Origin of the sequence: Mesorhizobium neociceri (genome assembly GCF_013520985.1) — a bacterium.
In the GTDB taxonomy this organism is placed as follows: domain Bacteria; phylum Pseudomonadota; class Alphaproteobacteria; order Rhizobiales; family Rhizobiaceae; genus Mesorhizobium; species Mesorhizobium neociceri.
The window spans coordinates 1-112,435 of record NZ_JACDTY010000003.1 but is presented as its reverse complement, the minus strand read 5'-3'; the positions used below and the strand labels follow the sequence as shown (position 1 = coordinate 112,435).

Below are 112,435 nucleotides of genomic sequence, written 5' to 3'. Positions count from 1 at the left end.
ACACGCAAAATTCCCGTCTACGTCGCCTATTTCACTGCCTGGCCGGACCTGTCCGGCAACGTCGAATATTTCAACGACATCTATGACCGCGATACGCGGCTGATGCAGGCTCTGGACGCGACCGAGGCTGTGCGTTCGCCGTCGAGCTGATCCCCACAATGGTTCCTCGCTCATCGAAACGAGGAACCCTTCCTATCTCTTTGGTTTCTTTATATTTTAGACGGTCGCGTGTTTCGTGCGATCAGCGTTGGATGAGAGGACGACGGAAGCCGGCGCCGCGGCCGGCGATCAGCCAATAGACCAGACCCGCGACCAGGCCGGCGGCGGCGATGATGCCGATATCGGCCCAGCGCTCGATATCCTCTTCGGCGCCCGGCCAGATCAGGAAGAAGCCAGCCGCCGCCGCGGCCGCGCCAAACAGCATATGGACAATGAAATTGCGCAGCGCGAAGAATTCGGCGATCAGCGCGAAGATCAGCGTCTGCAGACCGGTCAGTATGATCGTCAGGAAATAGACGAACATGCCGAGCGGCGGCCACAAAAGCACCACCAGCGGCGTCATGCCCATGGCGCCGAAATAATCCGGAGCGTTGGGCAGCGCGGCCAGCGCGCAGTAGATCACCACCACCGCGATCAACCCGACCAGAACTGAAACGAAGAAGCCGGCAAGCATCATCAGGATGCGCTTCAAAACGTGCTTTACCATCGCCAATGCACCCCCGTGCCCTGCAACTGTCGCGCGCACTCAGCCATCAAAGGCGTATTGGCGCAAGAGTGCACCCGGCACTGCCTTGCGGCGCTCTTCAGGCGCCGCCGCATAGATGTTGCGAATCAGGCAGCACCCATGTGCCCTTTATCGTGAGGTCGATGCCGTAATAGACACGGCCGCGCTCATCGCCTTCCGGACAGTCCCGCGGGATCGATATCAGGCACATCACGACGGGGTCGCCGACTTTCGAACTCGCGAGGCCGGGCTCACGTTCATAGGAGACCCCAGCACCATCATTGCTGAATCGCGCCAGACTGCCGGCTTCCGGACTTGCGGTTTCCAGCGGGTCGTCGCCGAGCCGCGTCGTCAGAGCCGTGATGTGGGTAAAGGCGCATTGACCGATCGACGAGGGCAGGGGCTGGTCAGCACCGTTGGGATGGCGCGTGGCGATGTCGAGCGCCTTCTTGCCGATCAGTGCGAGGTTGTAGTCCTGCACCCAGGACGGCGCATTGCCGTAGGTCTGCAGGGCGTTGTTCTGGGCGCTGACGATGCAGGCGGCATCCTGCCCGCAGGCGTTCCTGTCGGCGATCAGCGCGCGGGCGATCTTGCGCTTGTCGCCGCCAAAGGCCGGCTCGAAGACTACAAAAGCCTTGGCCACCAGTGCATCGATTGCCGACAGTTGCGGATCGGCGCAGATCGCCTTTTCCACCGGCAGGCTGGCTTTGCGGCAGTCGAAGGAAGGTCCGTCGGCACGCGCCGCGTTACCGCAGATCATCGCGCAAGCCAAGGCAATGGCGAGCACGAGCCCGTTGGAAACCCGGCTGGAAGAAAGCATGACCGCCCCCACTTTGGCGCACCAGTTTGCCCATCATTCTAGGCAAAAAGTCCGCCGCAAGGAATTGCCGAGGGGGCAGCAGCGTTATTTCGGTTCGGCAGTCACAGGATCGAAGGTGATTTCGACCTTCGCCTTGTCGGCCGTGTAGTAGGTGACGGTGTAGCCGTCCTTGTCCCAGTCGACCTCCTTCACATAGCGAAAGCCGTCGCGCTGCTCGACCTTGGCGATGATTGCCGACAGCTTCTGGGCATTCGTCGGCGGCAGCGGTCTGTCATCGGCGGCAAAGGCCGTTGAGCCGGCTAGAAGAACAGCAACGCCGGCCGCCAAAACAAGATTTCGCATGATTGCCCTCATTTCATGTTGGCATGGATCGCATTGGAAACTCGCTCGCAGGTCAGTTTGTTCCACCAGGGCTAGCGTCGGGCAGGTTCCGCAAAGCTTTAGATTGGAACGATCATGCCCGTGATATTGGTGCTAACCGCTGGCTAACCATGTGCGTTACCACGACCTGCGCCTGGCAGATCGATGGTGGTAGAGCTTTCGCCAAGACCCTGCTAGAGTTCTGGTTCTGGCGGGGTGGCATGGCGCGCCGAACCCGCCGGGATTTCTTCTCTCAGTGCGCGGCGGAATGTTTCAGGAACGGGTCGTCGCCTGTGCTGGACCAGAACCAGAAGGGACCGGGGCTCGAACATGGCTGTACGGAACTACACCCGTCAGCTGGCGACAATCATTTCTATCGATGCCGTCGGGTTTTCACGGCTGATGGGCATCGACGATGAGTCTGCTGTCGCGGCATTTGAGGAGCGGCGCGACATCATCGCCGACAGCTGTGGCACGTTTGGTGGCCGCACGTTCGGCGACGCCGGCGACAGCATCATGGCCGAATTCGGCAACCCGATCGAGGCCCTGCGCGCGGCCTTCGATTTCCAGGGCCGCATCGTCGCCCTCAACGCATCGGCTTCCGACGATATGCGCATGCCGTTTCGCGCCGGCATCAACACCGGCGACGTCATCGTGCGTGGCGGCCGCCTCTACGGCGACGACGTCAACATCGCCGCCCGCATCCAGGAGTTTGCGCCGGGCGACGGTCTCGCCGTTTCGGAGACGACCTGGCACCATGTGAAGGACAAGACAGCGGCCGAATTCACCGATCTCGGCGAATTCATGCTGAAGAACATTGCCCTGCCGGTGCGCGTCCTGATCGCCGGCCGCGGCGGTAACGGATCCTCGCCGGCGGCATCGTTCGCGGCCATCCCCCAGGCCAATGCCCAGCAGAAGCTTTCGTCCAAGGGGCCGCCGGCGATCGCCGTGCTGCCCTTCCATGGCGATGGCGGCGAGCACGACATCGGCTATATGGCTGATGGCATCGCCGAGGACATCATCTACGGTCTTTCCAACACCAAATGGCTCTCGGTCATCGCCAAGGGCTCCAGCTTCCAGTTTCGCGACGATACGCTGGGCACGCGGGTGATCGGCAACGCGCTCGGCGCGCGCTACATCGTCAGCGGCACGCTGATGCGCAATGGCAACCAGATCCGCCTCAACACCTCGCTGGCGGACGCGTCCAACGGACGACTGGTCTGGTCGCAGCGCTTTGATCGCGAACTGGTCGATATCTTCAACCTGCGTGACCAGATCGGCGCCGAGATCGTTTCGATCCTCGACAAGGAGGTCGATCGGGCAGAGCAGGCGCGCACCTTCCAGGTACCCTGGGAAAGCCTGGAGACCTGGCAGCTGGTGCGGCGCGGACGCTGGCACATGAACCGTCGCACCCGCGGCGACACTGAAACCGCGCTGGAATTCTTCCAGAAGGCATACCGCGAGGATCCCAATTCAAGCGCTGTGCTGAACGAAATGGCGTGGTGGTATTTCTGGCGCGCATGGCTGCGCTTCGGCGACAGCGACGATTTGAACAAGGTCGAGCAGTTTGCGCGCAAGGCCTTGCTGATGGACAGCCTGGATGCGCGCCCGCACGCCCATCTTGGCGCCGTCGACATCATGCGCGGCGAACCGCGATCGGCGGTCGACCATCTCGAGGAAGCGATCCACATCAATCCGAGCTTTGCCTTCGCGCGCTCGGCCATGGGCAGCGCCCAGCTGCTGCTCGGCAATGCCGCGTCAGCGATACCGTTCTTTCTCGACACCGAGCGATTGAGCCCGTTCGACCTCTACCGCTTCCACAATCTGGGGGAACTGACGGCCGCCTACAGTTTCGTCGAGGACTGGCCGGCAGCGATCGCCGCCGCCGACCGCTCGCTCAACCTGTCTCCCGGATATTTCTATGCCAGGTTCCTGAAAATCGGCGCGCTGATGCGAAGCGGCCGGCCGGAACAGGCGCGGCGCGAGATGGCGATTTTCGCCACAAGGCATCCCGATTTTTCCGAACAGCGTGTGCGCTGGATACCCTTCACCGACAAGGCCGCGAACGAATTCCTTGTCGCCAATTTCCAACTGGCCAAATGAGCATGGCGCCCAATGCTGGCCGAACACCTGACAACTGTGAAAAAATTCACATACGTGCAACCGATGCAAACCTAGGCGTTGACAGGCCGGCATCGCAATAACGTGGACAGCCGGGGGGCTTGAACGCGCATGACCGAACTGAAGTATTTTGACGCCATTCGCGCGGCCCAGAAAAACCAGCGCCCGCTGTCGGAAATGCCGCCCTTCGATCTCGGCCGGATCCGCAAGACAGGGCTGATTGCGCGCATCGTCGGGTCCCTGTTCGAAGATCCGCGCTGGGCGCTTTCCTTGTTGCGGCGGTTCCGCCCGACCGGAAAACTATTCGGCGTTCTCCTGGTCACCAAGAACGCCGATGTCCGCGACATATTGGAGCGCGGCGACGAATTCCAGACCCCTTACGGCCCGGAAATGACCGAAATGGCGCGGGGTTCCAACTTCATCCTCGGCATGCAAGACGGCGCCGACTACCGGCGCATGAAATCGTCGGTGCTCAGCGCCTTCCCGCCGGCCGAGGTCGAGGCCGCCGTCAGGCCGATCGCGGCGCGTCACTCGCAAGAGATAATGATGCACGCCAGCCCCGGCTTCGATGCGATCTCCAGATTGATGAAGATCGTCCCGGTGCACATCTGCCGTGACTATTTCGGCGTCGAGATCGACGATGAATCCGAATTCGCCGACTGGGCGATCGCGTTGAGTGCGCTGTTCTTTTCCGACCCGGGGGCGAGCCCCGTCATGCGTGAGCTCGCGGTGGTGGCGGGCGACCGTATCCTCAAAGTCATCGACCGCTCCATCCAGTCGGCCAGGGACCAGGGCTTGAAGACCGAGCAACCGCTGGCGAGGCTGGTTGCCCAGATGGATCAGGGCCGCCTGTCGCGGGACGACCTCAACTCGATCATGCTCGGCATGATCGCCGGCTTTGTCCCGACCAATGTGTTGGCCGGCGGCAATTGCCTCGATGTGATCCTGTCGCGGCCCGATGCACGGCAGGCTATCGATGCAGCACTTGCAGAAAACGACACCGGCAAGCTCGATCGGGCCGTCCTCGAAGCCATGCGCTTCAAGCCTATCTGGGTCGGCCCCTGGCGCTACACTGCCCGCGACGCGATCATCGGCAAGGGCACGCGGCGCGAGCGCCTGGTGAAGGCAGGCACCGTGGTCATGCCGGCCACCTTGTCGGCGATGTTCGACGCGGACGCCGTGCAGAACCCGGACCAGTTCGATACATCGCGCCCGCATCGCGATTACATGGTCTTCGGCCACGGTATCCATCAGTGCATCGGCGCCGAGATCGCCAGGATCCAGATCGGCGAAAGCCTGCGCGCTCTGTTCCAGAAACAGGGACTGCGCCGCCTGCCCGGCAAGGGCGGGCGGATGACGCGCATCGGCGCCTATCCGGAAACCCTCAAGGTCGATTTCGAACCGGCCGCACTCTGCCGCACCGTCACCCAGTCGATGGTGACCGTGGTCTGTCCGGTCACTCGATCCGGATCGCTGGACGCTGTCCGCGACAAGGTTGCCGGCCTTGGCAACCCGGCCGGCGAAGAGGTCCGCACCGCGCTCGACATCGTCGGCACTATCCATTTCGCCAGCCTCGCCGTTGTCGGCACTGGCGAGATCGACGCTGATTCCGGTCAGGAAAAAGGGGCTCTGGTTCTGGAGATTTCCGGCGACGGCAGCATCGATGATGTCATCAATGCCGTGACGCACGCCATCGGGCACCGGCTGCGGCCAATCTTCAAGGACGTCTGCGACCTGCGTGATGGCGGCGCCTTGAACGATTTCCTGCGCAAGCACAATGTCGACATATCGCCGTCCTTCGGCAGCAATGCCGGACTGGTGTTTTCCGGAACTCCGGGGCACTCGGTCCAACGTATCAAGGCCGAGCAGCAGCTTTTCGAAGCCGTGCGCGACATCGTGGAGCGGCCACGCAAGGGCACCGGCAACGCTCCCGCCGTGCTCGCTGAAGCTCGCCAGCATCTTCAGTCATTGGGGACGTTTGCCTGGGCGTTCGAGCCGGCCGAAAGCCTGCTGGAAAAGCCGCCGGGCCATTGGGGCCGTGCCCTGATGACGACCTTGCTGGTACCGCCGGTCTTCGTCACAGTGGCGATCATCTGGGCTGCTTGCTGGTACATGACCTACAGTGTGGTGTTCGGCAGATCTATCGACATCAGTTCCCAGGAAATCTCCTTCACCGCCCTAGCCGTAGCAATCACTTCACTTCTGTTGTCGGGACTTGGAGTGTTGGTGGCAGCGGCGCTGCTGGTGTTTTGGTGCTTGCTGGCGCTGCGACGCCGCGAGGACCGGGATCAACCGGAAAGCACATCGATCAGCATATCTGAATTGAACGCGATACTCGTTAAGGAGGACCACGCGGCGCAGAACCACCTGACCGCGATTTCGACGATGAAGGCTGGCATTTTGCGGCGGCTGGCGCTCAGGTTTTCCTTCTACCTGATCTCGATAGCGGCCCAGAAGGTGTTCAAGCCAGGCTTTCTCAACACCATCAACACCATCCATTTTGCCCGCTGGATACTGCTGCCCAGCTCCAACCGGTTGATGTTCTTCTCCAACTACGGTGGCAGCTGGGAAAGCTATCTTGAGGACTTTATCGCCAAGGCATCCGCTGGCCTGACCGGAGTGTGGAGCAACACCGTGGGCTATCCACGTACACGATGGCTGTTCCTTGACGGCGCGCGCGATGGCGATCGCTTCAAGCGCTGGGCGCGGCGCCAGCAGGTGCCGACACTGTTCTGGTACTCCGCCTATCCCCAAGTCAACACAACGCGCATCCGGATCAATTCCCGGGTCAGGCGCGGCATTGCTTCCGCCGTCGGTAACGAGGCGCGCGACTGGCTGAGCTTGTTCGGTTCGCTACGGCGCCCGGCGAGCGAAACAACCACCGTTCAAAAAACCACCTCGCTGCTGGCCAATATCAGCTCCGCCTTTCCGGCGCCTCTCGAGCAGCAGCTGGAAACCGGCGAGATCCAGTCCATCTTCTTCGGCCCGCTCGGCCCTCTCGGTTATTCGCATATGCTTGCGATCCGCGTGCCGGACAAGTTGCCGGCGCCCAAGCGCAGAGCCTGGCTCGATTTCGTTGTCGAGCAGACGAGTTTCGGCGAAGGCAGGCCCGCCGGGCGAGCCATGATAGTAGCCTTTGGTCCCGGTGGCCTGCGGCAGCTTGGGCTCGACGAGAGCGTGGGGGACGATCCACTGGAAACATTTCCGATCGCCTTTCGCCATGGCATGGGCAATCCCGAGCGTGGGCGCATACTGGACGACCGAGGCCGCGACGGCCCGGACGAATGGGAGTGGGGGTCGATGGAGAACCCCGTGGACCTGGTCATCGTCTGCTATGCTGAAGACCCGGGAAGGTTGAAGACCGAGATTGCCACCGTGAAACGAAAGACGACCGGTGCAGGCATGAAGGTCGTCGCCGAACTGCCGCTCGCCGTAAATCGGGGGCCGACCGACACGAATACGAAATCGCCTGACGGGGCAAAGCGTGACGATAGGTCGGAACGTGGGCCAGCCTACGAGCATTTCGGTTTCGCGGACGGGATTTCGCAGCCGATTGTCCGCGGCACGACCCGCGCCAGCAGGGGCGCTGCATCAATGCATCTGGTCGCGCCCGGCGAGTTCCTGTTCGGTTATCGTGACGAGCATGGGTTCTATCCAGCCTCGCCCTCGGTAAGCGCATCACACGATCGTACCGGGATCCTTTCGCAGGTGCGCCGTAGCCGGCTGATTCCGGGCCTGCCGCCACCGCCGCGCGATTTCGGCCGCAACGGCTCATTCCTCGTTATTCGCCAGTTCGAGCAGCATGTCGACGTCTTCAACGACTACTGCAAAAAGGCTGCAGCCTTGGTCGCGAACCAACTCGGCAACCAAGCCATCACGCAAGATTGGATTGCCGCCAAGATGCTCGGCCGCTGGCAGAACGGTAGCTCGCTGGTGCGCAACCCCGATCATCCGGGACGCGTCATCGACAACAGCTTCGCCACTGGCGCCGAGGATCCGCAAGGCCATCGCTGCCCGCTTGGTGCCCACATACGCCGTTCCAACCCGCGCGATTCGCTGGGCGAGGACCGCGATACGCAGATCAATATCGGCAAGCGCCATCGTATCCTGCGGATCGGCCGCACCTATGAGAAGCCGGACGGCAAGAATGGCAAGGCCGAAAAGGGACTGCTCTTCATGTGCCTTAACGCCGACATCGAGCGCCAGTACGAGTTCATCCAGCAGACCTGGGTTTCGTCGGCCACGTTCCAGGGCCTCGTCGCTGAAAAGGACCCGACGATTGGTTCGCGCGACGGCGATGGCAGGTTCACCATTCCGTCATGGGAAAAGGTCACGACGCTCCGTGACATGCCGCAATTCGTCACCACCAAGGGGGGCGGGTATTTCTTCATGCCCAGCCGCTCGGCGTTGCGCTATCTGATTTCGCGGCTCTGATTCGGCGTCAGTCGTCGTCTTGCGACTCGGCGATATGACGCAATGCGCCAGCGTCGGTGATGCGCAGACCGCCGCGCTTGATGGCGATGAACGAGCGGGCGCGCCAGTCGTTGAGCGTCTTGTTGACGGACTCGCGCGTGGCGCCGAGGAATTCTCCGAGCTCCGATTGCGAGATCGGGATCCAGCCGGCGGCGTCGGCCATCACCTCGGCCAGGAAGACCAGGCGCTTGGCGAGCCTCGCCTCGATGCCAAAGAAGGCCTGGTCACCGAGCTCGCCGCTCACCCAGCGCAGCCTGGCGCACAGAAGTTCGATCATCGCGCGCGCCAGTGGTGGATTTCTTTCAATGCGATCAAAGAGTTGTGTCCTGCTGACCGACACCAGCTCGCAAGCGGTGAGGCAGATGGCGGTGGCGGTGCGGGGCCGCCCGTCAAGCGCGCCGATCTCTCCGACCAGGCTGCGCGACAGCTCGATATTGGCCACCAGCTTCTGGCCGCCAGGCGAATAGATCGAGATTTCCACCGTGCCGGTCATCACCCCGTAAATGCGGTCGGCGGCATCTTCCTGGACGAACAGATGCTGGCCGGCAGTGCAACGCTCGACCTTGCAGCCGCTGAACAGAATATCGAACAGCTTTGGATCGATGCGCGCCAGGCGCGGCAGATCGTTTCTGTCGTTCGCGCCGCCAAAAGCCATGTTGAACTTCCCAATTGCCGCAACCAGCAAAGTTTACGGCAAGAGTGCACCGCATCAAAGCCCGGTGTTCATCCCTTTGCCATTACGCCTTCTAAAGGCGTGGAGCAGTGGTTGCGCCCAGTGCCGACTTGCGCCCGGCGGAAAGCTGTCTGCACGCGCGGCGGGAGGAGCCGGGCGTGCAGACCGCAACTGATAAAAATGGTTAGGTGATCAAAATTTTCGCAAACCGAGCGGATACGCAATGCTCATTTCCGCCCGCTGCAATAGGTCGGCGCAAACGGCATCACCGTCTGTGATCGAGATCACATACGGCGGCGCTAAAATAATGCGACCGTGACACATCGCGCGAGCGACTGCGGGCGAAGAGACATGCCAACGTCACGCCCTGGTCGTATTCGACGCGCGTTGATTTGTTTCCTTGCGTGCCAGCCAGAATTGCGCCAGTCTAAAATGGGGCAATACAGTTCTTTACTTTGACAGAACCTTTGGGGGAGGGCGACCATGCCGGTCAGCAGAGAACAGCGTATCCGTCAATATCTTGATCTCATCACTGGCGGCGAGGGGACTGAATCGGTCCTTGCAAACATGGAGACGATGGCCGGTGACGCCCTGGAATCCCTTGCGCCCACGGACGGCGGCAAGACGGAAGCGGCGTTTGAATCGGCGCGCGCCGGTGCGGAGAACCTCGCGCGAGGGGCCGAAGTCGCGCCCGAGCAGCTTTCCGATCTGGAAGCCATAATCATCCCGGAGTTGCGGCCGGTCTATGACATCAAGGATGGCACCTTTACGACGCTGACTTTCGACGGCGCTCCGACACCTGGCCATTCGCTGTGGACGAAGCTTACCAGCGAGGCTGCATTGAAGCAGCGCATCGAAGCCGCTTTGCCGGCGATCGGGCGCATCGAACTGTTGTGGAACACCAACATCCCTTACGGCGGCACCGGCTTCGTCGTCGGTCGCAACCTGTTGATGACCAACCGTCATGTGGCGCATATCTTTGCTGACGGCCTCGGTGACCGCAATCTGCAATTCATCAACGGCCGCGCCGCCGGCATCGACTTCAAGCGCGATGCGGCTGCTGGAAACGTCTTCAAGATCCGCAATGTCCGGATGATCCACCCCTATTGGGACATGGCGATCCTCGAAGTCGAAGGCCTGCCCGACAACATCACGCCGCTGTCTCTCGCTGTCGCCGACGCGCGCGATCTGCCGCGCCAAGAGGTCGTCGCCATCGGCTATCCGGCGTTCGACAACCGCAACGCGGTCGATGTCCAGAACGACCTGATGCGCAATCGCTTCCAGGTCAAGCGCCTGCAGCCGGGCATGTTGCAGGGACCCTTCGACACCGAAAGTTTTGGCAAGATCGTCAGCGCGGCGACACATGATTGTTCGACGACTGGCGGCAACTCCGGTACCGCCATGATCAACCTCGCCACCGGCGAGGTCGTGGCGCTGCATTTCGCCGGCCGCTATCTCGAGCGCAATTACGCCGTGCCCACTGGCGCGCTTGCGAAAGACCAACGCGTCGTCGACCTCGGCCTCAACTTCGCCGGCGCCGCCAGCGGCGGCCCCAACGATTGGGGTGCCTGGTGGAACAAGGCCGACAGCGCATCGCCGGCCGAAGGCGTGAACCTCGTCGAAGTCGGCGGCGTCAAGAAAATTCCGGGCGTCATCACCCAGGCACCGCCACCCACCGGCGGAGGCGTCGTCGTTTCACCCGGCGGCAGCGTCACCTTCGAAGTGCCGTTGCGTATCACCGTCTCACTGGGCTCCGCTCCTGGCCATGAAGCGGTCACGGAATCGGTCGAGCTCGAAGCGGCCAAACCGACGCCCCCCGGCGGCGCATTCGTTCCCAAATCGGTCGCCGACTATGCCGGCTATGAGGGCTATGACGAAAAATTCTTGTCTGGCGGCACCAAGCTCGCTCCGGTCGTGGTGCCGATGCCGGAGGCCACCGACCCGTCCGTGCTGGCGCCGCTCGAGGCCGGCGGCACGCAGCTCGACTACCAGAACTTCTCGGTCAAGATGCACGCCAAGCGGCGGCTGGCCCTGTTCACCGCCTCCAACGTCACCGAAGAGAGCAATCTGCGCGAACCGGAAAAGGGCCGCAACTACTCTCGTGGCGGCCTGTTCAGCGAACGTTGGTTCCCGGATCTGCGGCTCGACGACAAATACCAGATCCCCGACGTCTTCTACACCCAGGATCAGGGCGCTTTCGACAAGGGCCATATCGTCAGGCGCGATGACGTGGCCTGGGGCAGCACCTTCGAACTTCTGCTCCGGGGCAATGTCTGCTCCTTCCATGTCACCAACTGCTCACCCCAGGTCGAAGGCTATAATCGCTCCGACAGCGGCGAGAAGAACTGGGGCGATCTCGAGAACCATGTTCTCTCCGAGGCGGCGAGCGAACGTCTTTGCGTCTTCGCCGGCCCAATTCTCGCCGATGACGACCGCACATTCGCCGGCAAGGGTCCCAAGGGCAGCAGCCTTCGCGCACTCGTGCCGCGCCGCTTTTGGAAGGTGGTGGTGGCCCGTGTCAATGACGGCCTCGCCAGCTATGGTTTCGTGCTCGAACAGGACCTCACCGACACGGAACTGGAGTTCACGGTCTCCGAAGAGTTCATCGGCGCCATGTACCCGCTGACCGAAATCTCCGAAATGACCGGCGTCAGCTTCGACCAATCGCTGATCGACGCCGACCAATACGAGACGGTCCGCGGTGGCGAAATCGCGCTGCGCGCGGGATCACGGAGACGAAAGAAGAAGGGCTAGGAAGTGTCGATATGGTCGCTCTGGAGGGCGCGCAGGGCAGGGCGTTGGGCGTCAGCCAGCATGGGCACCCGGAAGAGTGCGCTGGTCAGGGCGCTGGCCGCCAGCCAGGTCAGTGAAACATTGGCCAACTATGAGTTGGTCGACGAACCGCTGACTAAGGCGGACGGTGCGTTCTGGAAACACGATTCATCTAACTTCTATTACGATGACCAGCAGTTCTGGCGTACCGGCACCGCGGGAACCTACGCCATCATCGAGGAGGCCATTTCCGAATGGGTGGCCCGTGTGCCCGGACTATTCTGGCAGAAGGCGTCTGCCGATCGACGCCAGATCGGACAGAGCGACGTCGAAAACAAGGTCGGCAACTTCATAACGCTGAACCCGCTGGCCAAGTCGCGAGTCGTTTCAGGCGGTATTGGGACGATCAGGCTGCCACCGTCCGAACAGGGTTATCGTCTGGTGACGCTGACTAGGTCGATGAATGCTTCGGCCGGTGTGCCGGCCCTGATCTCTACCGAGGTCTGGGAACATCACCACCTGGGAGAGGGCAAGGTTATCGAGGGGATTGCCGACTGGCGCGCAATGCCTCTGACGTGGTCGGCGCAGTTTCCTTCGGTGGCGGGCGTAGCCAAAGGTTGCCTGGTCATCACACATCCGGACAAGATCATCAGGAAGGACGTTCCCAACATCCCTGTCGAGGTGCATCCCTTCTCCGTCATGGAATATTCTGAGGACGGCGCGCAGCTGCACGCCTTTGTCTACGCAACCGCTCAGACCGGCGATCGCCGGTTTCGCAGCAATATCGAGACGTTCTTCAAGTCCTATTCCACCGACAAGAAGCGCTATGGGGTCTATCTGACAGGCGCCGACTTGGTGCAGCCGATGTGGGAGACGCTCTTTGTCAGCCCTGAGGAGATGCGCGGTCGCCAGGCTCCCATCTTGCGCACCATCGAAGCCCGGCTCGCTGAAGAAATGCAGGGCGACGACACCACGGATTCCTTGCTCCAGTCATTGTCGAGCAAGGACCGAACCGACCTTGCCAGGCTCTCCACCTCCATCGAATTGCCGGTCAACAGATGGTCGCAAGGCGGCACTGTCGGTGATGAATCGATCCGGCTGGTCGACGCTGCTCGGCGGGCCGGCAAAATACCGGCCCTGCTGTATGCCTTGCAATTGGAGGGAACCCCATGACTAAATGGGAGCAATCAGAACTGACGAACCTTAACCGGATTTTGTCCAATCTCTACCCGATGATCGGCGACGGTATGCGTGTTGCCAAAAGTGTCGGTCTGTCGGCACCGCAAATCACCTTTGACGGCAAGGCCATCAACAGCTGGTTCTCGATCATCGAGCGCGCAAGGCAGGAAACCAAGGTCGACGACCTCATCGCCTTTGCGCTCGCTGAGAATCCCGGCGACGAGGCCTTGCTGCAGGCAAAGCAGCATGCCCCGCCGCCACCGGTCGAAGGACCCGCCACTGCCAAATGGAGCGGCGCGCCAGGCCAGCTCGAAAAGATTCTCGGTGACAAAAGCACGCTGGTGCCGATCAGCTATCTTGAACTCGGCGTTATCAGGGCGAAATCGGTGGTGCGCATCAAGCGTGCCGATGGCAGTTCCGGCACCGGCTTCATGACCGCCGGCGGGATCCTGATCACCAACAACCACGTGCTGCCCGACGACCCTTCCCTGAAGGACGCGGTGGTCCAGTTCAATTATCAGCGGACTGTTGCCGGGCTCGACGCACAATTCGAAGAATTCGGCATCGACACCGCCGTGCCCCTTCGCACCTCCAAGGAAAATGACTGGTCGGCCGTGTGCATCAAGGGCGATGCCTCCAAATGGGGCGAGTTGGACATGAAGCCCATGGCCGTGAAGGTCGGCGACCATGTCAACATCATCCAGCACCCCGGCGGCGCGCAAAAGCAGATATCGTTCGTCGCCAATGTCGTGGCCTTCGTCGGCGGCGGCCGCGTCCAGTATCTGACCGACACGCTGCCGGGCTCGTCGGGCTCGCCCGTCTTCGACACCGACTGGAACCTGATTGCGCTGCATCACAGCGGCGGCTGGCTCACCGAGCCCAACGCGGTTACCAAGAGCACATACTATCGCAACGAGGGCATCGCGATCGACACCATTATTCAGGGCCTCGCGGCCAAGCCTGCGTAATGGTGACGTGAGCAGATGGATGGCGTGGCGGGATGCTCGACGATTTGAGACTATGCCATGTGAATTCTTTCGGATGTGACGGATTTAGAGCAACTCCGGGAAAAGTGTGAAGCGGTTTTCCGTCCGGAGTTGCGTCAAACAAAGAGATAGCCACACCGAACGCCAGGGGAGTTCAAAGATCAGCGCCTATTTCGACCTCAGGCTTCAACTGGCTGATCTCTACCCATTGCCTCCCGATTGGTTGCAGGTAACCAAGCAGGCTGGGATCGTCGCAGGCGCCATCAACCTGCAGGGCGCAGCGCTCACGGTCTGGTTCAACATCCTCGACTATGCGTTGAGCAAAAAGCTGTCGCAGCCGCTGATGAACACTGTCGTTCAGCAAAATCCGCAATGCGCCGCGATATGCAAAGCCTATCTGGATGAACTCGCCGCGGGCGAGAAACCGACGCCTGAGCTGCCTGGCCTGACCACCGACGATCGCGTCAACACCGCGCTTGCCGGCTTCAACGCCGTCAACCAGCAATCCAAGGACATTCAGGCTGCACTCGCCGCCGACAACGGCCTCACCAATGTCACCAGCCAGATCGATGTCCTCAAGACCTACAAGGACCTGCATGACCACCTGCAGAGCTTTCAATACGGCATCGGCAGCTTCCAGACCCTGCTGGTCGCCGCCCGCGACATGGGCGCCTCCCTGGAGCAGGTCCGCGTCCTGCGCAACTTCCTCAAAATATTGAAACTCTTCTGTATCTCGATCGGAGAGTCGGTCATGGAGCTGCCGGCGGGGCCGGCGCTTCACGACATCGAGCAGGCGTGGCTCGACGATTTGAAGGCGGCCGCGATCAAGCTGCAGGGCGCAATCGATGACAAGTCTCCTGACGCTTATGACGCGCTGTTCGATGTGCGCACCGTGCTGCGCGTCGTGCCCTCGCGGCTCAACCAGCAGATTTTCGTCACGGCCAAGAACCTGCCCTTCGGGCTTCTGGCCACGGGCCTCGATACGATAGCCGGCAAACTACCAGCCGACGAGCCGTCCGTGCCGTTGATCAAGGCCGCGCACGACGCGATCCTGGTGCTGTCCTCGACGATCTATGCGCGCGTCGTCGAGCACAAGCTGTGGCAGGACGTCGACAACAAGCTGGCGAGCCTCACCGATATGATCGAGCCGATAGAAGGGGGTGCGGCGGCGGACAAGTCGCTGCCGTTCCAGTTTTCGCCGTTGTGGCGAAATCTCGAAATGAAGGTCCAGGTTCTTGCCGACCTCGACCCCGCTGGAGCGTGGCGGGCGACGCTCGTCGACTACTCCACCGACGTCAATGACCAGCTCTCCCGGGAGACCGTCGACACCAACTTCATCCTTGCCTTCGAAGCCTATCGGGACGAGGCCCAGCAGCGCTTCGTCCAGGTCGATCTGGCGCTGAAAACGGAATGCGCCTCGATCGTCCGCGTCAGCACGCCTTTGCACAGGATCATTGAGGACCTAGGGCCATGAGCGATGAAACAGCGACAGGCGCTGAGACCGCAACATCGGCGGATTTTGTCTCGCTGAGCGACATCCGGATCGCACATCTCGAACTGATGCGGATCGCTAGCAGTAACCAAGCCGTCGATCCCCAGATGAGCCGAAGCGATCAGGTCGGCGTCGGGACGACGGACGCCAATGCCGACAACACGGTTCCCGATGCGCAAACGATCCGTGAATTTCTTGCCAAAGCGAAGCGCGCAGGCAGCACCATTGCGGGGGTATCAGACCGTCGGGCGGGGCAGCGCATCCTTGACTACTGGTCCGCCGAACTGGTCACGCGACCCGGCATCACCTCCGCCGATGTCAGTCCGGCGCGTCTCGCGCCCTTCGCAGGCGGCGGCAGCCTCGGAACCGCCGAGCCAATCGCCGTTGCGGTCGGGGAAGAGGCCGCATCGCGTGACATCACCGATTCGGGGGAGATCGCCATTGCCGTTCCTGAATCGGTGGCCGTCGCGACCAAAGACAGTGCAGTATCCGGCGACGGCTTCGCATCGGACGACGAACTGAGTTCGGACGAGCTGACCGAGCGCTTTCGCATCCGCGTGGCAGCCCAGGCCCGGCAATGGAAGAATACCGGCTACGCCGGCTATCTCTTGCGTGGCGAAGCGCTGAAGGAGGCGGCGGAGCTTCCGCAGGGTCCCGACATTGCCGAATTCGTCGAGGCGAGCGCCAAGGCGGAGACGGAGAGGAAATCGCACGAACGTCGCAAGACAGTGCTGACCTTGGTGTTCGCCGCGCTTGGGATAATACTCGCAGCAGTGACCTGTTTCGCCTATCTCCAGAGAAACGCAGCTGTCGATGCGCGCTCGATTGCCGACAAAGCGCTGGCTCAAGCAGAGGAATCAGCGAAGAGCCTCGAGGCGCTCAACATAGCCCTTGGCGACGCCCTTAAAGAGACAAAAAGTGCGCGCGAGCAGGCCGAGGCCGCGTTTGACGTCGCGCGGAAGAGTGTCGATGACGCCGCCAAAAGGCTCGCCGAGCAGCAAGCCATGCAGGGCACCTTGCGGTCCGCGACCGTGCTGGTGATCAAACAGCTCAAACTTGGCAAAATGGCCATCGACGAACTGCCTCCCAGCCTGCGGCAGGCCGTGCTTGTGGAATTGGCTGGTCAGGTCAAGAGCGGCGAGGTCGGTCTCGCCCAGTTGCCGGCACCGCTGCAGAGTGCACTCGAACCGCTGCTCGGCAAAGTTACCGACACCTTGCCCAGCGGCCTTACGGGATACAAGACCGATTTTATCCAGGCCACAATCGGTTTGCCCAGGCTAACCGGCGATTTGGCGAGCGACGTCTCGACGTCGCCGCTGGCCTACATCAACTATTCGCTGGTCATGGGCCGAAGTCACCGCATGGCCATCTATTCAGCGGTCAATCTGGACCGCTCGCAAAGAGTGAGCCTCCAGATCACCGGCGGCAGCGGATTGCGGTACGATGTCCGCCAACCGACTTCAGAGCAGCCGGATCTCAACTGGTATCTTGGCCAGGATCGAAGCTGGCGGCCGGCGCGATTGGCAAGCGCCAATGACATTGCATGGGGTCCCGAATTCGCAGGTGATCCGGTCGCGGCGGCGCTCAAACTGGCGCAATATACCCGTATCTTGCCGAACACGATGCCGCAGGCGCGCGCTTTGTACGGCAATCTGTGGGCGCCACTCGAAAACTGGGTGCGCTCGCAGCACAATCCGCTCGCCAACCGGGTGACCATCTTCAGCGGCCCGGTCTTCAGGCCGGCCGACCAGCCGATCGACGGCGTGCCGGTCCCCTATGCCTATTGGAAACTCGCCGTTTCTGCTTTGCCAGCTGCCGTGAAAGGAGAGGCGAGGGACCCGGAATTTGTCGTCGATGCATTCCTCGTTCCGCGAGATGCTGCCGGCGCATTCAACGTCGAGCAGTACCGGCTTCCGGTTGCCGAGCTCGAAAAACGCACTAGCCTCAATTTTGGCACGCTCATCGAATGGACGGATTCGCTGAAGAATGCAGGCCCGAACGGAACCGCGGCCGACGATCTGGCCAAACGTGTCAAGCTGCTCGACAGCGGCAATGATGCGCAGCAAGTAAGGGATGAACTCAGTGCCGTCCTCAACAATCCGGACCTGCCGGTGCCCGAACGGCGCAAGATCGTAGCGGCTCTTGTCGAGATGGCCGCTCTCGGGAACATGACCGGACTGACATCAGCCGGGCGCGACAACGTGCTTCAGGGTTTGCTCGGGGTTCCGACCGAATTGTGGAGCCGCCCCGACTGGTTGCCTGTGTTTGCCGGCGCGCGCCGGGCGGTCGCCGATCTCGTCATTTCGGCGACTGAGGGTCAGGTGATCATTGGCGCCCAGGATCGCGATGCGCTCAACACGTTGAAGGACCGGCTTGGTATCCAGGCCAGCAAGCAGACAGTTTACGTCCAGTTCGCCGGCATGACACGCGAGGACGCCCAGGTCCTATCTGCCAAGATGCGCACTTTGGGCTGGGGCATTCCAAAACCCGGCGAAGAACGGGTGAGTGCTGCCGCCGGCAAGAATGAGGTTCGCTACAATCCAGACGTCGACGCCGACCACCGCGCCGCCGAACTGCTGGCCGCCGACCTTACCGCTGCCGGCCAAGCGGTGACCATAAGGGCAGTCCCCGTTATCGGCGCCAACACGCTGGAGATCTGGATCAGCATATAGGCGTGGCTGAACCCCGGATTGCCGGAAGAAAGCCGGTTCGTCAAAAAGCCGCGATGCGCCGCTTAGAAATAGCGGCGATAATACAGACTGGTTTTCACTCTGGGGGTTTACCATGCGCACGCGTCACGCCGTCATGCTTGCACTTTTCGCGCTTTCCATTCCTGCCGTCTCCAGAAAGCCAGCGCACTGGAGCCTGAAAAATACACGGTCTACTGCGCCGATGACCGCATCGAGGTCTCATTCTGGGACCTCGAGCAAATGAAGGTGCGGAACGGCTCCAATGTCTGCCAGTTTCAGAGCTACACCAGCTACTCAAGCGCCCTGAATTTCGCCCAGAAGAATTTTGGTGGGGAAGAGGCGAGCTGCAGTTGTTGAGGCGGTTCTGCCAGTTGGCACTGCGATGTCGAGAACGGCGAACGTGCTTTTCGCGGCTGAGCGCGCCTGTGGCGCCTGCTTCCAAGAGCGGTGGTTAGCTAGCATCTAAAAAGGGTAGCGCCTCGACTTCGCTGACGGTCATCGGAGGCCCGTTCAGACTTTGGACATTCCAAATACCTACAGCCCCAAAGCTTGCGCGATTGGGATGATGGCGACCAAGCCACCTCGCCGACGCTTTACATTCATCGCATTGAGACACGGTGGCGAGTAGCGAAGACTCCAGGTCGGTCCGGCTTTGCCCAGCTTTTACTTCTATCACGGCAAAAGACAGCTTCGTGGTGATGTAGTCGCTGACCTCGGCCTCGATTACGCTAAGTGCGGCCTTCAGCTCAGGAGTGAAATGCTTCTGACGGCTCAGCCTTGGCGTTAGGTCGAGTTCCCACTGAGAAATCGCAGGGTCGTTTCGTGACGCGAGCAAGCACCTTCCAACGTGCTTCCTAAAAACGCTGCGATCCTTGTTAGGCGTGTACAAGTGTTCGTTGATACGCTTTCTAAGGTTGCCGTTTCCGGTGTGAGTGCCGACGCGCACAATCCTGTCGCCATCATGCGCTTTTTCACCCTCTTCAAATACGAAGTAGATGCCGTCCGTCGGCACGTCTTCTGGCTTATACGATCCAGTGAAACGTGGCAGTGAGCCTATCCTGTGATGCAGTATATCGCACGCTTTGGACATCAGGCGTTCCCAAGCCAAGCTAGTTGGCGGCCGAACGAAAGCCCTTCCAACGGCCTTGAGGTGATTTTTATGTATAGTTGCAGATACTTACTGTAAATCTCGCCTGCGAGGAACACAAAGCTATCCGAAGAGAGGTCGCAGCGTTGGCTCAGCTGACTGGCAACCAATGCCCCCCACTTCCGTCTTTCGCTCTGCCCCATCTTGTTCAGTGTCTTTTCATAAGGGTCGATCTCATCGTCCAATCCGACAAGTCCGTGCTTCGCCGACAGGATGTAGATGGCGTCAGGTTTGAGCTTTTCAGCGTAGGCGAGGGATTTCTTGAACAGGCTTCCCTGATACAGGTTTCTGGCCGAAACTCGGGAGTGGTGCTTTGTTTTCCCACAGGACACCAACACGATGGTTTTCATCTATCCCCCAACCGCAATCCCTAAATCGTCTCAATGCAAACTGCCTTGCCGTGGTCATGGAATATTTGGACTCCCAGGGCTTGGAGCTTCTGTGTGAGGCGGCGCAGATGCTGCTTCGGCCGCTTTCTTCCCTCGTTTTATGCGCTCCGTCAAAACGAACAGAAAAAATGCGAGCGCTTCAGCAAACTCGACCGATTGTGACGCCTCATCTGAAGACACATGCGGCTTCTCTTTGTCGGCATGCCGCGGGTTGTTGGCTTCGAGCCGAACGGCGTGTGCCCACTCTCCCATGCTCTCAGTAATCTTGTGATCCGCAACGGCGGTGTTTATTCGCGTATATACGCTGCCCTTTTCATAACCCAACGTCTTCAACATGGCATCAACAGCAGATCCCGCCATTAAAGCCGCAGCGTCCGGTGCATGTTGCGTGTCGATGGCTTGCTGCAGAAAGATTCGGACCGGTTCAGGTACGTCGTCGTGAACCAAACGTCCGGCCGGAATAAGTACTGCTATTTCTCCAGTCTCCTTCAAATCAGACCAGATTCCTCGGGCGAGTATGCCACCACCGCAAGACATGCGGAAATACGTACCCCATTTTGCAGTTTGTCCCGGGGTCGCTCTCTGAATCGGGGCGGAACTGAACCATGCTTGCTCATACCCCGGATTGGGAATCGAACAATGTGGACACCTGCCGCCAGGTTGCAGAAACCTTGCGAACAGCAACTTGGGACGACTTAACTCCTTTAGATATTCATCCATCATTGGAAATCCCGGAAGCTTCGCCATCGATTTCCTCCGCCGTCAGCCTCGATGCAGCACGGCACTTTAAATCTACATTCTCCCGACCCGTATCGAAGGTTGGTCAGTTTCGCCATAGCGCTTTTCGACCAACATTCGTACCACTTGGCTGTCATCTAGCTACACTTCGGTATCGGTCATAGCGCCCAGAACAGACTTAGCTCGGCTGTTCACGTCGCCTCTGGGCAGCCGACGTCCAGGTTGCGGCGGTGAAGAAACCTGGCAGCGTCGGGTTTTCCCGGCCAAGATTCCAATAGACCGAGGTCAAACGGTTAAGCGCCAGCGAGCTTTGTGAGGGGCGGAGTCGTCAAATCATCCAATAAAATCAGGTAGTTGGATGGTGGGCGATGCAGGGATTGAACCTGCGACCCCACCCGTGTGAAGGGTGTGCTCTCCCGCTGAGCTAATCGCCCGCTCGTTGCCCGAAGGCCAAGCGAGCCGCGATATAAGGGAGGCAGGCCGTTGAAGTCAAGGCGACGCGCATGCCTTCCATGCCTGAAATAGGCGAGGGCAGGCGCTCCTGCGCAACCGCCCGTTTCGTTCAGCCGGCCGCCGCCGCAATCAGCCGTTCCGCCAGATCCGGCGTCAGCGCGTCGAAATGCGAAATAACCGCCGATGGCTCGAATTCTCTGACATGGCGGTCGGTATAGCCGAAATCGACGGCGACCACCGGAATGCCGGCGGCCTTGGCGGTGTCGATGTCGGTCTGCGAATCGCCGACCATCAGCGCGCGGTGCGGGTCGCCGCCAGCCTGCTTGATGGTTTCGGTCAGATGCCGCGGATCGGGCTTGCGGAAAGCGAACGTGTCCTGGCCGGCGATCGCGGCGAAATGCCTTGTCAGGCCGAGCGCCTCGATCAGCGCCACCGAATTCGCCTCATATTTGTTGGTGCAGATGGCGAGCAGATAGCCCGCCTTCTCGAAGCGGGCGATCGCCTCGACCACGCCGGGGTAGGGGCGCGACTTGCCGGGGATGTTGAGTGTGTAGTGGTCAAGGAACAGCTTTAGCAGCCGGTCATGCTCCTCGACGCCAAGCGATTTCTGCTGCGCGGTATGCGCGCGTTCGATCATCACCCGCCCGCCCTGGCCGACAAACCGGCGGAAGCCGGCCTCGTCGACAGCGGTGAGTTCGCTGGCAGCGAGGCTGTGGTTGAGGCTGTCGAGCAGGTCCGGCGCGGTGTCGATCAGCGTCCCGTCGAGGTCGAACACGATGATCGGTCTGGTCATGATCTGTCCTGTGGCTGATGCATTGCAGGCAGGGCGATAGCGGCTGCGCTTCTTTCAGGCAAGCAGGTGCGCGGTCAAAGTCTTTGACCCGGCGGGCAAAAGTGCTAGGAGCGCGCAATCAGAAAAATCACAATCAGGCCAAAACCTCCGGGGCAAGCATGGATGCGAGGCAGTTGAAGGTCGAGGCCGCGCGGGCAGCACTTGCCCATGTCAGCGACGGCATGCGGCTCGGCATCGGCACCGGAACGACGGCGGAAGAATTCGTGCGGCTGCTGGCGGAGAAGATCGCCACCGGTCTCACCGTCATCGGCGTGCCGACCTCGGAACGCACCGCAGCCCTCTGCCGCGAACTCGGCGTGCCGCTGTCGACGCTGGAGGAAACGCCCGAGCTCGATCTCACCGTCGACGGCGCCGATGAGGTCGATCCGGCGCTGACGCTGATCAAAGGCGGTGGCGGCGCGCTGCTGCGCGAGAAGATCGTTGCAGCGGCCTCGGAGCGCATGATCGTCATCGCCGACCGGTCGAAGATGGTCGAGACGCTCGGCCGGTTTCCGTTGCCAATAGAAGTCAACCAATTTGGCCTGCGCGCGACCGAAATCGCGATTGCGGCAGCGGCCAAAAGTCTCGGCCTTTCCGGCCCGGTTACATTGAGGATGACGGGGAGCCAGCCTTTTGTTACAGACGGCGGCCATTTTATCCTCGATGCATCTTTTGGCCGCATTCCGGATACAAGAGCGCTTTCGAATGCTCTCCATGCCATTCCCGGCGTGGTCGAGCATGGTCTTTTCATCGGGCTGGCGTCAGCGGCCATCATCGCCGGCGGCGACGGCATCCAAACCGTCCATGCCGCCCGAAAACCAGGGAGTTCTACCGATCATGATGTTGCATAACCGGGTTCGCCAATTCTCCGCCATCGTGGCGGCTTCGGCAGTCTTGGCGTTTTCCGCGCCGGCGTTTGCGCAGGATGTCACCGATTCGCATCTGAAGGCGGCGCGCGCCGCAGTCGCCGCCATCCACGCGACCGACCCGTTCGACAACATCCTGCCGCAGGCGGCTGCCGCGCTCGAGCAGCAGCTTATCCAGAAGAATCCCGACATGCAGGAGCTGATCGGCAAGACCATCAGCGAGAAGGCTCTGGCGCTGGCCGCGCGCCGTGCCGACCTCGAGAAGGAAGCGGCACTCGCCTATGCCAAGGTGTTCTCGGAAAAGGACCTCAACGACATCGCCGCTTTCTACAATTCCGAGGCCGGCAAGAAGCTGCTCGACAGCGGCCCAACAGTGACGCGCGATTTGGTCAAGGCCGCCGACATCTGGCAGAACGGCCTGGCGCGCGATCTCGCCCAGCAAGTCGGCGAGACGCTGGCAGCCGCCGCGAAGGCCGCTGCTCCGGCCGCACCCACGCCCGCCGAAGGCACCGATGGTGCCGCCCCGGCTGATGGCGCTGCCCCGGCCGACGGCGCGGCACCCGCTGATGGCGACCAGCCGGAAGCACCGAAGAACTAACCGGCATCCTTGCCGCTGGACCAAGAAAGCCCGGTGCAAACCGGGCTTTTCTTTTGGCCTCATGCAGCCTACCTGTCTCAAACATTTCTTGAGGCAAGGAGCGTCAGCATGGCCGGTTACGACTACGATCTCTTCGTCATCGGCGGCGGCTCCGGTGGGGTGAGAGCGGCGCGCGTGGCGGCAGCGCTCGGCAAACGCGTCGGCATCGCCGAGGAATACCGCTATGGCGGCACCTGCGTTATCAGAGGCTGCGTGCCGAAGAAGCTCTACGTCTATGCCTCGCAATTTCCCGAGCATTTCGCCGATGCCGCCGGCTATGGCTGGACGGTGCCGGAGGCGAGCTTCGACTGGCCGACGCTGGTCGCCAACAAGGACCGCGAGATCGCCCGGCTGGAAGCGATTTACGAAAAGAACGTCAAAGGCGCCGGCGGCGAGACGTTCCACTCGCGCGCCATGCTGGTCGACCCGCATGTCGTGCATCTTTTGGGCGACGACCGCACCGTCACCGCCGACCAGATCCTGATCGCCACCGGCGGACGGCCGGCGCCGCATCCCGCGCTCCCCGGCCATGAGCATTGCATCTTTTCCAACGAGGTCTTCGACCTCAAGCGGCTGCCGAAGGCGATCATGATCGAGGGCGGCGGCTATATCGCCGTCGAATTCGCCAACATCTTCCATGGCTTGGGCGTCGACACCACGCTGGTCTACCGCGGCAAGGAGATACTGTCGCGCTTCGACATGGACCTGCGGCACATGCTGCACGAAACCATGGAAAAGAAGGGCATCAAGATCCTCTGTCACGCCGTGTCGGAATGGGTCCGCAAGCGACCGGACGGGCGTCTGGACGCGCTGGTCACCGGCGGCAAGGTGTTGACGGTCGACCAGGTCATGCTCGCCATCGGCCGCATCCCCAACACCGAGAATATGGGCCTGGAAGGCGTCGGTATCGAGCTCGGCAAGACCGGCGCCATCGTCGTCGACCAGTATTCCCGCACCAACATCGACAACATCTGGGCGATCGGCGACGTCACCAACCGCGTGCAGTTGACGCCGGTGGCGATCCACGAAGCGATGTGCTTCATCGAGACCGCCTTCAAGGGAAATCCGACCGCGCCCGACCACGACACCATCCCGACCGCCGTATTCTCCCAGCCGGAGATCGGCACCGTCGGCCTGTCCGAAGACGATGCCGTCAAGCGCTATTCCGATATCGAGATCTACCGCGCCACGTTCCGGCCGATGCGGCACACGCTGTCCGGCCGCGACGAAAAGATGCTGACCAAGCTGGTGGTCGATGGCGCCACGCGAAAAGTGCTCGGCGCGCACATTCTTGGACCGGACGCCGGCGAGATGGCGCAGCTTCTCGGCATTCCGCTGAAGGCAGGCGTTACCAAGGACGATTTCGACCGCACCATGGCCGTCCACCCGACGGCGGCGGAAGAACTGGTCACCATGTACAAGCCGACCTACCGCGTGAAGGACGGCGTGCGGGTCGATTGATGCATGCCGGAACAGCGCTCCACCACGGCAAGGTTTCTTGCCGCGGTGGGAACAGGGCTAGGCTGCTACAGCAGCGTGCCGCGCAGGATGACCAGCGCCACCGAGAAATAGATCACCAGGCCGGTGACATCGACCAGCGTGGCGACGAAGGGTGCTGAGGCACTCGCCGGATCGAAGCCGATCCGTTTCAGCGCGAAGGGCAGCATCGATCCCGACAGCGAACCGAAGGTGACGATGCCAAGGAGTGCCGCGCCCACCGTCGTAGCGATCAGCGGCCAATGCGGCCCATAGTCGTAGAAGCCCATATATTGCCAGAGCGCGATGCGGCAGATACCGACCACGCCGAGCATGGCGCCGAGCACGAGACCGGTAGGCAATTCGCGCAACGCCACCCGCCACCAGTCGCGAAGGCCGATCTCGCGCAGCGCCAGCGCGCGAATGACGAGCGAGGTCGCCTGCGAACCGGAATTGCCGCCCGAGCTCATGATCAGCGGGATGAACAGAGTGAGCACGATCGCCTTTTCCAGTTCACCCTCATAGCTTTGCATGGCATTGGCGGTCAGCATCTCTGAGATGAATAGTGCACACAGCCAGCCGCCGCGCTTCTTGATCATGGCGAGAAAACTCATCTTCATGTAGGGCTCGTCCAGCGCCTCCATGCCGCCGAAACGGTGCACGTCCTCGGTCGTCGCCTCGATCATGGTGTCGATGATGTCGTCGATGGTGACGATGCCGAGGATCTTGCCGTGGTCGACGACGGGAACCGCGAGCAGATCGTATTTGGAGATCGTCTGCGCCAGGCTTTCGCGCTCAGTCAACGGCGTCACCGTCACCGGCGCGCGGTCCGGCGCCACCGACAGGATCGGATCGTCCGGCTCGCCGGTAATCAGCCGGCGCAGACCGGTCGAGCGCACCAGCACATGCGTGTCGGGATCGACGATGTAGATGGCGTAGACGGTCTCGCGCGTCCGCTCGACCTTACGGATGTAGTCGAGCGTGCGGCCGACGGTCCAATCCGAAGGCACACTGACGAACTCGGTCGTCATGATCGAGGCGGCACTGCCTTCGGGGTAGCCGAGAATGGAAAGCAGCGTTGCCCGCAGTGGCGGCGCCAGCCCGCCGAGCAACTCGGAACGCGCCGGCTCGTCCAGCTCGCGCAAGATATCGGCGGCGCGGTCGACCGACATGGCGGTCAGCAGCTTGCACGCCTTGGTGCGCGGCAGCGCCTCGGCGAGTTCGGAGGCGCCGTCGAGTTCGGGCTGGTCGAAGATCTCGACCAGCCGCTCGAACGGCACTTCGCAAAGCAGTTCTATCGCGGTTTCGCGACGCTCCCGGTTCAGGGCCTCGACGACATCGGCGACGTGATCATTGGCAAGGATACGGGCGATTGCGACGGCATCGTCGCCCGCTACGACGGGGGAAACTTCGTTCATGGCTCACTCCTTGCCGTCCGGCAGGACGTGAGCCATCAGGTCACGTCTAGGCGGACGGCGGTTGCGTTCGACTACTGTCGCCAGGCATGGCGCGGTGACCTTTCTGCTCGCGGGTTAGCGCATGACCTCGAAAATCGGTTTCGATTTTCGGAAAGGATCATGCGCAATTCAAAATTCTACAGCGTCCTTTGCGCGTCGGAAGTGACGCGCGGCGCTGTAGGTTGGAATTCTGCGAGCGGGCGCAACATAGGAGCGCATTTTGGCGAGTCAATCGCAGAGTGCGCGGAAAATGCGCGCGGGAAGGTCGGATCGCGAGACTGTGATCGACCGCCGCCGTTGCCGCACTGTTGCGGCTCGGCAAGAGTTTGGTGTGATTGCTATTTTTGCTTCAGCCGGCGCGAAAAACGCATCCATTTGTCCTCGACCGGCCGCGGCTGCGTAAGGATCGTGGTGAGCTCGCGCGGCAGGTTCGGAACAAGCGGCTTCTTGGTGGCGACACCGTCGGCGATCGCAACCACGCTGTGGTAGAATTCATCTCCCGATGCCGATCGTGGCGCCACCGCCTCGTGCATGATGCTGATCACCGTGACGTCGGGACAATTGTCCTTGATCGCCTGGTGGAAAGCGATCTTGCCATCCGGATCGAGCGCGCCGGTCGCTTCGTCGAGGAACAGCAGCCCAGGCTGCTGCAGCACGATGCGGGCCACCACCAGCTTCTGCTTCTGGCCGCCGGAAAGCATCTGATCCCAGATCTTTCCCTCGCGGCTTTCGTCGGCCATGTGTTCGATGAAGTCGCCAAGGCCGGCCTTGTGCAGAGCAGACGCCACCTGCGCATCGCCATAGTCCTGCTCGGAGCCGGGCAGGCATACCAGCTGCTTCAGCGACACCTGCGGCAGCTTGACCTCCTGGGCGGCATAGAAACTCTTCACGCCGTCGGGGAAGACGATGGTGCCGCGGCCATAGGGCCACAGGCCGTTGATCGCCTTGATCAGTGAAGTCTTGCCGCAGCCGGATTCACCCCTCAGGAACGTCCACTCGCCGCGCCGGAAGCGCAGATTGGCCGCACTCAGGAACGGCGTGGCATCTTCGCCCTGATGCGCCAGTTCGAGCTTCTGGATGGTGAGGCCAAAGACCGGGTTCTGGCTCGCATAGTGGAAGTCGGAGCGGCCGCTCTGGCTGTAGAATTCCTGCGGCTGCTGGACGTTCTCGATGGCGTTCGCCAATTCGGTGACGCGCTGGCTGTTGGCTCTGAGCGTTGCGATATCGGGCATCACGTGGATGAGCCAGGAACACTGGCCGATCAGCTGATTGATCATCTCGGCGCCGGTCACATAGCCTTTGAGGTCAAGCTTGTTGTGAATAAAGGAGACCAGACCGGGTGCATAAGCGATGATGCGATAGCCTAGGAAATTGTGGACCGCTTCGAAGGCATTGTAACCGACGGTGACGACGATCAACCGCGCCCAGGTCCGGTCGATGTCGCCGTAGAGCCGGTTGTGCATGGTCTTTTGAACGTCTTCCGCACGGGAGGCTGCGACATGAAAACTGCGGCGCAGAAAGGTCGTCAACTCGCTGCGATAGCTGCCCTCGGCCTGCTGCAGCCGCACATTCAGTCGTTCCATGGCTTTTCCAAGCCTCACTGCGATCCAAGTGTTGATCGGCACGTAGGTGGCGACCGCCAGCAAGGCCAGAACTGAGCTGCCATAGCTGCCGAGGAACTCCAGCCCTTTGACCTCCACCGAGGTTTGAAGCAGGTTCTCGCCGACAAAATAGAGCGAGGTGGCGACGCCGAGCAGGCCCATGGCAAGGCCGATCGCTCCGCCCGTCATGCCTTTGATCGATTCCTGGATACGCTGGTCGATATTGTCCGGCGCGGCGGCTCCGCTGTCTGCCGAACCATGCTGGGCATGGAAATGGGTATGATTGCCGTCGAGCAGCGCTTCGTTGAACTGGCTGTTCAGCCAGCCACGCCACTTGCGGTGCAAGGTCGCCGATACAAGGCTTCTTGTACCTGCGATGACGGCATCCTTGAGCACAAAGAGGACGATGACGAGCACCCCGCTGGTCAGCGTCGTCCTGAGCGGCGAGGTGTTGGCGGCGTCGTGGTAGAAATTGATCGAGTAGGTCAGTTCCCCGATCATCAGGGCCAGCCAGACCCCGGCTTTGCTGAGCAGCGTCGTGAGAACAGCGATGACGATGGTGAGGGTCCAGGCCTCCCTCCACCGGTCCGAGAACCAGTAGGCCCGCATCAGTCCCCAGAAGGTCCGCATCGACGATACTGGCGTCAGGGGCGACGGGCCACCGGCGGCGTCGCGGTTCCGAAGTGCCGATATTGAACGTCGCGGTCTGTCGACCCGAATCACAATCCCGCCCAAACCTTTTTTAGTTTTGTTACGGATAGTAACACCAATTGATCATTTTCTATTAATTTTATCGCGGCGAATGTGAGGCAGCCCACCTGCCGTTGCCATGAGGCAACAGGTGGTGCGTGGAGACAGCCGTCTCCAGGCCGAATATCCCGTTTTGTTTCAATGTTTTGTGAGAACGCTGAGATTTGCGAAAAGCTTCCCTCGGGGAAGCCGGATTCACGGTTTCGTGAACCGATCGACCTTGCCGATCAGCCAGTTTTCCGACTGCGGGCTGACGAGGACACCGGAAATTTGCCGTCTGTGATCACTTCGGGTTTGCCTGAATCATCCTTTCCCGAAGCCTAGAAGCGCACGGAAATGGTCTCGGCGGCGGCGTCATAGCTGTCGATCACCACTTCGCCGCTGATGAAGCGGACATGCTCGACCAGCCGCGCTTTAGCTGCCGCCCACCAAGATTTGACAATTCATACGCCGCCGGTTGAACCTTGCACGACACTGCCGGCACCCATGCATATCCGGTCCTCCAACAAGGAAGCTCCCCAATGCTTGCACGCGCAGCCGCCCCTGCAATCCTGTCGCTCTTTGCCTTTCTGCCTCTGGCGCATGCCGGCAACCAGACCATTGCGGCGAGCGCCGAGGGCCAAATCGAGTTCAACACTCCCTCCGGCAATATCGGCTGCATCTACACACCCAAGGGTGGCACCAGCACCTACGAGCCGCAGGATGGCGGTCCGGAACTGAGCTGCTCGCGCGTCGAGCCCAGCTACGTCACTGTGATCCTCGGGCCGAACGGGCCGGCGACGTTGGTCAAGAATCCGGGCGAGCAGGGCTGCTGCAGCGATGTCGCCAAGCTGGCCTATGGCAACAGCTGGAGCAAAGGCCCGTTTACCTGCCAGTCGTCAACCAAGGACTGACCTGCACGGGCAGCAATGGCCATGGCTTCTTCGTCAGCAAGGCCAAGGTGACGGTCAAGTAATCAACCAGTCTTTTCCAGCTCGCCCTTGGCCTTGGCGGCGGCGACCTGGCGGATGGCGTCGGCCAGCGTGTCGGCGTCCTGCGCGCCCATGACGGCATATTTGCCTTCGAGCAGGAAGCACGGCACGCCGGTGATCCCCATCCGCGATGCCGTGGCGATTTCTGTGCGCACCGCCTCGACGTCGGCGTCGGTTGGCAGCAGCGTCTCGACCACGGCGGCGTCCATGCCGGCTTCGCGGGCGGCTTCGATCAGCACCGCGTGATCGCCGATATTGGCGCCTTCCTCGAAATACAATTGGAACAGCCGGCGCACCAAGCGGTTCTGCACGGCTTCGCCGGCTGCCCCGGCCCAGCGGATGAGGCGATGCGCGTCCAGCGTGTTGGCGGCGACCTTGATGGCGTCGAAGGCGAAATCGATGCCTTCGGCTTCGCCAAGCGGCTCGATGCGGGCATGCATCTGGCGGATACGCTCCTCACTGCCGAACTTGGCCATCATGTATTCACGCCGGTCTTTGCCCCCGGGCGGAATGGTCGGGTCAAGCTGGAACGGCCGCCAGCGCACATGCACCTCGACGTCGCCGGCAGCGGCAATCGCCTTGTCGAGCCGCTTCTGACCGATGAAGCACCAGGGGCAAACGGCGTCCGAGACCACGTCGACGGTAATGGAATTATCTTCGCTCATCTCGATCTCCTGCCGCGAACACTTGCTTGAGCATGATCTCTAGACAAAACGGTTTTCCGTTTGTCCGAGAAAACCGGCAACCACTTTTCGGGATCATGCTTAGTTCGCTTTGCGCCACCAGGTCGGCCATTGATAACCGAATATGGGCGTCTTTTTCGGATGGTCCAGATAATTCCAGTAAGCGAGCCATTGCTGCGCGTTGTACTGCATCGGCACCATGTAGTTGCCGGAGATGAGCAACCGGTCGAGGACGCGCACCGCGGCGACATAGTCTTCCTTGGTCCGCGCCCTCAGCATTGCATCGATCGCCGCGTCCACCGCCGGATCGGCAACGCCGGCCAGATTGAAGGAGCCTTCCCTCGTGGCTTCTGAAGAACCCCAGCGAAAGCTCTGCTCGATGCCGGGAGAGAGCGAGTTGCTGAAACCGCTCGACCCGATCAGCACCTCGAAATCGAAACGCTGCTTGCGTGACTGGATCTGGTCGGCTTCGAGGCTGCGGATGGTCACCGTGATGCCGATCTTCTCCAGCGTGCGCTGATAAATCGCGGCAAAACGCTCCTCCTCCTGCGAGGCCGTCAGGATTTCGAAACCGAAGGGGCTTCCCTTGGGGTCCTGCAGCACCCCATCCTTCACGGCATAGCCTTGGCTCTTCAGCAGGTCGAAAGCCACCTTCAGCACCTTGCGATCCTGGCCCGTGCCGTCATTCACGGGCGGTCGCCATGTGCCGTCCATGACATCGGCCGGCACGCGTCCGGGGTAGGGCGCCAGCAGCGCTTTCTCCCTGTCGTCGGCGGGATGGCCGAGCGCGGACAGTTCGGAATTCTGCCAATAACTCATCGTGCGTGTGTATTTGCCGCCGAACAGGTTCTTGTTGGCCCATTCGAAGTCGTAGAGCATGCCGAGCGCGCGCCGCACCACCGGATTGGAAAATTTCTCCAGCCTGGTGTTGAACAGGAACCCGGTCACCACAGGTGGGATTCCTGTGTCGAAGGTTTCTGCGATCACTTCGCCCCGGTGGTAAGCGGGAAAATCGATGTCGCGCTCGCGCTTGACCGGATCGCCCTCATCGTAAATAGCGCAGATGCCTTTCTTGAACGCTTCCGTCTTCGCATTGGCGTTGAGGAAATATTCGATGGTGATTTTGTCGTAATTGTCGAAGCCGCGCTTGGAAGGGATGTCCTTGCCCCAGTAATTCGGATTGCGCTTGAACACGATGCGCTGTCCCGGCTGTACTTTGTCGACGATGTAGGGACCGCTGCCGATCACCGGCTTCAGCGTCGTCTTGTCGAAGGTCTCCTTGTCGAAGGCATGCTTCGGGATGATCGGCGTCAGCGCGATGATCAGAGGCGTCTCGCGATTGGCCTTGTCGTTGAAGGTAAAACGCACGCTGTGATCGCCGGTCTTTTCGAGCTTGGCGATCAGGCTCATGCGATCCCTGTAGGGCGGGCGGCCCTTGTCGGTGAAGACATCGTAGGTAAACAGCACGTCCTCCGGCGTCACCGGCTCACCATCAGACCACTTTGCATTTGGGTTGAGATGGAATTCGATCGACTTGCGCTCGGGATCCATGTCGGCGCTGTCGGCAAGCAGGCCATAGAGGCTGAAGGCCTCATCATAGTTGCGCGTCATCAGCGGCTCGAAGACGAGGTTGCCGTAGTTGAGATCCATCATGCCGCGCGCTGTGGTGCGCAGGCTCTTCAGAATGAACGGGTTCAGATTGTCGAAACTGCCGACGACGCAATAAGTGATGTTGCCGCCCTTGGGCGCGTCGGGATTGGCGTAGTCGAAATGGGTGTAGTCGGCCGGCAGCGCCGGATCGCCCTGCATGGCGATGGCATGTTTCGGCTCCGACATCGCGGGCTGAAGTGAAAAGGCGAGAAACGAGATCGCGGCGATCAGCCAAACAAGAACGCGGCCCATGACCGTCTCCTTACTGGGCGGCTTGATGATTCGGAGTGCACCCTAGCATGGCGCTGCCGCGCTCCGGCCAGATACGTCGGCCCAAATCGCACGACCCAAATTGCACGGCCAAGAATCGCAGGCGCCGGGCTGGATTCGGCTGCGCATGCGGTGTAACACGCGCTCCGAAGTCATCCTGTTGCCTCATTTCGGCAACAGGTAGCTGGACCACACGGCGCGAAGAAGCCGGTCCCGGGATCAATTGAGAGGAAGTGCACGACATGACGAGCCTGAACAGCAACGCATACCGCCTTTCGGTCATGGCCGCGGGCGTGGTCGGCTTTCTGGGCGCCGGACTTCCCACCGCTTCGGCACAGCAGCAACAGATTCCGCAGGGCTGGTTCAAGGCCTGCACCAAGCAGGAAGATGTCGACATCTGCAATGTCCAGAACATCGTCACCGCCGGTAACGGCCAGCTCGTCACCGGCGTCAGCCTGATCGAGCTGAAGGGCAAGGTGAACCGCAAGGTTTTCCAGGTCACGGTCCCGACCGGACGTCTGGTGCCTCCCGGCATCGGCCTGCAGATTGACGCCGGCAAGGCGCAGAAGCTCGACTATGTCATCTGCTTCCCCGACCGTTGCGTGGCTGAAGTGCCGCTGACCGACGCGCTTGTTGCTTCCTTCAAGAAGGGCCAGGCGATCACGCTGACGTCGATCAATTTCCAGAACCAGGCAAACCCGATCAAGGTTGCCCTGACCGGCTTCAGCGGCGCCTATGACGGCCCGGCGCTGCAGCAGTCCGATATCGAAGACCGGCAGAAGAAGCTTCAGGACTTCGTTGCCAAGAACAACCAGGATTTTGCCAAGAAGCTCAAGGATGAGCAGGACAAGGCCAAAGCGGCCAACTGATCTCGAGCAAATTCCAAAATACAAAAAAGCGGGGCAAATGCCCCGCTTTTTTGTCGCCCCGCTCAGGACGCGGTCAATGTCTCGACTGGCGCTTTGGCTCGTAGCGCCCGTCCGGCCGCTTGTCGAACATCTCACCGATCTGCGGATGCCGAACCGGCTCGCCCGACTGGTCCTCAAGCAGGTTCTGCTCGGAGACATAGGCAATGTATTCGGTTTCCGAATTCTCGGCGAGCAGATGATAGAACGGCTGGTCCTTGCGCGGCCGTACATCGGCCGGGATCGCCTCGTACCATTCGTCGGTGTTGGCAAATTGCGGATCGACATCGAAAATGATGCCGCGAAATGGAAACAGCCGGTGGCGAACCACCTGTCCGATCGAGAATTTGGCTGTTTTCATCATACTCACCACTAAGCCCTGAAGCGTCCGGCGTCCCTTGGAATGCACGGCACGCGCTCTAAGGCTTTGAATTTACACACGCCGTCACCAAAAATCGAGCCCGACTTTAGGGCTGGTATCACGCCTTATCTGGCGCAGACGGTGTGTCAGTTCAATGCCGAAGCGCTTGACGTCCGAGGAAGCGACGGGCTAACCCGGCTTAGGGGTTTCGGGCTAGGGCAAAAATGTCTGACGTCGTCGGTCTTGTTCTTCCGTTCTTCGGGCTGATTTTCATCGGTTTTCTGGTCGCTCGCATCACCAGGCAGCCGCTGGAGGCGCTTGGCTGGATGAACACCTTCATCGTCTATGTCGCGCTTCCTGCCCTGTTCTGTGCTGACGGTGACCGGCCTGCTCTACATGATCCGGCACGGCATATTACCGCCGGACCTGTTTCCCTAGGCCAGTGAGCGCGGCAAAGCCGCTGCCCGGCTTCAAACCCTCACGCATAAAAAAGGCGCGCAAAGGCGCGAAACTGCCGAGCACGTTGAGCCCGGCGCTGCGCGCCATCTGCGCCGGCAGCATGTCGGACAGCAGCGACATGTTGAGCAGATTGACCGCGCCACTGCGCGCCAGAATGTCGGGACGGCGTCTGAAATCATAGGCGGCGAGGGCCTTTGCAGCACCGGGATCGCTGCGATTTTCGCTAGCGATTCCAATCAAATCGTCGATGTCCCTGATGCCGAGGTTGAGACCTTGGGCGCCGATCGGCGGGAACACATGCGCGGCCTCGCCGACCAGCGCCACCCGGTTCTGCGCGAAGCGCCCCGGTGATGCCGCCGACAGCGGGTAGATCTGGCGGCCGGGCTCGACCGACACCCGGCCCAGCATCGACTGCATCTGCTGTTCGACACGCTCGGAAAGTGTCACATCATCGAGCGCGGCAAGGTCTTCTGCCGTTTCCGGCTTCACCACCCAGACAAGGCTGGAGCGGTTGCCGGGCAGCGGCACCTGGGTGAACGGCCCGGTCTCGGTGTGGAATTCCGTTGAGGTGAAGCCGTGTTCGCTGCGATGGCCGAAATTCAGCACCAGCGCCGCCTGCGGATAGGATCGCACCGACGCGGCTATGCCCGCCGCCTCACGCGCCGGCGACAGGCGCCCATCGGCAGCGACCGCCAGCGAGGCGGAAACTTCGCGGCCATCCGCCAGAACGGCATTGGCCTGATCGGCGTCCAGGCGCCAACTCTCGACCATCGACTTCAGCCATTCGATATCGGGATTCGCAGCGACGGCCCTGGCTAGCGCCGGGTTGAGCGCGCTGTTGGGCAAATTGAACCCGAACTGCTCTTCGCCGATCTCCGTCGCGCGAAAAGTGACCACCGGGCTGCGGATCAGCCGGCTGGTGGCGTCGACGATGCGCATGACCTTCAGCGGTGCAGCCTTCGGCGCGAGTTCAGCCAGCACGCCCAGCCGATCGAGAATCCTGAGGGCAGGGTTCATCAGCGCCGTGGTCCTGCCATCGGGGCCGCCCGCCTCGGGTCCGACCAGCGTCACCGGAAATCCCGCCTCGGCAAAACCGAGCGCCGCGATCAGCCCTGCAGGGCCGCTGCCCGCAACCAGTATCCGTGCTGTCTCCCGATGATCCAAATTGGACTTCCAGTTTGCGATGCAGGTCCATCCTGTCTATCCATTGATATAGGTCAGACCATGCGGCTTGATCAACGCGGCGATTAGGCTCATTCGATTGCCATGACCGGCGAGCAGGACGATTTCAGCCATCTCGACCGCGCCGGCCGCGCCACGGCCAGCCTTGCTCGTAGCCCGCGCCTGACGGTCAACATCGCCATCGCAGGCAGCATTCTGCTCGCCTGGTTTATTCTCGGCGCCATGGCAATCCGCGGCGCTGAAAGCCGGCTTCCCGGCGCCGGCGCACCAGGCGATCTGATCCTGCGACACCTGCCGCAGCTGCCGCTGCCGGATGTCCTCGACCGCTTCTTCGGCCTTTGCCTGACGCCCGCACCGCTTGATGGTGGCGGCGCGCAATTTCTGGCGCTGATCGCGATGTGGTTCCTGATGGCGGTGGCGACGATGCTGCTATCGGCGGCACCGATGATCCGCACCTATTGCGAGATCGCCGACACCGCCCGCATCAAGGGCGAGCCGGTGGCCCACCCGCTCATCCTGGCGGCAGGATATCTCTGCACATGGCTTGTCGCTTCGGCCGGTTTCGCAACGCTTACGCTGGCCGTCCACTCATTTGCGTCGTCGGCGCGATTGCTCGATCCGGTGTCCGGCTTTGCCGCGGCAGCCGCTTTGCTGGTGGCCGGCCTCTACCAGTTCAACAACCTCAAGCAGGCCTGCCTGACAAAATGCAGGAATCCCTTCGCTACCCTGTTTTCCAACTGGAGCGCCGAGCCCGGCCGCATCTTCCGGCTCGGGCTGGAGCAAGGGCTGTGGTGCCTCGGCTGTTGCTGGGCGCTGATGCTGGTGATGTTCGCTGTCGGGGCGATGAACGTATTCTGGATGGCGCTGATCGGCCTGTTCACCCTGATCGAAAAACAGACCACCGGCAGGCTTCCTACCCGGGTGGCCGGTGCGATACTGCTTGTCTGGGCAGTCGCCCTGCTAGTAATCTCGGCATGACGGGGGAGAATTCAATGGCAGAGCAAGGCTGGGCAATGAAAGGAGAGCTCGTACTCTCCTGCAATTGCACGGTTTTTTGCCCTTGCGTACTGTCGCTTGGCAGCCATCCGCCAACCGAGGGCTATTGCCAGACCTGGGCAGGGTTCCGCATCGATGCCGGCCATTTCGGCGAGGTCGACCTTTCTGGTCTCAATCTCGGACTGGTCATGGAAATCCCAGGCTATATGAGCCGTGGCAACTGGACCGCAGGCCTGTTCATCGACAAGCGCGCGTCGGTCTACGCGGTGAAGGCGTTGACCAGGATCTTCACCGGCAAGGCCGATGGAACCACATCGTTGCTCTCCATCCTTGTCGGCAAGTTCCTCGGCGTCGAGCAGGTGCCGATCACCTACGAGACGCGTGACAAGACCCGCATTTTCCAGATACCGAAGATCATCGACGGGGCGGTGACACCGATTCCCGGCAAGGATCGCGAGAAGGATACCGTGATCAGCAATTCGGAATACTGGATCGCGCCGGAGATCATCGTGGCCAGGTCCGACAAGAGCAAGATGCGGGCTTTCGGCCGCAACTGGAATTTCGCCGGCCGCTCGGCCGAAATCTGTAAGCTGGATTGGCGGGGCCCGTGAGCAAGAACACAAGGGCCAGGCAAATCGCCGAGAAGATCACCGATCGGATTCCGCGCCCGAAGAAGAAGGTCACCTGGCCGCAGGCGCGGGCGTTCTCGGTGCATCTGTTGACCGCGTCGGGCTCGTTCCTGGCCTTCCTGTCGCTGGTGGCGGCAAGTGAGGAACGCTGGACGGCGATGTTCTGGTGGCTGGGTCTGGCGCTGTTCGTCGACGGTATCGACGGCCCGATCGCCCGAAAGCTCGAGGTCAAGGAGATCCTGCCGACATGGTCGGGCGAACTCCTCGACAACATCATCGACTATGTCACCTATGTGCTGATCCCAGCCTTCGCGCTCTACCAGCGCGGCTTCATGGGTGAGCGGCTGTCGTTCCTGTCGGCCGCCATCATCGTTGTCTCCAGCGCCATCTACTATGCCGACACCGGCATGAAGACGAAGGAGAACTTCTTCAAGGGCTTTCCGGTGGTCTGGAACATGGTGGTGTTCACCCTGTTCGTCATCGAGCCGGGGCAATGGGTGTCCTTCGGCGTCGTCGTGGCAGCGGGTATCCTCACCTTCGTACCGATCAACTTCATCCATCCGGTGCGGGTGGTGCGGCTGCGGCCGATCAACCTTGGCATGACGCTGCTATGGTGCGCTTTCGGCGCGCTGGCGCTGGCGCAGGCGGCGCTTGCCGCTTTCTACGACCAGATCGGCGTTCTCGGCGAACAGGTCAGCATCTTCACCAAGGTCGGCATCACCGTCACCGGGCTTTACCTCGCCTGCATCGGCGGTATCATGCAGTTCTTCCCAAAGCTCGGCGCCAAGCCGCCGACTGACAGCAAGAAAGCCTGACCGCAGGAAAGCCCAGAAATGTCCAAAGCGATCCGTATCCACGCCCATGGCGGTCCGGAAGTCCTGACCTACGAGGATGCCGATCCGGGGCAGCCCGGCGCGGGGCAGATCCTGGTCAGGCACACCGCGATCGGCCTCAATTTCATCGATGTCTATCATCGCACCGGCCTTTATCCGCCGCCCGGCGGTTTTCCGCTGATACCCGGCGGCGAAGCGGCCGGCGTGGTTCTTGAGGTCGGCACGGGCGTCGACTGGCTGAAGCCCGGCGACCGCATCGCCTATGCCGTCAATGTCGGCGCCTATGCCGAACAGCGCGTCGTCGCCGCCGACCGCGTCGTCAAGGTGCCGGACGGCATTAGCGACGAACAGGCCGCCGGCATGATGCTGAAAGGCATGACGGCGGAGTACCTGCTGCGCCGCACGTTCAAGGTGAAAGCGGGCGACACCATCCTGTTCCATGCCGCAGCCGGCGGCGTCGGGCTGATCCTGGGACAATGGGCGAAACATCTCGGCGCGACCGTCATCGGCACGGCCAGCTCAACCGACAAGATCGAACTCGCCAAGGCGCATGGCTTCGACCATGTCATCAATTACAAGGAGCAGGATTTCGTCGCCGGCGTCGCCGCCATCACCGGCGGCAAAAAATGCGACGTCGTCTACGATTCGGTCGGCAACGACACATTCCCGGCCTCGCTCGACTGCCTCAGGCCGCTCGGCATGTTCGTCTCCTTCGGTCAGTCCTCGGGGCCGATCCCGCCATTCCCGATGTCGCTCCTGGCACAGAAGGGCTCGCTGTTCGTCACCAGGCCGACGCTGTTCGTCTACAACGCAAAACGTGAGGATCTCGAAATCTCCGCCGCGGCACTCTTTGACGTGGTGCTGAGCGGCGCGGTCGAGATCAAGATCAACCAGCGCTATGCGCTGAAGGACGCCGGCAAGGCGCAAGCCGATCTCGAAGGGCGCAAGACCACGGGCACGACCATACTGGTTCCCTGACTTGCCTTGCTTTTCAGCGCTTTGCCGTGGCGGCACGCACAGTCTGCATGAAAAATCGGCCGGCTACTTTCTTGTGCGAAACAGGCTTATCTTTAGCCCTTGAGTTTCCGCTGAAATTCTTGAAGCTCTTTCAAGGTGGGTGCTGCTTTCGCACGAGAGCAGCCAGCGCATACCATGCTGGCGGGAACACAGAACATATCCGGAAACCGGATGGGAGGCACTGTGAGTGCAGATCATGATGGAGCGAACCTGCTTGAGGTTCGTGGCCTGACCAAGATATTCGGCACGCTGACCGCGTGCGATCATATCGACCTCAACATCGCCAAAGGCGAGATCCACGCGCTGCTCGGCGAAAACGGCGCCGGCAAGTCGACGCTGGTCAAGATGCTGTTCGGTTCGCTGGAGCCCAATTCCGGCGAGATATTCTGGAACGGCGAGGCGGTGCGGATCACCAGCCCGGGCATGGCGAAGAAGCTCGGCATCGGCATGGTGTTCCAGCACTTTTCGCTGTTCGAGGCGCTGACCGCGGCCGAGAACATCGCGCTGTCGCTGGATGACGGCTCGCCGATCAGCTCGATCGCCGCCAAGGCGAGGGCGCTCTCCTTCAGCTATGGCCTGCCGCTCGATCCGGACTCGCTGGTCGGCGATCTCTCGGTCGGCGAACGCCAGCGCATCGAGATCATCCGCTGCCTCTTGCAGACGCCGCAGCTCATCATCCTCGACGAGCCGACCTCGGTGCTGACGCCTCAGGAAGCCGACAAGCTGTTCGAGACGCTGGAGCGCCTGCGCTCGGAGGGGAAATCCATCCTCTACATTTCGCACCGGCTGGAAGAGGTCAAACGCATCTGCGACCGCGCCACCGTGCTGCGTCACGGCAAGGTCGTCGGTCATTGCAACCCGCGCGAGGAAACCGCTTCGTCGCTGGCCCGCATGATGGTCGGCAACGAGGTGAAAGCCGTGGTGCGCGCTCCGGCCGAGGGCATCGAGACCGCCGCGCCGCTGCTCGAGATCCGCGCGCTCAGCCGCAAGCCGGCAACGCCGTTCTCGATCCCGCTGAAGAACATCAATCTCAATGTGCGCGCCGGCGAGGTCATCGGCATTGCCGGTGTCGCCGGCAACGGCCAGGGTGAGTTCTTCGAATCCGTCTCCGGCGAGGTGCTGCAGCAGGACGCTGCGTCCGTGCGCATCCGCGGCAAGGATGCCGGCGCGCTCTCAATCACCGGCCGGCGGCTGATGGGTGCTGCCTTCGTGCCGGAAGAACGTCTCGGCCACGGTGCGGCGCCACGCATGAAGTTGTCGGAAAATCTGCTCCTGTCGCGCCACGCCACTGACGGCAAGGTTTTTGTCGGCACCGGCGGCGCGGTCAAAAGCGCTGCGGTCTATGCCGCCGCCCAACGCATCATCGTGGCGATGGATGTGCGCAAGAGCGCGCCCGATCCGGAAGCCGCAGCTCTTTCTGGTGGCAATCTGCAGAAATTCATCGTCGGTCGCGAACTCGACCGCAGTCCTGCCGTCATGGTCGTCAACCAGCCGACATGGGGTGTCGACGCCGGCGCCGCCGCCCATATCCGCCAAGCGCTGATCGAACTGGCGCGCAGCGGCTCGGCGGTGCTGGTGATCAGCCAGGACCTCGACGAACTGTTCGAAATCTCGGACGCGATCGCGGTCATGCACAATGGCGAATTGTCGAAACCACTGCCGATCGCCGACGCCACATTCGAAAAGATCGGCCTGTTGATGGGCGGCGCCGAGCCCGGCCACGCCGAACATGTTCTGGAGACCGCATGATGCGCCTCGAACTCGTCAAACGCCCACAGCGCTCGATGCTGTTTTCAGCGCTGTCGCCCTTCATCGCCTTCGCCCTGACGATCATCGCCGGCGCGATTCTCTTCGCGCTGCTTGGCGTCAACCCGTTGAATGCATTCGAAATCTACTTCATCGAACCGATCAGCCAGGTCTGGCAGCTGCATGAGCTGGCGATCAAGGCCGCACCGCTGATCCTGATCGCGGTCGGCCTGTCGGTCTGTTACAAGGCCAACATCTGGAACATCGGTGCCGAGGGCCAGTTCATTCTCGGCGGCATTTTCGGCTCGGCCATCCCGGTGCTCTTCCCTGGGTTCGAAGGCCCGCTTGTGCTGCCGCTGATGCTTTTGTTCGGCATGGTCGGCGGCGCCGCCTACGCGGCGATCCCGGCCTTGCTGAAGACGCGTTTCGGCACCAACGAGATCCTGACCAGCCTGATGCTGGTCTATGTCGCCCAGCTCTTCCTCGACTGGCTTGTGCGTGGTCCCTGGCGCGATCCGCAGGGCCATGGCTTTCCGCAGACCATCCAGTTCAATGACTCGGCCGTCCTGCCGGAACTGATGCCGGATGCCGGCCGCGCCAATTGGGGTTTTGTCTTCGCGCTGATCGCCGCTGTGCTGATCTGGGTGCTGATGAGCCGCTTGCTCAAGGGTTTTGAAGTCCGCGTGCTCGGCTCCAGCCCTCGGGCAGGGCGCTTTGCCGGCTTCGGCCTCAACCGCATGGTGTTCTTCGCCTTCCTGCTGTCGGGAGCGCTGGCAGGCCTTGCCGGCATTTCGGAAGTCTCAGGCGCCATCGGCCAGCTGCAACCGGTGATATCGCCCGGCTACGGCTTTACCGCCATCATCGTCGCCTTCCTCGGCCGGCTCAATCCGCTTGGCATCGTTGCCGCCGGCCTGGTGCTGGCGCTGACCTATCTCGGCGGCGAGGCGGTGCAGAGTGCGCTCGGCATCTCCGACAAGGTCGCGCGCGTGTTCCAGGGCATGCTGCTGTTCTTCGTGCTCGGCTGCGACACGCTCATCCACTACCGCATTCGCCTCGTCGGTGTTGCGCTGGCAAACGGCGCGGCGAAACTCAACGCTGCGCCAAAGCTGAAGGAAGCCCGCTGATGGACATCACCGTCAACATCCTTTTGACCATCGCGACGGCGGCGACGCCGCTACTGATCGCGGCCATCGGCGAACTGGTGGTCGAGCGCTCCGGCGTGCTGAACCTCGGCGTCGAAGGCATGATGATCATGGGCGCTGTCGGCGGTTTCGGCGCCGGCTATCTCACGGGATCGCCGTGGATCGGTCTATTGGCGGCAATCGCCATGGGCGCGGTGTTCTCACTGCTGTTTGCGGTCATGACGCTGTCGCTCGCCACCAACCAGGTGGCGACCGGCCTGTCACTGACGCTGCTTGGCCTCGGCCTGTCCGGCATGATGGGGACGAGCTTCGTTGGCCAGCCAGGCGAAAGGCTGCCAAACCTCTACATTCCGGTGCTGACCGACATTCCCGTGGTGGGCAGGCTGCTGTTCGGCCAGGATCCCATCTTCTACATCTCGATCGCGCTCACCGCCGCCGTCATGTGGTTCCTGTTCAAGACCCGCACCGGCCTCACGCTGCGCTCGATCGGCGACAGCCACACATCGGCGCACGCGCTCGGCATCAAGGTCATCCGCTACCGTTATCTCTCGGTCATTTTCGGCGGCGCCTGCGCCGGCCTAGCCGGTGGCCATCTTTCGCTGGTCTATACCCCGCAATGGGTGGAGAACATGAGCGCCGGGCGCGGCTGGATCGCGCTGGCGCTGGTGGTCTTTGCCTCCTGGCGGCCGTGGCGGGTGCTGGCCGGCGCCTACATCTTCGGCGCGGTCTGGATCGGCCAGCTTCATGCACAGGCTTTTGGCATTCCGGTGCCTTCGCAACTGCTTTCTTCTCTGCCCTATCTGGCAACCGTCGTGGTTCTCGTTCTAATCTCGCGCAACAAGCGTCTGACGATGATGAACACGCCGGCTTCCTTGGGGCAGCCATTCGTTCCGGATCGTTGACAACAAAAACAAACGGGAAGCTCCAAGGCTAAACTCAGAGAGGTAACACAATGAAAAGACTGCTTATTGCTCTTATGACCACAACCGCCGCCATGTCATTGGCGGCGTCGGCGCAGGCCGCCGACAAGCTGAAGGCGTGCTGGGTCTACACCGGCCCGATCGGCGATTTCGGCTATTCCTACCAGCACGACCAGGGCCGTCTCGAAGTGGAGAAGGCGCTCGGCGACAAGGTCGAGACCGCTTATCTCGAAAACGTCTCGGAAGGCCCCGATGCCGACCGCGCTTTCGAGCGTCTGGCGCGCGAGGGCTGCAAGATCATCTTCGGCACCTCCTTCGGCTTCATGGATCCGGAAGTGAAGGTCGCCAAGAAATTCCCAAAGGTCATGTTCGAGCACGCCACCGGCTACAAGACCGGTGACAATCTCGGCATCTACAATGCGCGCTTCTACGAGGGCCGCTACGTGCTCGGCCAGATCGCCGCCAAGGAATCGAAGGCCGGTGTCGCCGGCTATATCGTTTCCTTCCCGATCCCGGAAGTGGTGATGGGCATCAATTCCTTCATGCTCGGCGCGCAGTCGATCAACCCGAACTTCAAGGCCAAGATCGTTTGGGTGAACTCGTGGTTCGATCCCGGCAAGGAAGCCGATGCCGCCAAGGCGCTGTTCGACCAGGGCGCCGACATCGTCGTCCAGCACACCGATTCCACCGCAGCGCTGCAGGTGGCGGAAGAGCGCAAGCTGCACGGCTTCGGCCAGTCCTCGGACATGATCAAGTTCGCGCCGAACGCGCAGTTGACCTCGCTCACCGACGAATGGGGTCCATACTACATCAGCCGCGTCCAGGCGGCGCTGGACGGCACCTGGAAGCCGGACAATGTCTGGCTGGGCATCAAGGACGGCGCCGTCAAGCTCGCGCCCTTCACCAACATGCCCGACGATGTGAAGGCTATGGCCGAGGCGACCACCAAGAAGATTTCCGACGGCTGGAACCCATTCACCGGACCGGTCGCCAAGCAGGACGGCACGCCGTGGCTGAAGGACGGCGAAGTCGCCGACGACGGCACGCTGCTCGGCATGAATTTTTATGTGAAGGGCGTCGACGACAAGTTGCCGCAATAAGCAACGGAAAACGCGAAACAAAAAGGGCGCCTCATGGCGCCCTTTTCATTCTGCGACTTGCGCCCCGGAGGTACCACGAAACCGCGCGAGTGCGGCATCAATGGCGCGGCCGATCCATGCCTTGGCCCAGCGCTGGGTTGGCCGTTCGAAATACCGCCAGATCGCCCAGGAAATCAGAACCATAAGCGCGGCACAGCCCAGGGCTGCAGCCCATTTGCCGACCAAAGGTGCGACGGCATTGATGGCGATATAGCCGATTTTCTGGTGCAGGAGATAAAGCGGGTAGGTCAACCCGCCCAGCGCCAGCGTCAGTGCGGACGGCACGACATATCTGCGCAGCAGGACCGCACCGATCAGCAGGGAATGCATGACGAAATTGGCGATCACCAGATGCGGCTGCGAAACGGCAATGCCGTATTCATTCAACATCCACTGCTGGGTCACGGACAGCGTGCTGCAGGACAGAAGGAAAGCCGCACCAAGCAGCAGCAGGGCTGCCAGGGAGCGGCCATGCGCATGGATGTGGTGGACGAGCACGCCGGCGGCGAAGAACGGACCGAACTCAGTGATGAACAGCAGCCTCGCCGCGCGGCTTTCGATGAAGAACTCGTTCGACGCCGAGATCACCAGCCAGATGAAGATCAGCCCAAGCTTCCATTTCTGGAAAACGCCGCCGATGAGAGCCAGCGTCACCCATCCGTAGAAGACCAGTTCGAGCAGGATCGACCAATAGACGCCGTCCATGAACGGTTGGCCGAGCGCCGGCGCAAACATCGACAGATTGGCGGCGTACTGGCCGAGAGAAGCTGAAAACAGCGGTGCGCCGAAAGCCGCGATAATGACGAAGGTGATTGTCATGCACAGGAGGTAGCCGGGGTAGAGCCGCACGAAACGCGCAATGGCAAACTCTTGCCAGAAGCGGCCTTCCGCCGACCAGGCGATGACGAAACCGCTGATCAGGAAGAACAGATTGACGCCGAGATAGCCGTAGAGCGCAACCGGCGCCACGCTCGGATAGCCCTGGGCGAGAGCGCCCTCGGAAGCTGCGCCGCGAAAGAAGTAATGGAAGAACACCACAGCCAGCGCCGCCGCCAGCCTCAACAGGTCAAGCGTCGCGATGTAATCCTGCCGGGCAGGTTTGGCGTCCATGCGAAGTCTCAGCGTTTACAACCCGGAAACCATAGCGCGGACCGCGACCAAACGGGGCAAACGGGCAAAACTATCGAGAAATTTGGTAAATAGCATCGGGCCGGGCGCGCGGGAACTATGATATGGCTCCGTGACCGCCTTCACAGACGCCAATGGCTTTTACTTTCATGTTCAACTTGCGGCCAAGATGAATTCGGCCGGCGTTACAAACGTCAGCAGGAGAAAGTCTTATGCAATTGAACAAAAAACTCTTAGCGATTATCGGCAAGCGTATTCCAGCCATTTACGACGTCATCCCGCGCGGACCACAGGGGCGACTCGCGCAAGTCGCACTCAATCCTCAACCGCTCCCGCCTCACGAACTGGGCGCCGCGATCGCCGACGAATTCGTCCGCTCCGCGTGGTTCGCCGAGCGAGGCGGGCTCGACATGAAAGCGGTGCTGAGCGACCTCGACGATTGGTGCCCGACGCGGCCGAAGCTACCGAAGCTTCCCCCGTGGTGGCCGCCTATTCCGGAGCCCGAGCCGCATCCCGAATGGTTCGTGGACTATCATCTGGGATTTGCCGCACGGCTGTCCGTGGTGGAGGCTGGATCGGCGGGCACGCGGCTGGACAAGACCCTCAATCAGGCGATCGATCGGTCGCTCGCTGCGATGGAATCTGTGAAGCTCTGACGAAGTGCAGCACCGCCTGACGAGGGGTGCGCCAAAAATCGGAGGGCGCCGGGGAGGCGCCCTTTCGGCGGGTTTCTAGACGGCCGAGCCGTAGAGGTCGTAGGCGTCGGCGCGGTCGATCTTGACGGTGACGATGTCGCCTTGGCGCAGTGGGCGGCGCGACTGGATATGCACCGAACCGTCGATCTCGGGCGCATCGTATTTGGTGCGGCCCTTGGCCGAGGTGCCATGCGCCTCGTCGATCAGCACCGGCAGGCGCTTGCCGACCTTCTTGGCCAGCTGCGTCGCGGAAATCTTCTGTTGGCGCTGCATGAAGCGATGCCAGCGCGCCTCCTTGATCTCCTGCGGCACCTGTTCAAGGCCGAGATCGTTGGAACGGGCGCCCCTGACCGGCTCGTATTTGAAGCAGCCGGCACGGTCGATCTTGGCCTCGTCCAGCCAATCGAGCAGCATCTCGAAATCCTCGTCCGTCTCGCCGGGAAAGCCGACGATGAAGGTCGAGCGTATCGCGAGGTCCGGGCACACTTCGCGCCAGCCGCGGATGCGCTCCAGCGTCTTTTCGCCATGGGCGGGACGGCGCATGTTCTTCAGCACCTGCGGCGAGGCGTGCTGGAAGGGGATGTCCAGATAGGGGAGGATCTTGCCATCGGCCATCAACGGGATGACGTCGGCGACATGCGGGTAGGGGTAGACATAGTGCATGCGCACCCAGATGCCGAGCTTGCCCAGCTCCTCCGACAGGTCGAGGAACTTTGCCCGCACCTCGCGGTCGCCGAACATCGACGTCTGGTACTTGATGTCGATGCCGTAGGCGCTGGTGTCCTGCGAGATGACCAGCAGTTCCTTGACGCCGGCCCTGGCCAGTTTCTCGGCCTCGCGCAGCACATCGGCCGCCGGTCGCGAGACGAGGTCGCCGCGCAGTGCCGGAATGATGCAGAAGGTGCAGCGGTTGTTGCAGCCTTCCGAAATCTTGAGATAGGCGTAGTGGCGCGGCGTCAGCTTGACGCCTTGCGGCGGCAAAAGGTCGATATAGGGATCGTGGCTTGGCGGGGCCGCCTCATGCACCGCCGCCATCACGCTCTCATAGGCCTGCGGGCCGGTGATGGCGAGCACGTTGGGGTGCTTCTCGCGGATGACATCCGGCTCGGCGCCAAGGCAGCCGGTGACGATGACCCTGCCGTTTTCCGAAAGCGCGGAACCGATGGCGTTGAGCGACTCGTCGCGGGCTGAATCGAGGAAGCCGCAAGTGTTGACGACGACGAGGTCGGCGCCGTCATGCTTGCGCGCGATCTCATAGCCTTCGGCGCGCAGGCGCGTGATGATGCGCTCGGAATCCACAAGGGCCTTCGGGCATCCAAGGCTGACGAAACTGACGCGAGGGGCAGACATGAGACAACGTTCCGGGTTTTTCGGGATTGGCGGCCCAGTACCACACTTATTGCGGCATTGGTATGGGCAGCGGCTGCGGCGAACGCGACCGCAGCTTCCAGCTGACACCCGTGCTGTTACAGAAGCTATGTGACCGACAGCGTCAGCTCACCACGGGACTGACATGCGGCCAGACCTCGACAACGCCGCGATAGACCATGTCCAGCGCGACATAGAGGATGATCAGCAGGCCGACATAGGCGATCCAGCGGTAGCGGTGCAGCAGCCTGGCAATGAAGCTCGCAGCGAGGCCCATCAGGGCGATCGACAGCACGAGGCCGATGACCAGGACCGGGAAATGATCGCGCGCCGCACCGGCGACCGCCAGCACATTATCGAGCGACATCGACACGTCGGCAACGACGATCTGCAGCGCTGCCTGGCCGAGCGTCTTGCGGGCCTTGCCGGTCGCCACAGTCTTGTCGCCGTCGAGATCGGCATTGGCCAGCGCCTCGGTCGCCTCCTGCTCGTCGGCATGCGACGTCCGCAGTTCGCGCCACATCTTCCAGCACACCCACAAAAGCAGGATGCCGCCGGCCAGCAGCAGGCCGACGATTGCCAACAACTTGACGGTGACGGCGGCAAACAGGATGCGCAGCACGGTTGCCGCCAAGACGCCGATGAGGATCGCTTTCTTGCGCTGCTCGACCGGCAGGCCGGCTGCGGCAAGGCCGATGACGATCGCGTTGTCGCCGGCAAGCACCAGATCGATGGCGATGACCTGGAGGAGGGCCGTCATGCTTGCGGCGCTGAAAATGTCCATCGACCGGAGGCCCCTTGCTGCTATCAGCGTGTTCGTCGTCGGATATGCCGACGCCCTAACGTGTATGGTTCACGCGCGTCAAGAGACCGCTAAGGCCAGCACCGAAAAACCACAGGAATAGGGGAAGGGCCGTTCTGCCTGAGAGAACTCTAACCGCAGCGGACTTAGTCGTAGAGATTGTACTTCGCCCAGTCGGCTTCGGGGATTTCGTCGCCGATGCGGTAACGGAACTGAAGGACCTCCATGTGGTCCGGCGCCGTCTCGCATTTGAACTTCAGCCGATACCATTGTCCCTTGCTGCGAAAGGCAGCGCCCGGGCTGCGGATGGCATCGGCCTTCATTTCCGGCGTGGCGAAGGCGTAGGCGACGACACGGTCGGCCTTGTACTTGTGATCGTCGTGGCTGATGCGGTCCAGAACCTCCGCGTCGCATCGCTGTTCAAGCCGGGTCTGCGGATCGAGTTTCAGCAAGCCGGCGCGCAAGGCGGCGTCCATTGCGTGAGCGGGCCAGGCCAGCGTCACCGACGCCAGGGCCGCAAGGAATAGTTTTTTCATGGGCGGGAGAACGAGCATATTTCGGGTCGAGAATCAACCGGAGTGCCATTTTGGGGCAACGGGATATGTCCGGAAATCGCCGTAGGCGAACAAGGTTGGCCGGGCAATTCCTCGCATCGGCGGATCAAGGTCCGATAATTTCGTCATATCCTTCGAACATTCAATTTGCCTAAAATGTTCCGGAACTAAATTAGCTGTTGCGCCTTGAATCGCGGGTTCAAGGAGACGATCCGACTACCAGCAGCACTTCAAATATCCGGTCTCGGACGACGCGATCTGGATGCGATGACATTGACGGGATCACAGATCAGGCGCACGCTGAGCGCACCGATCGACCCCGGGCAGGCCCCGGCCGGGACCGCGTGTGCGGTGAAAACCTCGACCAGCACGGAGACTGACGGGAGGAAGAAATGAGCCGGGTCAAGGACGTTTGCGATCGAGCACGATCGCTATGGCTGCGGGTGGTGCGATCGACCCGCCCTGTCGACGATGTCGAGAACGACGAGCTGTATCGGCTGATCGACGGCAAAAACAAGGTCATCAGCGGCCCCAACTTCGAGGCGTCCCGCTTCGACATCGAGACCGATCTATCGCGGTGGGAGAGCTACAAGCCACCGAACCGTAACTGAAAACTATTCCCGGTTCGGAGTACTTTGGAGAGCCCAGCCACCGCGCTGGGCTTTTTCATTTCAGTGAACAATGCGATCGGCTATCTCGGCTCGAAGCCGGGTTACGAGCGCGAGTGGCCCGACCGCGGCCCAGCGAGCGCAGAGGCATGGGAGAAGGCACGCCTCCTGCTACACTGGTGGTAGAAGAAGAGAAGCAGAGCGATCGCAGTCAGAGGGGAGAGGGCCAGATCAAACTTACCAAGGATCAGAGGCAGCGCTTCGACGAACTGGTTGACGCGCTGCGCGGCGAATCTTCACCACAGTTGCCGGTCAAGGCTGGTTGGCGGGGCCGAAGCCCACTCTGGATGCATGGTCGAAGTCGCTCCCAGTGTCAGCAGATGTGGTAACGTTGATTGTCGGCGAGTAGCAGAGAGGTTCAGCAACAATGACTTTGAGACGAACCAGAGCTTACGGCGCATCCGGCTTGGTTCTAGCGGTTTGCATTGTATTTGCTTGGCAGAACGCCACTGCCGCTCAAAATTGCGACGCAGCCGCCGCGCCTGGCGTCAATTGGCAGGAGTGTGACAAAAAGCTTCTCATCCTAGAAGGACAGGACCTGAGCGGGGCGAACCTATTCGGTGTTGATTTCACTTCGACCGACCTCAGGAACAGCAATCTCCTTGCGGCAAATTTTGAGAAGGCAACGCTTGTGCGTGCTTCCCTGGCCGGCTCGACCGCCAAAGGCGCCCGGTTCGACAAAATCGAGGCCTACAGGACCGACTTCAGCCGTATGGACGCGCAGGGCGCTGTGTTTGCGGGCGCGGAAGTGCAGCGCTCGAATTTCCAGGACGCCAATCTGACCAATGTTGATTTCACAAAGGCGGAATTGGGGCGTGCGCAGTTCCATGACGCCGATATCAGCGGCAGCCGCTTTTCGTTTGCCAATCTCGCGCGGGCGGACTTCCGAGGAGCGACGTTCACCGCGCCGATAGACTTTGACCGCGCTTTTTTCTTTCTGACCCGTATCGAGGGCCTCGATCTTTCCAATTCGTCGGGTCTGTCCCAATGGCAGCTCAACATGGCATGCGGAGACGCCCGGACCGAGTTGCCTTCTGGCTTGACGAGGCCCGAAGATTGGCCCTGTCAATTCCAGCAGGAATAGTTGTCGGCAAGCGAACTGCGGCTCACGCCTGACGGCTCTGAAGAAAAATAGGCCTACATAGGTTAATCGCCGGGCATGTGGTCCCACCCCAGGTCAAGCCGGTTACTATGGTTTATTGATGACCGCCCGCTATTGTGGACGCGCCTTCTCCCGTATACTTAACTAAAGTGGGGCAGGAGGACGGGGTGGGGGCAATCCGTGCAGCGTTGGTTGATGCCGTTGTTGCAGCCCTTCCGGTTGCCTTGGTTTATTTCAGTGGCTGGGCCTATCTGACATCATACCTAGGCGAATTCGGCATCGACGCGACCCAAATCGACATTAGTTTTACAACGGTGCTGGTCTACGCCTTCGTCCCGCTTCAATCTTCCAAAGTTTTGTGGATGATCGTAGCGGTAGGCGCCTCAGGTTTCGCAGCTTTCCTTATTGAGTTGCATTCGGACGACAAAGCAAAAACCGGACAGACTTGGGCATCCGGTTTTGTGGTTTTAACAATGATACTTTTGGTGTGCTTGCTTTTCGTCATCAAGGGTGCAGCGACTGCGGCAGGGCAGGAGATGGCTCACGATGTGTGGGGAGGAAGGAAATCACAAAGTGTGATGACGCTAAGCGCGTCAAAGCCGGAGGACGACGCCAGCGTGCTCTACGAAGTCTGTCGGAAAGGGAGGCGCTTGCGTCAGATTATCGGCCTACCCGACCAGATGTTTTTGATGTGTCGAAGCGCGGCTGATCCATGCAATCGCGGCACCCTATTTGCGGTAAGCAAAGACGGTCGCATTGTCTATACAGCTGATAAGATCAGGGAAGATATCGATGTTATCAAGACGGTCTGCACTAGTTAGTTTCGTGCTTGCTGCGGTGGCGATTACTCCTGCGCTGACACAGGATCAAAGTGATATCTTCAAGATATCGCTTGTTAAAAGCGCTGGCCCATACGAGATCAAGGGCGAGAGCGGCGTGATTGGAATGGTTGTCTCAAGGGCAGGCGACACGGTGGTGTTCAAGCCATGCACCGGTGACTCGTTTGAACTTGATCGAAGGCGATTGATTTCTACGAACAACAAATGCGCAGATAGTCCTTCGACCGACGAGAACCCTCTCGTTGCAAGCTGTGACAAGGCACTAAATGGTTGGAATGTCGCCCTGTACACACAAGCGATTAAAAATGATGGTCCGATTGGGACCACGTTTTTCCAGAAGCCTGGAGAGATGGTACTGGGTTCAGTCGTGCTCGACGCCAAGAAGATGGCTGCGACAATTGACAGTGCATCTCAGCTGAAGGACTGCGGACCGGCGCTAGGCGTCGTGGGATTCGACAAGGAAGGGCTTGCGAAGGTCAGCCTAATTCCGTCGCTAGAGGCCATCCAGCTGGATGAAACGAAATAGGTTTTACCCATTCCGCCAATCAAAATCATATCGGGATTATACCATGGGTCTTATTAGCATAATTATTTTCACGGCAATTGGATACTTTATTTACAGAGACAGCAGAAGAAATGGATCTCTTACCCTTCCGATAGGAAAATTCGATCGCCTTCGAGCAGAAATAGTTAATGACATATACAAAGAAATCTACGAACTTGAGGCCGACGATGACGAAAGGAAACTGCTTGCCGGATTCCATTTGAAGACAGGATTTTCATTGATATTGGCGAAGAAGCTTGATTCTTGTTATTTTCCACATGAGAAAATACACGATCTGTCCAAAGCTGTAATTGACACTCTAAAGTCGAATGAGCGGTACGAAGGAGCACATCGGCTTTTTGATCAGGTTCGTAACTCTTTCAAGTTTGTAGATACCTACTACGACAAAACACACAAAAGTTGGCAGAAGGTCGATTACCCTAAAGCCTGACATATCAGCTACGCTAGTCGCGAATGCCGCTCTGAGGAGGCTGTGATGCCTGTAACGCAAGGCTCTGGTAATCCCGATTGGACGCGCGACGAAGCGTTGCTGGCATTGGATTTACTCTACCGCAATGGCAAACCAATCGATAGACGCCATTCGGACGCAATTGAGCTATCGAACGTGCTGCGTGTGGCAGGAATCTATCCGAGAGCAGGACGCAAGGACAATTTCCGAAACGCAGACGGCGTCGCGTTGAAGATGCAAAATTTGCTTTCCGCGATCGCCGCCAGCCGGCCGCAAGCGCTTCCGCTTCAGTGCAGAACCACCTTTCGCCTTTGGCTTCAGTGATTTTGGTGACGCTGTAATATTTCTGTCCCGGCACAGCGATAGATGCGGTACAACCGTGGCTGGCGAAAATATCAAGCGGACACAACCTCAAAGGCCGGATCGATTGAGAGTCAGCTCTTTTTCGGAGGATACAGACGTTCAAGCTCTTTAAAACTCTCACGAGCCATAACAACTCTAACGTTCGCACCAAATCCCGTTGCCGACCCGCCACCAATTATATAGTCAGCTTCTTGAGCGTTATAGAATAGCATAACTACGCCCGTAACCTTTCTATTCTTCTGCAAAAGGCTTCTTACTTTAGATGTCGACAACTCATAAATCGAGCTTATAGGCACCCTGCCGTGAAGAGACCTTATCTCCAGTGCGATATGCTCTCCACCCAAAGAAACCAATAGATCGGCTTCATACCTGTCATCCAAGACCGGACTTAGGAGGATTGACAGCCCACTGATTTTTGCGAACTCGGCCGAAAGAAACCCTCCAATAGCACCCTCTATCTCCGCGTAGCTGCTTGACAGCGTAGTGACATCATCAGGCTTCACGACATAATTGGACGCGAATGCCCGAATCTTCTCTGCCACGAAACTGAGCAGGTCTCCTTTTATCTCTTCTGGCACGCTCGACTCGACTACATCTGCCCTCGATGATTCAAAAGTAAGCTTCGTCAATATCTGATCGCAAAGAACAATAGCGAAAACGGTGACAGACACTATAGCTAGCAAAGATTCATCTTCATGAAATAGGAGCTTGTAATCGTGCGTAGACGGGTTGCGCCACTCTCTCCTATAATTCGAGAACAGATCGAGTACTCTTTTCTTTAGCAATTTTCCATTTTGGAGAAATATTTCGATCTCGGCGGGCGTCTTCTTTTCAGGATTTTCCGCCGCTAACACTCTGTAAGCCTCCTTGATGCTGCCCTCAAAAGCTTGATTGCAACGGTAAATGGCATCCGTGAAATAGCTTTCATCGGACTCGGCCTGGCCACGCTGGAGGTGCCGCACAGCGGTCCCGATATGGAAAAGAACTGCTTTAATCCCCTCCGTGTGGTCGCCTATTGGTAGACGCTCAATCTTGTCGGAAAGGATTTTATGAACATCCATACTGTGGCTCCGAAAACGTCGAATTGGTTAGTCGATTTGGTTGGTCGGGTTAGATTGTCTTTGAAAGTCAGATAGGGGGCGGAGGGGTTCTCCGCACTGACTGTGGCGGGCGGCCCATTTAAGTGCATTGGCACGATTTTTCAGTCAATCTTGGTACACTTTCCAACCGTCATGTTGGGGGTTTCTCCTTCCTTATCCTTACCATCGGTAAAATCTCCGGTGTATATCTCCATATATCGCAGTGACTCCAGGTTGAGGTCATAGATTGTGTAGTGCGGAGAAACTAAGCTGCATCGAAGCTTTCCAAAGAAATTCATCCGAATTGGCTTAAAGAAATCGGAATCAACAGGAGATTCTGGCAAACAAGGTTCACCGCTCACTTCTCCAAATTTCTTTATCTTAACGTCAAATTCTCCTACTAAATGTCGCCCACCTAAAATATTGTCAACTTTGGTCTCTCCTTCGTATTTCAATTCGACAACGAAACGATCTTCTTCAACATTAAAGACGGCGCCACTCCATGTCCTGGTGGCAGGTTCGTAGCGTACACCGCCTGCCGCTTCGCCCATACACAGATAGGCGCCTGCGAGTTTGTTGAATTCGCTATCTAGTGAAGAATGATCTTCACCTGCATCAGAGGGAGCCACGGTGAACGCGAGGAAAATGCCCACCGCAAGCATGCCGGCCAAATACGAGCGCATGACCTTCTCTTCCGGGTTCATCAATCTGATGTCCTTCAATCAAAGCACGACTTCCTTGCGCCCGAAAGCGTTGCTTGGCGGACCTTGTGAATTTCCAAACGGACTGGCCCGCCACGCTCGCAGCTGGTGCAGGATAGTGCCCTCTCGACCGTGCTAAAAAGCGCATCCTTTCCGTATCGCTTGATTAAGGCGGCAGACTTTACGTCCGCAAGATGCGAACAGTTCTTGCACCAAGCTCGCAGCCGGTGCCATTCGCGCAGATCGCCAAGCGCCACGTCCAGGCCGGCGAGAACTATCTTTGGATAGGGCGGTGAAATTACGCGCGTCGCATCGGACTCCGAACAATTTAGGTGCCGCGCAGCAGTCCCTTTGAGTAGGACAGCGGTCGTGTTATGTGCTGATTGCAAGCGGGGGTTGATCAGATGGATTTCAGTTCGATTACGAGTGTCATCGGACTTGCGACGACGGCGCTGGGTGCCACTGAAAAAGCCGCCACGACCGCAGAGGCGGTGAAGAAGTTGTTCGCGTCTGAAAAAAAGCCAGAGAACAGCGAGGTCCAAGCGCTTCTTAACACGCTCGCAACGCAACTGACCGCTGCGAACATGATGAATGTCGATTTGAGCGACGCGATCAAAGCCCTTAGCCGCGAGTTGAAGAGGCAAGACGACTTCGAAAATGAAAAGGCTCGATATGAGCTTTTTCAGACCGGCCAACAGGACGTGGTTTTCAAGTTGAGGGAGGATCAGGCGAACGGGCAGCCGATCCATTTCATATGCCCAGTATGTCTCAATGCCGAGAGGTTGATCAGCTTTATATCCGGGGAAGGCGACTTCAAGGTCTGCCAGAGGAACCGTGACCACACATTCAGGTTCAAAAGCACATCGGACCTGCGAGCGGGCAAAACGCGCACAAGCTGGGATTTTTGACATCGCCGACCGGCCGTTCGATCAGTTGCGCGATCTGTCGCGCCACGGGAAAGAATTACCTAGACTCCAGCTTGGATCAGCCTTTGTAAACCGTTGAAGACGGTACGCCAAATCCAGCATCTGCAAGCCAAGTTCTTGCAACGATTCTTCGGTGAATTCTGTGCTTTTCGCCGTGTCCTTCCGATTGAAATCCAAAGTTGGACTACTCGGAGGAATTGTAATCGCATGGGTGAGCTTGCCGACGTAATCGTGGATCAATCGATGCCGCTTTTGCGCCACCGACGAAATCTTTTCCGCGATCCTTTCGAGCTTCCGCTTATCCACATCGTCGGCAACCCGCAATTCGATGAGCTTTTTTAGGAGATCGATCCTTGGTTGATAGTGGATGGCTGAAGCTGTGATCGCTCGGCCGGTTTCCCTATCAGCTCCCAACAGATGCGCGATTGATAAATCCAATTGCCTATCTAGCTGGGAAAACGCGACGATCACGTAGCCGACAGCCGGGAGAAACGTCTTCGGCACAATCGTGCCCTCAACGTATTGGCTAAACATGTTGGTGGGATCGTGCCAAATCGCCCACGCATCATCTTGAGACATATGAACCCTTCCCAAACACGAGCGTGAATTAGACACCGCGAAACCCATGGTGACAATCGGAAGCGATTTTAACAATTCGTATGTTCGATGATTAGTAGATTGGTTAGTTGGTCACTAACCGAAAATCGCCAAACCCCGTATTTTCTAGGCTTTTCAGAGATTGACTGGCGGAGGGAGTGGGATTCGAACCCACGGTGGGCTTGCACCCACGCCGGTTTTCAAGACCGGTGCCTTAAACCGCTCGGCCATCCCTCCAACTAATTGCAATCATTGCGCTTTTGGTAATCAGCATAGGGCTAGGGAAAGCCTTCTGCTACGCGCTTTGCAACTATTTGCCTTTTCGGTTGTCGCTTATAACCGCCTGCAACGCGACGTCAACTTGCTCTGCCGCGTCTGCCAGCATTCCTGGCATAACATGCGAATAGAGGTCTAGCGTTATGCCGATGTTCGAATGCCCCAGGCGCTCGCTCGCAATCTTCGGATGAACGCCGGCTGAAAGCATTTGCGTGGCATGGGCAAGGTCATGGAAGCGGATGCGGGGGAGCGAGGTCTTGCCGAGAACGCGCACCCACTCATGCGTGAGGGAGCGGGGCTGGAGGGGCTGGCCGTCGACCTGAGCGACAACGAAGCTGTCCGCGTCCGGACGAATGCCCTGGCGCAGCTGCTCCTCGGCCTGCCGCGCGCGGTGCGCCTTCAGTTCGGCGAAACGAAGCCTAGCTATGGTGAAGCCACAACTTGTGGCTCGACCAAACCCGCTGCCTTACGGTGGCGGGCTCTTTTTACTGGCACTATTCGCCGTCGTTGCGGACAAAATGTCGTTGACGTAACGCTAACTAGGCGCAATCATTTCGAATTGTGCAGGGTGAGGGCGTTTCAATGAAACTCGTTGTCTTTGGCGTAGCAATGGTATTGGCAGCCACCGGAGCGGCTGTTGCGAAAGAGAAGAAAAAGGTGGCCACCGCTCAGGCTGCAACCTCATGTTCTGCAGCTCATATGAAGGCTGGCAGCAAGCGGACCTCGAAACCGGATTGTAAATCGACACGTACCGTCGCTGCGCGACCGCCAAATGGGGGCGCAAACTTCCTGGATCATTATAATCCGCGCTTAGGGTATGACACCAGTCCGTGGTTTTCGAACTGGCAATAATTGACGGCGGCTTTGGCTTCCGGGCCTTTCTTTATCCAGCGACGGCCAGACCAATGCCGACACCGATTGCCACCCCAATGGCCAAGCGAAGCCAATTCTATCTCGCTCGGGTCTGATGCAGCCGCATCAGATCGTCAAGAAACGCGGTCCATGGTCGTTCTCTCCTTCGCATGTAGATCAACGCCTCGCTGGCAAGATCGAGCAGAACACGTGGAACGATCCGGAAGGCGAGCCTGACCTTGGCTGGACCGGCATTGCTACCGGCTGGCGCGAAGGCGATCCGATCTCCTCGATCGAGCCGAACGGCGACGAACTGGACTTTAATGGCGACGAGGGAGGCCGGCACGAGGCGCGTATCCGTCGTGATTGGAAGTGGCAGTTATCAAGCTCGATCGGTTCGTGCGGCTCAGGCTCGCTTCATGCAGTGCGCGCACGGTGGGTGACAAATGGCCAGCGCCAAGTACATGCATATCTGCTAAAATACGAGCCGTCCCGCACATTCAAGCGTGACCGACATATGGGAGGACGCGATGAAAACCATGAATCGCAGGTCTGCAATTGCGCTCGGTGTTACGGCCGCTGTGGTAACGCCTCTGTTCACCCTGGTAGCGTCTGCGAAGACCAAGAAATATGGCCCGAAGGAAGGCAAGGAGATTGCCCCAGGCGTCAGAGTCGTGGAGGTCGGCACAGGAAACTCCGACATTCCTGCTTACAAGAGCATTTCAATCGTTGACGTCGTGTTTCAGCCCGGGGCACACGCTCCCGCAATGATGATGGACAACGACATGGTCTGCACGATCACCGCAGGTGCATTCACGATCAAGAAAGCGGACAAGGAATTCAAGCTCAAGGAAGGCGACGTATACACGTGCTCCAAGGGCAAGACCGACGAAGCGACCAATACAAGCAAGGTGGTCGGCATACATCGCATCGCCGTCTTGATACCTGCCTGACAACCATACTTCTCCCGGTCAGGGCAATCGAGTCCTGGCCGGGGGCTTTTGCTGCGGGCGATCCCACCGTTCTGCCCCGAACATTGACAATGCGGCGAAACACCGGCCAATCTGTGTTTCCTAAAACAAGAGCAGACGGAGGGAAACGATGAAGAGGACCTACGAGAAGCCGATCCTGGTAAAGCGCCAGAAGCTGTCGCAAGTGACAGCGCAGGAAGTCTCGTCCGTCGAGCCGCAATGATAGGTCTGACGCCGACAGGCCTCGGTGCAGCCGCCGGCGCGACGCCACAATCTCGCCCGGTTCCGGACACAATCGATTAATACGCTGATAAGCAATTCCTGCGCACAAGGGGATGGGGATTGGCGCGTCGCAGGCATTGCTGCTCTGGCTCCGCCGAAATTCTAAAAGCGGTGCCTGTGTCGACACGGTAGGGGACATCAGAAAACATGCAGACCACGACGCATCGGCGTCTTCGTCGCGCTCCTGCTTTGGTCTTGTGCGCTCTTTCGGCGGTGTTGCTGGCCGCTTGTGCGTCGCCGCAACCGAAGGCGATGGTCGACACCCGCAAGCCGCGCTCGAAGGAATATTTTGCCGAGACCGAGTATGGCGTGAAAGCCAGCCCGCGCGTCCAATACATGCGGCGCGGCGGCGGCCGCGACCAGTTGGGCAAGCCCTATCAGGTGCGCGGCAAGTGGTACTATCCCAAGGAAGACAAGCGCTACGCCAAGGTCGGTCTTGCCTCCTGGTACGGCGATGCCTTCCACGGCCGGCTGACCGCCAATGGCGAAGTCTATGACATGACGCATCTGACGGCAGCGCACCCGACCATGCCGCTGCCGAGCTACGCCCGCGTCACCAACCTCGAAACCGGCAGTTCGGTTATCGTGCGCGTGAACGACCGTGGCCCGTACCATGAAGGCCGCATCATCGACGTCTCGGAGCGTGCCGCGCAGATGCTCGACTACGCCAAGGTTGGGACCGCCAAGGTGAAGGTTGAATATGTCGGCCGCGCTCCGCTCGATGGCGACGACGATCAGTATCTGATGGCATCCTACCATCCTGGCAACCGGATACCGGACCCGTCGGATGGCTTGCCGACCGGCGTTATGGTGGCGATGGCCGGCCCATCGCCTAGCCTATCTGTTGGCGCACCACCTGCCGCCGTGCCGTTTCCCGGCCAGCTGACGAATTCTGGCACCGAAGCGCAGCCGGTAATGTCGATGCAGGCACCGGCTTCAAGCGACGTGACACTGCCTGAATTCGGGCCGATCGTGCCTCAGCGTCCGGAATCGCCCTTTGCCGTGGCCTCGCTGTCCTATGCGGATGAACGCGTGCAGCGGGCCGACGTGTTTGCAGCCCTCGATGACCAGGGCATGTCGCCGGCCGACATCCTGCGGTCGTGGAAGACATCCAACCCGCAGGCAGCGCCTGCTGTCTCGGATTATGTCGCGGCCGGCTCCTTCGACGATGCCGCCGAGGCAAAGCGGGTGGCTGAAGCCCTCGAGCCCTTCGGAAGGACCGAAATCCAGAGCACCGAACTCGACGGCAATGACTGGTACGCGGTCAATCTCTATCCGGATGGCCACGGCAATGTCGATGACCTCCTGCGCGCGGCATGGTCGCATGGCGCGCCAGACGCGCTGGCTGTGCGCAACTGATCAACAAGGCCGGCTTTGCCATTGCGCGGTTGATCCGCCGGGAAGAAGCCTGATAGCTTTGCAGCAAGTTTCCTGCAGGCCAACAGGTCGAGCCTCTCATGCGATTTCGCCTTGTCCACCCTTTTGCCGGGCTTTTGGGTCTTGGCCTCTTGTTCGCCGCGCTGGTCCCGGCGAACGCGCAGCTTTTTGAGACCAAGGCTACACAGGCTTTCATGATCGATGCCGAAACCGGCACGGTGCTGTTTTCCAAGGATGCCGACCAACCTATACCGCCGGCCTCAATGGCCAAGCTGATGACCATGGAAATGGTCTTCAACGCCATCAAGTCGAAGCGCATGACCCTGGACGACACTTTCGTGGTCTCGGAGAATGCCTGGCGCAAGGGCGGCGCCCCGTCAGGAACGTCGACCATGTTCGCCAAGCTCAAATCGGCGGTCCGGGTCGAGGACCTGATCCAGGGCGTCACCATACAGGCCGCCAATGACGGCTGCATGGTGCTGGCCGAGGGCATGGCGGGCTCCGAAGAGAATTTCGCCGCGCAGATGAACGATCGCGCCCGCCAGATCGGGCTGGCGAAATCGACATTCGTCAATTCGACCGGCCTGCCGGCCGACGGACAGCAGACGACAGTGCGCGAACTGGCGCAGCTTGGCCTGCATATGTGGCGCGAATACCCCGATCTCTACCTCTATTACGGCCGGGCCGATTTCACCTGGAACAAGATTTCGCAAAGGAACCGCAACCCGCTGCTGGCCATGGGGATCGGCGCCGATGGGCTGGCGGTCGGTTCAAGCGAGGCGAGTGGTTTCGGCATCGTCGGCTCGGTCAGCCATGACGGTACGCGGGTGATAGCGGCGATGAGCGGATTGGCGAACGATCGCGAGCGTGCCGAGGAGGCCCGAAAGCTGCTCGAATGGGGCGTCCGCTCTTTCGAGAAGACCGAAATTTTCGCCAGCAATGAAGTGGTCGGCGAAGCCCAGGTGTTCGGCGGCGCCAAATCCGGCGTCGCGCTGAAGGCAAAGGCGCCGATCAACGTGCTGCTGCCGATCGCCCACCGCGACAAGCTGACCGCAAAGATTGTCTATCAGGGGCCGGTGTCGGCGCCGGTGGAGGAGGGCCAGCCCGTCGGTACGCTGCGCATCTGGATCGGCGACACGCTGAGCCAGGAGACACCGCTTTTCGCAGCCGAATCGGTCGGCGTCGGCACATTGCCGCAACGCGCGCTGGATGCCGCCAAGGAACTGGCGGTAGGCTGGCTGCGTTAACTCCTGCGGCGTGGACCTTTTCTCAGGCGCGGACTATGACGTCAGCGCAAAGCAGGACAAAGGCCTTTCGATTGGCAAGCGGATTTTTCATCACCTTCGAAGGCGGCGAGGGCGCCGGCAAGTCGACGCAGATCGAGCGGCTGGCCAGGAAGATGCGCGCCAAGAAGTATGATGTCCTCGTCACCCGCGAACCTGGCGGCTCACCCGGCGCCGAGGCGGTCAGGCATGTGCTCTTGTCCGGCGCCGCCGAGCCGTTCGGACCGAAGATGGAGGCGCTGCTATTTGCCGCCGCGCGTTCCGACCATGTCGAGCAGGTCATCCGGCCGGCGGTGGAGCGCGGCTCCATCGTGCTGTGCGACCGTTTCCTGGACTCGTCGCGCGTCTACCAGGGCGTCACCGGCGGCCTCGATCCGGCCTTCATGGAAGCGCTGGAAGAGGTCGCCATCAACGGCATGATGCCTGACATGACGCTGATCCTCGACATCGACCCCGCCGAGGGCCTGCGACGCGCCACCGCGCGGCGTGGTGCCGACGACGGTCCGGACCGCTTCGAAAAAGAGACGCTGGACATCCACCAGCGCCGCCGCGATGCCTTCCTGGCGATTGCCGCCGCCGAGCCGAACCGCTGCATCGTCATCGACGCGTCGGCGTCTCCCGATACGGTGGAGGACGTCGTCACGGCGGCGGTGTTTGCCGCACTCGAGGCGAGGGCGCCCGCGCGCAACAGACAGGCGGCGCCCGCATGATCTTCGAACGCATCGCCCCCGAACAGCACGACACGCTGGACGGTGTACCGGAGCCGTCCGAAACGCCGCGTCTGGTCGGCCATGAGCAGGCGGCCGCGATGCTCGCTGCCGCCTATCGCTCGGGAAAATTGCCGCATGCGCTGATCTTCGCCGGGCCGGTCGGCATCGGCAAGGCAACGCTCGCCTTTCATCTGGCGCATCATCTGTTGAAGCATCCGGCCTTCGAACAGGCGCCGGACGTGTTTGCCGTTCCTGATCCGGCCTCATCGCTGTTTCGCCAGATCGCCACCGGCGCGCATCCCGGCGTGCTGCATCTGACGCGGCCGTTGAACGACAAGACCAAGAGCTTCAAGACCGTCGTCACCGTCGATGAGATCCGCAAGGTCAACCGCTTCCTGTCGCTGACCTCGCATGACGGCAGCTACCGGGTGGTGATCGTCGATCCGGCCGACGACATGAACATCAACGCCGCCAATGCCTTGCTGAAAAACCTTGAGGAGCCGCCGACCCGCACTCTGTTTATCCTGATCGTCCATGCGCCGGGCAGCCTGTTGCCGACGATCCGCTCGCGCTGCCAGATGGTGCGGCTGGCACCGCTTGATGCCGGCAGCCTGATGAGCGTTCTGGAAACCGTCGAGCCGCCACCGCCGGCCGATCCGGCGGCGCGCGCGGCTCTGGCAGAGCGGGCAGGGGGCAGCGCCCGCAATGCGATCCTGTTGACCCAATATGGCGGGCTGGAGATTGCCGGCACGCTCGACGCGCTGGTGACGGCGGGCAAGAACGACGTCGCCGGCGCCTATCGCCTTGCCGAGGCCGTCGCCGGCCGCGACCAGGCGATCCAGTTCGACATCTTCAACCGCCGCGCGCTGGATCTGCTCTCGGCGGGCGCCAGCGAAGCAGCCCTGGCCGGCGACCTCCAGCGGGCGAAAACACTGTCGGACACTTGGCACGAGGCGCTGAACGCTATATCTGAGACCGATACCTACAATCTCGACAAGAAGCAGCACGCCTTGACCATGATCGACCGCCTGAATTCCGCAATGCGAATGTGACCGGATCCGGCCTCGGGTCGGGATGGCAATCGCCGTCTCGATGCGATATCCACCGCCTCACATTCAATTCGGACATTCATGACGGTTCATTCATGTCACGCGACACATTCTACATCACGACGCCGATTTTCTATCCGAACGGCAAGCCGCATATCGGCCACGCCTATACCGTAATTGCCACCGACGCGCTGGCCCGCTTCCAGCGCCTGGACGGCAAGGACGTGTTCTTCCTGACCGGCACCGACGAACACGGCCTCAAGATGCAGCAGACAGCTGAGAAGGAAGGCATCACGCCTCTGGCGCTGGCCGACCGCAATTCAGCGATCTTCCGTTCGATGACCGAGGCGATGGGCGGCTCGAATGATGACTACATCCGCACGACGGAACCACGCCACTACGCGTCCTGCCAGGCGATCTGGAAGGCGATGGCCGCCAATGGCGACATCTATCTCGACCGCTATAGCGGCTGGTATTCGGTCCGCCAGGAAGCCTATTTCGAAGAGGGCGAAACCACGCTCGGCGACGACGGTGTGCGACGCGAGCCGCTTGGCTCGCCCGTCGAGTGGAACGAGGAGGAAAGTTATTTCTTCCGGCTTTCCGCCTACCAGGACAAATTGCTTGCGCTGTACGAAAACCAGCCCGATTTCATCGGTCCGGCCGAGCGCCGAAATGAGGTGATGAGCTTCGTCAGGTCCGGCCTCAAGGATATCTCGATCTCGCGCACGACCTTCAATTGGGGCGTGCCGGTGCCTGGTGATGACAAGCATGTGATGTATGTCTGGGTCGATGCCTTGACCAACTACATCACCGCCGCTGGTTATCCCGACACCAAGGCCGAGCAATGGCGCTACTGGCCGGCCACGCACATAATCGGCAAGGACATCGTCCGCTTTCATGCGGTCTATTGGCCGGCTTTCCTGATGTCGGCGGGCATCGAACTGCCAAAGCGCGTGTTCGCACATGGCTTCCTGTTCAACCGCGGCGAGAAAATGTCGAAGTCGGTCGGTAATGTCGTCGACCCCTTCACCATGGTCGAGCATTACGGCCTCGACCAGGTGCGCTATTTCTTCCTGCGCGAAGTGCCGTTCGGCCAGGACGGCAGCTACAGCCATGACGCAATCGTCAACCGCACCAATGCCGACCTTGCCAACGGCCTCGGCAATCTGGCGCAGCGTTCGCTGTCTATGATTGCCAAGAACTGCGGCGGTGTGGTGCCGCAGCGCGGCGACCTCCTGGATGCCGATGGCGCGATCCTCGACCAGGCGGTGGAAGCGCTGGCCACGGCGCGCAAGGCGATGGCGGAACAGGGCATCCATCTGGCGCTGGCGGCGATCTTCGGAGTGGTGGCGGAAGCCGACCGCTACTTCGCCTCGCAGGCACCCTGGGCGCTGAAGAAGACCGATCCGGCGCGCATGGAAACGGTGCTGTGGACGACCGCCGAGCTGGTACGGCGCGTGGCGTTGCTGTGCCAGCCCTACATTCCGGGGTCGGCCGCGAAGCTGCTCGACCTGCTGGCGGTGCCGGCGGACAATCGTGACTTTGCGCATGTCCACGCAGATTATGCACTCGTGCCCGGTACGGCATTGCCTGTGCCAGAGGGCGTCTTTCCGCGCTACGTCGAAAAGCCGGAGGCGAGCGCCTGATGCTCGTCGACAGCCATTGCCATCTCGACTTTCCGGACTTCGCCGAGGAGCGGGCGGCCATCGTCGCCCGCGCCAAGGCCGCCGGCATAGGTCGCATGGTGACGATCTCGACACGTGTGAAGCGGTTTCAGCAAGTGCTTGAGATCGCTGAGAGTTTCGACGAGGTCTATTGCTCGGTCGGCACCCATCCGCACAATGCCGGCGAAGAGCTGGATGTAACGGCTGCGGAGCTTGTGCGCCTCTCCGCGCATCCAAAGGTGGTGGCGATCGGCGAGGCCGGGCTCGACTATTACTACGACAAGGCGCCGCGCGATGCGCAAGCGCAGGGCTTTCGCACCCACATATCAGCTGCGCGCGAGACGGGCCTGCCGCTGGTCATCCATTCGCGCGATGCCGACGACGACATGGCTGCCATCCTCGAAGACGAAACAGGAAAGGGCGCCTTCCCCTTCATCCTGCACTGTTTTTCCTCGGGGCGCCGGCTGGCCGAGGTCGGCGTGGCGCTTGGCGGCTATGTGTCGTTCTCCGGCATACTGACCTTCAAGAACTCCGCCGAGTTGCGCGCTATCGCAGCCGATGTGCCGCATGACCGGCTGCTGGTCGAGACCGACGCGCCCTATCTGGCGCCGGTGCCGTTCCGCGGCAAGCGCAACGAGCCGGCCTATGTCGCGCATACGGCCAAGGTGCTGGCCGAAACGATCGGCGTCGACGAGGCCGAGATCGCGGCACTGACGACGGCCAATTTCTTCCGGCTATTCGGCAAGATGCCGCGGCCCTCCGGGCTCTGACGCATGAGTGACCGGCTGCGCCTCACCATTCTCGGCTGCGGCTCGTCGCCCGGCACGCCGCGCATCACCGGAGACTGGGGCAATTGCGACCCGGCCAATCCGAAGAACCGGCGCACGCGCTCCGCGGCACTGGTCGAGCGGATAGCGGCGAATGGCTTGAGGACTACCGTCGTCATCGACACCGGGCCTGACTTCCGCGAGCAGATGCTGATGGCTGCGGTACGGCGCATCGACGCCGTCGTCTATACGCATCCGCACGCCGACCACATCCACGGCATCGACGATCTGCGCGGCTACGTGCTGGAGCAACGCCATCTGATCGATGTCCACGCCGACCAGCCGACCATGCTTAGGTTGCGCGAAGCGTTCGGCTATTGCTTCGAGACGCCGCTGGGCAGCTCTTACCCACCGATTGTCAGGCCGCACATCATCGATCACGCAAGACCGGTGACGATCGAAGGCGAGGGCGGTGCCCTCACCCTGGAGCCGCTGCCGCAGATCCATGGCGACATCATTTCGCTCGGTTTCCGCATCGGCGGCCTGGCCTATTGCCCTGATATCAGCGATTTCCCGGATGCCACTGCCGAGCGGCTGCGCGGCCTGGAGATGCTGGTCATCGATGCCTTGCAGTACAACACCCATCCCAGCCATCTGTCGCTTGGCCAGGCGCTCGGCTGGATTGAAGAACTGACGCCGAAACACGCCGTTCTGACGCATATGCACGTGCCGCTCGACTATGCCACGGTGATGGCCGAGACGCCGGACACCGTGGTCCCAGCCTATGACGGCATGGTAATCGAAATTCCTTATGAATCAGCGTGATACGGCAAACCTCTCATAAGGGTGTTCGGCTCTTCGGTCCGAATATCAGCAGCGTCCCAATTCGCTCATAGCCCATGCGGGGATAAAGCAACGCCCCGGCATGCGTCGCCATCAGCACCGAGCACCGCGACCCACAAGCCCGGTCGTCCTGCAGCATTTTAGACATCAGCGCCTGGCCGATGCCGCGACGCCGGTGCGAAGGTTCGACATACATTGCCGAGCACCATGTGGCGCCGACAGCGTCTATGCTGCGCACACGCCCGACGATAGCGTCGCCATCGAGCGCCACATATTGGCGGAACGGCGCGCCGTCGCCGAGCAGATCGGCCGCGATTGGCCGCCTGCGTATGATCTTTGCCAGCTGCGCCGCTCGTTCGACTGTCTGCACGCGCTCAACCGAGACAGCGGCTGGCGGATCCGGGATCTGGCGCAATGGCTGGACGAAAAAACCTTCCGTCCGCAGCAGGCGGTAGCCGAGAGCCTTGTAGGCGGTTCGCACCAGCTGATCTTGTTCGCCGTCGGCGATCACGACCGAAACAGCAAAGCCCGGCCGCGCGTGCTGCCGCACGATCGCATCGGCTTCCTCGGCGGTGACGTCATGGACGACCCATTCTTCGCCGCGATAGTCGCGAGCATTCTTGCGCTCGGCATCGCGCATCAGCCACAAAGGCCCGACGCGGCTGGCCTCATACGGAAAGCTGCGGCTCTTGTCGGCACTGAAGCCGTGCACGAACACGTCGATCGCTACTTCGATGTCACGCTTTGCTGTTGTCATCCATGCAGCGTAGCGTTGGCCATCAGCTCAAGGCAACACGCGTCGACCGTGCCAAGCCTATGAAAATCAGCAGCAATTCCCAGCTACGGCCCAATGCGCAAGTTCCATAATCTATCTTATGCGACTTTTATGGGTGGATGCCGCATAGCCGGCTTAGGGCTGCCCGTTGCCCGACAGGATCTGCAACGTTCCCCGCGTGGCATTGCGGAACGCATCGTCGAAACTGACGCCACGCACCTGCCAGCGATACTCCCTACCCTTGAAGCCGAGCCGCCAGTCGCCGACCCAACCCAGCGCTTCCTGGCGCCATGCTAAAGTGCCGGAAAGCGAAGCATCGCCGCCCAGGGTGTCGGCCACGTCGGCAAGCGCGACATCCTGCGGTTTGGGGAGCTCCAGCGGCAAACCGGTCCGATGCGCGGCGTCCGCTAACGCGCCACGCATATCCGCCACAAGCTCGCCGCCGCCATCGCGCACCAGCGTGAAGCTGTCACCCTTCATCGGCTTTATGTCGAGCAGTGCTACGATAGCGGGCCGCGGCACCGGCCACGGTTTGCGCCCGAGCGACGCCAGCAAGGCATCGATCCTGTCTGGATCGAAATCAGCGGTGAGGTATTGCGGCCGGTCGTGCGTGCCCTGCTCGTCATGCGGCGGGCGGTTGTTGAGCAGATCGCGGTAGCTGACATCCGTGACATAGTCGGCTGCGTGCCGGCTCATTTCTGCCACGCGCGGATCGCCGATCAGCCGCGGGTCGCCGGAAACCTTGACCAGCACCTCTTCAAGGCACGGCGCCAGGCCCCAGGCCCGGTTCTCCTCGCCAGTGCCATTGGTCACCGATTGCGCGCGGTAGAGGCTGGCCCGGTCGATATCAGCGGCAGCGACGGGAAAGGCAATCAGCGCAGCCAACACAGCTGCCACAAACCCGAATTTCAAGCATCCAGGCATCCGCCGACCCTCCCGACCGGAACATCCGTCGGATCCATATTCCCGGTCATTTCAGGAATTTCAAGCGGCTGGAGGCCCGGCACCAGTCAGGTGGATGCCAGCTTTACCTGATAGCTCAGCACACGCTTTTCACCGGGTGCGATCAGCATCACGCCCGGCTTGTCGGCGAACTCGCCGTCGAAATCGACGGGGCTGGCAAGGCCGTGCCAGGGTTCGATGCACAGGAACGGCGCGCCACCGGGTTTCGACCAGACGCCCAATTCCTTGAAACCCTGCCACGACATCTCGATCGCCGGACCGTGCGCGGCGGCATAACGCACGCTGGTGCTGGCCGGCCGGTCGAGGATCACAGCGTCTGCGTCGAACAATCCTTCGGAGAGCGCCAGCGTTCTGCCTTCGACGGGCGTCGGCTGCGGCGCAGCCAGCACCAAGCCGTCCTTCAGCCGACGGATCGGCGCCGGCTCGTCAGCGACAAAGGTCAAGCGGTAGTCGGTCTTGGCGAGGCCTTGCAGCAACGGCCAATTGAATGCTGGATGCGCCCCGATCGAGGCCGGCAGCGTCTCATCGCCGGTGTTGGTGATGGCGAAGCTCACACCGAGCTGCCGGTACTCCAGCGTGTAGGTGATGGCCAGGCGAAACGCGAAGGGATAGCGCGCGCGGGTGTCGGCGTCGTCGGTCAACACCAGTGTGCAGGATCGCGAACCCGTTTCAGCCCACACAAACGGCTTGTCGCGGGCAAATCCGTGCTGGGTCAAAGGATAGACCTGGCCGCGATGGCGCAGTTGGTCGCCCTTCAGCCGGCCGACGATCGGAAACAGCACCGGCGAATGCCGCCGCCATTCCGGCCCGGCTTGCCACAGAATCTCCAGCCCTTCGGCGTTGCGCAAGGAGATGAGTTCAGCCCCCTGCCCGACAATGGTCGCCGAAATGCCGTCGCCGTGAAGCGTCACTTGTTCCATGCGTCCTCGCGAAACTGCGTGCGAGCAGCAGGTTAGCAAAGGCCGGCGTGGACTCAAGGGCGGCAAGACAGCGCGCTCCTAACAGAGCCGCGAGAATGACCCCATGGCAAAAACAACAGTGGCCGGAGGTTTGCTCCGGCCACTGCGAGATCGAGAGTGTTGCCTGCTACGGTTCAACTATTCGCGTTCGCCGGTGAAATTCAGCAGCAGCTGGAAGATGTTGACGAAGTTCAGGTAGAGCGACAGCGCGCCGAAGACGGCGAGCTTCTGCTGCGATTCCGCGTCGAAATTCTCGGCATACTGTTCCTTGATCGTCTGCGTGTCCCAGGCGGTCAGGCCGACAAACACGGCGATGCCGATCACCGAGATGGCGAATTGCAGCGCGGTCGAGCCGAGGAAGATGTTGACGACGCTGGCGATCACCACGCCGATCAGGCCCATGATCAGGAAGGACGAGAACTGGGTCAGGTCACGCTTGGTCGTGTAGCCGTAAAGGCTGGTCGCGCCGAACATGGTGGCGGCGATGAAGAAGGTGCGCGCGATGCTGGTGCCGGTGAAGACCAGGAACACCGAAGCCAGCGACAGGCCCATCACCGCACAGAAGGCCCAGAACATCGTCTGGGCGCTCGCCGCCGACATCGTCTGCATCTTGAACGAGAACAACAGCACGAAAGCGAGCGGCGCCAGCATCACCACCCATTTCAACGGGCTGGAAAAGATCGGCACGTAGAGAGCCGGCGTCGAGGCGACCACGAAGGCGATGACGCCGGTGACGACGAGGCCGACACCCATATAGTTGTAGACGCGCAGCATGTGGCTGCGCAGGCCCTCGTCATAGACGGCGCCGGCGCGAGCGCCGGTGCCGATTCGGTATCCCAAGTCAGGGGTGTTCATGCGGGTTCTCCTTATGTGAGGTCTCAATAAAGCGTTTTGGCGAGCGTCTCAGCGGCACGATCGAGATCGTGGACGTCGCTGCGCGCAACGACCGCGTAAGCGACCTCGCCGATCTGGAAATAGGCCGAGGAAATATCGCCCGAAGGTGCGATGGCAGGCTTGACCACGTCGAAGGTTCCGGGCCGGATCGCAAACAGCGAGACCAGTCCCATATCCTTCGTCTCCAGCGCCACCTCGACACTCGGCCCGAACCGCGACGGATAGATCTGCACGTCGCGGATCGTCCAGTCTTTGGGCAGCGACGGCATGACGATGGCTGTCGCGGCGCGGATTTCGTCGGCATTGTAGTTCGGTGCCTCGAGCTGCGAGGGCATCGCCTCGCGCATAAGCGTCGTCCTGTGCGCCCGGATCGCTTCTTCGACATAGGCGGGCGGCGGCGGCGAAGCCACCACCTTGGTCACCAGCAGCGGCCCGAACATGCCGTTCGCCAGCCAGCCGGCGGCAACAAAGACGGCGACCGCGGCCGCCCGCTGCAGCACGGCGAAGGCGCGGCGACTGACCAGTCCCCTGCCCAGCCGGCGCGCGACTTCCGTCGTCGCCGGCCGCGCCATTCCTGTGGAAGCAGCCAACGCCAGGCGCAGTTCGTCGCGCGTCCTCAAGTCGGACATCACCCGCGCCGCTGCTTCCGGACGCGCCGACAGAAACGCTTCGACCTCGATGCGGCGCGCGACATCCAGTTGGTCGTCGACATAGGCGTCGAGATCGGTATCGGTCACCGGGTCCCGCAACAGATCGGTCATGACGGGTCTCCCACGATCCTCAGATGGTTCTTGGCCGGCGAAGGCGCAGCGCTCTCCATCGAGCGCAGTGCCGCGCGCGCCCTGCCGATGCGCGACATCAGCGTGCCCAGCGGTACCCCGCTGGCGTCGGCGGCCTCCTGATAGGAGAGGCCCTCGATGGCGACCAGATGCAGCGCCGAGCGCTGTTCTTCCGGCAGGCTGAAAAAGCCGTCGCGCACCTGCGCCAGGCGCACGGAATGTTCCTGTGGCGCCGGCGTGCTGGCATCAGTGAGATAGCCGGCCTGTTCGACGCGCGCCGCTTCCGAACGGCGCGAGCGCATCTTGTCGATAAAAGCGTTGTGGACGATCGACAGCAGCCATGCCCGCAGATTGCCGCCGGAACGGAATGTGCCGCGCCGCTCATAGGCGCGCACCAGCGCATCATGCACCAGATCCTCGGCGTCAGTGCTGTCGCGCGTCAGCGAGCGGGCGTAGCGCCGCAACGAACCCAGCTGTCCAACTATATCGAAGCGTGGCATCGACCGTTTCATGCCCTGTTTACGGAGCATGTGGGGATTTTAATCCCTCGCACGCCAAAACTTTCTGCGGGCTCGGACGCCTATGCCCTCAGGCGGCACACAGCTTTCTGAACGCTCCGATCGCTGCGGCCACCCTTGCGTCGACATCCTTGTCTGAAGGAGCGGGCAGCGTGCGATTGACCCGCCGGACCTGCAGGTCGCTGATCAGCAGGGCCAGGAACCATTCGGCCGCGATACGGGTGGAGGGCGCAGCCAGCGCCCTGCCCTCCAGCCCGCGCTGGATCAAGGCCTCGATCAGCGGAAACACGGTGTCGCGGCCTGCACCGGCGATCGCGGCGCCCAGTTCGCCGCTCTCGTCGGCGGCAGCCGCGCGATTCAGAGAAATCGCTCGCTCGCCAAGCAACATCGACAGCAAGGTCGGGGCGACATTTTCGAGGCTCGTCAAAGGCTCCGCCTCGTCCCTGATTGCCTGCTCCAGTGCCACTTTGGTCGCCCTTGCATTGCTTTCGACCATCGCCTTGAACAGGCCTGTCTTGTCGCCATACCAGCGATAGAGCGTTTCGTTGGATGCCCTCGCCTGTTTGGCGATGCTGAGCATCGAAGCCCCGCCATAGCCTCTTTCGTTGAGGAGCTTGTAGGCCGCCTTCTCGATCTCAGCCTGACGCTCCGCTTTGGTCTCTTCGCGCAATTCCACTCTCCGAAAACCTCTTGACCGGAAGCGTACACATATGTACGCCTATGTAAAGGTGTACATACGTGTACGGTTTGACGGAGGCCGCGATGCGTAGAATGGTGGTGGGACTATCGGTCATTTCGATCATCCTTGCCGGCGCAATTTTCGGATTTTTCTACGCCTGGGTCTGCTCGACAATGTGGGGGCTCGACCAGGCCGATCCCCGCGTGGCAATCAAGGCCATGCAAGCGATGAATGCCTCGGTTCGCAATGCGGTTTTCTTTCCCGCATTCTTCCTGACGCCGGTGGTTCTGGGTCTCACCGCTGCGGCCGCGCGCTACGGCGGCCACAAGGTGCCTGCCTTCTGGTTCGCTGCAGCAGGAGCCGTCTATCTGGGCTTTGGCCTTATCCTGACCTTATCGGTGAACGTCCCTATGAACGAGGCCCTGGCCGCAACTGCCGTTCCTGACGATATCACGACGGCGCGACAGGTCTGGCAAGACTATTCGGGCCGATGGCAATTCTGGAATCAGGTTCGGACCCTGACCTCGGGCATAGCCTTGGCTCTTGCCGGCTATGGCCTGGCAAGATTACAGCCCTAGGAAGCGTTCAGGCCCGATTGACTGCTGCAATAAGAGCGAAATCTGCCTCTCAACGCCCATCTCCCGCGCGGCAGATGTTTGCACTATGCTGGTGGTTTAGCCTTCCCGTCTTTGCAGAGGAGCAAAAGATGGTCGGTGGGGATCGGGTGACGGGTGCCGCGGCGCTGCCGATCGTCGGCCGGGTGTTCATAATCCTTGGCATTGTCGGACTGATCGTTTCCGGCGTGCTGGCCATCGTCGAGATGTACGGCCCCCGCACCGCTTTGGCGACGGGCAGGATTGTCGCCGCCGAATACAATCCCCGCATCGAATTCTCGACAGCAGACGGCACCGTCATCCGCTTCAACAATGCCGTCCACAGCTCGTTCTGGGGCGATGGCGACAGCGTCCCTGTCGCCTACGATCCAACCAATCCGCAGAATGCCTCCGTCGACAGCTTCGCCGGCCGCTGGTTCCTTGCCGGGTTGGCCGGCATGCTCGGTGGTTTCTTCCTGCTGACCGGCATTGTGCTCATCGTGCTTGGACGGGTGCTTATGCGGCGGGTCATCACGAATTCAAGGCCATAGTCGCCTTGCTGTCGGAGGGCGCACCGCGCCCGTCGCACAGCATCGAGGCGGAGCCGCGGGAAAAGGCATTCGCATCAAGCAGCTGGCGACGCATTGATCGCTCGGCGGTGTCCTAAGGTCGTTCGCCGCGTCGAAGCCTGCCCTCGATTACCGCAATCACCGGCAGCAGATCGGCCACCCCGTTGACGACATAGTGCGCACCAGCGGCGCTGAGCTTGGCCGCCGCCTCGGCGCGCTTGGTGCGGAACAGTTCGGGCGCCATTGCCTGGGTTTCCGCCAGAGTGTGGCCGAAGACATTGCCGGTGACCGACACGCCGACCGTCCAGGCGCCGGCATTGATGCCTTCTGCAATGCCGACCTCGGTGTCGTCGACCTTGACGCTGAGCCATGGCGGATAGACGCCGAGTTCGGTCAGCGCCTTCCACAGCATGAACGGCGTCGGCCTGCCGTCCGGCGTATCACCGGTGCAGACCAGGCAATCCGGCGCAAAACCGTGCGCTGCCGCCCCAGGCAGGATCTCGGCCATGATGTCGCGTGTGTAGCCGGTGGTCGAGCCGATCTTGAGGCCGTGCGCGCGCAGCGTTGCGACCACGTCGGCCACGCCGGGAATGACATCGGAAAAGCGAGCCGCCACCGCCCGGTTCTTCGGCACGAAGACGTCATAGACGGTGTCGATGTCGGCCTCGGTCGGGGCGTGCCCATGCTGCCTGGCCCAGGCGGTCGAGATCCTCGGCAGCGCCATCAGCGCGGCAATGTGCTGGCGCTTGGCCATGCCCATCGGCCCACGCGCCTCCTCGATGCTGATGGCGACCCCGAATTCCTGGAAAGCTTCGACGAAGGCGCCCATCGGCGCCAGCGAGCCATGATCGACGACGGTGCCGGCCCAGTCGAAAACGACGGCGCGAAGCAGATGCTGGGTGGTCATCAGGCGATCTTTCTGGCGTCTGTGATGCCTATTCAGACTACGCCGATGTGACAGGAGCGTGTAGGCAAGCCACCTGTAGGCCAGGGGGAGACAGAGGGCGCGGGCTGGTGCAATGAAAGCACTGGCGAAACGCGGCCGCTTTGCGTATCACTCCGCCGCCATTGGAGCCGTATTGATGTTCGAGACCCTGCAACCTGCCCCGGCTGACAAGATCATTGCCTTGATCGGCCTCTACCGTGCCGATCCGCGCCCCGGCAAAATCGACCTCGGTGTCGGCGTCTACAAGGATCGCGACGGTAGGACGCCAGTCATGCGCGCTCTGCGCGAGGCCGAGAAGCGGCTGCTGCAGGGCCAGGACACCAAGACCTATCTCGGCCTTCCCGGCGATACTGCCTTCAACACGGCGATGGTCAAGCTGGCCTTCGGCCCGGCGGCAGACATGACGCGTATCCGCGCGGCGCAAGCGCCCGGCGGTTCCGGCGCACTCCGGCTGGTGGCGGAACTGCTGAAGCGGACCCGCCCCGACACGACCGTCTGGCTGTCGGACCCGACATGGCCGAACCATCCACCAGTGATGCGCGGCGCTGGCCTTAAGGTGCGCGACTATCCCTATTTCGATGCCGTTTCCGGCGCTGTGCGCTTCGACGACATGATGGCGGCGCTGGGTACGGCCGAGGCCGGCGACATCGTGCTGCTGCATGGCTGCTGCCACAACCCGACCGGCGCCAATCTCGATGCCGCGCAATGGGCCAGGATCACCGATCTCGTCGTCGAGCGCGGGCTGTTGCCCTTTGTCGACATTGCCTATCAGGGCTTTGGCGAAGGCCTCGATGCCGATGCTGTCGGCTTGCGCCTGCTGGCGGCGAAGGTTCCCGAAATGGTCGTTGCCTCGAGTTGCTCGAAAAACTTTGCCGTCTATCGTGACCGCGTCGGCGCGGCGATGATCCTGGCCAAGGACAGCGCGCAAGCCGATGTGGCGATGAGCCAGATGCTGGCGGCGGCGCGCGCCATGTATTCGATGCCGCCGGACCATGGTGCCGCCGCAGTGCGCATGGTGCTGGAAGACGATGGCCTTCGCGCCGACTGGGAGGCGGAGCTCGAGGAGATGCGGCTGCGCATGCTCAGGCTGCGCGTCCAGTTCGCCGATGCGCTGCGCCGGCAATCCAATTCCGACCGCTTCGATTTCATCGCCAGCCATCGCGGCATGTTTTCCAGGCTTGGCCTCACCGAAGCGCAGGTCGAACGGCTGCGGGCCGAATACGGCGTCTACATGGTCGGCGACAGCCGCATCAATGTTGCCGGCCTGCCCGACGACGGCATGGATGACCTCGCCAAGGCTGTTGTGTCGGTGCTCGACTGAGCAATCCCAGGAAAGGTGGAGCTCACCAGTTGGGGTCCCGCCCCTCGAGATCATCATCCGGAATGACCTGCGGCTGGCGACGGCGACTGGTGTAGGGGGCCGCGTAGGCCATTGTCAGCGCTTCGGCCACCAAACTGAATATGGCGGCAAGCGATGCGCCGATTTCCGGCCACGCAAAGCTGAACCGCAACGGGTTAAGGCGGCGGATGAGGATGTGCACGTCAGTCATGGTGTCCTCCTGTGACGGTGAGGGTGACACCGGTTGCCGTTCAGGTCCTTGGCCCGGGCCTGAAGAGTCCTGAACAGCCCTGAAGTTCGCCTTCAAGGTGATCTTGGATTATCCTGCCCGCGAGGGGTGGGTTCTTGGCCAATGGATTTGGAGTTTGGGAAGTATCGTTTGAAACGCGCCGAACGGCTGCTGCTGGGGCCGCAAGGGCCGGTGGAGCTTTCGGCGCGATCGTTCGACATTCTCTCCGTGTTGCTGGAACGGCCGGACGACGTGATCGGCAAGACCGAACTCTTCGATGCGGTCTGGCCCGGCGTGGTGGTGGAGGAGAACACGTTGCAGGTCCACATTTCGGCGCTGCGAAAACTGCTGCCCGCCGAAATGATCGTAACCGTGCATGGCCGCGGCTATAAATATGGTGGCCCGAGGCCCTTCGGGGCCTCCGCAGAAGCTCCGGTGCCGCCGAGACCGTCCATCGCCGTTCTTCCCTTCGACAACATGAGCGGCGATGCGGCGCAGGATATTTTCTGCGAAGGATTGGCGCTCAACATCGTCGCCAGCCTCGGGCGCTTTCACGAGTTGTTCGTCATCGACAGGTTTTCCACCCTGGCCTACCGGAACCGGCCGGTGACATCGGCTGAGGCTGCGCGTGAACTTTCGGTTCGCTACATTCTGGAGGGAAGTGTTCAGAAAGCTGGGGATCGCATCCGCGTCTCGGTCCAACTTGTCGACGGCGCCGAGAGCCGGCAGCTTTGGACCGAGACCTATGACCGGCAACTGACGGATATCTTCTCGGTCCAGGACGAAATCACCGGGACGATCATCGGCACGCTTGCGTCCGGCTATGGCGGCAGGCTCGGCAAGGCCTGGCGTGACCGAAGCAAGTCCGCCGGACTCGAGAGTTTCGTCGCCCTGGACCATCTCCAACGCGCCATTGATGCCTGTCGTTTGACCAAGGAAGGAGAGAGCCTTGCCAGGGAACATCTGACCAGGGCAATCGAATGTGATCCGCGACTTGCCAAGGCCTATAGTAAAATGGCGATGAGTCACACGGTCGACGCCTGTTGCGGCTGGGCCGACGACCATGATGTTTCGATGGAACTGGCCCGCCAATGGGCAGTGGAGGCGATTGCCTGCGACGACGGCGATTCCTGGTCCTATTGGGCTTTCGCTAACTATCACTTGTATACATTGAATCATGGCGTGGCACTTGAGGCCTTCCGGAAAGCCCTCGAATGCAATCCCAACGACGCCGACGTGACGACCGACTACGCTCTTTGCCTAAGCTACGCGGGCAGGGCCGAAGAGGGCATCGAGTACGCGCGAAAGGCCATGCGCCTCAATCCGTTTCACTATGAATGGTACACTTCCCAACTGGGCCAGATCTATTTCGATGCCCGCCAATACGACAAGGCCATCGCCACCTTCGCCAGCCTGCGCTCGCTGGATAGCGCCATCATGCGCATCTATCAGGCCGCCAGCTTCGCTGCCGCCGGGTACCAGCAGCAGGCTCAGAAATCGGTGAAGCGCGCTCTCGAACTCGATGCCGGCGCCACGCTGGAAAAATGGACCGATCCGAAGCTAGCGCCCTATGGTGATGCCGCGAACCTTGAGCATTTTCGCAAGAATCTCCGCAAGGCTGGCCTCCCGGAGCGGGCCGTGTAGATGCGTCGCATCGCTAGAGTACCACCGGCAACGTTTCAGTGACGGCCGTAGCCGTGGCTAGGCACGGCGCGTCATTGAGGATGAAAACCGTTGACGAGCGGCGCGCCGGCGGGCCGCTCTTTCATCAGCGCGGCGACGATCACGCCCGAAGCGAAGGTCAGACCCGCAATCGCAGCGATCGCCGAGGCCAGGCCGAAGAAATCGGCTATGAGGCCGGCCGAGAGCGCGCCGATTGCGTAGCCAAGATCGCGCCAGAAGCGGTAGACGCTCAGCGACCGGGCGCGCCACGAGGGATGCGAAGCGTCCGACACCGCCGAGATCAGGCTTGGATAAACCATGGCCGTGCCGAGCCCGAGCAGAACGCTCGCCAACAGCCACCAGCGAAAGTCACTCGTGAAAGCGGTCAAGAACAGCGCGGTCGCTTGCACCCACATGCCCGCTGCGATCAGGCCTTTGCGCCCCCAGCGATCACTCAAGGGGCCTGTGGCGACCTGCAGCAGTCCCCACACCGCCGGATAGACGGCCTTCAGGATGCCGATGCGCTCAACGCCCAGACCGTTGGCGGCGAAGAACAGAGGGAATATGCCCCAGCTCATGCCGTCATTAAGATTGTTGACCAGCCCAGCCTGACAGGCGGCGAACAAATTGCGGTCACGGAAGGTGGTGAGGACGAACACCTCGCGGAAGGAAATCGGCGAGACTTGCTTGACGTGGCCGGCCATCTCCGCCCGAACATGGGCCCGCGTGTCGCGCACCAGCACAAGCGAGAGGATGGTGCCAAGCAGGGCATATGCCACGCCGAGATAGATCGGCACCGGACGTAGGCCGTATTGCCCAGCGAGATACCCGGTGAGAAAGGCCGTCACGCCGACGGCGAAATAGCCGGCGAACTCGTTGAGGCCGACCGCCATGCCCCGCCCCTTGGGGCCGACGAGGTCGACCTTCATGATCACCGTCATCGACCAGGCAAAACCCTGGCTGATGCCAAGCAGGGCGTTGGCGGCGATGATCCAGCCCCAACTCGGCGCCCAGATGATGATGAACGGCACCGGCAGCCCGAACAGCCAGCCGAGAATGAGCACGCGCTTGCGGCCCCATGTATCGGCGAGTTGCCCAGAGATGAGATTGGCGAACGCCTTCACCACGCCAAAGCTGACGATGAAGGAGACGACCAGCGTCGTCGAAGCGATCCCGAACTCTTCCGAGCCGATCAGCGGTACGACGGTGCGCTCGATGCCCACCATGCCGCCGACAAAGGCGTTGATCAGGACCAGGAGCGAAAACTGCTGCCAGTTGGCTTTGAGCCCGAGGACAACACGCGGCGAAACGCCGGCTTCACTCACTGTGCGGCTCCGGCATTCAGCGCGCGGGTGCGCGCCGCCTCCGGCGGTGGCGGAGGAATATCGGCCACCATGGCCGCGACGAATTCGGTCTCATCAGCGATGCGAAAAGCTTTGTTGAATCGCTTCTCAAAACCAATGGTCGATGTCGGCTTGCCGCTGAGCGAACGGCCACATACCGACCCGGAAAAGGCGCCGGGCAATACCTCGACATGGTCGGGCAGGTCCTTGAGGCGCTGGGCGCTGGCAAACAGGGAGCGCGCGCCCTCTTCTGCGCTTGAGGCAAGCTCGGTGCGGCCAAGATCGCCGACCATCAGCGTATGGCCCGTCAGCACGAACCAGGGTTCGACGGTGCGTGTACGGTCGGTGACCAGCAATGCAATGTGCTCGGGCGTATGGCCGGGCGTGTGCATGATCTGCGCGGTGACATTGCCAAGTTCAAGCACCTCGCCGTCCTTGACCCGGTGGAAGTCGAAATCGGCGGCGGCGCTCTCATGCAGCACATATTCCGCACCGGCGGCTTGCGCGAGGGCGCGGCCGGCCGAGACATGATCTGCATGGATATGCGTATCGATCACGTAGAGGATGCGCATGCCGGTCGCCTTGGCCGCATCGAGATAGGGCTGAACGTCGCCAACGGGATCAACGACCGCAGCGGATGCCTTACCGCCGCAGCCAAAGAGGTAGGATACGGCCACGGGGTCGGAATGAAGAAACTGGCGCAGGATCATGGGGATGTGTCCTTCATGGGCCGCCATCAACGGCCCAGCGAAATGCGCCGAACCTTGACAGGGCGGTCGATGCGTGTCATTCAAAAACTATATTGAATGATCTAACGTTGACTCGAAGCTGATGTCAATCCGCAAACCGAAACAGGCACTCTATGAGCAGTTCGCGATTGTAGCGAAGGCGCTCGGCAACCCTCAGCGGCTGGAGCTGATCGAACATCTGGCGCAGGGTGAACGCAGCGTTGACCTGCTGGCTACCAAGGTCGGGCTTCCGATCGCCAATGTCTCTCAGCACCTGCAGACCCTGCGCAGAGCTGGACTGGTCCAGGCCGAACGCGAGGGAAAATTCGTGAACTATCGGCTCGCCGACGACACCGTGCTGTCGCTGTTCGCGTCGATCCGCTCCGTCGCGGAGCGCCACCTCGCCGAGGTCGACCGTATCGTGCAGGGCTATTTCGAATCTCGCGACAGCATGGAGCCTGTAACCCGAGAGGGGCTGGCAGCTCGGATGCGCGACGGGCTAGTTACCGTGATTGACGTCCGCCCACCGGACGAGTTCGCGCTCGGTCACGTGCCGGGCGCGATCAATGTGCCGCTCACCGATCTTCAAGCGCGTCTCGCGGAAATCGACCCGGATCGCGAAATTGTTGCTTACTGCCGCGGACCTTGGTGCGTGATGTCATTTGAAGCTGTTGCGGCGCTTCGCAAATGCGGCTTCCAGGCTCGGCGTTTGGAAGACGGACTGCCGGAATGGAAAGCAGCGGGACTGCCTGTTGAGGTGACGATGTAGCGATCGCCTTGGGGGCTGCAAATGACAGTTGATGAAATACTCAGTGAAGCTCGCGCCATGCTGACACCGCGCCGCTCGCCGGCTGCAGCCTATCAGGAAATGCAGCAAGGTGCACTGCTTGTCGACATCCGGTAGTGGGTCAGTTTGAAATCTGCCCGCCTTGACGATGCCCGTCGAATGTAGCTGATCATTAGCGTATGATGGCGGCAATCAGTCAGGGGGAGGCAGCGAATATGCGAACAATCGATCTTTGTGCCGCCGTCGCTCTGTGCATCGTGCCATCCAGCCAACTACTGGCGGCCGATGAGGTTTCCGTCGAACGCGGTTTGTATATTTCGATCATCGGCGGCTGCCATTTCTGCCATACGGAAGGATACCGTGAAGCCGATGGGAAAATCGATCCGGAGAAAGCGTTGAAGGGCTCTTCCGTGGGCTGGCGGGGTCCCTGGGGCACGACCTATGCATCAAATCTAAGGGAATCGGCAAGAGTGTATACGGTGGACAAATGGGTAGACTACCTGAAGAACAGGTTCACAATGCCGCCAATGCCCTGGTACCAGGTCCAAGCCATGAACGAAAGCGACTCACGTTCGTTGTTTCTCTACATCACATCGCTCGGCGCGCCCGGCGATGCGGCGCCGCGTTATCGGACCATTGGCAAGGAGCCGAAGACACCTTACGTCACCCTAGCGCCACCTCAGACGCCGAAGAAGTAACGACCTATGCCCACTGGACCTAAAGCCCCTAAGCGCCCGCGCGACCCAAACCAATTGGCGAAGTCGATCGTCGATCTGGCGACAGGCGAGACTGAGGACAAGAAGCCGCTCGCCAGTGCCCGCAAGGGCGGGCTCAAAGGTGGCAAGGCTCGCGCTAAAACACTGACGCCAGAACAAAGGTCAGAAATTGCGACTGTTGCCGCGCAAGCTCGCTGGAAAAAGGGCGATTAAGCCGCCCCATCCTCTTCGTCAGAAGCCTTCCTCCATTCAACGTCCAGACTGAAATCAAGTTCTGCTTCGATCGGCTCTTCCTTAGGGTTGGAAGCGGCCCAATGATCGAGATCAAAGCTAAGCTGTACCAACTCGCCAACCACATGCTCGCGGCGACGATTGGTGGAGCGAACCATTTGAGCCCGCGAGGCGTCCTCGATATCAATCCAGAAGAATAAAGTCTCTCCACCTTGTGGAACCGGCAGCGAGTGGTAGGCGCGATATGGACGTCCTGTCGTCCTATCAACGCGCATTTCTTCCCGGGCTGCTTGGCTGATTTGTTGCACAAGCAATTTCTTCGGGTCCGCAGGAGTGGGAAGAGCTACCCCATTTGCTAATGCAAAATCCGCAATCTTAGCAGGGTCCATTTCCGTCTCCCCGGTCTTTACCCGGTAGAGAGCAATCAATTTTTGAAGTGTCTTTGGGCCGGCCATCGTTGATTGGTTCCTATGGTTCGATTGGATGGATATCGCCCCAACCATCCGTTTCGGCTGTTGGGATAATGTACTCACGAACACTCACCAGATGCTGGCGGAATTTATGGTATTGCTCCGTTCTTCGTTGAAGCTGACCGGCGACAATACCGGGGTGGACTTTCATTGTTCGAGCAAAGCCAATGAGGTCGCGCTCAGAAAAGTAAGGCGCCTTTCGCTTTATGAAAGCGTCCATCATTTTTGATGGGATACAGAACTCGGCAGCTGCTGCATTCGCAATCGCCTCTTGCTGAGCTACCGTTATTTCCAACTCCACATGGACATCACCCCCAAGGTCAACGTCCAACATTGCTGCACCGTTCTGGCCATCACGATTTTTGACGTGTTCCAATTCGTGCCGAAGGACGAAAATAAAGTTGTCGATGCGGTCAAATCTCAGGGTCATTCCTACAACGGGAGATCGCTCGTTGAGCCAAAGGCATACACCGTCAATTTTGCCACCGGGCAGCCCTTCAACCACTACAAACCTAATGCCGGCTTCAGCGAGGATGCGTGGAACGCGCCGCATATGCTCAGGATGGCCCAAAAGGGGCTTTATGTTCGCGATGGCGATTTCGACAGCTTTTGGCGAGTACGACCCGACCAGCATTCCCTCTGCAATGGACTTTACCCTGTAGAGCCAAGCCATTTGTGCTGGCGTTGCCTCAATACTGGTTTGAGTTTTCCGCGCGGCGTGCGGCATAATCTCGGCGTCCTCCAAGCGGTTTACCCCGAAAAATCGGCGTAGCTCTCGCTCAACATTTTCGGTATCGCGGATGCCTTCAGCCTGAATCCAGCCGCGCTCAATCATTTTTGCGACGGGGAGATCCCCGTATATTTTGGCGCGGTTTGCTCGGCCTGGATCGGGGCGGGCTTCAATCCTGGCTTTCGCAAGATCGTACTGGTGCTGAAGTTCGAGGAAGCGTTCAGCTTTGACTCCAAAAACCTCTTCTAATCCGAGGGCCATTTCCGCGCTGACGCGGCTTTGACCGGAAATCAGTTTGTTGATGGTCGTTTCGCCCTTGTCCAAAATGACGGCAAGCGAACGTTGCGACCAACCCCTTTCATTCAAGAGCGCTTCAATCAATTGGCCCGGTGTCTTGTATTCCATGCTTGGTCCCTGTGCCCCCACACTCTGATTCCGTCTTATAGGCCAACCCGCGCAAAATCGCAAACTGACCTTTATGCTTGACTATCGGGCAGGAAAGCGTAGTGTCTGCTCATGAACAAGCTCGACACCGCGACCCGTTCCAAAATCCTTCACCTGCTGGTCGAGGGCCAATCGATCCGTGCCATCACGCGCGTCATGGGCATGAGCAAGAACACCGTTGCCAAGCTTCTGTCGGACGCGGGCGCGGTGTGTGCCGCTTATCAGGACGAAGCCCTTCGCAACCTGACCTGCAAGCGCATTCAGGTCGATGAAATTTGGTCGTTCACCTACGCCAAGCAGAAGAACGTCGCGACCGCAAAGGCTGCACCGGAAGGCGCTGGCGACACATGGACTTGGACGGCTATCGATGCCGACACTAAGCTTGTCATGTCGTGGCTGGTCGGCGGTCGCGACAGTGAATACGCAATGGGCTTCATGGACGATCTTTCCCGTCGCCTCGCCAATCGCGTCCAGCTGACCAGCGATGGCCACAGGGCTTATCTAGAGGCTGTTGAAGGTGCCTTCGGCGGCGACATCGACTACGCCATGCTGATCAAGCTCTATGGTGCTTCGCCTGACAGTGCCAAGGGCCGCTATAGCCCCGCCGAATGCACTGGTGCGCGGAAAGAGCGGATCGAAGGCAATCCAGACATCAAGCACGTCAGCACGTCCTTTGCCGAACGCCAGAACCTCACCATGCGGATGCACATGCGCCGCTTCACGCGCCTGACCAATGGCTTTTCCAAGAAGGTTGAGGCTCACGCCAACGCGGTCGCTCTGCATTTCATGTATTACAACTTCGTTCGCATCCATACGACCTTGCGGATGACCCCGGCGATGGCGGCTGGTGTGACTGGCAAGCTTTGGGAAATCAGCGATATCGTCGCGCTGATCGAAGCCAAGGAAGCCGAGCAGCCGAAAGTTCGCGGCTCATATAAAAAGCAGGGTCAGATTTCAAACTGACCCACTACCCGACATCCGCTACCTCGAGCAACGAGCCCGCGACGGCGAGATTCCTAACGCGGCGATTATCAGCCGCAACGAATTTGATTGGCGCTGCGATCCGAGCGCTCCGTGGCGCCACGAAATGATCAACAAAGACGACTACAAGCAGCGCATTCTAGTGCTCTGCAACCAAGGCTATCAGTCGAGTTTTGCTGCCGCGAACCTGGTGCGCATTGGTCTAAGCAACGTTACTGACGTCGAGGGTGGCATGCAGGGCTGGCTTTCAGACCGCCTCCCGGTATTGCCCTTCGAGCCCTCCAGGATACGGGCACTCTTGGTGGCATCGGGCACCTAGTCCCGCAGTGTCATCGCCTGCCGTCCTTGCAAGGAAGCTGTCGCAACCAGTGAGCGCCTCGCTAGGCGGATTGCGCCCATCCTCTAGGCGTCGCCTAGAGTCCCAGAAACGTAGAGGACGGACCCTTGGCATCCACGACTAAGAACTTGATAACATCAGCGTTCGCAGTTCCGGCGAAAGCGGGCCTAACTGGCTACAATCAGGTTTTTGAGTTGCTCCCGGTCATCCTGCGACCATTGTTTCGGGTCTTCACCGTGGGCGACCTCAGCGTGAAGTTCGACGTGCTTCATTACCTCTGACGCGCTCTCTGCCGTGAAGCTCGCCGGGCACGCTTCCATCCCCGGATAGTCCCTGCACCGATACGTGTGCGGCATCGCTGCCTCCGTATATTAGAGAACGCTTTAGGAGAGCGAGCGAACGCGAGTTTTGTCAATATGCCTTTCGAAGCCGTAGCAGTTTTGCGCACAAGGGGGTTGCGGTGCGGCGGCTGGAAGACCGATTGCTGGAGTGGCGGGCAACGGGCTTCAGGTCGAGACGAATCCTTTGGTCACATCGCTGGTCGAATAGAGCTATCCGGGAAGCTCAGCGGCATTGGCTGACTTCGTGGCTAGGAGCAGCGTCGGCCCTCCGCCGCGCTCACCCGTGTGATCCAAAGTGAAGCCAGCGCCCACGAGCGCCGACGTCACATCTGCAAATGCCGGGAAGCGGTACACGTCGGCCGGAAACGCCCGCACGGTAGTTTCGTCCTCATTCGTTCTGAAGACCAAAGCCAGGCGTCCGCCTGGCTTTAGAACCCGCGCGATCTCGCGAAGGGCGGCATCCAGGCCATTCCAGAAATAGACGACATGGACGCACAGCGCCTTGTCAAAGACGGCGTCGGCAAAGGGCAACGCACCGACCCCGGCGATGGAGACCTCGACCCGCTGTGCTTTGACGAGCATGCGGTTTCGTCGCATCGCAATCTCGGCCATGAGTTCGGACGGATCGACGCCGACAACGTGCCCGTTCGCGGCGTGCGCGGCCAGCGCGGCCAGGCTGCGCCCATGACCACAGCCGATGTCGAGGACATGGTCGCTCTCTTCGATGCCCAGCGCCTCGATGGCGCGCTTGTTCTCTGTCCATGTCTCGCGCGACATGATGAAGGCGATGAGCCGCCCGAGCAGCCCTCTCGCATGGCGCGCTTGTTCGGCGATGAAGCGCGGCCTACGCATCGGTAGGCACCCGACGCTGCGCCACCAGCACCCCCGCAACATAGGCCGGGATGAAACCCAGCACGGTGGCCATGAAGCCGACAGTGAGCCGGTTTATGCCGGCGATGCAGTTTCCCGGAATGACAATACCGAGGCCGATCGCCAAAGTTGGCAGAACGTGCAGTAGCAGCGGCGCAAAAACGAGCGCGCGAGCGCGCGGAAGGTAAGAGGCAACAACCATGACAATCCCCAAGAGTGATCGAGCTAGGCAGGCGGATCGAAGGAGAAACCCCCGCCTGGAGCATTCCGGAGGGCAGAGATTGACTCATGTTCGGGAAGTGGGCTCGCCGAATCCGAAATCCGACTAGCCGCATTCCAGAAACCAGCTGGCTGTTTCCAAAACCCCTTGGACTATGTCGCCGCCTTCGCAGCGGCCGATGGATCTCTCTTCGCGTCGGAAAGCGCCTGCGCGCGAAACGCCGTCGGCGTCAGGCCGGTTTCTGCCTTGAAGGCACGGTTGAAGGGGCCCAGAGACTGAAAACCGGCATCGAGTGCAATCGTGGAGATCGGCACATCGCGCTGATCAGGGTCCGCCAATGCCTGGGTGACCTCGGCGAGACGCCATTGATTGAGATAGGCGTTGAAATTGCGGTGGCCGAGCTGCCGGTTGATCAGGCGCCGCAACTTGTATTCTGGAACGCCCACTCTCAGCGCAAGCGCTGCGATCGACAAATCTTCCGCGCGGTAGGCGCGCTCGCCGCGCATCAGCCGATCGAGTTTCGCAGCGATCTTGGCGTCGTCACCTGACGGCGCCTGCATGTCCGGCAGGGATACCTCTGCCGGCTGCGGCCTGACGGGGCGTGCGAAAAGATCTGGATTGGCCTGCAACAGCGCGCCGATGGCAGCGAGGCTGAGCATGAGCAGAGCTGCGGCCGCAAGGGGCGAGAGCGCGCCGGCCGGCCGCCAGAGGAGTTCGGAAATCTGCACCGCAATTACGGCCACGGCATAGAGTGCCGCTGCCGCGAGGACCGGACCGCGCAGGCGCCGCCGTGTCTCGACCAGATCGTTGCGCCAACCCGCCACGATGACGAACAGCACATGCGCCATGAGTGCCGCTCCGAAAAGATTCTGCGCAAGCCAAAAGGCCCTCGCTGCTCCGGGCGGCGTCACGGCCGCCAGTATCCCGAGGGCAAGCAAGCCGATTGCAGGAGCGAAGCGGTGGGCCTTGAGACGCTGGCGATCTTCGAAGAGTTCCGTTGCGAACGCCCAGAAAAGGCCCGCGCCCATAACGGACAGGGTCCATATCGGCGGCCGCGCCCAACCTAGCGACTGCTCCAAGCCGGGAAGTTGGGTCAGCGTGTGTGACGCGGCGGCCAAGCAAAAGAGCACACCGGTAACGCGTGCCGGGGAATAGCTACCGCGGCCGACGACAATGGCGAGCCCGAGGAAAACGCCTGCGGCCGCGCCACGCGCCAATAATTCGAGAATCTCCGCGTTTTCCACGTAGAGTGGGATAGCACGAGTCCGCCGCGTTGACGTTCGTTGGAAATTTCAGGATCCAGTGGAAAGCGCCATGGCGCGCTTGTTCGGCGATGAAGCTCGGCCATCGGTCGGCACCCGGCCCTGAACAGCCCTGAAGTTCGCCTTCAAGGTGATCTTGGATTATCCTGCCCGCGAGGGGTGGGTTCTTGGCCAATGGATTTGGAGTTTGGGAACTATCGTTTGAAACGCGCCGAACGGCTGCTGCTGGCGCCTAACGGGCCGGTGGAGCTTTCGGGGCGGTCCTTCGAAATCCTCTCCATGTTGCTGGAGAGGCCGGACGACGTGATCAGCAAGACCGAACTCTTCGATGCGGTCTGGCCCGGCCTGGTGGTGGAGGAGAACACGCTGCAGGTCCACGTTTCGGCACTGCGAAAACTGCTCCCCGCCGAAATGATCGTAACCGTGCATGGCCGCGGCTATAAATATGCAGGCCCCAAGCCCATCGCGGCTACGGCCGAAGCTGCGGCGCCGACCAGGCCGTCCATTGCCGTTCTACCCTTCGACAATATGAGCGGCGACCCGGAGCAGGACTATTTCAGCGACGGGATAACGGAAGACATCATCGCCGAGCTTGGCAAGTTCCGGGAGTTCCTGGTTATCGCGCGGAACTCCTCCTTCCAGTTCCGCGGCAAGGCCAATGACGTGGCCGACGTAGCGAAGAAACTTGGCATCCAGTATGTCGTCGATGGCAGCGTGCGAAAGATTGGCAACCAGGTCCGCATCACCGTGCAGCTGACAGACGCCGTCTCGTTGGCTCATATCTGGGGCGAGCATTACGACCGCCAACTCGACGACATTTTCGCCATCCAGGACGAAATCACCCAGATGATTGCGGCGCGTCTGGCCCGGCAGACCAGAACAGCGATTGCGTCGCGCGCCAGGGCGCGGCCGACGGACAATATGTCGGCCTATGAGTTTTACCTGCGGGCGCTGCAACTTGCGGCCGTCTATGACACGGTGCTCGAAGCAGAACCGTTTCTGCGCCAGGCGGTAAAGCTCGATCCGCGGTTTGCTGCCGCCCACGCCATGCTCAGCTTTGTGGAGTCCTTCAAGTACTATTGGGACTACAATAATCCCGGTCATTTGCGTTCCGGACTGGAGATCGCAAGAACCGCATTGGGCCTTGACCCCGACGAGGCCTATGGCCATCTCGCCACCGGCTTCGCTCACTTGTATTTGCGCCAGTTCAGGCAAGCTGAAATTAGCCTCGACCGGGCGGTTGCGCTCAATCCGAACGACCCGTTGATCCTGAGTATCCGCGCTATTTTCCTCAATCACACGGACAGGCCGGAGCTAGGGCTTGATGAAATAAACGAAGCCCAGCGCCGCGACCCATACGCCGTGGGATGGTATGACGACTTTCGCGGCGTCTTGCTGACGACGGCTGGGCGATATCGCGAGGCGGCTGCGTGCTACGCGAAAATGGCGACTGTAACACCGTGGTCGCTCATTCGTGTTGTCATCTGCCATTTTGAACTCGGCGAAATCGCGCAAGCGCGAGACGTCCTGGCAAAGGTCAAGGCCCACTACCTTGAACTAAGCCTTGACGAGATCGTTGATACGGAAGTGGACTTCTATGAGGATCCCGCCGTGTGCAGCCGTTATCTCGCGATCCTGCGGGGCGTTGATAGCGAAGGATAAGCTTCACCACGCCCCGGCGGCGAGACGTTCTGGTCAGCCGACCTTCGCAGCGTGGCTGGTTTCCGCGCCGCCACCTGTGGACAATCTCCCCTCGCCGGTCGACGGCATTGGCCGGCCGGCCACATGCACGATAGCATCCCGGCCATGAAACCTTCGCGCGACATTTCCCGGCTGATCGAGATCATGGCAGCACTCAGGGCGCCGAAGACCGGCTGTCCCTGGGATATCGAGCAGGATTTCTCGACTATCGCTCCCTACACAATCGAGGAGGCCTATGAGGTGGCGGACGCCATTGCGCGCGGCAATCTCGACGATCTGCGCGACGAGCTTGGCGATCTCCTGCTGCAGGTCGTCTACCACGCGCAGATGGCGCAGGAGGCCGGCGACTTCGCCTTCAGCGATGTGGTTGAGGCCATCACCACCAAGATGATCCGCCGCCATCCGCATGTCTTCGGCGACGAAGAGGCGCGCAGCGCCGGCATGGCCAAGGGCATGTGGGAAAAGATCAAGGGTGAGGAAAAGGCTGAAAAGCGAAGCGCTCGCCTCGCCCGAGGCCTCGACCCGGAAGACAATGGCAAGGGGTTCCTGGACAGCGTGCCGGTTGCCCTGCCCGCTTTGACGCGAGCGTTGAAGCTGCAGGAAAAGGCTGCCCGAGTCGGCTTCGACTGGAGCGAGGCAGCCCCCATACTCGACAAGATCGAGGAAGAGATCGGCGAATTGCGCGAAGCGCTGGCCAAGGGCGAAACGGCCGAGATCAAGGACGAATTCGGCGACATGCTGTTTGCCGTCGTCAATCTGGGCCGTCACCTCAAGCTCGATTCCGAAGCTGCCCTCAGCGGCACCAACGAAAAGTTCCGCTCGCGCTTCCACTATGTCGAGCGCGCGATTGATGCGTCGGGAAGCACGCTGGAAAAAGCCACGCTGGACGAAATGGAAGCGCTCTGGCAGCAGGCCAAGGGCGCGAAATAAACGGGCTTATTGCCTGTTTTTGCGGTGCAATCGGCTTTCGATCTCTTGCCGGGCTGTGTGTGTGGCCTTGAGCGCGATGGTCGCGCTGCCATCCTCATTGTCTAACCGCGAAACGATGTCGCCATTGCGGTAGAGCCAGTCGACGAGGCCGAACTGCGCCGGCTCGATCGTCACCGTCAGCTCTTCCAGCTCGCCCGACATCCTGGTCTCGATCAGCGCCTTCAGCGCATCGATGCCTTCGCCGGTGACGGCCGAGATGGCGATCGGCGGCGCCTTGTTGGCGTCGACGCCATCGGCAAGCAGGCGTTCCCGGTTGCCATCGTCGAGCAGGTCGACCTTGTTCCATACCTCGATGACGCGCTTGGCATCGCCGGCATCGACGCCGAGATCGGCCAGGATGCGTTCGACATCCTCAGCCTGGGCGGCGGTGTCCGGGTCCGAAATATCGCGCAGATGGATGACCAGGTCCGCCTCGACCACCTCTTCCAGCGTGGCACGGAAGGCGGCGACCAGATGCGTCGGCAGATCGGAAATGAAGCCCACCGTGTCCGACAGGATGATCGGTGTGCCGTGCGGCAGGCGCACCCGGCGCAGCGTCGGATCGAGCGTGGCAAACAGCATGTCTTCGGCCAGCACGTCTGCTCCGGTCAGCCGGTTGAATAGCGTCGACTTGCCGGCATTGGTGTAGCCGACGATCGCCACCACCGGGAACGGCACCTTCTTGCGCTTGGCGCGGTGCAGGTCGCGGGTGCGGCGCACGGTTTCCAGCTCGTGTTTGAGCTTGATGATCTTTTCCTGCAACTGCCGTCGGTCGGATTCGATCTGGGTTTCGCCGGGGCCGCCGAGGAAGCCGGCGCCGCCGCGCTGGCGTTCAAGGTGGGTCCAGCTCCGCACCAGGCGGCCCTTCTGGTAGTTGAGATGGGCAAGCTCGACCTGCAGCGTGCCTTCCTTGGTCCGGGCGCGCTCGCCGAAAATCTCCAGGATCAGCCCGGTGCGGTCGAGCACCTTGGCGTTGAATTCCTTCTCGAGATTGCGCTGCTGCACCGGCGTCAGCGGATGGTCGACGATGACCACCTCCGCGTGCCCTTCTTTGACGATCTCAGCGAACTCCGCGACCTTGCCGCTGCCGAGCAAGGTTGCCGGGCGTGGATCGTTGACGGTCACAACCGCCGTGTGGATCAGATCGAGGTTGATGGCGCGGGCAAGGCCGACCGCTTCGTCGTGGCGCGCGTCGGCCGAACGCGTCAGCCGTGGCCGGTTTGTTTCGTCATCGTTGCGCTGATGCCGGGTAAGCGCCGGCACAATGACAACCGCCCGGGTCGGACCTTGGGCTTCCGTCCCGGGGTGATGCGCTGGTTTCCCGCGAACACTTCGGTCCGCGTCTTTCTCACGTGCCAATCAGGCGCCCTGGCTTTCCTCGCCATCGAACATCTGAACCGGCTGGCTCGGCATGATCGTGGAAATGGCATGCTTGTAGACGAGCTGGGAGTGGCCGTCACGGCGCAGCAGAACACAGAAATTGTCGAAGGAAGTGACCACGCCGGTCAGCTTGACGCCGTTGATGAGAAAGATGGTGAGTGGATTTTTGCTCTTGCGAACAGAATTCAGGAACAGGTCCTGAAGGTTTTGCGATCGTTCCGCCATTGTTCTTGTCTTTCGCCGATCCCCTTCGGTTTGCAGGCCAATGCGCCAAATTAGCGGGCACATGTCAAGCTTGCAAACACCCCCTTGCCGTCAGTAACGACAACCAGAACGAGATATATTGATGTGCAGTCCGTCTGTGCGGTTATCAGGCTGGACTTTTTTCCGCAACGTCAAAAAAGGCTTGCCGCAATGAAAGTGTTATTGAGCCGGGATGGCCATTGGCGACTGCGGCGCCGTCAATTGCCACCACCGGCATGGCAATTGTCGTTGCCGAACTGATGAAAGCTTCGCGCGCCGCCTTGGCCTCGGCGACCGAAAAAACCCGTTCCTCGATCTTCAAACCGAGCTTGGCCGCCACCTCGAACATGGTGGTGCGGGTGATGCCGCGCAGGATGCCGTGCTCGGCCGGCCGGGTGACCAGAACGCCGTCCCGGGTGACGATCCAGGCATTCGACGAACCGCCTTCCTTGACGTTGCCGTCGGTGTCGACGAACCAGGCTTCCTGGGCGCCGGCTTCCTTGGCCTTCTGCTTGGCCAGCACATTGGGCAGCAGGCCGGTGCTCTTGATATCGACCCGGTCCCAGCGGTTTTCCGGCACGGTGATGACCTTGATCCCAGTCTCGGCCCGCTTGGCGGCCGCCGCCGGGTCGGCTTTTCTGGCCGTGATGACCAGCGACGACAGCGTACCGTCCGGGAAAACGAAATCGCGGCTGGCAACGCCGCGCGTCACCTGGACATAGACCAGGCCGTTGACGACGTGGTTGCGGCGCACGACTTCGCGCAGGAGAAGCGGCAGCACGCCCTTGGTGACCGGCCAGTCGATCGACAGTTCGCTCAGCGAACGGTTCAGCCGGGCCAGATGGCGCGGCATGTCGACGATATAGCCTTGCGCCACCTCGCAGACCTCATAGACGCCGTCGGCGAACTGATAGCCGCGATCCTCGATATGCACGGCGGCGTCGGCATGGGCGACATAGCGCCCGTTCACATAGGCAATGCGCGGCATCGGCAATCCCTCAGAAAAATCCCGGCATTTCTAGGCGATTCCGCCGCTGCCGTAACCGGCAATTGCATCGGCCACGGCCCGCTGGACCAACAACAATGGGGATCAGACCCCCAGCGACTTCAGCTTGCGGTGCAGCGCCGAACGCTCCATGCCGATGAACTCCGCCGTCTTCGAGATGTTGCCGCCGAAACGGTTGATCTGGGCGATCAGATAGTCCTTCTCGAATTGTTCGCGGGCTTCACGCAGCGGCAGCGCCATGATGTGCTGGTCCGACTGGTTTGGCGTGCGTGGCATGACGTCGCCGATCTCCGACGGCAGAAGGTCGGCGGTGATCGGTGCATCAACATCGTCGCCGCGCGCCAGGATCATCAGCCGTTCGACATTGTTGCGCAGCTGGCGGACATTGCCCGGCCAGTTGTGCGCCTGCAGCACGGCCAGCGCATCGTCGCCGATGCGGCGTGGCTTGATGCCGGCCTGGCGTGCGATCTGCTTCATGAAATTGTCGACGAGATAGGGAATGTCCTCGCGCCGCTCAGCCAGGCCCGGCACCATGACCGGAACCACCGCCAGACGGTGATAGAGGTCTTCGCGGAAACGGCCGTCGGCGATCATCGCTTCGAGGTTCTGCGAGGTCGAGGAAATGATGCGGACGTCGACCTTGACCCGCTTGGTACCGCCGACCCGCTCAAATTGCTGCTCGACCAGTACGCGCAAAATCTTGTTTTGCGTCTCGCGCGGCATGTCGGCGACTTCGTCGATGTAGAGAATACCGCGGTGCGCCTCCTCCAACGCGCCGACCTTGCGCTCCGTGCCGTTCGATTCGGTACCGAACAGCTCGATTTCCATGCGCTCGGGCGTGATGTTGGCCGCACTCAATGTCACGAACGGCGCGCCCTTGCGCGTCGACAGCGTGTGGATGGCGCGCGCGGCGAGTTCCTTGCCCGAACCGGACGGACCGATGATCATGACGCGGCTGTTGGTCGGCGCGACGCGCTCGATGGTCTGGCGCAGCTGGCTCATCGCCGACGACATGCCGATCAGATCGAAGGTTTCGCCGCTCCGCTGCTTCAGGTCGGAAACCTCACGCCGCAGTTTTGACGTCTCAAGCGCTCGCTCGGCAATCAGGATCAGCCGGTCAGCCTTGAACGGCTTCTCGATGAAATCATAGGCGCCACGGCGGATGGCCGACACCGCTGTCTCGATATTGCCGTGGCCGGAGATCATCACCACCGGCAGGCTCGGATGCATGGTCTTGATCTCGTCGAGCAGCGCCAGCCCGTCCAGGCGCGAGCCCTGCAGCCAGATGTCGAGGAAAATCAACCGCGGCGCACGATCAGCAATTGCCGCCAGCGCGCTGTCGGCATCGAACGCCGTGCGGGTTTCATGCCCCTCGTCGCTCAATATGCCCGCGACGAGTTCACGGATGTCTTCCTCGTCATCGACGATGAGAATATCAGACGCCATTACCGACCTTTTCAGTTTCTCTTTCGCGTTCCGTTTCGCCTAGACCGCGTGGCGGCGCGGTTACGGCAGCTGGCGGCAGGATGATCGAGACCATCGCGCCTCTCCCACCATGGAAATCCGGCGGCGCATCGTGCAGTTCGAGGCGCCCACCATGGTCTTCCACGATCTTCTTGACGATGGCGAGACCGAGCCCGGTCCCCTTCTCGCGTGTCGTCATATAGGGCTCGAGCAGCCTTTGGCGATTCTCGCGCGGCAAGCCTTTGCCATTGTCGATTACGTCGATTCGTATGGCGCCATCTTGGCGCCCGGCTTGAATCCGAATTGTGCCGTCCGAACGGTCCTTTGCATCAAGTCCGTCAATGGCCTCGGCGGCGTTCTTGATGACATTGCCGAAGGCTTGCGCCATCAGCCGGCTGTCGAAGGTACCCTTGAGCGGCTCGCTGCCGAAAACACGCTCGAAGGCAATGTCGGCACGGCTGACTTCGACCAGGAAAGAGGCCTCGCGCAACGATTCGCGCAGATCGATGGCCTTCATTTCGGGTTTCGGCATGCGGGCGAAAGCGGAGAATTCGTCGACCATGCGGCCGATGTCCTCGACCTGCCGGATGATCGTGTCGGTGCACTGATCGAAAATCTCGCGGTCCTCGGTGATGACCTTGCCGAAGCGGCGTTTGATGCGTTCGGCCGAGAGCTGGATCGGCGTCAGTGGGTTCTTGATTTCATGGGCGATGCGCCGCGCCACGTCCGCCCAGGCCGACGAGCGCTGCGCCTGGACCAGATCGGTGATGTCGTCGACCGTCACCACATAGGATTTTTCGTCCTCGCCGTCGTCGCCAGCCTCGATGGTGATCTGCACATTGAAGGTGCGCTCGGCCCCAGCGCGGTAGAAGGTGACCTGCTCGCGATAGACCGGCTTGCCGGATTTGCGGCCGATCTCGAAGACCCGGCCGACATGCGGCAGCACGGCCGACAGGTTCTGCCCGAGCGCCGCCGTGGCCGATATGGCCAACATCGTTTCGGCCGACTTGTTGACGATGGTGACGATGCCGTATGGATCGACGCCGATGACGCCTGCGGTGACGCCGGCCAGCACCGCTTCCGAGAAACGCCGCCGCTCATCGATCAAATCCTTGGCTGACAGGATCTCGTTGCGCTGGGATTTGAGTTCCAACAGCATCTTGTTGAACGTATCGCCGAGCGAAGCGACATCACCGTCGGAAGGTCGCACCGGCACGGCGACATCGAGATTGCCGGTGGCAACCTCGTCGGCCGCGCCGATGAGCTGGCGAATGGGCCGCACCAGACGGTCGGCCACCGCTATGCCGGTCCAGATGGCCGACAGGATGATGATCAGCGTCAGCGACAGATAAGGCAGCGCAAACGCCACCTGCGAGGTCCGCCTGTTCTCTTCCAGGCCGCGATATTCTGCTGTGTTGGACTGGACGATCTGCCGCGCCTTGATCACCTCGGGATCGACGAGGCGAATGGTGTAGAGGTAGAGGCCTTCGATCTCGCGCAATTTGACGATGGCACCCATGATGTTGCGCGTCTTCGGCTCGATCAGCACCGGTTTGCCGTCCGCCGCACTCGCCACGGCCCCTTCCGGCGGCTCCGGCATGGCGAAATTCGTATTGGTCTTCGCGCTCATGACGAAAGAGCCATCCGGCTTGATCAGCGCCGCATGCGCCAGGGTCCTGCCCACGGCCTCCTTGTTCATCAGGTCGAGAAAGCCGGTTCGATCGAGGCCGTAAAGCGTGCGCGAGGCGTCGAGGTCGTAGGCCATCGACAGCGTCGTGCCCTGAAGATTGCGAGCATTTTCCTGCACATAGGCGTCAGCGATCGACAGCGACGAATTGACGATCGTCTTGGTGCGGATCTCGAACCAGCGGTCGAGGCCAATATCGAGCGTGATCGAGGCAATGATGGCCACCATGATGGCGGGGATGGCGGCGACTAGCGCAAACATCGCCACGATGCGCACATGCAGCCGCGACGCCGCCTTGCCGTGCCGGCGCGCCATGACGATGCGGTGCACCTCGCGGCCGACCAGGGCGATCAGCGCCAGCACGAACACGGCGTTGACGGCAATCAGCGTCAGCGTCGTGGTTGCATCCGGTGTGATCGGCGTCGCGCCGACCAGGATCGCAAATGAGATTGCGGCTGTAACCAGCGCACCGGCGATTGCGACAACGCCGGGCAGCGCAAGCAGCCGGCGTCCATCCCTTCCGCCGGGCCTGCTGAAAAGCGGTTCGTTTGATGTCAGAGCTTGCGAAGCCATGTCGCCGTCTAAGAGCCAGTGATTGCGTCGGATGTATGCAACGCATTGTGGCGATTATGCAACAAGTGTGGCCGTGACGGAAATCTTTCGGCGGCCGATCCCCTGAAAAGGGGATAACCCGACGTCACTTCGAACGGTACACGCTCACGACCGCGACGATTTGTAGACGTTGACGCCGAGTTCGCGAATCTTCTTGCGCAGCGTGTTGCGGTTCAAGCCCAGCAATTCGGCCGCCTTGATCTGGTTGCCGCGCGTTGCCGTCATGGAAGCCAGCACCAGCGGATATTCGACCTCGGACAGGATGCGCTGATAGAGGCCGGCCGGCGGCAATTCGCCGGCGAAAGAGGCAAAATAGCGCTGCAGGAAGTGCTCCACCGCCTGGCCGATGGAGAGATCGTCCGGGATCAGATTGCCGCCGCCGGGAACGACCGGCCTTTCGCCTGTCTTCAGCTCGGCTTCGATGATCTCGGCGGATATTTCGTCCTGCGAATAGAGCGCGGCAAGCCGGCGCACCAGGTTTTCCAGTTCGCGCACATTGCCCGGCCAGGGATAGCGCTTCATCAATTCGATGCCGCCGGTCGAAATGCGCTTGGTCTGCAGACCCTCGCTGGCGCCGATCTTGAAGAAATGCCGCACCAGATCGGGAATGTCTTCCGACCTCTCACGCAAGCCCGGCAGCCGCAGCGGCACGACATTCAGCCGATAGAACAGATCCTCGCGGAAAAGCCCCTGGTTGATCAGCGTGCGCAGATCCTTGTTGGTGGCGGCGACGATGCGCACATCCGTCTTGATCGGCGTGCGCCCGCCAACCGTAGTGTATTCGCCCTGCTGCAGCACGCGCAGCAGCCGCGTCTGCGCTTCCATCGGCATGTCGCCGATCTCGTCGAGGAACAGCGTGCCACCCTCGGCTTGCTCGAAACGGCCGGTCGAGCGGTTCTGTGCGCCGGTGAAGGCGCCCTTCTCATGCCCGAACAGCTCCGATTCGATCAAATCACGTGGGATCGCCGCCATGTTGATGGCGACGAACGGACCGCCGCGGCGGCGGCCATATTCGTGCAGCGCGCGGGCCACCAGTTCCTTGCCGGTCCCGGACTCGCCCGAGATCATCACCGTCAGATCGGTCTGCATCATGCGCGCCAGCATGCGGTAGATGTCCTGCATGGCGGCCGAGCGGCCGACCAGCGGCATGGCGTCAGGCTGCTCTTCCGGCCGGGTGTCGATTTTCGGCCGCCTCGGCTCGGATAGCGCGCGGTTGACGATGCTGAGCAGTTCAGTCAGGTCGAACGGCTTCGGCAGATACTCGTAAGCGCCTGTTTCGGAAGCACGAATCGCGGTCATGAAGGTGTTCTGCGCGCTCATCACGATGACCGGCAGTTCGGGCCGCGCCTTCTTGATGCGGGGCAGCATGTCGAAGGCGTTTTCATCAGGCATCACCACGTCGGTGATCACCAGATCGCCCTCGCCGGCAGCCACCCAGCGCCACAGCGTCGAGGCGTTGGAGGTCACGCGCACCTCATGGCCGACGCGCGACAGCGCTTGGTTGAGCACGGTGCGGATGGCCGCATCGTCGTCGGCGACGAGAATATTGCCGCGAACCGTCATTTGCGGTCTCCTTCGCCTTCATCATCAGAAGTGTCGATCGGTGCTTCTTTCCAGGCCGGCATCAGGATGCGGAAGGTGGTGCCGCGGGGCGTCGAATCGCATTCGATAATGCCGCCATGCTCGCCGACGATTTTCGCCACCAGCGCCAGGCCGAGCCCCGAGCCGTTGGGCTTGGTGGTGATGAACGGGTCGAACAGGATCGGCAATATGTCTTCCGAAACGCCCGACCCATTGTCACGCACGCAGAATTCCAGCGGCAGCGAGACACGGTCCTGCGTTCCCGGAACGGAGACACGGATGCCCGGGCGGAACGCGGTCGACAGAATGATCTCACCTTGCGGATCGCCGCCGATGGCCTCGGCGGCGTTCTTGACCAGGTTCAGAAACACCTGGATCAACTGGTCGCGGTTGGCGAAAACCGGAGGCAATGATGGATCATAGTCCTCCAATATCCTGATTCTTTTGGCAAAACCGTTCTTGGCGATCGCCTTTACATGGTCCAGCACGACATGGATGTTGACGGGATAGCGATCGATCGGCCGCTCGTCGGAAAACACCTCCATGCGGTCGACCAGGGAGACGATACGGTCGGTCTCGTCGGTGATCAGGCGGGTCAGCGCGCGATCCTCGTCGGAAGCCGACAATTCGAGAAGCTGCGCTGCGCCGCGTATGCCGGACAGCGGGTTCTTGATCTCGTGCGCCAGCATGGCGGCAAGGCCGGTGACCGAACGCGCGGCACCGCGATGCGTCATCTGCCGGTCGATCTTGTCGGCCATCGAGCGTTCCTGGAACATCACCACGACGGAGCCCGGAAATTCCGGCACCGGGGCGACATAGAGATCGACGACCTTTTCGATGCCGAGACGCGGCGACGACACGTCGACACGGTACTCGTTGACCGGCGCGCGGCGCTCGCGCACCTGGTCGACCAGCTGTAAAAGCGGGCTGCCGAACGGGATCAGCTTGGAAAGCGTGTTGCGGGCAAGCATGTTGGCGCTCGAGCGGAAGAAGTCTTCCGCATCGGCATTGGCGTAGGTGATGAAGCCTTCGAGGTCGACCATGATCACCGGACGGCGGATGGTGTTCAGCACGATACTGGCGGCATCCGCCATGTCGGTGCTCGGTGCGACGGAGGCGTTCATGCAGCGCTCCGCATGGGCGTGGTCTCGCCTTCACAGGAAAACACCTCACGCAGCGCGGCGTTGACGTGAGCGGGATCGAACGAAGTGAGGATGGCTTTGCGCCGTTCGTTGGAGACGTCGGCTGCATGGCGGTCGAGATACCAGCCGAGATGCTTGCGCGCCTGGCGCAGGCCGCTCTCGATGCCATAGAGCGCCAGCATGTCCTCGTAATGGGCGGCAATATAGTCGGCCATGGCTTTCGGGCTGTCCGGCACGCCGGAGGGCGCCTCGCCGGCAGCCGTCGCGGCAACGCGGCCCGCCGTCCACGGCGCGCCGTAATGCGCCCGGCCGATCATCACCGCATCGGCGCCCGACTGTTCGAGGATTTCTGCGGCAGCCTCAGGCGAGCCGACATCGCCATTGGCAACGACCGGGATCGAAACAGCATCCTTGATGCGGGCGATCGCGCCCCAGTCGGCCTTGCCCTGGTAGAACTGGCAGCGCGTGCGGCCATGCACCGTCACCATTTTGACGCCAGCCTCTTCAGCGCGACGCGCCAGAGCCGGCGCATTGAGGGCTTTCTCGTCCCAGCCGAGCCGCATCTTGACCGTAACCGGCACCTGGACTGCACCGACCACCGCCTCGATCAGCGACAGCGCGTGGTCGAGATCGCGCATCAGCGCCGAGCCGGCATAGCCCCCGGTCACCTTCTTGGCCGGGCAGCCCATATTGATGTCGATGATGTCGGCGCCCTCGCCGGCGGCGATGCGCGCACCCTCGGCCATATGCGAGGCCTCGCGGCCGGCAAGCTGGACCATGTGGACGGGCAGCCCGGAATGACGGATGCGCAGGTCGCAGCCGGCCCTGCCCTTGGCAAGCTCGCCGCTCGCCACCATTTCCGACACGACCAAGCCTGCGCCATGCGCGTAGGCGCGCTGCCGGAACGGCTCGTCCGTTATCCCAGACATCGGCGCGAGGAAGACGCGATTGCGTATCCTTACGCCGCCGACATCGAGCGGCGAGGCCAATTTTGTCACTTCAGGCATGCACAAAAACCAAGCATATCAGATTGCTGCACATTCTCTAGCCATAAGAAAGGCATTGTGCAACGCGCAATGACGTCACAATGCGGCGCATTTGGGAAAATGCTGGCCTTAGCCATGAGCCGCGACTAAGCCTCTCGGCATGACAGAAGCAAGCGAAAAACTGGTCGGGCTCGCGACCGACAAGGTCGGCGTGGTGATCGTCGCCGCCGGCCGCGGCGCGCGCGCCGGACAGGCCGACGGGCCGAAACAATATCAGCGCATCGGCGGCCGCGCCGTCATCGCCCGCACGCTGGAGACGTTCCTGGCACACCCTGAGATTGGCCCAGTCGTCGTTGCCATCCACGCCGATGACCGCGCGCTTTTCGACAAGGCAGCCGGCGCCAATGCCGAACGGGTCACCACCGTGGTCGGCGGCGAGTCGCGCCAAGCTTCGGTTCGGCTGGGACTGCTCGAACTGAGGGGCCAAGCGCCGGGCCGTGTCCTCGTGCACGATGCGGTGCGGCCTTTTGTCGACACGGCCCTGATCGACCGCACCATCGCGGCCATTGGCGAGCGCCAGGGCGCGCTGCCGGCGCTGCCCGTCGCCGACACGCTGAAGCGCGAGTCAGCCAGCGGAATGATCGAGGAGACGGTGCCGAGGGCCGGCCTTCATGCCGCTCAGACACCGCAAGGCTTTCCGTTCTGGCCGCTGCTCGCCGCACACGAAAAGGCCCATCACCTCGGCAAGACGGATTTCACCGACGATGCCGCGATCGCCGAATGGGCGCACATTCCGGTCAAAATCGTCCAGGGGTCGCCGGACAATGTCAAACTCACCTGGGCAAAGGATATTGCGATGGCGGATCAGCGGCTTACCGGCGAGCGTTTTCCCGACATCCGCACCGGCAATGGCTATGACGTGCATGCCTTCGAGCCCGGCGACCATGTCACTCTGTGCGGCGTTGCCATTCCGCACGGCAAAAAGCTGTCGGGACATTCGGATGCCGATGTCGGCCTGCACGCGCTGACCGACGCGCTGCTTGCCACCTGCGGCGCCGGCGACATCGGCACGCATTTCCCGCCTTCCGATCCGCAATGGAAGGGCGCGGCTTCAAAAATCTTCGTCGAACATGCGGCCAGGCTGGTGCGCGAACGCGGCGGGCGCATCGCCAATGCCGACATCACGCTGATCTGCGAGGCGCCGCGCGTCGGCCCGCATCGCGACGCCATGACGAAAGCGCTGTCGGCGATGCTGGGCATTTCCAGCGATCGCATCTCGATCAAGGCGACGACCAATGAAAAACTCGGCTTTGTCGGCCGTGAGGAAGGCATAGCAGCCATCGCCACCGCCAGCGTCGTCTTCCCTGGGGAGGTCCCGGCATGAGCAACGGCGACCTCGCAAACGCCCTGCTCCAGGCCTGCCAGCAGCGCGGCATCATGCTGGCGACCGCCGAAAGCTGCACCGGCGGCATGATCATTGCCGCCCTCACCGACATTGCCGGCTCGTCCGCCGTCGTCGACCGCGGCCTCATCACCTATTCCAACGAAGCAAAGATGGAGATGCTCGGCGTCTCTGCCGCCACGCTCGAAGCGCATGGCGCCGTCTCGCGCGAAACGGTTCTGGAGATGGCGGCAGGCGCACTGGCCCGCTCGCACGCCGGTCTGGCGCTTGCCGTCACCGGCATTGCCGGCCCCGGCGGCGGCTCGCCGGACAAGCCGGTCGGCCTGGTCTGGTTCGGCGTTGCGCTGCGGGGTGGGCCTGTAGCCGCCGAGCTCAATCTGTTTGCCGACAATGGCCGCGACTTCATCCGCAGCGAGACGGTCAAGCATGCGCTGGAGATCGGCCTGCGCGCGCTCGGCGACACTCAAGAAATGGGCGTCGTTCCATAGATCACGTCGGCGCGCTTTTCGAAGGCTTCGGAAAACATGCGGAAGGCGCGATCGAACATGGTGCCCATCAGCGCGCCGAGGATGCGGCTCTTGAACTCGTAGTCGATGAAGAAGCGGACGCTGCAGCCACCGCCATCGGCCGCCTCGAATCGCCAGATGTTGCTCAGATATTTGAACGGCCCATCGATGTATTTGACGTCGATTGTGTTCTCGTCCGGCTTCAACAGCACCTGCGTCGTAAAGGTCTCGCGGATCGCCTTGTAGCCGATGCTCATATCGGCGACGAGAATGGTGCGGCCGTCACGCTCCTTGCGCGAGCGCACCGTCAGCGCCTCGCAAAGCGGCAGAAATTCAGGATAGGTCTCGATATCGGCGACCAGCGCAAACATCTGCTCCGGCGTGTGGGCAACGCGGCGGGTGGCTTCGAATTTCGGCATTAATGCATGTCGCTCAAAAGTGGCCCCGGTTTTGAGAACACGACATGCATCACTTAAAGCAGGGCGTTGGCTGCTTTTTTGAGCTGCGCCTCGCGCGCCGCCCGCAGCCTGGCGAAATCGTCGCCGGCGTGATGCGAGGAGCGCGTCAGCGGGCTCGACGCCACCAGCAGGAAACCCTTGGTCTTGCCGATCGTCGCGAAGGAGTTGAACTCCTCCGGCGTGACGAAGCGGATCACCGGATGGTGCTTCTTCGACGGCTGCAGATACTGGCCGATGGTCATGAAGTCGACATTGGCCGAACGCAGGTCGTCCATAAGCTGCAGGATCTCGTTCCGCTCTTCGCCGAGGCCGACCATGATGCCGGATTTGGTGAAGATCGACGGATCAAGCTCCTTGACCCGCTGCAGCAGCCGGATCGAGTGGAAATAGCGCGCGCCCGGACGCACCGTCAGATAGTTCGACGGCACTGTTTCGAGATTGTGGTTGAAGACGTCGGGCTTGGCGGCCACGACGATCTCCAAGGCGCCTTCCTTGCGCAGGAAATCGGGCGTCAGGATTTCGATCGTCGTCAAAGGCGTCGCTGCACGGATGGCGCGGATGACCTCGGCGAAATGCTGCGCCCCGCCATCGGCAAGATCGTCACGGTCGACCGAGGTGATGACGACATGGGTCAGCCCCATCTGCTTGACGGCGTGCGCGACGCGCGCCGGCTCATCGGCGTCGAGCGCGTTCGGGATGCCGGTGGCGACATTGCAGAAGGCGCAGGCGCGCGTGCAGATCTCGCCCATGATCATGAAGGTGGCGTGCTTCTTCTCCCAGCATTCGCCGATATTGGGGCAGCCGGCCTCTTCGCACACCGTCACCAGCTTGTGCGACTTCACGATCTCGCGCGTTTCGGCATAGCCCTTGGACACTGGCGCCTTGACGCGGATCCAGTCGGGTTTGCGCAGCACCTCCTGGTCGGGCTTGTGCGCCTTCTCGGGGTGCCGCAGGCGCGGCGCGTTGGCGATCGTGTCGAGAACAGTGACCATCTCAAACCTGATTTGTTGGCATCCGCCCGTCGGCGTTCGCCTTCCTGACGTCATCTAGGACTTTTCGGAGTAAAGAAAAAGGCCGCGGCGGCGCATGCCGCCACAGCCTTTTTCGCATAGCGGGGCTCTAGCGGCGAATGAGCCGCCCGGCGAAGATGAGCAGGCAGGCGCCGATGAAGCCGGTGATTAGATAGGCGAGCCAGCCGACGCCGAAGGGCTCGATGTTGAGCGCCCGGAGAATTGCGTTGAGCACCACCGCGCCGACAATGCCCATAATGATGTTCATCAAGATGCCGGTGTTGCTCTTCATGACCATTTCGGCCAGCCACCCGGCCAAGCCGCCGATGATGATGGCTGCAATCCAGCCCACGCCATTCACGTCCATATGCCAACTCCTCCTGTGTCAGGTGAAAATGCAACCGGATACGAACTGCCTTGCCGTCAGAGCTCTCCGGCGCATGCGTCTGAGTCTCGCGCGGCGAATCTATCATGCGTTGAGCGCGCGCCCATAGGCGTCGAGCACGCTTTCCTTCATCATCTCCGACAGCGTCGGATGCGGGAAGATGGTGTGCATCAGCTCTTCTTCGGTCGTTTCGAGGTTCATCGCCACGACAAAGCCCTGGATCAGCTCCGTCACCTCGGCGCCGACCATATGGGCACCGAGCAACTGACCGGTCTTCTTGTCGAAGATGGTCTTGATGAAACCCTGGTCCTCGCCGAGCGCGATCGCCTTGCCGTTGGCGCCGAACTGGAAGCGGCCAACGCGGATGTCCTTGCCTTCGGCTTTCGCCTTGGCTTCGGTCAACCCGACCGAAGCGACCTGCGGATTGCAGTAAGTGCAGCCCGGGATCTTCAGCTTGTCGGTCGCATGCACACCGGGGAAGTTGGCGATCTTTTCGATGCACACCACGCCTTCATGCTCGGCTTTGTGCGCGAGCATCGGCGGCCCGGCGACATCGCCAATGGCGTAGATGCCCGGCACGTTGGTCTTGCCGTAGCCGTCAACAACTACGCAGCCGCGGTCGGTCTTCACGCCGAGCGTCTCAAGGCCGAGATTCTCGATGTTGCCCTGCACGCCGACGGCCGAAATCATGCGGTCGGCGGTGATCTTCTCGACCTTGCCGTCCTTCATCTCGACATGCGCCGTAACGGAATTCGCACCCTTCTCGACCTTGGTCACCTTGGCCTCAAGGATGATTTTCATGCCTTGCTTCTCGAACTGCTTCTGCGCGAATTTCGAGACCTCGGCGTCCTCGACTGGCATCACTGCCGGCAACAGTTCGACTACCGTCACCTCCGCGCCCATGGTGCGGTAGAACGAGGCGAATTCGATGCCGATGGCGCCGGATCCCATCACCAGCAGCGATTTCGGCATTTCCTTCGGCACCATGGCCTCGAAATAGGTCCAGATCAGCTTGCCGTCCGGTTCGATGCCGGGCAGCGCACGCGGCCGCGCGCCGGTGGCGAGAATGATGTGTTTGGCGGTGTAGGTGCCCTCGCCCTTGACGCCTTTCGGCACCGGCGGCTGCGGCTCCATCGGCTTCTTGGCGGTCTTGGAGACGACGATTTCGCCGGGCTTGGAGAGCTTGGCCTCGCCCCAGATGACGTCGACCTTGTTCTTCTTCATCAGGAAGGCGACGCCGCCATTAAGCCGCAGCGAAACCTTGCGCGAGCGGTCGACGACGGCCGCGGTATCAGCGCTGACCTTGCCGCCTTCGAGCTTCAGGCCATAGTCTTTGAGATGGTCCGAGTAGTGCATGATCTCGGCCGAGCGCAGCAGCGCTTTGGTGGGGATGCAGCCCCAGTTGAGGCAGATGCCACCGAGATGCTCGCGCTCGACGATCGCCGTCTTGAAGCCGAGCTGGGCGGAACGTACCGCCGTGACATAGCCGCCGGGGCCGGAGCCGATGATGATGACGTCGTAGGATTCTGCCACGGGGTTTCTCCCTGATTGTCTTTGTCTAGAGTTCCAGCATCACGCGCACCAGCGGCGCCAAGGCCTCACCTATGTTGCGCGTGTTTTCCGCATCGAGATGGACACCGTCGAGCGGTGTGGTCGTGGCCACCGTGCCGGCATCGAAAAAGCCGCAGCCTGCTTCGTCGGCCAGGATCGAATATTGCGGCGCCAGCCGCTTCGAGGCCTCATCGCCGCCTGCAAACATTTCCTTGAATTCGGCATTGTCCGTGCGGCTGACCGCAGGCGGCGCCACGATCAGGATCTGCGGCGCGGCCCAGTCGAACGGGTAATCGTGGCCGCGCACGATGTCGATCAGCCGCTGCACGCCTTGCTTGGCCGCGACCGGATTGCCATGGATCCACGGCTTCATGTCGTTGGCGCCGAGCATGATGACGATCAGGTCGATTGGCGCATGGCTGGTCAGGATTGTCGGCAAAAGCCTGGCGCCGTTACGATCCGCTCCGGCCAGATGGTCGTCGAAGGCCGTGGTGCGGCCGTTCAGGCCTTCGGCAATGACCTCGATATCATCGTCGTCCAGCGCCGCCTTGAGTACGCTCGGCCAGCGGTCTGCCAGAGCGTGGCGCCCGAGGCTCGCCGCGTCATAGCCCCAGGTCAGGGAATCGCCATAGCAGAGAATCGTCTTCATGCACTTGCCTCGCCTCTGCCAAAATCCGCCTGCCCGCGCATGACCCGCCAGCGTACGAACAGCCAATGCACCGCGATCGTAACCAGGCTCGGCAGAACCAAACCCGCGATGATTGGCAGGTTCCCTCCCCAATCGCGTCCCTCGGGCGGTTGGGAAAAAGTCCAGCCGATCAAGCCGAAACCGATCAGCACGAACAACACGAATGTACCGATCCCCACCCAATTGATGGCATTGAGGGGATTGGGGAAAAACTGCGCAATGAAAAACAACATTGTCACGACAGTGGTGACCAACCCGCACGCGATGAACACGAGAATGTATTCCTCGTGCGCATCTGTGTTTATCGCCAACCCCACTGCAACGATGGCGCCGACAAGCAAAGACAGGAAGAAGGCCATGAAGGAGGTGAAGAATGTCCGCACCACCCTTTTCCTTCCCTAGACCAGCATGCCCATCGGGTTTTCGATCATGCGCTTGAAGGCGACCAGAAGTTCGGCGCCGAGCGCACCATCGACGGCGCGATGATCGGTCGACAGCGTCACCGACATGACGTTGGCGATCTTGATCTCACCATTCTTGACCACCGGGCGCTGCTCACCGGCACCCACCGCCAGGATCGTCGCATGCGGCGGGTTGATGACGGCGGCAAAGTCCTTGATGCCGAACATGCCGAGATTGGAGACCGCCGTGGTGCCGCCCTGATATTCCTCGGGCTTCAGCTTGCGGCTGCGGGCGCGGCTAGCCAGATCCTTCATCTCGTTGGAGATGGTGGACAGCGTTTTTTCGTCGGCATGGCGGATGATCGGCGTGATCAGGCCGCCGGGGATCGACACGGCAACGCCGACATCGGCATGCTTGTGCTTGACCATGGCGGTGTCGGTCCACGATGCATTGGCATCCGGCACCGCCATCAGCGCCATCGCCATCGCCTTGATTACCATGTCGTTGACCGACAGCTTGTAGACGGGCGCCTCGCCCTTCTCGGTCTTCTTCGTCGGAGCAGCGGCATTCAACTGCGTGCGCAGCGCCAGCAGCGCGTCGAGCTCGCAATCGAGCGTCAGGTAGAAGTGCGGGATGGTTGTCTTCGCCTCGACCAGCCGGCGCGCAATGGTCTTGCGCATATTGTCGTGCGGGACGAGCTCGTAGGAGCCTTCTGCGAACAGTTTCAGCACCTGCTCGTCGGACATTGCCTTGGGTGCCGCAGCCGGCGCAGGCGCTGGAGCGCTGGCAGGTGCGGCTTTCGCGGCCGGTGCCGCCTTTGCGCCGCCGCCGGCAATCGCCGCCTCGACATCGGCCTTGACGACGCGGCCATGCGGGCCGGTGCCGGTCACGGCGGACACATCAACGCCGGCATCCTTGGCGATGCGACGAGCCAGCGGCGAAGCGAAGGTGCGCTCGCCATCGACGTGACCATTGGCGACCGGGGCGGCCTTGGCCGGCGCAGGCGCCGCGGCAGCGGCTTCCGGCTTTGCTGCCTCGGCCTTCGGCGCTTCAGCTTTCGGAGCCTCAGCTTTCGCAGGCGCAGCATCGCCGCCACCCTTTGCCGCTGCACCCGCATCCTCGCCTTCGCCGGCCAGAATGGCGATCAGCGCATTGACCTTGACGCCTTCGGTGCCGGCCGGAACCACCAGCTTGGCGACCGTGCCTTCATCGACGGCCTCGACTTCCATCGTCGCCTTGTCGGTCTCGATCTCGGCGATGACGTCGCCCGGCGAAACCTTGTCGCCCTCTTTCACGAGCCACTTCGAAAGATTGCCCTCTTCCATCGTTGGCGAGAGCGCCGGCATGGTGATGTTGATTGGCATGATGTTCTCCCGACCGGCTCAGCGATACGTGACGGCTTTGACCGCCTCGATGACCTCGCCGACATTGGGCAAGGCCAGCTTTTCGAGGTTGGCCGCATAGGGCATCGGAACGTCCTTGCCGGCAATGGTGATGACCGGCGCGTCGAGGAAATCGAAGGCGCGCTGCGACACCTGGTTGGCGATATGGTCGCCGACCGAGCTTTGCGGGAAACCTTCTTCCACCACGATCAGGCGGTTGGTCTTCTTCACCGAGGCGATGACGGTGTCGAGGTCGAGCGGGCGGATGGTCCTGAGATCGATGATCTCGGCATCGATGCCCATGCCGCGCAGCTCGGCTTCCGCCTTGATGGCGTAAGTCATGCCGATGCCGAACGACACGATGGTGACGTCTTTGCCCTGCTTGTGGATGCGCGCCTTGCCGATCGGCAGCACGAAATCATCAAGCTTCGGCACGTCGAAGGATTGGCCGTAGAGGATTTCGTTTTCGAGGAAGATGACCGGGTTCGGGTCGCGGATCGCCGCCTTGAGCAGACCCTTGGCGTCGGCGGCCGTGTAGGGCATCACCACCTTCAGGCCGGGAATGTGGCTGTACCAGGCGGCGTAGCACTGCGAATGCTGGGCGCCGACGCGGGCCGCGGCCCCGTTCGGTCCGCGGAATACGATCGGCGCGCCCATCTGGCCGCCCGACATGTAAAGCGTCTTGGCCGCCGAGTTGATGATCTGGTCGATCGCCTGCATGGCGAAGTTGAAGGTCATGAATTCGACGATCGGCTTCAAGCCTGCCATCGCCGCACCAACGCCGACGCCGGCAAAGCCGTGCTCGGTGATCGGCGTGTCGACGACGCGGCGAGGGCCGAATTCCTGCAGCAGGCCTTGCGTGATCTTGTAGGCGCCCTGGTATTCGGCGACTTCCTCGCCCATGACGAAGACGTCACCGTCGCGGCGCATCTCTTCGGCCATGGCATCGCGCAGTGCCTCGCGCACCGTGGTCGAGACCATCTCGGTGCCGGCCGGAACGTCGGGATCGGCGGCGACTTCGGTTTTCGGCGCGGCGGCAACAGGAGTTGGCTTGGCGGCCGGAGTGGCCTCTTCGGCCGGGGCTTCAGCCTTTGCCGGCGCTTCGGCCTTGGCAGGCGCCGCGGTCTTGCTGGCATCGGCGGCACTTTCGCCGTCCTGCAGCAAAATGGCGATCACCGCATTGACCTTGACGCCTTCGGTGCCGGCGGGAACCACGATCTTGCCGATCGTGCCTTCGTCGACGGCTTCGACTTCCATCGTCGCCTTGTCGGTTTCTATCTCGGCGATCACGTCACCGGCGACGACCTTGTCGCCCTCGTTCTTCAACCACTTGGAAAGATTGCCCTCTTCCATGGTCGGCGAGAGAGCGGGCATGAGAATTTCGATCGGCATGTCCTTGCCCTCCCGTTACAATACGATGTCGGTCCAGAGCTCGGACGGATCCGGCTCGGCGTCGTGCTGGGCGAATTCGGCGGCGTCGGCGACGATGTCGCGGACCTGCTTGTCGATATTCTTGAGCTCGTCTTCGTCGGCCCACTTCTTGCCGATCAGCCGTGCCTTGACCTGCTCGATCGGGTCGTGATCGGAGCGCATCTTCTGCACTTCTTCCTTGGAGCGGTATTTTGCCGGGTCAGACATGGAATGGCCGCGATAGCGGTAGGTCTGCATTTCCAGGATAATCGGCCCATTGCCGGCACGGCACCATTCGGTCGCCTGATCGCCGGCGGATTTGACCGCACGCACATCCATGCCGTCGACCTGGATGCCGGGAATCTTGAATGATGCGCCGCGATGCGAAAAATTGGTTTCGGCCGACGAACGCGACACCGAAGTGCCCATGGCGTAGCGGTTGTTTTCGATGATGTAGATCACCGGCAGCTTCCACAGCGAGGCCATGTTGAAGCTTTCATAGACCTGGCCCTGATTGGCCGCGCCGTCACCGAAATAGGTCAGCGACACATTGTTGTTGTCGCGGTAGCGGTTGGCGAAGGCCAGGCCCGTGCCGAGCGAAACCTGCGCGCCGACAATGCCGTGGCCGCCGTAAAAATGCTTCTCCTTCGAGAACATGTGCATGGAGCCGCCCTTGCCCCTCGACAGGCCGCCGCGGCGTCCGGTCAGCTCGGCCATGACGCCGCGCGGCGAAAGCTCCATCGCCAGCATGTGGCCATGGTCGCGATAGGCGGTAATCATCTGGTCGCCCTGGATCAGCGCCATCTTCATGCCGGTGACGACCGCTTCCTGGCCGATATAGAGGTGGCAGAAGCCGCCGATGAAGCCCATGCCGTAGAGCTGGCCGGCCTTTTCCTCGAAGCGGCGGATGAGCAGCATGTGCCGGTAGGCGGCAAGCTCCTCGTCCTTGGTGAACTCGGCTGGTTTGGGGGCGGCAAGCCCCGTTGATTTGGCGGATGTCGATTTGACGGATTTGGCAGGCGCTTTTTTGGCGGCGGTGGCCATGCATCACTCCCTGTTGGCGTCTCTTTGCGGACACTAAAGCAGATCAAGTCTGCTCTGGGGAGGATCAGCTCCTCCCCACCGATTTAAAAGAAGCTAACATGCGAGAACGCGTTTCGCCATGCAGAAAAATGCATGGCTGGCATGCGTCTAAACGTTTAGAATCATTGGTGATAACAGCGATTAACTGGAATTCAGTTATTTCGGATTCGTCGGCAGCATGATGGTGATTTCATCGGCCTGGGACAGATTGAGCGCTCTGCGCGCCTGCTCGTCAAGCATATCCTTTTCAAGTGTGCCCTCATGCATGAGCTGGACACGACGCTCCAGATCGACCCGGCGCGCCTTGATGGCATCGTACTTGGCCTGCAGTTCGACGGTCTGTGCTTCGAGCTGGTATTTGGAATAGATGCCGAATTCGCCATGATAGGCATGAAAGCCGAAATAGGCGAGGAACGCCACGCAAAGCGACGGGATGATCAGCCGGCCGGTGTTTCTCTGCTTGTGCTGGCGTGTCCACATGGTCGCAATCCTTTGACCGCCCTATGTCGCCCGATTGTGCTTAATGGACGGTTACGGGCAGACGGATTTGGCAACAACGGCCATGAAAAAGGGCGGGAAAAATCCCGCCCTCGTCATGTCAGCCAATGCGGCAGAATTTACGCTTTGACCACCGACTTGCCGGCGTAGCGCGCCTGCTTGCCGAGCTCTTCCTCGATGCGGATCAGCTGGTTGTACTTGGCCATGCGGTCGGAGCGCGACAACGAGCCGGTCTTGATCTGCCCGCAATTGGTGGCGACGGCGAGATCGGCGATAGTCGAATCCTCGGTTTCGCCCGAACGGTGCGACATGACGGCGGTGTAGCCGGCCTTGTGCGCGGTCTCGACGGCGTCGAGCGTCTCGGTCAGCGAGCCGATCTGGTTGACCTTGACCAGGATCGAATTGGCGACGCCCATGCGGATGCCGTCGCGCAGCCGCGCCGTGTTGGTGACGAACAGGTCGTCGCCGACCAGCTGCGTCTTCTTGCCGATCAGGTCGGTCAGGTACTTCCAGCCTTCCCAGTCGTCCTCGGCCAGGCCGTCCTCGATCGAGATGATCGGATAGTCGGCGGCAAGCTTGGCCAGGTATTTGGCCTGCGCCTTGGGATCGCGGGTCTTCTTCTCGCCTTCATAGACGTAATTGCCGTCCTTGAAGAATTCGGTCGCCGCGCAATCGAGGCCGAGCGCGATCTCTTCGCCCGGCTTGAAGCCGGCCTTTTCGATCGATTCCATGATGAAATCGAGAGCCACCGGCGCGCTCTTCAGGTTCGGGGCAAAACCGCCTTCGTCACCGACATTGGTGTTGTGGCCGGCATCCTTGAGCTTCTTGCGCAGCGTGTGGAAGACTTCCGAACCCCAGCGCACGCCTTCGCGCAAAGTCGGTGCGCCGACCGGCAGGATCATGAACTCCTGGAAGTCGATCGGGTTGTCGGCATGCGCACCGCCATTGATGATGTTCATCATCGGCACCGGCAGCAAATGCGCCTTGGTGCCGCCGACATAGCGGTACAGCGGCAGGCCGGCGGCTTCCGCCGCTGCCTTGGCGACAGCCAGCGACACGCCGAGGATGGCGTTGGCGCCGAGCCGGCTCTTGTTGGGCGTGCCGTCGAGCTCGATCATGGTCTGGTCGATGTGGATCTGGTTTTCGGCTTCCATGCCGCCGATCGCCTCGAACAGCTCGCCGTTGACAGCCTCGACTGCCCTCAGCACACCCTTGCCGAGATAGCGGGCACCGCCATCGCGCAGTTCGACGGCTTCATGCGCGCCGGTCGAGGCGCCGGACGGCACCGCGGCGCGGCCCATCGAGCCGTCTTCGAGAACTACGTCGACCTCGACGGTCGGATTTCCACGGCTGTCCAGGATTTCACGCCCGATAATGTCGATGATGGCGGTCATTGCGATGTCCCCGATTGATCGATTAAGCGTCGCGCCCCTCTTAGCCAAAGTGCCGCAAAAGGCAATCGGGGCGCTTGCAAATAGTGCCGCGTCAGCGATTCACGAAGCGCAAATTTCTGTCATCATAATTCATGCATGGCGTGGCCGTTTCTGGTTTATGGTCGCATTCGCGCGGGGCGAAACAGGAGGAGTTTCGCCATGTCTGAGTTGAGCGGTATTGTGAGTTTGTTCCTCATCGCGGCGGCGTTCCTGACGTCATGCGACACCCAGCAGCCGCCAAAGGCGGCAACGCAGTTGTCGACGCTTTACGCCGCAGAATAGGAACCGTGTATTGCGGTGAAAGGGCCCCCGATTACGGGGGCCCTTTCACGTCAGGCGTCAGCGCGCCGGATCAATGCCAATAAGGCGTGACCCTGTAGTAGTCATAGGAAGCGTCACGTGCGGCCTCGCCATCGGCGCCGGCCAGTTCATTGATCGAATAGGATGGAGCCGCTTTCAACTGATCCTTGGAGAACGGCACGACATAGCCGCCTCTGTCCTCGTCATAGTCGAGGCTCGCCCAAGGAATGGCGTGATATTTCTCGCCAATGCCGAGAAAACCGCCAAAGCCAATCACAGCGAACATGATGCCGTTCGACGTCTTGTCGAGCATGATGTCCTCGATGCTGCCGATGCTCTTGCCTTCGGTGTTGTAGACCGACGTGCCGATGACGCGCGAAGCCGCGATGGCTTCGGTGTGGCCTGTCTGGGTGGTCATGTCTGATGCTCCTCATTGTCGTTGATCGTACTTTGACAATGAGGGGCGCGGGCGAAAGTTCCCGTTTTTTTCAGAGCATGATCCCGAAAAGTGGGAACCGGTTTTCTCGGACAAACGGGACCGTTTTGTCCGGAGATCATGCTCCAACAAGGAGTTGCCAGGCGCTCAGTCCGCGAGGATGAAAGTCACCTTCATATTGACGCGATAGGCCGCGATCTTGCCGTCCTCGACGACGATCTTCTGGTCCTGGATCCAAGCGCCTTCGACGTTCTTCAGCGTCTTTGAGGCACGCGCAATTCCCTGCTCGATGGCGTCCTGAAAGCTCTTCGTCGACGACGACGTGATTTCGGTAACGCGGGCAACAGACATGGCTTCCTCCTGCCAAGACGCTCATTTGCAAGGAGCAGCCTACAGCCGGCTTATGCCTTCCACAAGCGTCGGCGCCCAAAGGGGCATTGTCACGCCACCGCCCGGCATGGCATTGAAAGAACGTCCGGTCTTTGGTGAGGCGGCAATGGCTCGAAGGCGCAGTCAGCAGCCAGCAGCGGCGCAGCCGCCGGAACCGGCGGTCGACGCCAATGCGGCCACTGCGTCCAGCGGCTATTTCTTTGCCGGCGCCATGCTGCTGATCGCGATCCTGATCCCCTGGTATTTCGAACTGCCGCTCAATTTCAATGTCACCGACGGCGAATTCAATCCGCTCGTCTTCGTCCCCGTCGTGTTCGCGGTCATTGGCCTCTATTCGCTGCCGAAGGCGATCCGCGACACGCTGCGCGTGCGCGAGTTCGGCGCAACGACGCTAGAGCGGTTCACGACTTGATGGAATCGAAGGGGATTCCCGATTTGTCGGTTTTGTGATTCAAGATGCTGGCTGGAGTGGAGGCCAGCATCTGATGACCCGACCTCTTTCCAATGATCTTCGCGA

At 61.1% G+C, this 112,435-nt stretch carries 115 protein-coding genes, 2 tRNA genes and 1 pseudogene (1 of these 118 cut by a window edge); 55 read left to right on the top strand and 63 right to left on the bottom strand.

Annotated elements, in window-relative coordinates:
* On the top strand, positions 1–150 hold the end of the coding sequence (locus tag H0241_RS08460) for a L,D-transpeptidase family protein (protein WP_181056984.1). 1,728 nt of this gene lie to the left of the window's left edge; only the last 150 of its 1,878 coding nucleotides appear in the window; its start codon lies beyond the left edge, outside the window; it ends in the stop codon at positions 148–150.
* A gap of 91 nt (positions 151–241) precedes the next feature.
* On the opposite strand, the gene H0241_RS08455 is transcribed toward H0241_RS08460, so the two are convergent.
* From H0241_RS08455 to H0241_RS08445, 3 genes are all read right to left on the bottom strand, one after another.
* Positions 242–706, bottom strand: a complete 465-nt coding sequence (locus H0241_RS08455; protein ID WP_181056983.1) for a hypothetical protein — start codon at positions 704–706, stop codon at positions 242–244.
* A gap of 97 nt (positions 707–803) precedes the next feature.
* On the bottom strand, positions 804–1,544 hold the full coding sequence (locus H0241_RS08450; RefSeq protein ID WP_181056982.1) for a lysozyme inhibitor LprI family protein: 741 nt from the start codon (positions 1,542–1,544) through the stop codon (positions 804–806).
* An 84-nt stretch (positions 1,545–1,628) separates the two neighbouring features.
* On the bottom strand, positions 1,629–1,886 hold the full coding sequence (locus H0241_RS08445) for a PepSY domain-containing protein (protein WP_181056981.1): 258 nt from the start codon (positions 1,884–1,886) through the stop codon (positions 1,629–1,631).
* A gap of 348 nt (positions 1,887–2,234) precedes the next feature.
* On the opposite strand from H0241_RS08445, the gene H0241_RS08440 reads away from it, so the two are divergent.
* A complete protein-coding gene (locus tag H0241_RS08440) occupies positions 2,235–4,007 on the top strand; it encodes an adenylate/guanylate cyclase domain-containing protein (RefSeq protein WP_181056980.1) in 1,773 nt (590 codons plus the stop codon).
* A gap of 129 nt (positions 4,008–4,136) precedes the next feature.
* Entirely contained in the window at positions 4,137–8,459 is a 4,323-nt protein-coding gene (locus tag H0241_RS08435) for a cytochrome P450 (RefSeq protein ID WP_181056979.1), read from the top strand.
* 7 nt (positions 8,460–8,466) lie between these two features.
* Here the strand turns inward: H0241_RS08435 and H0241_RS08430 are convergent, their stop codons facing one another.
* Positions 8,467–9,153: a Crp/Fnr family transcriptional regulator gene (locus H0241_RS08430; RefSeq protein ID WP_181056978.1), complete on the bottom strand. Its 687-nt coding sequence runs from the start codon at positions 9,151–9,153 to the stop codon at positions 8,467–8,469.
* Between the two features lie 501 nt (positions 9,154–9,654).
* Between H0241_RS08430 and H0241_RS08425 the strand changes: the two genes are divergently transcribed.
* The 5 genes from H0241_RS08425 (at position 9,655) to H0241_RS08405 (ending at position 18,272) form a co-directional block, all read left to right on the top strand.
* On the top strand, positions 9,655–11,925 hold the full coding sequence (locus H0241_RS08425; RefSeq protein WP_181056977.1) for a DNA/RNA non-specific endonuclease: 2,271 nt from the start codon (positions 9,655–9,657) through the stop codon (positions 11,923–11,925).
* Between the two features lie 60 nt (positions 11,926–11,985).
* Complete coding sequence (locus H0241_RS08420; protein ID WP_181056976.1) at positions 11,986–13,116, top strand: hypothetical protein; 1,131 nt, start codon at positions 11,986–11,988, stop codon at positions 13,114–13,116.
* Positions 13,113–14,090 (top strand): trypsin-like peptidase domain-containing protein, encoded by a 978-nt coding sequence (locus tag H0241_RS08415; RefSeq protein WP_181056975.1) that lies wholly within the window; start codon positions 13,113–13,115, stop codon positions 14,088–14,090. Before H0241_RS08420 ends, H0241_RS08415 begins: the two co-directional genes overlap by 4 nt.
* Before the next feature lie 106 nt (positions 14,091–14,196).
* Complete coding sequence (locus H0241_RS08410) at positions 14,197–15,582, top strand: hypothetical protein (RefSeq protein WP_210284820.1); 1,386 nt, start codon at positions 14,197–14,199, stop codon at positions 15,580–15,582.
* Entirely contained in the window at positions 15,579–18,272 is a 2,694-nt protein-coding gene (locus tag H0241_RS08405) for a DNA/RNA non-specific endonuclease (protein ID WP_181056973.1), read from the top strand. The genes H0241_RS08410 and H0241_RS08405 overlap by 4 nt, the downstream gene beginning before the upstream one ends.
* A 469-nt stretch (positions 18,273–18,741) precedes the next feature.
* On the opposite strand, the gene H0241_RS08400 is transcribed toward H0241_RS08405, so the two are convergent.
* The 5 genes from H0241_RS08400 to H0241_RS08380 all read right to left on the bottom strand — a co-directional run bounded on the left by H0241_RS08400 (position 18,742) and on the right by H0241_RS08380 (position 21,810).
* Entirely contained in the window at positions 18,742–19,380 is a 639-nt protein-coding gene (locus H0241_RS08400; protein ID WP_181056972.1) for a hypothetical protein, read from the bottom strand.
* Positions 19,380–19,787 carry a DUF6884 domain-containing protein gene (locus H0241_RS08395; protein ID WP_181056971.1) on the bottom strand — a complete coding sequence of 136 codons (408 nt, stop codon included), beginning with the start codon at positions 19,785–19,787 and terminating at the stop codon, positions 19,380–19,382. Before H0241_RS08395 ends, H0241_RS08400 begins: the two co-directional genes overlap by 1 nt.
* 54 nt (positions 19,788–19,841) lie before the next feature.
* Positions 19,842–20,573, bottom strand: a complete 732-nt coding sequence (locus H0241_RS08390) for a DUF4145 domain-containing protein (protein WP_181056970.1) — start codon at positions 20,571–20,573, stop codon at positions 19,842–19,844.
* 350 nt (positions 20,574–20,923) lie between these two features.
* Positions 20,924–20,998: transfer RNA gene (locus tag H0241_RS08385), tRNA-Val, on the bottom strand.
* Between the two features lie 128 nt (positions 20,999–21,126).
* Complete coding sequence (locus H0241_RS08380) at positions 21,127–21,810, bottom strand: phosphoglycolate phosphatase (protein WP_181056969.1); 684 nt, start codon at positions 21,808–21,810, stop codon at positions 21,127–21,129.
* Between the two features lie 158 nt (positions 21,811–21,968).
* Between H0241_RS08380 and rpiA the strand changes: the two genes are divergently transcribed.
* The 3 genes from rpiA to gor all read left to right on the top strand — a co-directional run bounded on the left by rpiA (position 21,969) and on the right by gor (position 24,813).
* Entirely contained in the window at positions 21,969–22,700 is a 732-nt protein-coding gene (rpiA, locus tag H0241_RS08375) for a ribose-5-phosphate isomerase RpiA (RefSeq protein WP_181056968.1), read from the top strand.
* Positions 22,687–23,313 (top strand): DUF2059 domain-containing protein, encoded by a 627-nt coding sequence (locus H0241_RS08370; RefSeq protein WP_181056967.1) that lies wholly within the window; start codon positions 22,687–22,689, stop codon positions 23,311–23,313. The genes rpiA and H0241_RS08370 overlap by 14 nt, the downstream gene beginning before the upstream one ends.
* Before the next feature lie 108 nt (positions 23,314–23,421).
* Complete coding sequence (gene gor, locus H0241_RS08365) at positions 23,422–24,813, top strand: glutathione-disulfide reductase (RefSeq protein WP_181056966.1); 1,392 nt, start codon at positions 23,422–23,424, stop codon at positions 24,811–24,813.
* A 65-nt stretch (positions 24,814–24,878) separates the two neighbouring features.
* Here gor and mgtE read toward each other — a convergent pair whose 3' ends face one another.
* Both mgtE and H0241_RS08355 read right to left on the bottom strand, forming a co-directional pair.
* Positions 24,879–26,246 (bottom strand): magnesium transporter, encoded by a 1,368-nt coding sequence (mgtE, locus tag H0241_RS08360; protein ID WP_181056965.1) that lies wholly within the window; start codon positions 26,244–26,246, stop codon positions 24,879–24,881.
* Between the two features lie 377 nt (positions 26,247–26,623).
* Positions 26,624–28,516: an ABC transporter ATP-binding protein/permease gene (locus H0241_RS08355; RefSeq protein WP_181056964.1), complete on the bottom strand. Its 1,893-nt coding sequence runs from the start codon at positions 28,514–28,516 to the stop codon at positions 26,624–26,626.
* 641 nt (positions 28,517–29,157) lie between these two features.
* Here H0241_RS08355 and H0241_RS08350 point away from each other — a divergent pair.
* Complete coding sequence (locus H0241_RS08350) at positions 29,158–29,529, top strand: hypothetical protein (RefSeq protein ID WP_235984177.1); 372 nt, start codon at positions 29,158–29,160, stop codon at positions 29,527–29,529.
* A 62-nt stretch (positions 29,530–29,591) separates the two neighbouring features.
* On the opposite strand, the gene H0241_RS08345 is transcribed toward H0241_RS08350, so the two are convergent.
* Both H0241_RS08345 and H0241_RS08340 read right to left on the bottom strand, forming a co-directional pair.
* Positions 29,592–30,272, bottom strand: a complete 681-nt coding sequence (locus tag H0241_RS08345; RefSeq protein WP_181056963.1) for a DsbA family oxidoreductase — start codon at positions 30,270–30,272, stop codon at positions 29,592–29,594.
* Between the two features lie 99 nt (positions 30,273–30,371).
* Positions 30,372–32,192, bottom strand: a complete 1,821-nt coding sequence (locus tag H0241_RS08340; RefSeq protein ID WP_181056962.1) for an extracellular solute-binding protein — start codon at positions 32,190–32,192, stop codon at positions 30,372–30,374.
* Between the two features lie 260 nt (positions 32,193–32,452).
* Between H0241_RS08340 and H0241_RS08335 the strand changes: the two genes are divergently transcribed.
* On the top strand, positions 32,453–33,079 hold the full coding sequence (locus tag H0241_RS08335; protein ID WP_181056961.1) for an invasion associated locus B family protein: 627 nt from the start codon (positions 32,453–32,455) through the stop codon (positions 33,077–33,079).
* A 73-nt stretch (positions 33,080–33,152) separates the two neighbouring features.
* On the opposite strand, the gene hspQ is transcribed toward H0241_RS08335, so the two are convergent.
* Positions 33,153–33,476 carry a heat shock protein HspQ gene (gene hspQ / locus H0241_RS08330; RefSeq protein ID WP_023668971.1) on the bottom strand — a complete coding sequence of 108 codons (324 nt, stop codon included), beginning with the start codon at positions 33,474–33,476 and terminating at the stop codon, positions 33,153–33,155.
* A gap of 224 nt (positions 33,477–33,700) precedes the next feature.
* Here hspQ and H0241_RS08325 point away from each other — a divergent pair.
* Positions 33,701–33,844: pseudogene (locus H0241_RS08325) on the top strand (AEC family transporter); the annotation flags it as partial.
* 46 nt (positions 33,845–33,890) lie between these two features.
* Here the strand turns inward: H0241_RS08325 and H0241_RS08320 are convergent.
* Positions 33,891–35,099: a UbiH/UbiF family hydroxylase gene (locus H0241_RS08320; protein WP_181056960.1), complete on the bottom strand. Its 1,209-nt coding sequence runs from the start codon at positions 35,097–35,099 to the stop codon at positions 33,891–33,893.
* Between the two features lie 102 nt (positions 35,100–35,201).
* Here H0241_RS08320 and H0241_RS08315 point away from each other — a divergent pair, with 102 nt between their 5' ends.
* From H0241_RS08315 to H0241_RS08280, 8 genes are all read left to right on the top strand, one after another.
* Positions 35,202–36,095 (top strand): DUF2182 domain-containing protein, encoded by an 894-nt coding sequence (locus H0241_RS08315; protein ID WP_181056959.1) that lies wholly within the window; start codon positions 35,202–35,204, stop codon positions 36,093–36,095.
* Positions 36,096–36,109: 14 nt separating this feature from the next.
* A complete protein-coding gene (locus H0241_RS08310) occupies positions 36,110–36,724 on the top strand; it encodes a DUF1326 domain-containing protein (protein ID WP_181056958.1) in 615 nt (204 codons plus the stop codon).
* Positions 36,721–37,557, top strand: coding sequence for a phosphatidylcholine synthase (pcsA, locus tag H0241_RS08305; RefSeq protein ID WP_181056957.1), 837 nt, complete (start codon positions 36,721–36,723; stop codon positions 37,555–37,557). Before H0241_RS08310 ends, pcsA begins: the two co-directional genes overlap by 4 nt.
* Before the next feature lie 18 nt (positions 37,558–37,575).
* A complete protein-coding gene (locus H0241_RS08300; protein ID WP_181056956.1) occupies positions 37,576–38,553 on the top strand; it encodes a quinone oxidoreductase family protein in 978 nt (325 codons plus the stop codon).
* Between the two features lie 210 nt (positions 38,554–38,763).
* Positions 38,764–40,341: an ABC transporter ATP-binding protein gene (locus tag H0241_RS08295; protein WP_181056955.1), complete on the top strand. Its 1,578-nt coding sequence runs from the start codon at positions 38,764–38,766 to the stop codon at positions 40,339–40,341.
* A complete protein-coding gene (locus tag H0241_RS08290) occupies positions 40,338–41,462 on the top strand; it encodes an ABC transporter permease (RefSeq protein ID WP_181056954.1) in 1,125 nt (374 codons plus the stop codon). The genes H0241_RS08295 and H0241_RS08290 overlap by 4 nt, the downstream gene beginning before the upstream one ends.
* Positions 41,462–42,382 carry an ABC transporter permease gene (locus H0241_RS08285; RefSeq protein WP_181056953.1) on the top strand — a complete coding sequence of 307 codons (921 nt, stop codon included), beginning with the start codon at positions 41,462–41,464 and terminating at the stop codon, positions 42,380–42,382. Before H0241_RS08290 ends, H0241_RS08285 begins: the two co-directional genes overlap by 1 nt.
* Positions 42,383–42,432: 50 nt before the next feature.
* The gene (locus tag H0241_RS08280; protein ID WP_181056952.1) at positions 42,433–43,500 is read left to right on the top strand and encodes a BMP family ABC transporter substrate-binding protein; all 1,068 of its coding nucleotides are present in this window, start codon (positions 42,433–42,435) and stop codon (positions 43,498–43,500) included.
* A gap of 45 nt (positions 43,501–43,545) precedes the next feature.
* Here the strand turns inward: H0241_RS08280 and H0241_RS08275 are convergent, their stop codons facing one another.
* Complete coding sequence (locus H0241_RS08275) at positions 43,546–44,649, bottom strand: acyltransferase family protein (RefSeq protein WP_181056951.1); 1,104 nt, start codon at positions 44,647–44,649, stop codon at positions 43,546–43,548.
* Positions 44,650–44,879: 230 nt separating this feature from the next.
* Between H0241_RS08275 and H0241_RS08270 the strand changes: the two genes are divergently transcribed.
* Positions 44,880–45,323: a hypothetical protein gene (locus tag H0241_RS08270; RefSeq protein ID WP_181056950.1), complete on the top strand. Its 444-nt coding sequence runs from the start codon at positions 44,880–44,882 to the stop codon at positions 45,321–45,323.
* A 75-nt stretch (positions 45,324–45,398) separates the two neighbouring features.
* On the opposite strand, the gene rimO is transcribed toward H0241_RS08270, so the two are convergent.
* The 3 genes from rimO to H0241_RS08255 all read right to left on the bottom strand — a co-directional run bounded on the left by rimO (position 45,399) and on the right by H0241_RS08255 (position 48,086).
* Complete coding sequence (gene rimO, locus H0241_RS08265) at positions 45,399–46,712, bottom strand: 30S ribosomal protein S12 methylthiotransferase RimO (protein WP_181056949.1); 1,314 nt, start codon at positions 46,710–46,712, stop codon at positions 45,399–45,401.
* Between the two features lie 142 nt (positions 46,713–46,854).
* Complete coding sequence (locus tag H0241_RS08260) at positions 46,855–47,514, bottom strand: TerC family protein (protein ID WP_181056948.1); 660 nt, start codon at positions 47,512–47,514, stop codon at positions 46,855–46,857.
* A gap of 164 nt (positions 47,515–47,678) precedes the next feature.
* Entirely contained in the window at positions 47,679–48,086 is a 408-nt protein-coding gene (locus H0241_RS08255) for a DUF930 domain-containing protein (RefSeq protein ID WP_181056947.1), read from the bottom strand.
* Positions 48,087–48,478: 392 nt separating this feature from the next.
* Here H0241_RS08255 and H0241_RS08250 point away from each other — a divergent pair, with 392 nt between their 5' ends.
* The 6 genes from H0241_RS08250 (at position 48,479) to H0241_RS36210 (ending at position 52,032) form a co-directional block, all read left to right on the top strand.
* Positions 48,479–48,697, top strand: coding sequence for a hypothetical protein (locus H0241_RS08250; protein WP_181056946.1), 219 nt, complete (start codon positions 48,479–48,481; stop codon positions 48,695–48,697).
* A 424-nt stretch (positions 48,698–49,121) separates the two neighbouring features.
* A complete protein-coding gene (locus tag H0241_RS08245) occupies positions 49,122–49,838 on the top strand; it encodes a pentapeptide repeat-containing protein (protein WP_181056945.1) in 717 nt (238 codons plus the stop codon).
* A gap of 185 nt (positions 49,839–50,023) precedes the next feature.
* A complete protein-coding gene (locus tag H0241_RS08240; RefSeq protein WP_181056944.1) occupies positions 50,024–50,677 on the top strand; it encodes a hypothetical protein in 654 nt (217 codons plus the stop codon).
* Positions 50,649–51,221 carry a hypothetical protein gene (locus H0241_RS08235; RefSeq protein ID WP_210284819.1) on the top strand — a complete coding sequence of 191 codons (573 nt, stop codon included), beginning with the start codon at positions 50,649–50,651 and terminating at the stop codon, positions 51,219–51,221. Before H0241_RS08240 ends, H0241_RS08235 begins: the two co-directional genes overlap by 29 nt.
* Before the next feature lie 43 nt (positions 51,222–51,264).
* Entirely contained in the window at positions 51,265–51,690 is a 426-nt protein-coding gene (locus H0241_RS36590; RefSeq protein WP_181056942.1) for a hypothetical protein, read from the top strand.
* A 45-nt stretch (positions 51,691–51,735) separates the two neighbouring features.
* A complete protein-coding gene (locus H0241_RS36210; protein WP_181056941.1) occupies positions 51,736–52,032 on the top strand; it encodes a hypothetical protein in 297 nt (98 codons plus the stop codon).
* A 110-nt stretch (positions 52,033–52,142) separates the two neighbouring features.
* On the opposite strand, the gene H0241_RS08220 is transcribed toward H0241_RS36210, so the two are convergent.
* Both H0241_RS08220 and H0241_RS08215 read right to left on the bottom strand, forming a co-directional pair.
* On the bottom strand, positions 52,143–53,132 hold the full coding sequence (locus H0241_RS08220; RefSeq protein WP_181056940.1) for a hypothetical protein: 990 nt from the start codon (positions 53,130–53,132) through the stop codon (positions 52,143–52,145).
* A 140-nt stretch (positions 53,133–53,272) separates the two neighbouring features.
* Complete coding sequence (locus H0241_RS08215) at positions 53,273–53,854, bottom strand: hypothetical protein (RefSeq protein ID WP_181056939.1); 582 nt, start codon at positions 53,852–53,854, stop codon at positions 53,273–53,275.
* A 401-nt stretch (positions 53,855–54,255) separates the two neighbouring features.
* Between H0241_RS08215 and H0241_RS08210 the strand changes: the two genes are divergently transcribed.
* Positions 54,256–54,759 (top strand): hypothetical protein, encoded by a 504-nt coding sequence (locus H0241_RS08210; protein WP_181056938.1) that lies wholly within the window; start codon positions 54,256–54,258, stop codon positions 54,757–54,759.
* Between the two features lie 21 nt (positions 54,760–54,780).
* Here the strand turns inward: H0241_RS08210 and H0241_RS08205 are convergent, their stop codons facing one another.
* The 3 genes from H0241_RS08205 to H0241_RS08195 form a co-directional block, all read right to left on the bottom strand.
* Entirely contained in the window at positions 54,781–55,356 is a 576-nt protein-coding gene (locus H0241_RS08205) for a hypothetical protein (RefSeq protein ID WP_181056937.1), read from the bottom strand.
* Positions 55,357–55,521: 165 nt separating this feature from the next.
* Positions 55,522–55,611, bottom strand: a tRNA-Ser gene (locus tag H0241_RS08200).
* 73 nt (positions 55,612–55,684) lie between these two features.
* Complete coding sequence (locus H0241_RS08195) at positions 55,685–56,017, bottom strand: tyrosine-type recombinase/integrase (RefSeq protein ID WP_235984205.1); 333 nt, start codon at positions 56,015–56,017, stop codon at positions 55,685–55,687.
* A gap of 215 nt (positions 56,018–56,232) precedes the next feature.
* Between H0241_RS08195 and H0241_RS35390 the strand changes: the two genes are divergently transcribed.
* Positions 56,233–56,502, top strand: coding sequence for a hypothetical protein (locus H0241_RS35390; protein ID WP_210284818.1), 270 nt, complete (start codon positions 56,233–56,235; stop codon positions 56,500–56,502).
* Positions 56,503–56,599: 97 nt separating this feature from the next.
* On the opposite strand, the gene H0241_RS08190 is transcribed toward H0241_RS35390, so the two are convergent.
* Positions 56,600–56,848, bottom strand: coding sequence for a hypothetical protein (locus H0241_RS08190; RefSeq protein WP_181056936.1), 249 nt, complete (start codon positions 56,846–56,848; stop codon positions 56,600–56,602).
* A 184-nt stretch (positions 56,849–57,032) separates the two neighbouring features.
* Here H0241_RS08190 and H0241_RS08185 point away from each other — a divergent pair, with 184 nt between their 5' ends.
* The 9 genes from H0241_RS08185 to H0241_RS08150 all read left to right on the top strand — a co-directional run bounded on the left by H0241_RS08185 (position 57,033) and on the right by H0241_RS08150 (position 65,430).
* Complete coding sequence (locus H0241_RS08185) at positions 57,033–57,455, top strand: hypothetical protein (protein ID WP_181056935.1); 423 nt, start codon at positions 57,033–57,035, stop codon at positions 57,453–57,455.
* A 148-nt stretch (positions 57,456–57,603) separates the two neighbouring features.
* Positions 57,604–57,696, top strand: coding sequence for a putative RiPP precursor (locus H0241_RS35385; protein WP_210284817.1), 93 nt, complete (start codon positions 57,604–57,606; stop codon positions 57,694–57,696).
* A gap of 206 nt (positions 57,697–57,902) precedes the next feature.
* The gene (locus tag H0241_RS08180) at positions 57,903–59,114 is read left to right on the top strand and encodes a septal ring lytic transglycosylase RlpA family protein (protein WP_181056934.1); all 1,212 of its coding nucleotides are present in this window, start codon (positions 57,903–57,905) and stop codon (positions 59,112–59,114) included.
* Positions 59,115–59,212: 98 nt separating this feature from the next.
* Positions 59,213–60,379 (top strand): D-alanyl-D-alanine carboxypeptidase family protein, encoded by a 1,167-nt coding sequence (locus H0241_RS08175; protein ID WP_181056933.1) that lies wholly within the window; start codon positions 59,213–59,215, stop codon positions 60,377–60,379.
* 71 nt (positions 60,380–60,450) lie between these two features.
* A complete protein-coding gene (gene tmk / locus H0241_RS08170) occupies positions 60,451–61,125 on the top strand; it encodes a dTMP kinase (RefSeq protein WP_181056932.1) in 675 nt (224 codons plus the stop codon).
* A complete protein-coding gene (locus tag H0241_RS08165; RefSeq protein ID WP_181056931.1) occupies positions 61,122–62,177 on the top strand; it encodes a DNA polymerase III subunit delta' in 1,056 nt (351 codons plus the stop codon). Before tmk ends, H0241_RS08165 begins: the two co-directional genes overlap by 4 nt.
* Before the next feature lie 92 nt (positions 62,178–62,269).
* Positions 62,270–63,820 carry a methionine--tRNA ligase gene (gene metG / locus H0241_RS08160; protein WP_181056930.1) on the top strand — a complete coding sequence of 517 codons (1,551 nt, stop codon included), beginning with the start codon at positions 62,270–62,272 and terminating at the stop codon, positions 63,818–63,820.
* The gene (locus H0241_RS08155; protein ID WP_181056929.1) at positions 63,820–64,608 is read left to right on the top strand and encodes a TatD family hydrolase; all 789 of its coding nucleotides are present in this window, start codon (positions 63,820–63,822) and stop codon (positions 64,606–64,608) included. Before metG ends, H0241_RS08155 begins: the two co-directional genes overlap by 1 nt.
* 3 nt (positions 64,609–64,611) lie before the next feature.
* Positions 64,612–65,430 (top strand): MBL fold metallo-hydrolase, encoded by an 819-nt coding sequence (locus H0241_RS08150; protein WP_181056928.1) that lies wholly within the window; start codon positions 64,612–64,614, stop codon positions 65,428–65,430.
* A 13-nt stretch (positions 65,431–65,443) separates the two neighbouring features.
* On the opposite strand, the gene H0241_RS08145 is transcribed toward H0241_RS08150, so the two are convergent.
* The 7 genes from H0241_RS08145 to H0241_RS08115 form a co-directional block, all read right to left on the bottom strand.
* Positions 65,444–66,205, bottom strand: a complete 762-nt coding sequence (locus tag H0241_RS08145) for a GNAT family N-acetyltransferase (protein ID WP_181056927.1) — start codon at positions 66,203–66,205, stop codon at positions 65,444–65,446.
* A gap of 153 nt (positions 66,206–66,358) precedes the next feature.
* Complete coding sequence (locus H0241_RS08140; protein WP_210284816.1) at positions 66,359–67,135, bottom strand: DUF2066 domain-containing protein; 777 nt, start codon at positions 67,133–67,135, stop codon at positions 66,359–66,361.
* Between the two features lie 98 nt (positions 67,136–67,233).
* Positions 67,234–68,106 carry an aldose 1-epimerase family protein gene (locus H0241_RS08135; protein ID WP_181056925.1) on the bottom strand — a complete coding sequence of 291 codons (873 nt, stop codon included), beginning with the start codon at positions 68,104–68,106 and terminating at the stop codon, positions 67,234–67,236.
* A 177-nt stretch (positions 68,107–68,283) separates the two neighbouring features.
* Entirely contained in the window at positions 68,284–69,000 is a 717-nt protein-coding gene (locus tag H0241_RS08130) for a Bax inhibitor-1/YccA family protein (RefSeq protein ID WP_181056924.1), read from the bottom strand.
* A gap of 23 nt (positions 69,001–69,023) precedes the next feature.
* The gene (locus tag H0241_RS08125; RefSeq protein ID WP_181056923.1) at positions 69,024–69,800 is read right to left on the bottom strand and encodes an anti-sigma factor family protein; all 777 of its coding nucleotides are present in this window, start codon (positions 69,798–69,800) and stop codon (positions 69,024–69,026) included.
* Positions 69,797–70,330 carry a sigma-70 family RNA polymerase sigma factor gene (locus H0241_RS08120; RefSeq protein ID WP_407941734.1) on the bottom strand — a complete coding sequence of 178 codons (534 nt, stop codon included), beginning with the start codon at positions 70,328–70,330 and terminating at the stop codon, positions 69,797–69,799. Before H0241_RS08120 ends, H0241_RS08125 begins: the two co-directional genes overlap by 4 nt.
* A gap of 76 nt (positions 70,331–70,406) precedes the next feature.
* Positions 70,407–71,012, bottom strand: a complete 606-nt coding sequence (locus H0241_RS08115; protein WP_328824640.1) for a TetR/AcrR family transcriptional regulator — start codon at positions 71,010–71,012, stop codon at positions 70,407–70,409.
* A gap of 62 nt (positions 71,013–71,074) precedes the next feature.
* Here H0241_RS08115 and H0241_RS08110 point away from each other — a divergent pair, with 62 nt between their 5' ends.
* A complete protein-coding gene (locus H0241_RS08110; RefSeq protein ID WP_407941730.1) occupies positions 71,075–71,593 on the top strand; it encodes an anthrone oxygenase family protein in 519 nt (172 codons plus the stop codon).
* A gap of 128 nt (positions 71,594–71,721) precedes the next feature.
* Positions 71,722–72,159 carry a DUF3592 domain-containing protein gene (locus tag H0241_RS08105; RefSeq protein WP_181056920.1) on the top strand — a complete coding sequence of 146 codons (438 nt, stop codon included), beginning with the start codon at positions 71,722–71,724 and terminating at the stop codon, positions 72,157–72,159.
* A gap of 112 nt (positions 72,160–72,271) precedes the next feature.
* Here the strand turns inward: H0241_RS08105 and phnX are convergent, their stop codons facing one another.
* A complete protein-coding gene (gene phnX / locus H0241_RS08100) occupies positions 72,272–73,084 on the bottom strand; it encodes a phosphonoacetaldehyde hydrolase (RefSeq protein WP_181056919.1) in 813 nt (270 codons plus the stop codon).
* A 175-nt stretch (positions 73,085–73,259) separates the two neighbouring features.
* On the opposite strand from phnX, the gene H0241_RS08095 reads away from it, so the two are divergent.
* Complete coding sequence (locus H0241_RS08095) at positions 73,260–74,444, top strand: amino acid aminotransferase (RefSeq protein WP_181056918.1); 1,185 nt, start codon at positions 73,260–73,262, stop codon at positions 74,442–74,444.
* 22 nt (positions 74,445–74,466) lie between these two features.
* Here the strand turns inward: H0241_RS08095 and H0241_RS08090 are convergent, their stop codons facing one another.
* Complete coding sequence (locus H0241_RS08090) at positions 74,467–74,673, bottom strand: hypothetical protein (RefSeq protein WP_181056917.1); 207 nt, start codon at positions 74,671–74,673, stop codon at positions 74,467–74,469.
* A gap of 141 nt (positions 74,674–74,814) precedes the next feature.
* Here H0241_RS08090 and H0241_RS08085 point away from each other — a divergent pair, with 141 nt between their 5' ends.
* The gene (locus H0241_RS08085; RefSeq protein ID WP_181056916.1) at positions 74,815–76,335 is read left to right on the top strand and encodes a winged helix-turn-helix domain-containing tetratricopeptide repeat protein; all 1,521 of its coding nucleotides are present in this window, start codon (positions 74,815–74,817) and stop codon (positions 76,333–76,335) included.
* Positions 76,336–76,406: 71 nt separating this feature from the next.
* Here H0241_RS08085 and H0241_RS08080 read toward each other — a convergent pair whose 3' ends face one another.
* Both H0241_RS08080 and H0241_RS08075 read right to left on the bottom strand, forming a co-directional pair.
* Positions 76,407–77,678: an MFS transporter gene (locus H0241_RS08080; protein ID WP_181056915.1), complete on the bottom strand. Its 1,272-nt coding sequence runs from the start codon at positions 77,676–77,678 to the stop codon at positions 76,407–76,409.
* Complete coding sequence (locus H0241_RS08075; RefSeq protein ID WP_181056914.1) at positions 77,675–78,406, bottom strand: MBL fold metallo-hydrolase; 732 nt, start codon at positions 78,404–78,406, stop codon at positions 77,675–77,677. The genes H0241_RS08080 and H0241_RS08075 overlap by 4 nt, the downstream gene beginning before the upstream one ends.
* A gap of 121 nt (positions 78,407–78,527) precedes the next feature.
* Between H0241_RS08075 and H0241_RS08070 the strand changes: the two genes are divergently transcribed.
* From H0241_RS08070 to H0241_RS08060, 3 genes are all read left to right on the top strand, one after another.
* Positions 78,528–79,193, top strand: a complete 666-nt coding sequence (locus tag H0241_RS08070; protein ID WP_181056913.1) for an ArsR/SmtB family transcription factor — start codon at positions 78,528–78,530, stop codon at positions 79,191–79,193.
* A gap of 233 nt (positions 79,194–79,426) precedes the next feature.
* On the top strand, positions 79,427–79,909 hold the full coding sequence (locus tag H0241_RS08065; protein ID WP_181056912.1) for a cytochrome C: 483 nt from the start codon (positions 79,427–79,429) through the stop codon (positions 79,907–79,909).
* Positions 79,910–79,963: 54 nt separating this feature from the next.
* On the top strand, positions 79,964–80,140 hold the full coding sequence (locus H0241_RS08060) for an RNA-binding protein (RefSeq protein WP_235984173.1): 177 nt from the start codon (positions 79,964–79,966) through the stop codon (positions 80,138–80,140).
* Here the strand turns inward: H0241_RS08060 and H0241_RS08055 are convergent.
* Complete coding sequence (locus H0241_RS08055; RefSeq protein WP_181056910.1) at positions 80,137–80,613, bottom strand: hypothetical protein; 477 nt, start codon at positions 80,611–80,613, stop codon at positions 80,137–80,139. The genes H0241_RS08060 and H0241_RS08055 overlap by 4 nt on opposite strands.
* A 13-nt stretch (positions 80,614–80,626) precedes the next feature.
* Positions 80,627–81,763 carry a HigA family addiction module antitoxin gene (locus H0241_RS08050; protein WP_181056909.1) on the bottom strand — a complete coding sequence of 379 codons (1,137 nt, stop codon included), beginning with the start codon at positions 81,761–81,763 and terminating at the stop codon, positions 80,627–80,629.
* A 111-nt stretch (positions 81,764–81,874) separates the two neighbouring features.
* On the opposite strand from H0241_RS08050, the gene H0241_RS08045 reads away from it, so the two are divergent.
* Together H0241_RS08045 and H0241_RS08040 are read left to right on the top strand one after the other, a co-directional pair.
* Entirely contained in the window at positions 81,875–82,765 is an 891-nt protein-coding gene (locus tag H0241_RS08045; protein WP_181056908.1) for a DDE-type integrase/transposase/recombinase, read from the top strand.
* Entirely contained in the window at positions 82,737–83,102 is a 366-nt protein-coding gene (locus tag H0241_RS08040; RefSeq protein WP_181057271.1) for a rhodanese-like domain-containing protein, read from the top strand. The genes H0241_RS08045 and H0241_RS08040 overlap by 29 nt, the downstream gene beginning before the upstream one ends.
* A gap of 185 nt (positions 83,103–83,287) precedes the next feature.
* Here the strand turns inward: H0241_RS08040 and H0241_RS08035 are convergent, their stop codons facing one another.
* The 4 genes from H0241_RS08035 to H0241_RS08020 all read right to left on the bottom strand — a co-directional run bounded on the left by H0241_RS08035 (position 83,288) and on the right by H0241_RS08020 (position 85,399).
* Positions 83,288–83,476, bottom strand: coding sequence for a DUF1059 domain-containing protein (locus H0241_RS08035; RefSeq protein WP_181056907.1), 189 nt, complete (start codon positions 83,474–83,476; stop codon positions 83,288–83,290).
* Positions 83,477–83,671: 195 nt separating this feature from the next.
* On the bottom strand, positions 83,672–84,313 hold the full coding sequence (locus H0241_RS08030) for a class I SAM-dependent methyltransferase (RefSeq protein ID WP_181056906.1): 642 nt from the start codon (positions 84,311–84,313) through the stop codon (positions 83,672–83,674).
* Complete coding sequence (locus tag H0241_RS08025) at positions 84,306–84,533, bottom strand: hypothetical protein (RefSeq protein ID WP_181056905.1); 228 nt, start codon at positions 84,531–84,533, stop codon at positions 84,306–84,308. Before H0241_RS08025 ends, H0241_RS08030 begins: the two co-directional genes overlap by 8 nt.
* A gap of 170 nt (positions 84,534–84,703) precedes the next feature.
* Positions 84,704–85,399, bottom strand: coding sequence for a helix-turn-helix domain-containing protein (locus H0241_RS08020; protein WP_181056904.1), 696 nt, complete (start codon positions 85,397–85,399; stop codon positions 84,704–84,706).
* Positions 85,400–86,014: 615 nt separating this feature from the next.
* Between H0241_RS08020 and H0241_RS08015 the strand changes: the two genes are divergently transcribed.
* Complete coding sequence (locus H0241_RS08015; protein WP_235984172.1) at positions 86,015–87,475, top strand: winged helix-turn-helix domain-containing tetratricopeptide repeat protein; 1,461 nt, start codon at positions 86,015–86,017, stop codon at positions 87,473–87,475.
* 144 nt (positions 87,476–87,619) lie between these two features.
* Entirely contained in the window at positions 87,620–88,444 is an 825-nt protein-coding gene (mazG, locus tag H0241_RS08010; protein WP_181056902.1) for a nucleoside triphosphate pyrophosphohydrolase, read from the top strand.
* A 6-nt stretch (positions 88,445–88,450) separates the two neighbouring features.
* Here the strand turns inward: mazG and hflX are convergent, their stop codons facing one another.
* The 8 genes from hflX to dusB form a co-directional block, all read right to left on the bottom strand.
* Entirely contained in the window at positions 88,451–89,842 is a 1,392-nt protein-coding gene (gene hflX / locus H0241_RS08005) for a GTPase HflX (protein ID WP_181056901.1), read from the bottom strand.
* A complete protein-coding gene (gene hfq / locus H0241_RS08000) occupies positions 89,843–90,088 on the bottom strand; it encodes an RNA chaperone Hfq (protein WP_006202172.1) in 246 nt (81 codons plus the stop codon). It abuts the gene before it with no gap.
* A 145-nt stretch (positions 90,089–90,233) separates the two neighbouring features.
* Complete coding sequence (locus tag H0241_RS07995; RefSeq protein WP_181056900.1) at positions 90,234–91,094, bottom strand: D-amino-acid transaminase; 861 nt, start codon at positions 91,092–91,094, stop codon at positions 90,234–90,236.
* 102 nt (positions 91,095–91,196) lie between these two features.
* The gene (gene ntrX, locus H0241_RS07990) at positions 91,197–92,558 is read right to left on the bottom strand and encodes a nitrogen assimilation response regulator NtrX (RefSeq protein ID WP_181056899.1); all 1,362 of its coding nucleotides are present in this window, start codon (positions 92,556–92,558) and stop codon (positions 91,197–91,199) included.
* Complete coding sequence (locus tag H0241_RS07985; RefSeq protein ID WP_181056898.1) at positions 92,548–94,836, bottom strand: sensor histidine kinase NtrY-like; 2,289 nt, start codon at positions 94,834–94,836, stop codon at positions 92,548–92,550. The genes ntrX and H0241_RS07985 overlap by 11 nt, the downstream gene beginning before the upstream one ends.
* 144 nt (positions 94,837–94,980) lie before the next feature.
* Positions 94,981–96,438, bottom strand: a complete 1,458-nt coding sequence (gene ntrC / locus H0241_RS07980) for a nitrogen regulation protein NR(I) (RefSeq protein ID WP_181056897.1) — start codon at positions 96,436–96,438, stop codon at positions 94,981–94,983.
* Positions 96,435–97,580: a two-component system sensor histidine kinase NtrB gene (locus H0241_RS07975; RefSeq protein WP_181056896.1), complete on the bottom strand. Its 1,146-nt coding sequence runs from the start codon at positions 97,578–97,580 to the stop codon at positions 96,435–96,437. Before H0241_RS07975 ends, ntrC begins: the two co-directional genes overlap by 4 nt.
* Complete coding sequence (gene dusB / locus H0241_RS07970; RefSeq protein WP_181056895.1) at positions 97,577–98,605, bottom strand: tRNA dihydrouridine synthase DusB; 1,029 nt, start codon at positions 98,603–98,605, stop codon at positions 97,577–97,579. The genes H0241_RS07975 and dusB overlap by 4 nt, the downstream gene beginning before the upstream one ends.
* Positions 98,606–98,744: 139 nt before the next feature.
* On the opposite strand from dusB, the gene H0241_RS07965 reads away from it, so the two are divergent.
* Both H0241_RS07965 and H0241_RS07960 read left to right on the top strand, forming a co-directional pair.
* Positions 98,745–99,968, top strand: a complete 1,224-nt coding sequence (locus H0241_RS07965) for a bifunctional 2-C-methyl-D-erythritol 4-phosphate cytidylyltransferase/2-C-methyl-D-erythritol 2,4-cyclodiphosphate synthase (protein ID WP_181056894.1) — start codon at positions 98,745–98,747, stop codon at positions 99,966–99,968.
* Positions 99,965–100,474 carry a CinA family protein gene (locus H0241_RS07960; RefSeq protein ID WP_181056893.1) on the top strand — a complete coding sequence of 170 codons (510 nt, stop codon included), beginning with the start codon at positions 99,965–99,967 and terminating at the stop codon, positions 100,472–100,474. Before H0241_RS07965 ends, H0241_RS07960 begins: the two co-directional genes overlap by 4 nt.
* Here the strand turns inward: H0241_RS07960 and H0241_RS07955 are convergent.
* The 11 genes from H0241_RS07955 to eno form a co-directional block, all read right to left on the bottom strand.
* Positions 100,450–100,911, bottom strand: coding sequence for a type II toxin-antitoxin system RatA family toxin (locus tag H0241_RS07955; RefSeq protein WP_181056892.1), 462 nt, complete (start codon positions 100,909–100,911; stop codon positions 100,450–100,452). The genes H0241_RS07960 and H0241_RS07955 overlap by 25 nt on opposite strands.
* 53 nt (positions 100,912–100,964) lie before the next feature.
* On the bottom strand, positions 100,965–101,942 hold the full coding sequence (gene lipA, locus H0241_RS07950) for a lipoyl synthase (RefSeq protein WP_181056891.1): 978 nt from the start codon (positions 101,940–101,942) through the stop codon (positions 100,965–100,967).
* 127 nt (positions 101,943–102,069) lie between these two features.
* On the bottom strand, positions 102,070–102,327 hold the full coding sequence (locus H0241_RS07945) for a GlsB/YeaQ/YmgE family stress response membrane protein (protein ID WP_181056890.1): 258 nt from the start codon (positions 102,325–102,327) through the stop codon (positions 102,070–102,072).
* Positions 102,328–102,429: 102 nt separating this feature from the next.
* Positions 102,430–103,878, bottom strand: a complete 1,449-nt coding sequence (gene lpdA / locus H0241_RS07940; RefSeq protein WP_181056889.1) for a dihydrolipoyl dehydrogenase — start codon at positions 103,876–103,878, stop codon at positions 102,430–102,432.
* A gap of 25 nt (positions 103,879–103,903) precedes the next feature.
* The gene (locus tag H0241_RS07935; RefSeq protein WP_181056888.1) at positions 103,904–104,545 is read right to left on the bottom strand and encodes an SGNH/GDSL hydrolase family protein; all 642 of its coding nucleotides are present in this window, start codon (positions 104,543–104,545) and stop codon (positions 103,904–103,906) included.
* Positions 104,542–104,967, bottom strand: coding sequence for a hypothetical protein (locus H0241_RS07930; protein ID WP_181056887.1), 426 nt, complete (start codon positions 104,965–104,967; stop codon positions 104,542–104,544). Before H0241_RS07930 ends, H0241_RS07935 begins: the two co-directional genes overlap by 4 nt.
* 15 nt (positions 104,968–104,982) lie before the next feature.
* Positions 104,983–106,350 (bottom strand): pyruvate dehydrogenase complex dihydrolipoamide acetyltransferase, encoded by a 1,368-nt coding sequence (locus tag H0241_RS07925; protein ID WP_181056886.1) that lies wholly within the window; start codon positions 106,348–106,350, stop codon positions 104,983–104,985.
* 18 nt (positions 106,351–106,368) lie between these two features.
* On the bottom strand, positions 106,369–107,760 hold the full coding sequence (locus H0241_RS07920) for a pyruvate dehydrogenase complex E1 component subunit beta (protein WP_181056885.1): 1,392 nt from the start codon (positions 107,758–107,760) through the stop codon (positions 106,369–106,371).
* A gap of 15 nt (positions 107,761–107,775) precedes the next feature.
* Positions 107,776–108,822, bottom strand: coding sequence for a pyruvate dehydrogenase (acetyl-transferring) E1 component subunit alpha (gene pdhA, locus H0241_RS07915; protein WP_181056884.1), 1,047 nt, complete (start codon positions 108,820–108,822; stop codon positions 107,776–107,778).
* Between the two features lie 195 nt (positions 108,823–109,017).
* The gene (locus H0241_RS07910) at positions 109,018–109,341 is read right to left on the bottom strand and encodes an FtsB family cell division protein (RefSeq protein ID WP_181056883.1); all 324 of its coding nucleotides are present in this window, start codon (positions 109,339–109,341) and stop codon (positions 109,018–109,020) included.
* A gap of 137 nt (positions 109,342–109,478) precedes the next feature.
* Complete coding sequence (gene eno / locus H0241_RS07905) at positions 109,479–110,753, bottom strand: phosphopyruvate hydratase (protein WP_181056882.1); 1,275 nt, start codon at positions 110,751–110,753, stop codon at positions 109,479–109,481.
* A 198-nt stretch (positions 110,754–110,951) separates the two neighbouring features.
* On the opposite strand from eno, the gene H0241_RS36120 reads away from it, so the two are divergent.
* Complete coding sequence (locus H0241_RS36120; protein WP_023688444.1) at positions 110,952–111,074, top strand: hypothetical protein; 123 nt, start codon at positions 110,952–110,954, stop codon at positions 111,072–111,074.
* A 70-nt stretch (positions 111,075–111,144) separates the two neighbouring features.
* Here the strand turns inward: H0241_RS36120 and H0241_RS07900 are convergent, their stop codons facing one another.
* Together H0241_RS07900 and H0241_RS07895 are read right to left on the bottom strand one after the other, a co-directional pair.
* Complete coding sequence (locus H0241_RS07900) at positions 111,145–111,510, bottom strand: PRC-barrel domain-containing protein (RefSeq protein WP_181056881.1); 366 nt, start codon at positions 111,508–111,510, stop codon at positions 111,145–111,147.
* Positions 111,511–111,675: 165 nt separating this feature from the next.
* The gene (locus H0241_RS07895) at positions 111,676–111,879 is read right to left on the bottom strand and encodes a dodecin family protein (RefSeq protein WP_181056880.1); all 204 of its coding nucleotides are present in this window, start codon (positions 111,877–111,879) and stop codon (positions 111,676–111,678) included.
* 145 nt (positions 111,880–112,024) lie between these two features.
* On the opposite strand from H0241_RS07895, the gene H0241_RS07890 reads away from it, so the two are divergent.
* On the top strand, positions 112,025–112,330 hold the full coding sequence (locus tag H0241_RS07890) for a hypothetical protein (RefSeq protein ID WP_181056879.1): 306 nt from the start codon (positions 112,025–112,027) through the stop codon (positions 112,328–112,330).
* The last annotated feature ends 105 nt before the right edge of the window (positions 112,331–112,435 follow it).

Coding starts and splice junctions, on each gene's coding strand:
- H0241_RS08455 (WP_181056983.1), bottom strand. CDS start 706: ATGGTAAAGCACGTTTTGAAGCGCATCCTGATGATGCTTGCCGGCTTC.
- H0241_RS08450 (WP_181056982.1), bottom strand. CDS start 1,544: ATGCTTTCTTCCAGCCGGGTTTCCAACGGGCTCGTGCTCGCCATTGCC.
- H0241_RS08445 (WP_181056981.1), bottom strand. CDS start 1,886: ATGCGAAATCTTGTTTTGGCGGCCGGCGTTGCTGTTCTTCTAGCCGGC.
- H0241_RS08440 (WP_181056980.1), top strand. CDS start 2,235: ATGGCTGTACGGAACTACACCCGTCAGCTGGCGACAATCATTTCTATC.
- H0241_RS08435 (WP_181056979.1), top strand. CDS start 4,137: ATGACCGAACTGAAGTATTTTGACGCCATTCGCGCGGCCCAGAAAAAC.
- H0241_RS08430 (WP_181056978.1), bottom strand. CDS start 9,153: ATGGCTTTTGGCGGCGCGAACGACAGAAACGATCTGCCGCGCCTGGCG.
- H0241_RS08425 (WP_181056977.1), top strand. CDS start 9,655: ATGCCGGTCAGCAGAGAACAGCGTATCCGTCAATATCTTGATCTCATC.
- H0241_RS08420 (WP_181056976.1), top strand. CDS start 11,986: ATGGGCACCCGGAAGAGTGCGCTGGTCAGGGCGCTGGCCGCCAGCCAG.
- H0241_RS08415 (WP_181056975.1), top strand. CDS start 13,113: ATGACTAAATGGGAGCAATCAGAACTGACGAACCTTAACCGGATTTTG.
- H0241_RS08405 (WP_181056973.1), top strand. CDS start 15,579: ATGAGCGATGAAACAGCGACAGGCGCTGAGACCGCAACATCGGCGGAT.
- H0241_RS08400 (WP_181056972.1), bottom strand. CDS start 19,380: ATGTCCAAAGCGTGCGATATACTGCATCACAGGATAGGCTCACTGCCA.
- H0241_RS08395 (WP_181056971.1), bottom strand. CDS start 19,787: ATGAAAACCATCGTGTTGGTGTCCTGTGGGAAAACAAAGCACCACTCC.
- H0241_RS08390 (WP_181056970.1), bottom strand. CDS start 20,573: ATGGCGAAGCTTCCGGGATTTCCAATGATGGATGAATATCTAAAGGAG.
- H0241_RS08380 (WP_181056969.1), bottom strand. CDS start 21,810: ATGACCAGACCGATCATCGTGTTCGACCTCGACGGGACGCTGATCGAC.
- rpiA (WP_181056968.1), top strand. CDS start 21,969: ATGGATGCGAGGCAGTTGAAGGTCGAGGCCGCGCGGGCAGCACTTGCC.
- H0241_RS08370 (WP_181056967.1), top strand. CDS start 22,687: ATGATGTTGCATAACCGGGTTCGCCAATTCTCCGCCATCGTGGCGGCT.
- gor (WP_181056966.1), top strand. CDS start 23,422: ATGGCCGGTTACGACTACGATCTCTTCGTCATCGGCGGCGGCTCCGGT.
- mgtE (WP_181056965.1), bottom strand. CDS start 26,246: ATGAACGAAGTTTCCCCCGTCGTAGCGGGCGACGATGCCGTCGCAATC.
- H0241_RS08355 (WP_181056964.1), bottom strand. CDS start 28,516: ATGCGGACCTTCTGGGGACTGATGCGGGCCTACTGGTTCTCGGACCGG.
- H0241_RS08350 (WP_235984177.1), top strand. CDS start 29,158: ATGCTTGCACGCGCAGCCGCCCCTGCAATCCTGTCGCTCTTTGCCTTT.
- H0241_RS08345 (WP_181056963.1), bottom strand. CDS start 30,272: ATGAGCGAAGATAATTCCATTACCGTCGACGTGGTCTCGGACGCCGTT.
- H0241_RS08340 (WP_181056962.1), bottom strand. CDS start 32,192: ATGGGCCGCGTTCTTGTTTGGCTGATCGCCGCGATCTCGTTTCTCGCC.
- H0241_RS08335 (WP_181056961.1), top strand. CDS start 32,453: ATGACGAGCCTGAACAGCAACGCATACCGCCTTTCGGTCATGGCCGCG.
- hspQ (WP_023668971.1), bottom strand. CDS start 33,476: ATGAAAACAGCCAAATTCTCGATCGGACAGGTGGTTCGCCACCGGCTG.
- H0241_RS08315 (WP_181056959.1), top strand. CDS start 35,202: ATGACCGGCGAGCAGGACGATTTCAGCCATCTCGACCGCGCCGGCCGC.
- H0241_RS08310 (WP_181056958.1), top strand. CDS start 36,110: ATGGCAGAGCAAGGCTGGGCAATGAAAGGAGAGCTCGTACTCTCCTGC.
- H0241_RS08300 (WP_181056956.1), top strand. CDS start 37,576: ATGTCCAAAGCGATCCGTATCCACGCCCATGGCGGTCCGGAAGTCCTG.
- H0241_RS08295 (WP_181056955.1), top strand. CDS start 38,764: ATGGGAGGCACTGTGAGTGCAGATCATGATGGAGCGAACCTGCTTGAG.
- H0241_RS08290 (WP_181056954.1), top strand. CDS start 40,338: ATGATGCGCCTCGAACTCGTCAAACGCCCACAGCGCTCGATGCTGTTT.
- H0241_RS08285 (WP_181056953.1), top strand. CDS start 41,462: ATGGACATCACCGTCAACATCCTTTTGACCATCGCGACGGCGGCGACG.
- H0241_RS08280 (WP_181056952.1), top strand. CDS start 42,433: ATGAAAAGACTGCTTATTGCTCTTATGACCACAACCGCCGCCATGTCA.
- H0241_RS08275 (WP_181056951.1), bottom strand. CDS start 44,649: ATGGACGCCAAACCTGCCCGGCAGGATTACATCGCGACGCTTGACCTG.
- H0241_RS08270 (WP_181056950.1), top strand. CDS start 44,880: ATGCAATTGAACAAAAAACTCTTAGCGATTATCGGCAAGCGTATTCCA.
- rimO (WP_181056949.1), bottom strand. CDS start 46,712: ATGTCTGCCCCTCGCGTCAGTTTCGTCAGCCTTGGATGCCCGAAGGCC.
- H0241_RS08260 (WP_181056948.1), bottom strand. CDS start 47,514: ATGGACATTTTCAGCGCCGCAAGCATGACGGCCCTCCTCCAGGTCATC.
- H0241_RS08255 (WP_181056947.1), bottom strand. CDS start 48,086: ATGCTCGTTCTCCCGCCCATGAAAAAACTATTCCTTGCGGCCCTGGCG.
- H0241_RS08250 (WP_181056946.1), top strand. CDS start 48,479: ATGAGCCGGGTCAAGGACGTTTGCGATCGAGCACGATCGCTATGGCTG.
- H0241_RS08245 (WP_181056945.1), top strand. CDS start 49,122: ATGACTTTGAGACGAACCAGAGCTTACGGCGCATCCGGCTTGGTTCTA.
- H0241_RS08235 (WP_210284819.1), top strand. CDS start 50,649: ATGTTATCAAGACGGTCTGCACTAGTTAGTTTCGTGCTTGCTGCGGTG.
- H0241_RS36590 (WP_181056942.1), top strand. CDS start 51,265: ATGGGTCTTATTAGCATAATTATTTTCACGGCAATTGGATACTTTATT.
- H0241_RS36210 (WP_181056941.1), top strand. CDS start 51,736: ATGCCTGTAACGCAAGGCTCTGGTAATCCCGATTGGACGCGCGACGAA.
- H0241_RS08220 (WP_181056940.1), bottom strand. CDS start 53,132: ATGGATGTTCATAAAATCCTTTCCGACAAGATTGAGCGTCTACCAATA.
- H0241_RS08215 (WP_181056939.1), bottom strand. CDS start 53,854: ATGAACCCGGAAGAGAAGGTCATGCGCTCGTATTTGGCCGGCATGCTT.
- H0241_RS08210 (WP_181056938.1), top strand. CDS start 54,256: ATGGATTTCAGTTCGATTACGAGTGTCATCGGACTTGCGACGACGGCG.
- H0241_RS08205 (WP_181056937.1), bottom strand. CDS start 55,356: ATGTCTCAAGATGATGCGTGGGCGATTTGGCACGATCCCACCAACATG.
- H0241_RS35390 (WP_210284818.1), top strand. CDS start 56,233: ATGAAACTCGTTGTCTTTGGCGTAGCAATGGTATTGGCAGCCACCGGA.
- H0241_RS08185 (WP_181056935.1), top strand. CDS start 57,033: ATGAAAACCATGAATCGCAGGTCTGCAATTGCGCTCGGTGTTACGGCC.
- H0241_RS35385 (WP_210284817.1), top strand. CDS start 57,604: ATGAAGAGGACCTACGAGAAGCCGATCCTGGTAAAGCGCCAGAAGCTG.
- H0241_RS08180 (WP_181056934.1), top strand. CDS start 57,903: ATGCAGACCACGACGCATCGGCGTCTTCGTCGCGCTCCTGCTTTGGTC.
- H0241_RS08175 (WP_181056933.1), top strand. CDS start 59,213: ATGCGATTTCGCCTTGTCCACCCTTTTGCCGGGCTTTTGGGTCTTGGC.
- H0241_RS08165 (WP_181056931.1), top strand. CDS start 61,122: ATGATCTTCGAACGCATCGCCCCCGAACAGCACGACACGCTGGACGGT.
- metG (WP_181056930.1), top strand. CDS start 62,270: ATGTCACGCGACACATTCTACATCACGACGCCGATTTTCTATCCGAAC.
- H0241_RS08155 (WP_181056929.1), top strand. CDS start 63,820: ATGCTCGTCGACAGCCATTGCCATCTCGACTTTCCGGACTTCGCCGAG.
- H0241_RS08150 (WP_181056928.1), top strand. CDS start 64,612: ATGAGTGACCGGCTGCGCCTCACCATTCTCGGCTGCGGCTCGTCGCCC.
- H0241_RS08145 (WP_181056927.1), bottom strand. CDS start 66,205: ATGACAACAGCAAAGCGTGACATCGAAGTAGCGATCGACGTGTTCGTG.
- H0241_RS08135 (WP_181056925.1), bottom strand. CDS start 68,106: ATGGAACAAGTGACGCTTCACGGCGACGGCATTTCGGCGACCATTGTC.
- H0241_RS08130 (WP_181056924.1), bottom strand. CDS start 69,000: ATGAACACCCCTGACTTGGGATACCGAATCGGCACCGGCGCTCGCGCC.
- H0241_RS08125 (WP_181056923.1), bottom strand. CDS start 69,800: ATGACCGATCTGTTGCGGGACCCGGTGACCGATACCGATCTCGACGCC.
- H0241_RS08120 (WP_407941734.1), bottom strand. CDS start 70,330: ATGAAACGGTCGATGCCACGCTTCGATATAGTTGGACAGCTGGGTTCG.
- H0241_RS08105 (WP_181056920.1), top strand. CDS start 71,722: ATGGTCGGTGGGGATCGGGTGACGGGTGCCGCGGCGCTGCCGATCGTC.
- phnX (WP_181056919.1), bottom strand. CDS start 73,084: ATGACCACCCAGCATCTGCTTCGCGCCGTCGTTTTCGACTGGGCCGGC.
- H0241_RS08095 (WP_181056918.1), top strand. CDS start 73,260: ATGTTCGAGACCCTGCAACCTGCCCCGGCTGACAAGATCATTGCCTTG.
- H0241_RS08090 (WP_181056917.1), bottom strand. CDS start 74,673: ATGACTGACGTGCACATCCTCATCCGCCGCCTTAACCCGTTGCGGTTC.
- H0241_RS08085 (WP_181056916.1), top strand. CDS start 74,815: ATGGATTTGGAGTTTGGGAAGTATCGTTTGAAACGCGCCGAACGGCTG.
- H0241_RS08075 (WP_181056914.1), bottom strand. CDS start 78,406: ATGATCCTGCGCCAGTTTCTTCATTCCGACCCCGTGGCCGTATCCTAC.
- H0241_RS08070 (WP_181056913.1), top strand. CDS start 78,528: ATGTCAATCCGCAAACCGAAACAGGCACTCTATGAGCAGTTCGCGATT.
- H0241_RS08065 (WP_181056912.1), top strand. CDS start 79,427: ATGCGAACAATCGATCTTTGTGCCGCCGTCGCTCTGTGCATCGTGCCA.
- H0241_RS08055 (WP_181056910.1), bottom strand. CDS start 80,613: ATGGCCGGCCCAAAGACACTTCAAAAATTGATTGCTCTCTACCGGGTA.
- H0241_RS08050 (WP_181056909.1), bottom strand. CDS start 81,763: ATGGAATACAAGACACCGGGCCAATTGATTGAAGCGCTCTTGAATGAA.
- H0241_RS08045 (WP_181056908.1), top strand. CDS start 81,875: ATGAACAAGCTCGACACCGCGACCCGTTCCAAAATCCTTCACCTGCTG.
- H0241_RS08035 (WP_181056907.1), bottom strand. CDS start 83,476: ATGCCGCACACGTATCGGTGCAGGGACTATCCGGGGATGGAAGCGTGC.
- H0241_RS08030 (WP_181056906.1), bottom strand. CDS start 84,313: ATGCGTAGGCCGCGCTTCATCGCCGAACAAGCGCGCCATGCGAGAGGG.
- H0241_RS08025 (WP_181056905.1), bottom strand. CDS start 84,533: ATGGTTGTTGCCTCTTACCTTCCGCGCGCTCGCGCGCTCGTTTTTGCG.
- H0241_RS08020 (WP_181056904.1), bottom strand. CDS start 85,399: ATGGCGCATGTGCTGTTCGTCATCGTGGCGGGTTGGCGCAACGATCTG.
- mazG (WP_181056902.1), top strand. CDS start 87,620: ATGAAACCTTCGCGCGACATTTCCCGGCTGATCGAGATCATGGCAGCA.
- hfq (WP_006202172.1), bottom strand. CDS start 90,088: ATGGCGGAACGATCGCAAAACCTTCAGGACCTGTTCCTGAATTCTGTT.
- H0241_RS07995 (WP_181056900.1), bottom strand. CDS start 91,094: ATGCCGCGCATTGCCTATGTGAACGGGCGCTATGTCGCCCATGCCGAC.
- ntrX (WP_181056899.1), bottom strand. CDS start 92,558: ATGGCGTCTGATATTCTCATCGTCGATGACGAGGAAGACATCCGTGAA.
- H0241_RS07985 (WP_181056898.1), bottom strand. CDS start 94,836: ATGGCTTCGCAAGCTCTGACATCAAACGAACCGCTTTTCAGCAGGCCC.
- ntrC (WP_181056897.1), bottom strand. CDS start 96,438: ATGACGGTTCGCGGCAATATTCTCGTCGCCGACGACGATGCGGCCATC.
- H0241_RS07975 (WP_181056896.1), bottom strand. CDS start 97,580: ATGAACGCCTCCGTCGCACCGAGCACCGACATGGCGGATGCCGCCAGT.
- dusB (WP_181056895.1), bottom strand. CDS start 98,605: ATGCCTGAAGTGACAAAATTGGCCTCGCCGCTCGATGTCGGCGGCGTA.
- H0241_RS07965 (WP_181056894.1), top strand. CDS start 98,745: ATGACAGAAGCAAGCGAAAAACTGGTCGGGCTCGCGACCGACAAGGTC.
- H0241_RS07960 (WP_181056893.1), top strand. CDS start 99,965: ATGAGCAACGGCGACCTCGCAAACGCCCTGCTCCAGGCCTGCCAGCAG.
- H0241_RS07955 (WP_181056892.1), bottom strand. CDS start 100,911: ATGCCGAAATTCGAAGCCACCCGCCGCGTTGCCCACACGCCGGAGCAG.
- lipA (WP_181056891.1), bottom strand. CDS start 101,942: ATGGTCACTGTTCTCGACACGATCGCCAACGCGCCGCGCCTGCGGCAC.
- H0241_RS07945 (WP_181056890.1), bottom strand. CDS start 102,327: ATGGACGTGAATGGCGTGGGCTGGATTGCAGCCATCATCATCGGCGGC.
- H0241_RS07935 (WP_181056888.1), bottom strand. CDS start 104,545: ATGAAGACGATTCTCTGCTATGGCGATTCCCTGACCTGGGGCTATGAC.
- H0241_RS07925 (WP_181056886.1), bottom strand. CDS start 106,350: ATGCCAATCAACATCACCATGCCGGCGCTCTCGCCAACGATGGAAGAG.
- H0241_RS07920 (WP_181056885.1), bottom strand. CDS start 107,760: ATGCCGATCGAAATTCTCATGCCCGCTCTCTCGCCGACCATGGAAGAG.
- pdhA (WP_181056884.1), bottom strand. CDS start 108,822: ATGGCCACCGCCGCCAAAAAAGCGCCTGCCAAATCCGTCAAATCGACA.
- H0241_RS07910 (WP_181056883.1), bottom strand. CDS start 109,341: ATGTGGACACGCCAGCACAAGCAGAGAAACACCGGCCGGCTGATCATC.
- eno (WP_181056882.1), bottom strand. CDS start 110,753: ATGACCGCCATCATCGACATTATCGGGCGTGAAATCCTGGACAGCCGT.
- H0241_RS36120 (WP_023688444.1), top strand. CDS start 110,952: ATGTCTGAGTTGAGCGGTATTGTGAGTTTGTTCCTCATCGCGGCGGCG.
- H0241_RS07900 (WP_181056881.1), bottom strand. CDS start 111,510: ATGACCACCCAGACAGGCCACACCGAAGCCATCGCGGCTTCGCGCGTC.
- H0241_RS07895 (WP_181056880.1), bottom strand. CDS start 111,879: ATGTCTGTTGCCCGCGTTACCGAAATCACGTCGTCGTCGACGAAGAGC.
- H0241_RS07890 (WP_181056879.1), top strand. CDS start 112,025: ATGGCTCGAAGGCGCAGTCAGCAGCCAGCAGCGGCGCAGCCGCCGGAA.